The 115,343-nt window shown below is 39.5% G+C and carries 119 protein-coding genes, 1 tRNA gene, 1 other RNA gene and 2 pseudogenes (2 of these 123 only partly in view); 82 read left to right on the top strand and 41 right to left on the bottom strand.

The features are described from left to right. The 14 genes from dsbD to rnpB all read left to right on the top strand — a co-directional run. A protein-coding gene (gene dsbD / locus OFN73_RS04325) for a protein-disulfide reductase DsbD (protein ID WP_270862388.1) crosses the window boundary here: on the top strand, positions 1-26 show its end. It extends 1,753 nt beyond the left edge of the window; the window shows 26 of its 1,779 coding nt (coding positions 1,754-1,779); its start codon lies beyond the left edge, outside the window; it ends in the stop codon at positions 24-26. A gap of 204 nt (positions 27-230) precedes the next feature. Then, complete coding sequence (locus OFN73_RS04330) at positions 231-1,031, top strand: hypothetical protein (RefSeq protein WP_270862389.1); 801 nt, start codon at positions 231-233, stop codon at positions 1,029-1,031. Between the two features lie 13 nt (positions 1,032-1,044). Continuing rightward, a complete protein-coding gene (locus tag OFN73_RS04335; RefSeq protein ID WP_270862390.1) occupies positions 1,045-1,167 on the top strand; it encodes a hypothetical protein in 123 nt (40 codons plus the stop codon). After that, a complete protein-coding gene (locus tag OFN73_RS04340) occupies positions 1,164-2,081 on the top strand; it encodes a hypothetical protein (protein ID WP_270862391.1) in 918 nt (305 codons plus the stop codon). Before OFN73_RS04335 ends, OFN73_RS04340 begins: the two co-directional genes overlap by 4 nt. 1 nt (position 2,082) lies before the next feature. After that, on the top strand, positions 2,083-2,208 hold the full coding sequence (locus tag OFN73_RS04345) for a hypothetical protein (RefSeq protein ID WP_270862392.1): 126 nt from the start codon (positions 2,083-2,085) through the stop codon (positions 2,206-2,208). Between the two features lie 19 nt (positions 2,209-2,227). Continuing rightward, positions 2,228-2,452: a hypothetical protein gene (locus OFN73_RS04350; RefSeq protein WP_270862393.1), complete on the top strand. Its 225-nt coding sequence runs from the start codon at positions 2,228-2,230 to the stop codon at positions 2,450-2,452. A gap of 105 nt (positions 2,453-2,557) precedes the next feature. Continuing rightward, positions 2,558-3,046 carry a KdsC family phosphatase gene (locus OFN73_RS04355; RefSeq protein ID WP_270859426.1) on the top strand — a complete coding sequence of 163 codons (489 nt, stop codon included), beginning with the start codon at positions 2,558-2,560 and terminating at the stop codon, positions 3,044-3,046. After that, entirely contained in the window at positions 3,037-3,567 is a 531-nt protein-coding gene (lptC, locus tag OFN73_RS04360) for an LPS export ABC transporter periplasmic protein LptC (protein WP_270862394.1), read from the top strand. Before OFN73_RS04355 ends, lptC begins: the two co-directional genes overlap by 10 nt. Continuing rightward, a complete protein-coding gene (gene lptA / locus OFN73_RS04365; protein ID WP_442867878.1) occupies positions 3,531-4,046 on the top strand; it encodes a lipopolysaccharide transport periplasmic protein LptA in 516 nt (171 codons plus the stop codon). Before lptC ends, lptA begins: the two co-directional genes overlap by 37 nt. Beyond that, on the top strand, positions 4,043-4,681 hold the full coding sequence (locus tag OFN73_RS04370) for a GTP-binding protein (RefSeq protein ID WP_270859428.1): 639 nt from the start codon (positions 4,043-4,045) through the stop codon (positions 4,679-4,681). Before lptA ends, OFN73_RS04370 begins: the two co-directional genes overlap by 4 nt. Further along, positions 4,678-5,277, top strand: coding sequence for a GNAT family N-acetyltransferase (locus OFN73_RS04375; protein ID WP_270862395.1), 600 nt, complete (start codon positions 4,678-4,680; stop codon positions 5,275-5,277). Before OFN73_RS04370 ends, OFN73_RS04375 begins: the two co-directional genes overlap by 4 nt. After that, on the top strand, positions 5,244-5,732 hold the full coding sequence (locus OFN73_RS04380; RefSeq protein ID WP_270862396.1) for a hypothetical protein: 489 nt from the start codon (positions 5,244-5,246) through the stop codon (positions 5,730-5,732). The genes OFN73_RS04375 and OFN73_RS04380 overlap by 34 nt, the downstream gene beginning before the upstream one ends. Continuing rightward, positions 5,729-7,549, top strand: coding sequence for a penicillin-binding protein 2 (mrdA, locus tag OFN73_RS04385; RefSeq protein ID WP_270862397.1), 1,821 nt, complete (start codon positions 5,729-5,731; stop codon positions 7,547-7,549). The genes OFN73_RS04380 and mrdA overlap by 4 nt, the downstream gene beginning before the upstream one ends. Positions 7,550-8,007: 458 nt before the next feature. Beyond that, positions 8,008-8,334, top strand: an RNA gene (gene rnpB / locus OFN73_RS04390) — RNase P RNA component class A. Between the two features lie 387 nt (positions 8,335-8,721). Here the strand turns inward: rnpB and OFN73_RS04395 are convergent. Both OFN73_RS04395 and rsmH read right to left on the bottom strand, forming a co-directional pair. After that, on the bottom strand, positions 8,722-9,099 hold the full coding sequence (locus tag OFN73_RS04395; protein WP_270862398.1) for a hypothetical protein: 378 nt from the start codon (positions 9,097-9,099) through the stop codon (positions 8,722-8,724). 128 nt (positions 9,100-9,227) lie between these two features. Continuing rightward, on the bottom strand, positions 9,228-10,163 hold the full coding sequence (gene rsmH / locus OFN73_RS04400) for a 16S rRNA (cytosine(1402)-N(4))-methyltransferase RsmH (protein WP_270862399.1): 936 nt from the start codon (positions 10,161-10,163) through the stop codon (positions 9,228-9,230). A 63-nt stretch (positions 10,164-10,226) separates the two neighbouring features. On the opposite strand from rsmH, the gene OFN73_RS04405 reads away from it, so the two are divergent. The 4 genes from OFN73_RS04405 to ftsZ all read left to right on the top strand — a co-directional run bounded on the left by OFN73_RS04405 (position 10,227) and on the right by ftsZ (position 14,930). After that, positions 10,227-10,793 (top strand): class II aldolase and adducin N-terminal domain-containing protein, encoded by a 567-nt coding sequence (locus OFN73_RS04405; protein WP_270862400.1) that lies wholly within the window; start codon positions 10,227-10,229, stop codon positions 10,791-10,793. A 126-nt stretch (positions 10,794-10,919) separates the two neighbouring features. Continuing rightward, positions 10,920-12,377, top strand: coding sequence for a peptidylprolyl isomerase (locus OFN73_RS04410; protein WP_270862401.1), 1,458 nt, complete (start codon positions 10,920-10,922; stop codon positions 12,375-12,377). Beyond that, positions 12,370-13,749 (top strand): cell division protein FtsA, encoded by a 1,380-nt coding sequence (gene ftsA / locus OFN73_RS04415; protein WP_270862402.1) that lies wholly within the window; start codon positions 12,370-12,372, stop codon positions 13,747-13,749. Before OFN73_RS04410 ends, ftsA begins: the two co-directional genes overlap by 8 nt. Before the next feature lie 20 nt (positions 13,750-13,769). Then, positions 13,770-14,930: a cell division protein FtsZ gene (ftsZ, locus tag OFN73_RS04420; protein WP_270862403.1), complete on the top strand. Its 1,161-nt coding sequence runs from the start codon at positions 13,770-13,772 to the stop codon at positions 14,928-14,930. A gap of 283 nt (positions 14,931-15,213) precedes the next feature. On the opposite strand, the gene OFN73_RS04425 is transcribed toward ftsZ, so the two are convergent. The 3 genes from OFN73_RS04425 to OFN73_RS04435 form a co-directional block, all read right to left on the bottom strand. Further along, positions 15,214-15,567 (bottom strand): hypothetical protein, encoded by a 354-nt coding sequence (locus OFN73_RS04425; RefSeq protein WP_270862404.1) that lies wholly within the window; start codon positions 15,565-15,567, stop codon positions 15,214-15,216. A gap of 156 nt (positions 15,568-15,723) precedes the next feature. Beyond that, positions 15,724-16,032, bottom strand: a complete 309-nt coding sequence (locus tag OFN73_RS04430; protein ID WP_270866408.1) for a heat shock protein transcriptional repressor HspR — start codon at positions 16,030-16,032, stop codon at positions 15,724-15,726. Positions 16,033-16,041: 9 nt separating this feature from the next. Next, on the bottom strand, positions 16,042-16,929 hold the full coding sequence (locus OFN73_RS04435) for a DnaJ C-terminal domain-containing protein (RefSeq protein ID WP_270862405.1): 888 nt from the start codon (positions 16,927-16,929) through the stop codon (positions 16,042-16,044). Positions 16,930-17,095: 166 nt separating this feature from the next. Here OFN73_RS04435 and OFN73_RS04440 point away from each other — a divergent pair, with 166 nt between their 5' ends. Further along, positions 17,096-18,508 (top strand): DegQ family serine endoprotease, encoded by a 1,413-nt coding sequence (locus OFN73_RS04440; protein ID WP_270862406.1) that lies wholly within the window; start codon positions 17,096-17,098, stop codon positions 18,506-18,508. Between the two features lie 113 nt (positions 18,509-18,621). Here the strand turns inward: OFN73_RS04440 and OFN73_RS04445 are convergent, their stop codons facing one another. Then, positions 18,622-19,587 carry a methionine ABC transporter ATP-binding protein gene (locus OFN73_RS04445; RefSeq protein WP_270862407.1) on the bottom strand — a complete coding sequence of 322 codons (966 nt, stop codon included), beginning with the start codon at positions 19,585-19,587 and terminating at the stop codon, positions 18,622-18,624. Between the two features lie 46 nt (positions 19,588-19,633). Continuing rightward, a complete protein-coding gene (locus OFN73_RS04450; RefSeq protein ID WP_270862408.1) occupies positions 19,634-21,265 on the bottom strand; it encodes a cation:proton antiporter domain-containing protein in 1,632 nt (543 codons plus the stop codon). Positions 21,266-21,433: 168 nt separating this feature from the next. On the opposite strand from OFN73_RS04450, the gene OFN73_RS04455 reads away from it, so the two are divergent. The 6 genes from OFN73_RS04455 (at position 21,434) to OFN73_RS04480 (ending at position 28,380) form a co-directional block, all read left to right on the top strand. Next, on the top strand, positions 21,434-24,055 hold the full coding sequence (locus OFN73_RS04455) for a valine--tRNA ligase (RefSeq protein ID WP_270862409.1): 2,622 nt from the start codon (positions 21,434-21,436) through the stop codon (positions 24,053-24,055). A 57-nt stretch (positions 24,056-24,112) separates the two neighbouring features. Beyond that, complete coding sequence (locus OFN73_RS04460; protein WP_270862523.1) at positions 24,113-24,907, top strand: DNA-methyltransferase; 795 nt, start codon at positions 24,113-24,115, stop codon at positions 24,905-24,907. After that, a complete protein-coding gene (locus OFN73_RS04465) occupies positions 24,894-25,736 on the top strand; it encodes a DNA-methyltransferase (RefSeq protein WP_270862410.1) in 843 nt (280 codons plus the stop codon). The genes OFN73_RS04460 and OFN73_RS04465 overlap by 14 nt, the downstream gene beginning before the upstream one ends. Continuing rightward, complete coding sequence (locus OFN73_RS04470) at positions 25,669-26,910, top strand: restriction endonuclease subunit R (RefSeq protein ID WP_270862411.1); 1,242 nt, start codon at positions 25,669-25,671, stop codon at positions 26,908-26,910. Before OFN73_RS04465 ends, OFN73_RS04470 begins: the two co-directional genes overlap by 68 nt. Positions 26,911-26,913: 3 nt before the next feature. Further along, positions 26,914-27,282, top strand: coding sequence for a DMT family protein (locus OFN73_RS04475; RefSeq protein ID WP_270859445.1), 369 nt, complete (start codon positions 26,914-26,916; stop codon positions 27,280-27,282). Between the two features lie 114 nt (positions 27,283-27,396). Beyond that, positions 27,397-28,380, top strand: coding sequence for a diaminopimelate dehydrogenase (locus OFN73_RS04480; protein WP_270862412.1), 984 nt, complete (start codon positions 27,397-27,399; stop codon positions 28,378-28,380). A 93-nt stretch (positions 28,381-28,473) separates the two neighbouring features. On the opposite strand, the gene OFN73_RS04485 is transcribed toward OFN73_RS04480, so the two are convergent. From OFN73_RS04485 to OFN73_RS04555, 15 genes are all read right to left on the bottom strand, one after another. Then, positions 28,474-28,902 (bottom strand): hypothetical protein, encoded by a 429-nt coding sequence (locus OFN73_RS04485; RefSeq protein ID WP_270862413.1) that lies wholly within the window; start codon positions 28,900-28,902, stop codon positions 28,474-28,476. Further along, complete coding sequence (locus OFN73_RS04490) at positions 28,899-29,543, bottom strand: YggS family pyridoxal phosphate-dependent enzyme (RefSeq protein WP_270862414.1); 645 nt, start codon at positions 29,541-29,543, stop codon at positions 28,899-28,901. The genes OFN73_RS04485 and OFN73_RS04490 overlap by 4 nt, the downstream gene beginning before the upstream one ends. Next, on the bottom strand, positions 29,540-30,658 hold the full coding sequence (rseP, locus tag OFN73_RS04495; protein ID WP_270862415.1) for an RIP metalloprotease RseP: 1,119 nt from the start codon (positions 30,656-30,658) through the stop codon (positions 29,540-29,542). The genes OFN73_RS04490 and rseP overlap by 4 nt, the downstream gene beginning before the upstream one ends. Before the next feature lie 3 nt (positions 30,659-30,661). Continuing rightward, the gene (pgsA, locus tag OFN73_RS04500) at positions 30,662-31,234 is read right to left on the bottom strand and encodes a CDP-diacylglycerol--glycerol-3-phosphate 3-phosphatidyltransferase (protein WP_270862416.1); all 573 of its coding nucleotides are present in this window, start codon (positions 31,232-31,234) and stop codon (positions 30,662-30,664) included. 14 nt (positions 31,235-31,248) lie between these two features. Beyond that, on the bottom strand, positions 31,249-32,037 hold the full coding sequence (locus tag OFN73_RS04505; RefSeq protein WP_270862417.1) for an enoyl-ACP reductase: 789 nt from the start codon (positions 32,035-32,037) through the stop codon (positions 31,249-31,251). Further along, a complete protein-coding gene (gene dapA, locus OFN73_RS04510; protein ID WP_270859452.1) occupies positions 32,037-32,933 on the bottom strand; it encodes a 4-hydroxy-tetrahydrodipicolinate synthase in 897 nt (298 codons plus the stop codon). Before dapA ends, OFN73_RS04505 begins: the two co-directional genes overlap by 1 nt. After that, positions 32,926-34,179 (bottom strand): M16 family metallopeptidase, encoded by a 1,254-nt coding sequence (locus tag OFN73_RS04515; RefSeq protein WP_270862418.1) that lies wholly within the window; start codon positions 34,177-34,179, stop codon positions 32,926-32,928. Before OFN73_RS04515 ends, dapA begins: the two co-directional genes overlap by 8 nt. A gap of 7 nt (positions 34,180-34,186) precedes the next feature. Next, entirely contained in the window at positions 34,187-35,245 is a 1,059-nt protein-coding gene (locus tag OFN73_RS04520) for a quinone-dependent dihydroorotate dehydrogenase (RefSeq protein WP_270862419.1), read from the bottom strand. Between the two features lie 436 nt (positions 35,246-35,681). Further along, positions 35,682-35,825, bottom strand: a complete 144-nt coding sequence (locus tag OFN73_RS04525; RefSeq protein WP_270862420.1) for a hypothetical protein — start codon at positions 35,823-35,825, stop codon at positions 35,682-35,684. A gap of 158 nt (positions 35,826-35,983) precedes the next feature. Continuing rightward, the gene (locus tag OFN73_RS04530; RefSeq protein ID WP_270862421.1) at positions 35,984-36,427 is read right to left on the bottom strand and encodes a hypothetical protein; all 444 of its coding nucleotides are present in this window, start codon (positions 36,425-36,427) and stop codon (positions 35,984-35,986) included. After that, positions 36,424-36,720 carry an AtpZ/AtpI family protein gene (locus OFN73_RS04535; protein WP_270859456.1) on the bottom strand — a complete coding sequence of 99 codons (297 nt, stop codon included), beginning with the start codon at positions 36,718-36,720 and terminating at the stop codon, positions 36,424-36,426. The genes OFN73_RS04530 and OFN73_RS04535 overlap by 4 nt, the downstream gene beginning before the upstream one ends. Positions 36,721-36,743: 23 nt before the next feature. Then, positions 36,744-38,015, bottom strand: coding sequence for a glutamate-1-semialdehyde 2,1-aminomutase (gene hemL / locus OFN73_RS04540; RefSeq protein WP_270862422.1), 1,272 nt, complete (start codon positions 38,013-38,015; stop codon positions 36,744-36,746). After that, a complete protein-coding gene (locus OFN73_RS04545) occupies positions 37,999-38,382 on the bottom strand; it encodes a c-type cytochrome (RefSeq protein ID WP_270862423.1) in 384 nt (127 codons plus the stop codon). Before OFN73_RS04545 ends, hemL begins: the two co-directional genes overlap by 17 nt. 51 nt (positions 38,383-38,433) lie before the next feature. Next, the gene (locus OFN73_RS04550; protein WP_270862424.1) at positions 38,434-39,669 is read right to left on the bottom strand and encodes an ArsS family sensor histidine kinase; all 1,236 of its coding nucleotides are present in this window, start codon (positions 39,667-39,669) and stop codon (positions 38,434-38,436) included. A gap of 16 nt (positions 39,670-39,685) precedes the next feature. Beyond that, positions 39,686-40,366 carry a response regulator transcription factor gene (locus OFN73_RS04555; protein ID WP_270862425.1) on the bottom strand — a complete coding sequence of 227 codons (681 nt, stop codon included), beginning with the start codon at positions 40,364-40,366 and terminating at the stop codon, positions 39,686-39,688. A gap of 254 nt (positions 40,367-40,620) precedes the next feature. Here OFN73_RS04555 and OFN73_RS04560 point away from each other — a divergent pair, with 254 nt between their 5' ends. The 9 genes from OFN73_RS04560 to OFN73_RS04600 all read left to right on the top strand — a co-directional run bounded on the left by OFN73_RS04560 (position 40,621) and on the right by OFN73_RS04600 (position 49,354). Next, positions 40,621-40,917 (top strand): HU family DNA-binding protein, encoded by a 297-nt coding sequence (locus tag OFN73_RS04560; protein WP_270859461.1) that lies wholly within the window; start codon positions 40,621-40,623, stop codon positions 40,915-40,917. An 85-nt stretch (positions 40,918-41,002) separates the two neighbouring features. Then, positions 41,003-41,089: transfer RNA gene (locus OFN73_RS04565), tRNA-Leu, on the top strand. A gap of 104 nt (positions 41,090-41,193) precedes the next feature. Further along, positions 41,194-42,624: an acetyl-CoA carboxylase subunit A gene (locus OFN73_RS04570; protein WP_270862426.1), complete on the top strand. Its 1,431-nt coding sequence runs from the start codon at positions 41,194-41,196 to the stop codon at positions 42,622-42,624. Between the two features lie 9 nt (positions 42,625-42,633). Continuing rightward, entirely contained in the window at positions 42,634-42,858 is a 225-nt protein-coding gene (locus tag OFN73_RS04575; protein ID WP_270859463.1) for a hypothetical protein, read from the top strand. After that, positions 42,858-43,574: an arginyltransferase gene (locus OFN73_RS04580; protein ID WP_270859464.1), complete on the top strand. Its 717-nt coding sequence runs from the start codon at positions 42,858-42,860 to the stop codon at positions 43,572-43,574. Before OFN73_RS04575 ends, OFN73_RS04580 begins: the two co-directional genes overlap by 1 nt. Before the next feature lie 143 nt (positions 43,575-43,717). Then, a complete protein-coding gene (locus OFN73_RS04585) occupies positions 43,718-44,482 on the top strand; it encodes an ABC transporter ATP-binding protein (RefSeq protein ID WP_270862427.1) in 765 nt (254 codons plus the stop codon). Next, positions 44,482-45,402: an ABC transporter substrate-binding protein gene (locus OFN73_RS04590; protein WP_270862524.1), complete on the top strand. Its 921-nt coding sequence runs from the start codon at positions 44,482-44,484 to the stop codon at positions 45,400-45,402. The genes OFN73_RS04585 and OFN73_RS04590 overlap by 1 nt, the downstream gene beginning before the upstream one ends. Further along, a complete protein-coding gene (locus tag OFN73_RS04595) occupies positions 45,395-47,260 on the top strand; it encodes an iron ABC transporter permease (protein ID WP_270862428.1) in 1,866 nt (621 codons plus the stop codon). The genes OFN73_RS04590 and OFN73_RS04595 overlap by 8 nt, the downstream gene beginning before the upstream one ends. Before the next feature lie 24 nt (positions 47,261-47,284). Next, positions 47,285-49,354, top strand: a complete 2,070-nt coding sequence (locus OFN73_RS04600; RefSeq protein ID WP_270862429.1) for a TonB-dependent siderophore receptor — start codon at positions 47,285-47,287, stop codon at positions 49,352-49,354. 99 nt (positions 49,355-49,453) lie between these two features. Here the strand turns inward: OFN73_RS04600 and OFN73_RS04605 are convergent, their stop codons facing one another. From OFN73_RS04605 to OFN73_RS04630, 6 genes are all read right to left on the bottom strand, one after another. After that, positions 49,454-49,828, bottom strand: a complete 375-nt coding sequence (locus tag OFN73_RS04605) for a GtrA family protein (protein ID WP_270862430.1) — start codon at positions 49,826-49,828, stop codon at positions 49,454-49,456. Further along, positions 49,825-51,723: a glucosyltransferase domain-containing protein gene (locus OFN73_RS04610; protein ID WP_270862431.1), complete on the bottom strand. Its 1,899-nt coding sequence runs from the start codon at positions 51,721-51,723 to the stop codon at positions 49,825-49,827. The genes OFN73_RS04605 and OFN73_RS04610 overlap by 4 nt, the downstream gene beginning before the upstream one ends. Before the next feature lie 10 nt (positions 51,724-51,733). Then, positions 51,734-52,657, bottom strand: coding sequence for a glycosyltransferase family 2 protein (locus tag OFN73_RS04615; protein ID WP_270862525.1), 924 nt, complete (start codon positions 52,655-52,657; stop codon positions 51,734-51,736). Between the two features lie 129 nt (positions 52,658-52,786). Next, complete coding sequence (lptB, locus tag OFN73_RS04620) at positions 52,787-53,521, bottom strand: LPS export ABC transporter ATP-binding protein (protein WP_270858753.1); 735 nt, start codon at positions 53,519-53,521, stop codon at positions 52,787-52,789. Beyond that, on the bottom strand, positions 53,514-53,924 hold the full coding sequence (gene tsaE / locus OFN73_RS04625) for a tRNA (adenosine(37)-N6)-threonylcarbamoyltransferase complex ATPase subunit type 1 TsaE (RefSeq protein ID WP_270858754.1): 411 nt from the start codon (positions 53,922-53,924) through the stop codon (positions 53,514-53,516). The genes lptB and tsaE overlap by 8 nt, the downstream gene beginning before the upstream one ends. Further along, positions 53,908-54,153 carry an RNA-binding S4 domain-containing protein gene (locus OFN73_RS04630; RefSeq protein WP_270862526.1) on the bottom strand — a complete coding sequence of 82 codons (246 nt, stop codon included), beginning with the start codon at positions 54,151-54,153 and terminating at the stop codon, positions 53,908-53,910. Before OFN73_RS04630 ends, tsaE begins: the two co-directional genes overlap by 17 nt. 339 nt (positions 54,154-54,492) lie before the next feature. Here OFN73_RS04630 and OFN73_RS04635 point away from each other — a divergent pair, with 339 nt between their 5' ends. After that, positions 54,493-56,628 (top strand): TonB-dependent receptor domain-containing protein, encoded by a 2,136-nt coding sequence (locus OFN73_RS04635; protein WP_270862432.1) that lies wholly within the window; start codon positions 54,493-54,495, stop codon positions 56,626-56,628. A gap of 61 nt (positions 56,629-56,689) precedes the next feature. On the opposite strand, the gene OFN73_RS04640 is transcribed toward OFN73_RS04635, so the two are convergent. After that, a complete protein-coding gene (locus OFN73_RS04640) occupies positions 56,690-57,667 on the bottom strand; it encodes a putative transporter (protein ID WP_270862433.1) in 978 nt (325 codons plus the stop codon). Between the two features lie 172 nt (positions 57,668-57,839). On the opposite strand from OFN73_RS04640, the gene OFN73_RS04645 reads away from it, so the two are divergent. The 20 genes from OFN73_RS04645 (at position 57,840) to OFN73_RS04740 (ending at position 79,473) form a co-directional block, all read left to right on the top strand. Next, a complete protein-coding gene (locus tag OFN73_RS04645; protein WP_270862434.1) occupies positions 57,840-59,057 on the top strand; it encodes an argininosuccinate synthase in 1,218 nt (405 codons plus the stop codon). A gap of 18 nt (positions 59,058-59,075) precedes the next feature. Beyond that, positions 59,076-59,519 (top strand): 50S ribosomal protein L9, encoded by a 444-nt coding sequence (gene rplI, locus OFN73_RS04650; RefSeq protein ID WP_270862435.1) that lies wholly within the window; start codon positions 59,076-59,078, stop codon positions 59,517-59,519. Then, the gene (gene hslV / locus OFN73_RS04655) at positions 59,519-60,064 is read left to right on the top strand and encodes an ATP-dependent protease subunit HslV (RefSeq protein ID WP_270858759.1); all 546 of its coding nucleotides are present in this window, start codon (positions 59,519-59,521) and stop codon (positions 60,062-60,064) included. The genes rplI and hslV overlap by 1 nt, the downstream gene beginning before the upstream one ends. After that, positions 60,065-61,381, top strand: coding sequence for an HslU--HslV peptidase ATPase subunit (gene hslU, locus OFN73_RS04660; protein ID WP_270862436.1), 1,317 nt, complete (start codon positions 60,065-60,067; stop codon positions 61,379-61,381). It abuts the gene before it with no gap. A gap of 18 nt (positions 61,382-61,399) precedes the next feature. Next, on the top strand, positions 61,400-62,269 hold the full coding sequence (gene era / locus OFN73_RS04665) for a GTPase Era (RefSeq protein WP_270862437.1): 870 nt from the start codon (positions 61,400-61,402) through the stop codon (positions 62,267-62,269). A gap of 63 nt (positions 62,270-62,332) precedes the next feature. Beyond that, positions 62,333-63,853: a hypothetical protein gene (locus tag OFN73_RS04670; RefSeq protein WP_270862438.1), complete on the top strand. Its 1,521-nt coding sequence runs from the start codon at positions 62,333-62,335 to the stop codon at positions 63,851-63,853. Continuing rightward, positions 63,853-64,509, top strand: a complete 657-nt coding sequence (gene pilO / locus OFN73_RS04675) for a type 4a pilus biogenesis protein PilO (protein WP_270862439.1) — start codon at positions 63,853-63,855, stop codon at positions 64,507-64,509. The genes OFN73_RS04670 and pilO overlap by 1 nt, the downstream gene beginning before the upstream one ends. Next, positions 64,506-64,943 carry a hypothetical protein gene (locus OFN73_RS04680; RefSeq protein WP_270862440.1) on the top strand — a complete coding sequence of 146 codons (438 nt, stop codon included), beginning with the start codon at positions 64,506-64,508 and terminating at the stop codon, positions 64,941-64,943. The genes pilO and OFN73_RS04680 overlap by 4 nt, the downstream gene beginning before the upstream one ends. After that, complete coding sequence (gene mshL, locus OFN73_RS04685; RefSeq protein WP_270862441.1) at positions 64,921-66,441, top strand: pilus (MSHA type) biogenesis protein MshL; 1,521 nt, start codon at positions 64,921-64,923, stop codon at positions 66,439-66,441. Before OFN73_RS04680 ends, mshL begins: the two co-directional genes overlap by 23 nt. Continuing rightward, entirely contained in the window at positions 66,441-67,271 is an 831-nt protein-coding gene (locus tag OFN73_RS04690; RefSeq protein ID WP_270862442.1) for an ATP-binding protein, read from the top strand. The genes mshL and OFN73_RS04690 overlap by 1 nt, the downstream gene beginning before the upstream one ends. Positions 67,272-67,340: 69 nt before the next feature. Beyond that, positions 67,341-68,285, top strand: coding sequence for a tetratricopeptide repeat protein (locus OFN73_RS04695; RefSeq protein ID WP_270862443.1), 945 nt, complete (start codon positions 67,341-67,343; stop codon positions 68,283-68,285). Continuing rightward, the gene (locus OFN73_RS04700; protein ID WP_270862444.1) at positions 68,282-68,821 is read left to right on the top strand and encodes a hypothetical protein; all 540 of its coding nucleotides are present in this window, start codon (positions 68,282-68,284) and stop codon (positions 68,819-68,821) included. Before OFN73_RS04695 ends, OFN73_RS04700 begins: the two co-directional genes overlap by 4 nt. A 5-nt stretch (positions 68,822-68,826) precedes the next feature. Continuing rightward, positions 68,827-70,575 carry a GspE/PulE family protein gene (locus tag OFN73_RS04705; protein WP_270858769.1) on the top strand — a complete coding sequence of 583 codons (1,749 nt, stop codon included), beginning with the start codon at positions 68,827-68,829 and terminating at the stop codon, positions 70,573-70,575. After that, positions 70,572-71,813, top strand: a complete 1,242-nt coding sequence (locus OFN73_RS04710; protein ID WP_270862445.1) for a type II secretion system F family protein — start codon at positions 70,572-70,574, stop codon at positions 71,811-71,813. Before OFN73_RS04705 ends, OFN73_RS04710 begins: the two co-directional genes overlap by 4 nt. Positions 71,814-71,973: 160 nt before the next feature. Next, positions 71,974-74,145 carry an FtsK/SpoIIIE family DNA translocase gene (locus tag OFN73_RS04715; protein ID WP_270862527.1) on the top strand — a complete coding sequence of 724 codons (2,172 nt, stop codon included), beginning with the start codon at positions 71,974-71,976 and terminating at the stop codon, positions 74,143-74,145. Positions 74,146-74,181: 36 nt separating this feature from the next. Next, positions 74,182-75,348: an FtsW/RodA/SpoVE family cell cycle protein gene (locus OFN73_RS04720; protein ID WP_270862446.1), complete on the top strand. Its 1,167-nt coding sequence runs from the start codon at positions 74,182-74,184 to the stop codon at positions 75,346-75,348. A gap of 2 nt (positions 75,349-75,350) precedes the next feature. Next, complete coding sequence (gene murG / locus OFN73_RS04725) at positions 75,351-76,433, top strand: undecaprenyldiphospho-muramoylpentapeptide beta-N-acetylglucosaminyltransferase (protein WP_270862447.1); 1,083 nt, start codon at positions 75,351-75,353, stop codon at positions 76,431-76,433. 90 nt (positions 76,434-76,523) lie between these two features. After that, on the top strand, positions 76,524-78,365 hold the full coding sequence (gene htpG, locus OFN73_RS04730; protein WP_270862448.1) for a molecular chaperone HtpG: 1,842 nt from the start codon (positions 76,524-76,526) through the stop codon (positions 78,363-78,365). A 345-nt stretch (positions 78,366-78,710) separates the two neighbouring features. Beyond that, positions 78,711-78,899, top strand: a complete 189-nt coding sequence (locus OFN73_RS04735) for a hypothetical protein (RefSeq protein WP_270862449.1) — start codon at positions 78,711-78,713, stop codon at positions 78,897-78,899. Between the two features lie 316 nt (positions 78,900-79,215). Continuing rightward, positions 79,216-79,473 carry a hypothetical protein gene (locus OFN73_RS04740; protein WP_270862450.1) on the top strand — a complete coding sequence of 86 codons (258 nt, stop codon included), beginning with the start codon at positions 79,216-79,218 and terminating at the stop codon, positions 79,471-79,473. 46 nt (positions 79,474-79,519) lie between these two features. On the opposite strand, the gene OFN73_RS04745 is transcribed toward OFN73_RS04740, so the two are convergent. Further along, complete coding sequence (locus OFN73_RS04745) at positions 79,520-80,539, bottom strand: SLAC1 anion channel family protein (protein WP_270862451.1); 1,020 nt, start codon at positions 80,537-80,539, stop codon at positions 79,520-79,522. 116 nt (positions 80,540-80,655) lie between these two features. On the opposite strand from OFN73_RS04745, the gene OFN73_RS04750 reads away from it, so the two are divergent. The 14 genes from OFN73_RS04750 to hypA all read left to right on the top strand — a co-directional run bounded on the left by OFN73_RS04750 (position 80,656) and on the right by hypA (position 92,165). Continuing rightward, positions 80,656-82,065: an alanine/glycine:cation symporter family protein gene (locus OFN73_RS04750; protein ID WP_270862452.1), complete on the top strand. Its 1,410-nt coding sequence runs from the start codon at positions 80,656-80,658 to the stop codon at positions 82,063-82,065. A 63-nt stretch (positions 82,066-82,128) separates the two neighbouring features. Further along, positions 82,129-82,554, top strand: a complete 426-nt coding sequence (locus OFN73_RS04755) for a hypothetical protein (RefSeq protein ID WP_270858782.1) — start codon at positions 82,129-82,131, stop codon at positions 82,552-82,554. Positions 82,555-82,564: 10 nt separating this feature from the next. Next, positions 82,565-83,386, top strand: a complete 822-nt coding sequence (gene hypB, locus OFN73_RS04760) for a hydrogenase nickel incorporation protein HypB (protein ID WP_270862453.1) — start codon at positions 82,565-82,567, stop codon at positions 83,384-83,386. Then, positions 83,386-83,667, top strand: coding sequence for a HypC/HybG/HupF family hydrogenase formation chaperone (locus OFN73_RS04765; protein WP_270862454.1), 282 nt, complete (start codon positions 83,386-83,388; stop codon positions 83,665-83,667). Before hypB ends, OFN73_RS04765 begins: the two co-directional genes overlap by 1 nt. Before the next feature lie 3 nt (positions 83,668-83,670). After that, positions 83,671-84,186, top strand: coding sequence for a pyridoxamine 5'-phosphate oxidase family protein (locus OFN73_RS04770; RefSeq protein WP_270862455.1), 516 nt, complete (start codon positions 83,671-83,673; stop codon positions 84,184-84,186). Positions 84,187-84,194: 8 nt separating this feature from the next. After that, entirely contained in the window at positions 84,195-84,566 is a 372-nt protein-coding gene (locus OFN73_RS04775; protein WP_270862456.1) for an MmcQ/YjbR family DNA-binding protein, read from the top strand. A gap of 2 nt (positions 84,567-84,568) precedes the next feature. After that, complete coding sequence (gene hypD, locus OFN73_RS04780) at positions 84,569-85,666, top strand: hydrogenase formation protein HypD (RefSeq protein WP_270862457.1); 1,098 nt, start codon at positions 84,569-84,571, stop codon at positions 85,664-85,666. A 69-nt stretch (positions 85,667-85,735) separates the two neighbouring features. After that, the gene (locus OFN73_RS04785) at positions 85,736-86,644 is read left to right on the top strand and encodes a Dam family site-specific DNA-(adenine-N6)-methyltransferase (protein WP_270862528.1); all 909 of its coding nucleotides are present in this window, start codon (positions 85,736-85,738) and stop codon (positions 86,642-86,644) included. Then, positions 86,625-88,175, top strand: a complete 1,551-nt coding sequence (locus OFN73_RS04790; RefSeq protein ID WP_270862458.1) for an AlwI family type II restriction endonuclease — start codon at positions 86,625-86,627, stop codon at positions 88,173-88,175. Before OFN73_RS04785 ends, OFN73_RS04790 begins: the two co-directional genes overlap by 20 nt. Further along, a complete protein-coding gene (locus tag OFN73_RS04795; protein WP_270862459.1) occupies positions 88,168-89,217 on the top strand; it encodes a DNA adenine methylase in 1,050 nt (349 codons plus the stop codon). Before OFN73_RS04790 ends, OFN73_RS04795 begins: the two co-directional genes overlap by 8 nt. Continuing rightward, entirely contained in the window at positions 89,214-90,218 is a 1,005-nt protein-coding gene (gene hypE / locus OFN73_RS04800) for a hydrogenase expression/formation protein HypE (RefSeq protein WP_270862460.1), read from the top strand. The genes OFN73_RS04795 and hypE overlap by 4 nt, the downstream gene beginning before the upstream one ends. A gap of 57 nt (positions 90,219-90,275) precedes the next feature. Continuing rightward, positions 90,276-91,031 (top strand): hypothetical protein, encoded by a 756-nt coding sequence (locus OFN73_RS04805; protein WP_270862461.1) that lies wholly within the window; start codon positions 90,276-90,278, stop codon positions 91,029-91,031. Positions 91,032-91,103: 72 nt separating this feature from the next. After that, positions 91,104-91,808: a hypothetical protein gene (locus OFN73_RS04810; protein WP_270862462.1), complete on the top strand. Its 705-nt coding sequence runs from the start codon at positions 91,104-91,106 to the stop codon at positions 91,806-91,808. Positions 91,809-91,823: 15 nt separating this feature from the next. After that, the gene (gene hypA, locus OFN73_RS04815; protein ID WP_270862463.1) at positions 91,824-92,165 is read left to right on the top strand and encodes a hydrogenase maturation nickel metallochaperone HypA; all 342 of its coding nucleotides are present in this window, start codon (positions 91,824-91,826) and stop codon (positions 92,163-92,165) included. A gap of 231 nt (positions 92,166-92,396) precedes the next feature. Here hypA and OFN73_RS04820 read toward each other — a convergent pair whose 3' ends face one another. The 3 genes from OFN73_RS04820 to pta form a co-directional block, all read right to left on the bottom strand. Beyond that, positions 92,397-92,972, bottom strand: coding sequence for a metallophosphoesterase (locus tag OFN73_RS04820; protein ID WP_270862464.1), 576 nt, complete (start codon positions 92,970-92,972; stop codon positions 92,397-92,399). Positions 92,973-93,105: 133 nt separating this feature from the next. After that, the gene (locus OFN73_RS04825; protein ID WP_270862465.1) at positions 93,106-94,302 is read right to left on the bottom strand and encodes an acetate kinase; all 1,197 of its coding nucleotides are present in this window, start codon (positions 94,300-94,302) and stop codon (positions 93,106-93,108) included. Continuing rightward, positions 94,302-95,702: a phosphate acetyltransferase gene (pta, locus tag OFN73_RS04830; protein WP_270862466.1), complete on the bottom strand. Its 1,401-nt coding sequence runs from the start codon at positions 95,700-95,702 to the stop codon at positions 94,302-94,304. Before pta ends, OFN73_RS04825 begins: the two co-directional genes overlap by 1 nt. 232 nt (positions 95,703-95,934) lie before the next feature. On the opposite strand from pta, the gene ispG reads away from it, so the two are divergent. The 3 genes and pseudogenes from ispG to OFN73_RS04845 all read left to right on the top strand — a co-directional run bounded on the left by ispG (position 95,935) and on the right by OFN73_RS04845 (position 100,102). Beyond that, on the top strand, positions 95,935-96,996 hold the full coding sequence (ispG, locus tag OFN73_RS04835; protein ID WP_270862467.1) for a flavodoxin-dependent (E)-4-hydroxy-3-methylbut-2-enyl-diphosphate synthase: 1,062 nt from the start codon (positions 95,935-95,937) through the stop codon (positions 96,994-96,996). 49 nt (positions 96,997-97,045) lie between these two features. Further along, positions 97,046-98,404 (top strand): annotated as a pseudogene (locus OFN73_RS04840) (replicative DNA helicase); the annotation flags it as partial. 462 nt (positions 98,405-98,866) lie between these two features. Beyond that, a complete protein-coding gene (locus tag OFN73_RS04845; protein WP_270862469.1) occupies positions 98,867-100,102 on the top strand; it encodes a multidrug effflux MFS transporter in 1,236 nt (411 codons plus the stop codon). 176 nt (positions 100,103-100,278) lie between these two features. Here OFN73_RS04845 and OFN73_RS04850 read toward each other — a convergent pair whose 3' ends face one another. After that, positions 100,279-100,602 carry a hypothetical protein gene (locus tag OFN73_RS04850; RefSeq protein ID WP_270862470.1) on the bottom strand — a complete coding sequence of 108 codons (324 nt, stop codon included), beginning with the start codon at positions 100,600-100,602 and terminating at the stop codon, positions 100,279-100,281. Between the two features lie 84 nt (positions 100,603-100,686). Here OFN73_RS04850 and OFN73_RS04855 point away from each other — a divergent pair, with 84 nt between their 5' ends. After that, positions 100,687-100,821, top strand: a complete 135-nt coding sequence (locus OFN73_RS04855; RefSeq protein WP_270862471.1) for a hypothetical protein — start codon at positions 100,687-100,689, stop codon at positions 100,819-100,821. Positions 100,822-100,830: 9 nt separating this feature from the next. On the opposite strand, the pseudogene OFN73_RS08155 reads toward OFN73_RS04855, so the two are convergent. Beyond that, positions 100,831-100,920: pseudogene (locus OFN73_RS08155) on the bottom strand (transposase-like zinc-binding domain-containing protein); the annotation flags it as partial. Between the two features lie 333 nt (positions 100,921-101,253). Here OFN73_RS08155 and OFN73_RS04860 point away from each other — a divergent pair. Then, positions 101,254-101,757 (top strand): hypothetical protein, encoded by a 504-nt coding sequence (locus OFN73_RS04860; protein WP_270862472.1) that lies wholly within the window; start codon positions 101,254-101,256, stop codon positions 101,755-101,757. Between the two features lie 362 nt (positions 101,758-102,119). Here the strand turns inward: OFN73_RS04860 and OFN73_RS04865 are convergent, their stop codons facing one another. The 5 genes from OFN73_RS04865 to OFN73_RS04885 form a co-directional block, all read right to left on the bottom strand. Beyond that, complete coding sequence (locus OFN73_RS04865) at positions 102,120-102,884, bottom strand: septal ring lytic transglycosylase RlpA family protein (protein ID WP_270862473.1); 765 nt, start codon at positions 102,882-102,884, stop codon at positions 102,120-102,122. Between the two features lie 14 nt (positions 102,885-102,898). Continuing rightward, positions 102,899-103,951, bottom strand: a complete 1,053-nt coding sequence (locus OFN73_RS04870; RefSeq protein WP_270862474.1) for a lytic transglycosylase domain-containing protein — start codon at positions 103,949-103,951, stop codon at positions 102,899-102,901. Then, a complete protein-coding gene (locus tag OFN73_RS04875; protein ID WP_270862475.1) occupies positions 103,951-104,742 on the bottom strand; it encodes a TatD family hydrolase in 792 nt (263 codons plus the stop codon). Before OFN73_RS04875 ends, OFN73_RS04870 begins: the two co-directional genes overlap by 1 nt. A gap of 110 nt (positions 104,743-104,852) precedes the next feature. Then, positions 104,853-106,373, bottom strand: a complete 1,521-nt coding sequence (locus tag OFN73_RS04880) for an AAA family ATPase (protein WP_270862476.1) — start codon at positions 106,371-106,373, stop codon at positions 104,853-104,855. After that, the gene (locus tag OFN73_RS04885) at positions 106,367-107,248 is read right to left on the bottom strand and encodes an NAD(+) kinase (protein ID WP_270862477.1); all 882 of its coding nucleotides are present in this window, start codon (positions 107,246-107,248) and stop codon (positions 106,367-106,369) included. Before OFN73_RS04885 ends, OFN73_RS04880 begins: the two co-directional genes overlap by 7 nt. A gap of 86 nt (positions 107,249-107,334) precedes the next feature. On the opposite strand from OFN73_RS04885, the gene aspS reads away from it, so the two are divergent. The 8 genes from aspS to OFN73_RS04925 all read left to right on the top strand — a co-directional run bounded on the left by aspS (position 107,335) and on the right by OFN73_RS04925 (position 115,234). Then, positions 107,335-109,089 carry an aspartate--tRNA ligase gene (aspS, locus tag OFN73_RS04890; RefSeq protein ID WP_270862478.1) on the top strand — a complete coding sequence of 585 codons (1,755 nt, stop codon included), beginning with the start codon at positions 107,335-107,337 and terminating at the stop codon, positions 109,087-109,089. Next, the gene (locus tag OFN73_RS04895) at positions 109,086-109,661 is read left to right on the top strand and encodes an adenylate kinase (protein ID WP_270858806.1); all 576 of its coding nucleotides are present in this window, start codon (positions 109,086-109,088) and stop codon (positions 109,659-109,661) included. Before aspS ends, OFN73_RS04895 begins: the two co-directional genes overlap by 4 nt. 22 nt (positions 109,662-109,683) lie before the next feature. Further along, positions 109,684-109,848, top strand: coding sequence for a hypothetical protein (locus tag OFN73_RS04900; RefSeq protein ID WP_270862479.1), 165 nt, complete (start codon positions 109,684-109,686; stop codon positions 109,846-109,848). Positions 109,849-109,877: 29 nt separating this feature from the next. Next, positions 109,878-110,396, top strand: a complete 519-nt coding sequence (gene ppa / locus OFN73_RS04905) for an inorganic diphosphatase (protein ID WP_270862480.1) — start codon at positions 109,878-109,880, stop codon at positions 110,394-110,396. A gap of 39 nt (positions 110,397-110,435) precedes the next feature. After that, positions 110,436-110,858 carry a Sua5 YciO YrdC YwlC family protein gene (locus OFN73_RS04910; RefSeq protein ID WP_270862481.1) on the top strand — a complete coding sequence of 141 codons (423 nt, stop codon included), beginning with the start codon at positions 110,436-110,438 and terminating at the stop codon, positions 110,856-110,858. Positions 110,859-110,918: 60 nt separating this feature from the next. Then, positions 110,919-111,302, top strand: a complete 384-nt coding sequence (locus OFN73_RS04915) for a YgiW/YdeI family stress tolerance OB fold protein (protein WP_270862482.1) — start codon at positions 110,919-110,921, stop codon at positions 111,300-111,302. 246 nt (positions 111,303-111,548) lie between these two features. Then, positions 111,549-112,166 carry a hypothetical protein gene (locus tag OFN73_RS04920; protein ID WP_270862483.1) on the top strand — a complete coding sequence of 206 codons (618 nt, stop codon included), beginning with the start codon at positions 111,549-111,551 and terminating at the stop codon, positions 112,164-112,166. Then, entirely contained in the window at positions 112,163-115,234 is a 3,072-nt protein-coding gene (locus tag OFN73_RS04925; protein ID WP_270862484.1) for an autotransporter outer membrane beta-barrel domain-containing protein, read from the top strand. The genes OFN73_RS04920 and OFN73_RS04925 overlap by 4 nt, the downstream gene beginning before the upstream one ends. A gap of 74 nt (positions 115,235-115,308) precedes the next feature. Here OFN73_RS04925 and OFN73_RS04930 read toward each other — a convergent pair whose 3' ends face one another. After that, positions 115,309-115,343, bottom strand: the end of a protein-coding gene (locus tag OFN73_RS04930; protein ID WP_270862485.1) for a hypothetical protein. It continues 97 nt past the right edge of the window; only the last 35 of its 132 coding nucleotides appear in the window; its start codon lies beyond the right edge, outside the window; the stop codon is at positions 115,309-115,311.

Genomic DNA, 115,343 nt, shown 5'->3' on the forward strand with positions numbered 1-115,343 from the left:
TAGCGCAAATTTTATCGCAAATTTGAAAATTTACTAATTTATTCGCCTTAATGCCAACGATTTGTCATCGCAAGAGGGCTGTTATTTAGATAATCTATGAAGAGCAAACCACAGACGCTGAATTTACAAAAAAATTAGTATTTGATTTTTTAATTTGGTGTAAAATAACGCTAAGAAAAGTAAAAGTCACAGCAAAAAAGTGGCGTAAATTTGAAATTTAAAGGAAAACTATGAAACATAAAATTTTAATTTTATTATTTTTGATTTTCGGTTTAAATTCGGCGTTGTTTGGGGAAAATTCAGATGAAATTTCAAATAAAAATTCAAAATATTTTTATGAATTGCACGAAGCTATACAAAATAAAAATTATCAAAAAATGCAAGAAATTTTAAAAATAAAACCAAATTTAATAAATTTAAAAGATAAAAGTGGCGCAAATTTACTACTAAAAAATGTGCTTGAAACAGACGCTTGTGATAACGAAATGGCAAATTTTCTGCTAAAAAATGGTTTAGAGATTACTGTGCCGATACAGCTTGTAGAATTAGAATTTTGTGTTTTAACGCAAACGGCTTCAACCGAGTTAAAATATGAAAACACAAATAATATTTTTAGGCTAGGGCTTACATCAGACATAATGAAAAACTATTTGAAATTACATGGTGTAAATAGTGATTATTTAGCTAATTATCTCCACGATGACGAAGAATTGTTTTTACTATTTTTAGAAAATAATTACTTTGAATTCGGTGAAAATTTCGACGAAATAAAGAATTTGGCATTTGATATTATTAGATTTGTTGAGCAATCAAGTGGCGGCAAGTATCACAAAGACAAACCAATTCCAAACGAAATTTTAGAATTTGTCAAATCTGAAAAATACGCCAAATTTCGCGACAACAAATTAAAAATAATGAATAAAATTTTAGACAAAAAGCCATTAAATGAGCTGAATAAAGGAAATAAATTTTGGCTTGAATTGCTTTATAAAATCACAAACGATGAAAAAATAAAAGAAATTTTAAATTAAGAAAGGATACAAAATGGCAGACAAAAACGATTATGACGAGGGAAGAGAGGCTGGGCGCTGGCTTGGTTGTATGTTTGGTTATAAAAAAGCGGGCAAAAAAAGTGGCGTAAATTTGAAATTTAAAGGAAAATTATGAAACACAAAATTTTAATTTTATTATTTTTGATTTTTGGTTTAAATACTATTCTGTTTGGGGAAAATTTGGATAATAATTTTAGTAAAAAAATCGAAAATTTAATTTTGAATTCTAGTTATTATGAAATCGTAGATTATTTTTCTAAAAACAAAGGAAATTTAAATTTAAATCATGAATTTTACGATGAAGATAGTATTCAATCTGAAATTTTATCTTATTTAAACTTTCGCTTTTTAAACGATAGTAATACGACTGAAAATAAAAAAATTTATGATTTTTTTATTGGTGCTGGACTAAATATTAACTCAAATTTTAGAGTAATAAAAAACGAAAAAGAACATTTTGTCTCAAATCTTATGAGTATATTATCTGGCTTTAAAAATGAAAAAAGACAAGTTGAACTCATTGATTATCTAATGTCAAAAGGGCTTGATATCAAAGCTCCGTGTTATTTCGACAATGAACGAGTAAATTTATATGCACCAGTCGTAGTGATAAGTGAAAATTTAACTCCAAAACTTCTAGAAATATTTGCAAAAAATAAAGTAAAACCACATAAAGCACTAGAATTACTTGCAAATTTATTGGTTGAAAAGAAAATGAATACTTTTATGCAAAACAAAGATATGTCTGGCTTTAAACACTTTTTAAAAAGCAAAAATTACCAACTTACAAGAGAAAAATACAAGGAATATATTCAAATAATTTTTCAAAATTATTCTATTGAGGATTTTGATGAGCAAGAATTGGCATTTATAATGAGTGTGTTTGTGGGTGCGGATGATACTGAATTTATAAAATTCGTAGCGGATGCTGGGCTTATAAAAAATGAAAAACTTCGCACAAAATATTTAAATAGTGCAAAAAATAATGGCGTAAGTCAAGAAACAATAAAAATTTTAGAAGGAGAATAAAATGGGAAAAATGTATGATGTAGAGGAAAATGAAAATTTTATGATTTCTACCGATGAATTATCTTTTTTTGCGATGAGAATTGTAAAAATTATTTGCACAATCAATGGAATTTGCGCTAAAATTTAGCGAAATTTAAAGGATTAAAATGCAAACAACTCTTGCTTTGGCATTTCTTGGATTTTTACCACTTTTATGGCTAATTTCGCTTTGTTTTGTGGTTTTTTATACCATAAAATTTGCGCGCACGCCGAATTTTAGCGACCAAAGAGCGTATTACAAAAGGCGAATAAAAAGTGCGCTTTGCATTTTTGCGATAATCTTGCCGATATTATTCTGTTTAACATATATTTTTTGCGTTTTTATGAAATAAATTCTATTAACCAAAGCTTTAAAATTTTACTTTAAAATGGCTGTTTTATAAGCAAAATTTGGCTAAAATCATTAGCTTTTAAATTTACAAATTATGGGAAAATTTATGATAAAAATTATTTTTTTAGATGTCGATGGTTCGCTCACTGACGGCGCGCTGTATCACGCAGAGAGTGGCGAGACGATGAAGAGATTCGATGTCAAAGACGGCTTTGGGATCCAAGAGTGGCAAAGGTGCGGTCTTTACGCTGCCATAATCACAGGCAAAAGCTCGCAAATCGTGGCAAATAGGGCAAAGGAGCTTAAAATTCCTTTTGTTTTTCAGGGCGAAAAGGACAAATTTGGCAGAGCTAGTGAAATTTTAGCCGAACTCGGGCTCGATTTTAGCGAGGCTGCGGCGATTGGCGATGATTTAAACGACGCGAAACTGCTAAACGCTGTTGGCATGAGTTTTAAACCGAGCGACGCGCTAAATTCGCTAAGGGCTGATTACACGCTAAATGCGCGTGGCGGGCACGGGGCGGTGCGCGAGATGATTGAAATCTTAGTCGATAAAAACAATATGCGAGAGATTTGGAACTCTAAATGGTTATAAAAATTTTCTATGTCGTAATCGCGATTTTTAGCGTCGCTATGGTGTTTCTAAGCGTGCAAACTCCGTATTTCGAGGAGATGTTTAAGGAAAATTTAAATGTCTCAAATCTCGAAATGCAAGGTGTGAGAGATTATCAAGTGGGCGAGAAAATCACTGGCGAATTCAGGGCGAAAAACGGGATTCGCTACAAAGATCGCGATGAATTTTACGAATTTGACGCTGTGATTTTAGATGATATAAATCACACGATTAGCTCAAATTTAGCCGTTAAAAAGGGCGATAATATCAAATTTAGCGGTTCGGCGCATTACCGCAACAGCGACGAAATAGATTACAAATCCGAGCAAATCACCTACAATCTCAAAAACAAAATCGTTCGCTCAGATGTGCCATACACCCTCACTCGGGGCGAAAACAAAGTAACTGGCGAAAAAATCAGTTACGATACAAAAAATAAAAAAACAAACTCAAAAGGAATTCACGCATGGTATTACACGCAGGACAAAAATTCATCAAATTAGCGATTTTTTCATCACTTTTGGCTTGTATGAGCGCATTTGGCGCACCTGAGCTAGTCGAGGTTACGGCGGATAATTTTTTCGCTGACGAGGTCAAACAAATCAGCACCCTAACGGGCAATGTAAAGATAAAAAAAGGCTCTTATGATACGCTAACTTCGGATAAGGTTACGATTTATTTCGACGCCAAAAAGCAACCCACAAAATATGTCGCCACAGGAAATGCGAAATTTAAGGTGCTAGTAAATGACAAACACTACGACGGGCAGGGCGCAGTGCTGACATACACACCGGGCGCTGAGACATACACGCTCGAAGGAAACGCGCATTTGCACGAAACTGAGACCAAAAAAGAGGTCTTTGGCGAGCAGATTGTGGTCAATCGCACCAAAGGCACCTACGAGGTCAAATCTGCGCCAAATGGCGGTGCTGGCAAAAAGCCTGTGAGATTAATCTTTCAAGTAGAAGATCAGCAAAAATGATAAACATAAACGACGCGAAATTTATAACTTCCGCCGCAGGGATTGCCGATAGCCCAGAGTTTGCGATGAGCGAGGTGGCGTTTTTGGGGCGCTCAAATGTGGGCAAATCCAGCCTGATAAACGCTCTAACTCAGCGCAAGGGGCTAGCCAAATCAAGCTCGACGCCGGGCAAGACGCAACTTGTGAATTATTTCGAGGTAAAATTTGGGCAAAAATTTAGCGAAAATGAAAAATTTGATGAAGCTTTGGCAAATTTAGGCGAGAATTTTTCGCTTATGTTTGTGGATTTGCCGGGTTTTGGATACGCAAAAGTGTCGAAAAAAATGCACTATATCTGGCAGAAAAATTTGGACGAATTTATCAAAAACCGCCCAAATATCAAGCTTTTTGTCCATTTGATAGATTCACGCCAATTCGATTTGGATATTGATAGAAATTTGCGCGAGTATGTGGAGAGCTTTTTGCGGGGCGATCAGCAAATTTTGCGCCTTTACACGAAAGCTGACAAACTAAATCAAGCTGGGCGCGCAAAATTGCTTAAAAGCGATCCTGGCGCACTTTTTGTCTCGACGCTAAAAGGTTCTGGCATAGCCAAAGCGCGCGAATTAATCATAAAAAAGGCGTTTGGACTATGATAGTGCTAGAAAAACCGCGTCTGTGCGACATAGGCGCAATGCAAGAAATGATAAAAGCCGAAGTCGAAAGCGGTGTGATTTTGCCTAGAAGCGACGATGAGATTGCCACATATATCCGCTCATACACGCTAGCGTATGTCTGTGATGAGGCGTGCGCCAAGCCAGAAAATACTGAGCCGAAATTTGATAGCGAAAATTTAGGGGCAAATTCTAGTGAAATTTCAAATCAAAATTCCCAAATTTGCGCCTCTTACACGCAGTATTTCGCCCAAAAACCACAAAACGCCGAGCTTGCAGGATATGCGTCTTTGAAAATTTTCAATGCAGATCTTGCAGAAATTCGCTCATTTGTCGTCTCGCCGAAATTTCGCAGGCGAGGAATCGGCTCAAAAATCGTCAAAGCTTTATTAGATGAGGCGAAATTTTATGGCTTAAAAAATGTCTTTGCTCTGACATATCAAAAGCATTTTTTCGAGCAAAACGGTTTTAAAGAAATCAGCAAAGATGAGCTTCCAGCCCAAAAAATTTGGGCAGATTGTATATCTTGCAAAAAGTTTCCAGTATGCAACGAAGTCGCGGTAATTTATACCTTATAGTCGATTTTGCCCTAAGCTTTGGCGTCGCTTTTTATCTGCTTTTAAGCGTGATGTATCGGGGACTGCCGCCACTTTTGGGATTTTTTTTCGTGACTTTGGTGGTGCTGAAATTCGAGCATGAAAACAAATTTAAAAAATACAATTTCACTTACTATTTTGCGATTTTTTATCTATTTTGCGCCGAGCAAATTTACGGATTTAACCTATTTAGCATTGCGCTAGCTTACATTGTTTTTTATACTTTTATCTATGAATTTAGCCTGCGAAATATCAAATTCCGCAACTTTTTGCTGGCTTTGTATGTGCTAATCGCCTATGCGCTGATTTTGGGGGTAAATGGCGCGATTTCGTATATCAAAAAAGCTGACGCTATGAGTGTGGGAAGCGAGTATTTAAGCTATATCGTGGTCGATATTTTGCTTAGTTTGCTCTTTTTTAAGGGGCGATTTGTATGAGATTAAAATTCGTCTTTTTCTTTGTTTTGGCGTTTTTTACCATGCTTTTGGTTAGGGTGTATTATCTAGCTATCAAATCAAACGAATTTTACGAGCAAATCGCCAAAAACAATGTCGTCTCGACCGAGTATATCCCGCCTGTGAGGGGGCAGATACTAGACGTCAAAAATCGCCCGCTAGCGATTAATAATATCGGATTTTCGCTTTTGATTGCGCCACATTTAAAAGATAGTGCGCTGGACGCTGAGCTAGCAAATATCAGCAAATATTTCGCGGATTTAAACACCACGCAAATGCGCAAAATTTACAAGGACGAAAACTCGGTTTATAACCAAAATTTTATCGAAGTGGTTAAATTTTTGGATTACAACGAAACAATCACGCATTTTGCGAATTTAAATCTGCACGAAAATATCCGTGTCGAACCCGCCTCGCAACGCTACTATCCACACAATCATCTCGCCTCGCATATCATCGGCTATGTCGGACGCGCGAATAAAAAAGATATCAAATCCAACCCTCTCTCAGCCCTTACTGGATATAACGGCAGAAGCGGTGTGGAGGGGTATTATAATGAAATTTTACAGGGCAAAAGAGGCGAGCGCAAGACCAAGGTAACTGCGCTAAATGAGGTTGTCGAGGAGATTTCATACGAGGAGCCAAGCAGCAGTGAGATCTCGCTTACAATCGATTTGGAATTTCAAAAATATTTAGAAGAAATTTTCAAAGACAAAGACGGCGTGGCGATCGTGATTGATCTCAAAGACGGCGCGATACTGGGCGCTGGAAGCTTCCCTGAGTATAATCTAAACACCTTTGTGGGCGGAATTTCGCAGGCTCAGTGGGACGAGCTAATCAAAGATCCGCGCCACCCATTTACAAACAAGCTCGTAAATGGCCTCTATCCGCCAGGCTCGGTAATCAAAATGGCTGTTGGAATGAGCTTTTTAAACAGTGGCAAGATAAATGAGAATTGGAGCGCGTTTTGCGGTGGTGCGATTGAGCTTGGAGGGCGCAGATTTAGGTGTTGGAGTAGTGGAGGGCACGGCAGAGTGAGCCTAGTGCAGGCTATCAAAAGTAGCTGTGATATATATTTTTACGAAGGCTCGTTGATTGTGGGGATTGATTATATGTCAGCTTACCTTAACCGCATGGGATACGGCGTGAAAACGGGCGTGGATTTGCCGAACGAATTCGTAGGCACCATGCCAAATAAGGCGTGGAAAATGCAGAAATTCAAACGCCCATGGTATCAAGGCGAGACTGTAAATGCCTCAATCGGTCAAGGCGATGTGCTAGTAACGCCTATGCAAGTAGCCAAAAACACAGCCCAAATCGCCACAGGCAAGGCGATAATCCCGCATTTTTTAAAGAGCATTGACGGCGAAGAGATTAGCTTCGAGCCGGGCGAGCTTTTCACGCCGGCCGAAAAAAATCAACTCCCGCTTGTAAGGCGCGGTATGTATGAGGTAGGAAACAACCCAAACGGCGGAACTGCGTATAAAATCATGAAAGACGCCATCGTCCCGCTCGCGGTCAAAACAGGCACCGCGCAGGTCGTAGGACTATCGCAAAAGACAAACAAACGCCTAAAAGAGTCGCAAATGGATTATTTCCATCGCTCGCATGCGTGGATGACGAGCTTTGGCCCGTATGAAAACCCAAAATACGCCGTTACGGTGCTAGTCGAGCACGGAGGCGGTGGCGGAAGCGCGGCAGGTCCTGTGGTGAAAAAAATCTTCGAAAAACTCGTGGATATGGGCTATATCGACGCAAATGCCACGGCAAATTCTACGCAAAATTCAAAGAAAAAGTAAAATAAAATTTAAAATTTCTTGCTGACGCAATCCAAGAACACTGCGTCGAAATTTTAAAATTTGGGCTCATGGCTTAAAATTTGCAAAATTTGCCCCTAAGTGTCATTGCGAGAATTTTGCGTAGCAAAATTCGTGGCAATCTACAAAGTTTAAATTAAAAGTCGGGCAAATGGCAAAATTTCGCAGAATTTTTGAATTTTAAAATTCTGCAAATTTTGCTTTTGGTTGTTTAAATTCGTAGATTGCTTCGTCACTTCGCTCCTCGCAATGACAAATCAAACAAAATTTGCCCTAAGTGTCATTGCGAGGCATGCTTGCACGCCGTGGCAATCTACAAAGTTTAAATTAAAAGCAGAGCAAATGGCAGAGTTTTGCAGAATTTTGAATTTTAAAATTTTATGCGCATAGCCCAAATTTGGCGTTTGTGAAATTTAAGCATAAAAGGCTATAATTGCGCTTCGGCGTGGCGAGCGGTCGCTTGTGATAAACAAGAGGAAAGTCCGAGCTGCAATAAGACAGAGTTGCGTCTAACGGACGCCGTGGGAAACCATAGGGAAAGTGCAACAGAAAGCAAACCGCCATAGCGTTCGCGCTGTGGTAAGGGTGAAAGGGTGGGGCAAGAGCCCACCGCGCGCATGGAGACATGGGCGGCAGTGCAAACCCAACTCGCAGCAAGAATAGAAGGTAAGGTCTTATGAGATACTATTCGCTAGAACTGGTTTGCAAAAACCAGTGTAGATAAATGACCGCACAGACAGAACTCGGCTTATAGCCACGCCTTTTATTTATTTTTGCAAAATTTCCACAATAATAGTAGTAAATGTAGTTGAATTTGTCATTGTGAGCGAAGCGAAACAATCTACGAGTGTAAAATTTAGGGTTAGTTTGTTTGCTAAAATTTTGAAATTTACGGAATTTTATAAAATTTGCGAATTTATCGTTCGGTGATTTTAGCTCGTGGATTGCCATGAATTTTGCTAACGCAAAATTCTCGCAATGACAAATCATAGGCTACGGAATTTTTCTGGATTGCTTCGCTGTGCTCGCAATGACAGTTTAAATGACAAATCAAAATTTCGGGGCAGTGTTTTAAACTTGCGGTAGCGAAATAAATTTAAAATTAATCACATAAATTTTTTGTTAGTTAGTGCGTTAGTTAGCCAAAATGGGCGTTAGTTTGGTTTGTCATCGAGATTGACGGCGTCGATGATCTCTTTTTTGAAGCGCAAAAACTCGATATTGTTTTTAAGCGCGCGGTTTTCTTCGAGTAGGACCTCATGTTTGGTGCGAAGCTCTGCGATGTCGCGCGAAATGTAGTAAATCTCGTTTCGGATAAAAATCGCTGGCACGGTTAGTAAAAACACGAACATCATTATCAAATAGGTCATCAAAAGTTTGTTTAAGGATAAATTTACCTCTTTGAAATTTGTGGTTTGGTAGTTTTGCAAAATTTGGTTTTGTTCGTCGCTGATATATTCGCTCGTCTTGGGCGCGGATTTGGTCCTGTCTGGGACGGAATTATTTATGATAAAATCATATTCGTTATTCAAAATTTTCTCCATTTAAATTTTAAAATTTTCAAAATTCGAAAAATTATAAGTAAAATTTAGCATAATATTTTACACAAAATTTTACTTATAATTTTTAATAAAATTTTACTAAAATAGCCTAAATTTGGCTATTTTATCTGAAAAATTCTCAGCTTAGCACTGCTTGCGCGAGAATTTTGTGCTAGCTCTTCGCTGCTAGCGGTGATTGGCTTTTTGCTTATGATTTTGCCTAGATTGTGGTTAGCTCCACACTCACATTTTAGTGCAAATTCTGGGCAAATACACGCTTTTTCCCACTCTTTAAAACGCGTTTTTACGATACGATCTTCGAGCGAGTGAAAGGAGATTATAGCAATTTTTGCATTAGTTAAGACTTTATTTTTTGCTTTTTGTTCGATTAAATTTAAAAGCTCGCCAAGCTCGCCAAGTTCGTTATTTACCTCTATTCTGATTGCCTGAAATGCGAGGATTGCAGGGCTTACGCTTCTGTTTTTGGCAGGTTTAGTGCCGATTATTTGCGCCAAATCTTTCGCGCTGGTAATAGGTGAGAGTTTGCGTGCTTGGATAATTTTTTCAGCGATTTGATATGCGTTTGGTAGCTCGCCGTATTCGCGCAAAATCCGTGCAAGTTCATCTTTTGTATAATTATTTACTATAAATTTCGCGTCTTTTGAGCAGGAACTGTCCATACGCATATCTAGCTCGTCGCTTCCTAGGCCAAAACCGCGCTCATTTTTGTCGATTTGAAGCGATGAAACGCCGATATCGGCTAAAATTCCCCTTATGTTTTTTATTTTTTCATCTGGCAAAATTTTTAAAATTTCACTAAATTTTGCCTTATGGATTTGCACGCGATCTTTGAATTTTTCTAGCCTTTTACTCGAAAAATTTATCGCCTCGCTATCTCTATCACATGCGATTAAATGGACATTTGGTAGGCTTTGCAAGATACCTTGGCTATGTCCTGCGTATCCTAGGGTGCAATCAAGTATGTAGCCGCCCTGGGTGTCCGAAAATGCACTAAGTGTTTCGTTAAATAAAACTGGAATATGAGGAATTTGCAAACTTAATCCTTTTAAAATTTCTAGTTTAGTATAATAGCGCATTTTTTAGGTAAAAGGTAAAAAATGGACGAGTATTATTACGAAATTTTGCGTAGAATTTCGCTTTCGATGTTTAGAAAGGAGCTTTTTGGCATTTTTCACGGCTCGATTTCAGCCAAAGTTAAGGATAATCAATTCATTATCAACAAAAAAAATGCCATTTTTGACAGCCTAGGCTTGGACGATTTCGTGGCGTTGTTTGCCAAAAAGGACTATCGCTGGGAAGAGGCGAGTATAGATAGTGATATACATTTAAATATATATAAAAATATTAAAGAAGCCAAATTCGTTGCTTACGCTATGCCGCCGTATTTGCTTGCATATACCTTAGAACATGACTTTATCATACCGCGCGATTATTATGGTGCGACTATCATCAAACGGCTTGAAATTTACGATCCGAAAAATTACGATGATTGGCACGATAGGGCACCGCACGAAATTTACAATTATATGATGAGCGAAAATAGTGATATCATCGTGGTTAGAGGATATGGCGTGTTTGCGTATGCTAGAAGCGCACAGAGCCTTGCGAAAAAAATTGCGGTTTTGGAAAATAGTTGCAAAATGCTTTTGCTAAACCAAAATTAACTTTTTTGTAAAAAATGTTACTAACGCGTTATAAAATGACAAAAATGCCTATTTTTCAGTGTTACATAAGGTTTTTATCTGTATAATACTAACACATTTTGTTAGTTGATTAAAGGGAAATAATTTATGATCAATTGGATGCAAAAGCATAAAAAGTCGCTCATACCTACTATCTGGATTAGCACGATAGCTTTCGTCGGTGCTGGTTTTGTGGGCTGGGGCGCGTATGATATGAACGCAAACAGAGCTGGTTCTATCGCCAAAGTAGGACAAATTTCTGTTACTAATCAAGAATTAAATACGAAATATTCCGAGCTTTACAATCGTCTTTATAGCATGAGTGACGGCAGATTTACCAGGGAGCAAGCCGATCAAATGCACCTAGACGAAATCGCTGCAAACGAGCTTATTAAAGAGGCGTATTTTTTAAATTTTGCTAACGATTTGGGGCTAAGGGCTACGGAAAAAGATGTGGCCCAGTTTGTAGTAAATGCGCCAGCCTTCCAAGAAAATGGCGTTTTTAATCAGACTTTATACGATAACAGCGTCAAAAATTCAGGTCTTACCAAAAAAGAATTTGAGCGAAATTTGCAAAAAGCAATCACGCTAGAAAAGCTTAGCGACGCGATAAAAGTCGTGCCAAATATGGATATCGTCGAGGCTATCACAGCCTCTGGTTTGGTGCAAGATAGCGTGCAAGCGCAGATGATTTACGCCGATGATAATGTCAGTTTTAGCGACGATGAGTTAAAGAAATTTTGGGAGGGCAAAAAAGATCACTATATGAGTGAGAAAAAATACACCCTAAATACATACTTTATGCCGACTAAAACAGCAGAGGCTAGCGACGCCGAGCTGGAAAAATTTTATAACGAAAATCGCTCGGCATATCGTGGAAGCGATGATAAGGTGTTAGATTTCGCCGCAGCAAAAGATAGTGTGATTAAGGATTTTAGCCTTGATCAAGCCAAAAAAACAGCGCTAAAAAAATATTTGGAAATCAAAAAAGGCGAAGCTGATACCAATGAAACCATTATTGCCACGCCTAGCACATTTCCTGTGGGTGAGCTTGGAGAGGCTAAGGTCGGCGAGATTTTAAAACCTTTTGCTTACAATGACGGAAATTTAATCGTAAAAATCGCTAGCATAGACGAGCCAAAACCTCTTAGTTTCGAAGAGGCAAAAGAGTTAGCGGCGGCTGATTACCGCGTGGTTAGGGCTAGCGAGGTTTTAAACGAAAATGCGCAAAACGCACTTAAAGATTTCAAAGGAACCCAATTTGGCAAATTTACGCTAAATTCACAAAATACAACCTCGCTTAGAGATGATGAATTTTATAAATTTATCAGCGAAATGTTTTCTAAACCAGCCAAAGAGGGCGTTGTGCTTTTTGACGATAAGGCTTTGGTCTATAAAATCACAGAACAAAGCTTAGGCGATGATACTAGCATAAACGAAAACAAATCCATGGTAGCGCAAAAAATCGACGGTATGATAAATTCAAATCTCCAAGGCGATTTGTTAAAACTTCTTGAAAAGCGTTATAAACTCGAAAGATATTATAAAGGTAGAGATAGTGAGTGAGTATATTTTAGGCTTAGACATCGGGTCTAACAAAATTCGTGCTTTAATAGCCAAAAATGACGGCGAGTTGAGCATTAGCGGAGTAGGTGTAGCTGATACCTTGGGTATAAAAAAGGGTGTGATTACTAACATCGAGCAGGCTGCTAGCTCAATCAAACAAGCTGTAAAAGGCGCTATCAAAAGTGCTGGTCGCAACTACGATAGAGCGGTGGTTTCGATATCTGGTTCGTATGCCAAAAGTGTCAAATCGCGTGGCGTAATCACTATGGAGCGCGAGATCGGTATCCACGAGATAGATCGCGCTATGAAGGTAGCCCAAGCGCAAGCCAATGTCCCGAACGACTATACTATTTTGCATGTGCTTCCTTATGATTTCAAAATTGACGAGCAAGAGCATATAGAAGATCCTCTTGGCATGAGTGGATCGAGACTAGAAGTATCGGTTCATATCATAATCGCTCCAAAAAGCTCAATCCAAAATTTGAAAAAATCAGTAGAAATGGCAGGGGTAAAGGTTAGCAATATAGTCTTATCTGGCTATGCCTCATCAATTTCTACGCTAACAAAAGATGAAAAAGAGTTAGGTGTAGTGCTTATAGATATGGGTGGAGCGACTTGCGATGTGGTTATTCACTTAGGCAATTCATTGCGTTATAACGATGTTGTTATGTTAGGTTCGAATAACATCACTAACGACCTTTCTCGCGCGCTTCACACACCGCTACCTTATGCAGAAAATATAAAAATCACATATAATGATTTGATAAACGAGGGCGACAGCGAGGTAAATTTGCCTATCATGGGTGAAAGGGAAGATGAGAGTAAGTTGATTTCCCTTGAAATTATTTCGCAAGTAATATTAGCAAGAGTTAAGGAAATTTTCGATCTTTTAGCCGATAAAATAGATAAAAGCGGCTACAAAGACAGGCTTGGTGCTGGCGTAGTCATCACTGGCGGTATGGCTAAGCTAGATGATGTCAGAGATCTAGGCACTATGGTTTTTGATAACATATCTGTTAGAGTAGCTAGACCAAAGAGCGTTAGTGGGCTTTCTGAGATTTCTTATGATAGTGCTAATGCTTGTGCGGTTGGACTTTGTATGTATGGATTTGGCGATTTTACGCCGTATGAGATTGATTCTAACGGCGAGCTTCGTTACAAAGACGAAACTATAAAAATCTCTACAAGCAGAGAGAGTTCGACATACTATGAAAAAGAAGTAACGCAAGCGATAGAAACAGAAGAAGTAAAAAGCAGTGTTACTAACACTAACACTATGGCAAATAACGGCGGGCTTGGCATTGGGCTTCCAGAGAAAAAGAAGCCAAATATGTTTGAAAAATTTATGACAATGATAAAAAATAGCTTTTAAATTTAATAGAGGAGATTGCAATGAAAGGATTTATTGTGGAAGAAAACAAAGGTGTTTATGGCGCCAAAATGAAAGTAATCGGCGTCGGCGGCGGCGGTTGTAATATGATTAATCACATGATTAGAGAGGGTTTTACTAAGGCTGATGTCGAGCTTATGGTAGCTAACACAGATGTTCAAGCACTAGAAAAATCAATTGCAAAAACTAGAATTCAGCTTGGACCAAATTTAACCAGAGGGCTTGGTTGCGGTATGGATCCTACTATGGGTCGTGGCGCTGCTGAGGAGAGCTATGAGGATCTAAAAGATCGCCTAGATTACGCTGATATGGTCTTTGTAGGCTCTGGTTTTGGCGGTGGCACAGGCACTGGCGCGGCTCCAATCGTAGCAAAAGCCGCTAAGGAGAAAAAGGCCCTAACAATCGGTATCGTTACAACTCCGTTTGATTTCGAGGGTAAAAAACGCATGCGCCTAGCGCAAGAGGGCTTAGAAGAGCTTAAAAAAGAGTGCGATTCTGTAATCGTAATCCCAAATCAAAATTTATTGAAAATCATTGATAAAAAAACAGGTATCAAAGAGGCTTACAAAAAGGTCGATAATGTCCTAGCACAAGCTGTAAATGGTATGATTTCTGTGATTTTAGAATCAGGCGATAGCGATATGAATGTGGATTACGCTGATGTTCGCAAGGTAATGCAACACCGCGGTATGGCGCTAATGGGCACAGGTGTATGCGACGGCGAGGACGCAGCAGAGGAAGCGATAAAAGCAGCTATCCAATCACCGCTACTTGATAATGTTTCAATCAACGGCGCACAAGGCGTTTTGGTTCATTTCAAAATTTCACCTGATTGCTCGCTTATCGAAATCGAGTGCGCTATGAATATCATCAGAGAGGCTGTCAGCGAGGATGCGGACATAATCTTTGGAACGACAACAGATGATAGTATCGAAAACAACCGCGTAGAGGTAACTCTGATAGCTACTGGTTTCGAAAAGAGCGCCGCTGAAAAAAAGCAAGTAACTAAACAAAGCGTCGCTGATAGCAGACAAGCTATCCTAGAAAGCTACGCTAGAAGCTCATTTTTCGCTAAACAAAAAGTAGCTAGTGGCGATTTCAACGGCGATGAAACTTATGATGAGTTAGAAGAGCCGACATTTTTACGCAAACAAATGGATTAATAATCCTTTAAAAGCAATTCTTCTATTATCGGTGCGCACCCCGCGCACCGGTTTGATTTAGATAAATTTTAAAATTTAGAAAATTTTATAAGTCTTTTGTGATATCTTTAAATACAGTCGTGATGCGATTTTTTATCTTTTTGAGATTTGAATTCCTAAAAGCACCATTAAACCTAAATTCTAGCCTTTATTAAACTAGTATTTGCTAGGTTTTCATAGGTTAAATTTGCTTGCAAATTTGATACAACCAATAAAAATATTATAAACAAATTTATAAATTTAGTCATTTCTTATGACCCCAAGTTTTATATTGTTCTATATCATCTTTTTTTACAAAATACTCCGTATCGCCACAAGGATAGTAAATTTTACACCACTCGCCGTTGCAATTTTCTATCGGAACAACACTAAAATAATATTTTTCATAACTATCCACAATTTTATATTGATTGTGTTTTAAAACAAAAATTTGTAAAAATTCATCTTTTGGGACATATAATTTTTCATTACTTATTTTTTCATGAAAATAAATTCCACACTGACTTCTAAAACCTTTATCTAAAATTAAAAACTTATTTCTAGCATTGCAACCTAAAAAGAAAATAACCATAATACAAAATATTATATATTTTTTCATTAATTTTCCTTTTTAAACGCATCTCCAACTCTACCATAAGCCTTAACATGCTGATAATAAAATGGATTGCCATATTCCCAAGTTTTTGGGTTCAATATCGTGTGTGGAGCATGAACTGGGTCATTTTGATTATTTACTGAATAAAATTTATAAATTTCAAATCTCCCCGCCGAGTTCTAAAATTTTCCCGCGCAAAATTTCGATCTCTTTTTCGTATTCGCTGATTTGATCTTGCAGTCTAAAAATCACATCCACGCCCGCTAAATTCACGCCGAGCTCCTTTGTGAGATTTACTATCATACGGATTTTATCCATATCGCGCGCCGAATACAGCCTCATTTTGCCGTCTGTCCTGCCCGGCTTGACTAGCCCCTCGCGCTCGTATTGGCGCAGGGTTTGGGGGTGGATATCTAGCACCTTGGCTACGATTGAGATTAGATAAACCGGCTCGTCATAATCGTGCATATTCTCTCCTTATAAGCTTTCTAATGCCTCGCGAACCTCGTCGCTTAGGCTATCGGCGTCTGGCAAGACGATATTTACTACGGCGTAGAGGTCGCCTAAAATTTTGGTTTTGCGGTTTTGCACGCCATAGCCTTTGAGGCGGTATTTTTGGCCGTTTTTGGTGTTTTTGCTGATTTTAATCGTGGCTGTTTTTTTCGGCGTGGCGACCTCGATTTTGCCGCCAAAAAGCGCAGTTTTTAGCGGGACATCGATTTTTTTGCTCAAATCATCGCCGTTGCGCTCATACTCAGCGCTTGGCGAAATTTTAATCTCCAAAATCAAATCCCCGCTTTGCTCGCCGTTTGAGTTGCCTTTGCCCCTAATGCGCAGTTTCTCGCCTGTATTAATCCCCGCTGGGACCTTGAATTTCACATTTTCGCCACCTAAGTTTATACTCATTTCACCACCATTTATCGCGGTGTCAAAGGGGATTTCGATCGCGCTGTGCTTGTCTAAATCCGTGCTAAATCCACCACTAAACCCAGTGCCGAATCCAAACGGATTAAACCCGCCACCAAAATCAAAGCCCCCGCGTGAGCTTTTTGCGCCAGAAAATCCGCCAAAAATGCTGTTTAAAATGTCGTTTAAATCGCCCATGCCAGCCGAACCCTTGGCGAAATCGTGGAAATTTTGGCCACCAAACATAGAATCGCCGTATTGGTCATACTGAGCGCGTTTTTTCTCATCGCTTAAAATTTCATACGCTGCGTTGATTTCTTTGAATTTTTCCTCTGCGCCGGGGTCTTTGTTGATATCTGGGTGATACTTTCTAGCGAGCCTGCGATAGGCTTTTTTAATCTCGTCAGCGCTGGCAGATTTGCTAATGCCAAGAGTCTCATAAAGGCTAGAATTTGCCATTTTACCTTCCTTTTTTGTCTAAATTTTATATTGATTATATCATAAAAGTTTAGTCTATGTCAATCAAGTTTAATATATTTTGTTTATAAATCTTGTAATTACATTAAACAAATATTAGCCCTAGAAATTTATAATTGCACGAAAATTTTATTCAAAAGGAATTTAAATGAAAAAAACCATTTTGCTATCTTTGGCACTTAGCGCTTCGCTTTTTGGCGCGAATATCGATATCAGCGAGGCTGGGGCGAAATTTGATCGTGTAAATCCTGAGTTTAGCAAGGATGTCGTTCTCTCATACCACAGCTCGATTGCCGAGGCGAAAAAATCTGTCGTAAATATCTCGACCAAATCAAAACACAAAGTCGCAAACAACCCAATGGCGGAGATGTTTAACGATCCGTTTTTTAAGCAATTTTTCGATTTTAACCTGCCTAGACAAGAGCGCGAGGTCAGCTCTTTGGGATCTGGCGTGATTATCTCAGATGACGGATATATCGTCACAAACAACCATGTCGTCGAAAATGCCGATGAAATCGTAGTTACACTGCTCGATAATGACAAAGAGTATAAAGCCAAGGTCGTAGGAACGGATTCGAAAACCGATTTGGCGATTATCAAAATCGAGGAAAAAAGACTATCTGCGATTAAATTTGCTGATTCGTCAAAGGCTGTGGAGGGCGATATAGTTTTCGCTATCGGAAATCCATTTGGCGTGGGCGGCACGATTACGCAAGGAATCGTCTCTGCGCTAAATAAAAACAATATCGGGCTTAATCAATACGAAAATTTTATCCAAACAGACGCTTCGATAAACCCTGGCAACTCAGGCGGTGCGCTAGTCGATAGCCGTGGTGCGCTCATTGGTATAAATTCGGCAATTTTAAGCAGAAGTGGCGGAAACAACGGCATAGGATTTGCAATCCCGTCAAATATGGTCAAAGATATCGCCAAAAAGCTCATTAGCGACGGCAAAATCGAGCGCGGATATATCGGCGTAACGATTAGCGATATGTCAAAAGAGCAAAAAGAGATTTACAATAGCAAAGAAGGCGCGCTGATTTCGAGCGTAGAAGAGGGCTTGCCAGCGGATAAAGCGGGCATTAAAAGGGGTGATTTGATTATAAAAGTCGATGACAAACCTGTCAAAAACGCAAACGAGCTTAAAAATTTGGTCGGCTCGATGAATCCGGGTAGCAAGGTCGAAATCGAGTTCGAGCGCGACGGCAAAAATCAAAAAGTAACCCTCAAACTAGATAGCATGGATAAATCATCTAACGCTGGTAGCTCAAATGTCGATGAGGGTGCATTAGAGGGGCTAAGCCTTAAAAACCTAGATGATGAAATTCGCTCAAAATATGCGCTAAATAAAGATCTAAAAGGCGCAATCGTAACAAATGTAAAAGCCGATTCAAAAGCTAGCGAGTATGGGTTTAGAAAGGGCGATATAATTATCCAAATCGGTCAAAACGATGTCGAAAATATCGATGATTTTAACAAATATATCAAAGCTTACAAAGGCAAAAAAGTCCTAGTTTGGGTTATTAGAAACGGTATCCCACAAGGGTTAGTAATCCGCTAAATTTGGCAAATTTGGCAGGGCTTAGGCTTTGCCAAATTTCACTTGGCGAAGTCAAATTTCAAATGACTTCGCCGATTTTATTTTTAATTTTAATTATAATTTTTTGGGAAAAATTATTTTCTCTCCACGACTTCGTAAATCACGCCCTTTTTGCTGATATATTTCTCCACAGCTTCAAGTTGGCTTGGTAGGACATTTATCACGAGCGAGCCCACGACGCTTTTATCCAGGCGCTCTAACTTACCCCAGACGATATTAAAATTTATCCCAAGCTCGTGCGCCATGTGCGTGATAATGCTATCAAACGCGACATCTGGCGGGAAAAACAGCCTTACATTTATATTATTTGGCGGTAGCACTTCCTCTTCGCCTAGGAATTCCTTCATATGCTCATCAGGGTGCAAAAACAGCTCCACGATATCGCCAGAGCCCACGACAACGCCGTGTTTTAGGAGCATGGCGCGGTTGGCTATGCTTTTGACGACCTCCATTTCATGCGTTACCAAAACTATCGTAATGCCAAGCGAACGGTTGATTTCTTTAAGCAAATTTAAAATTTGCGTCGTTGTGTTTGGATCGAGCGCCGAGGTTGCCTCGTCGCTAAGTAAAATTTGCGGTTTTAGCGCCAATGCCCTAGCAATGGCTACTCTTTGCTTTTGACCACCGCTAAGCTCGCTAGGATAGGCGTTTGCTTTGTCTTTGAGGCCTACAAGCTCCAAGAGTTCGGCGACTCGCTCTTTGATATAGCCTTCCTCAAATTTCCAAAACCTAAGCGGTGTGGCGACATTTTCGGCGACCGTTTTTCGGCTCATCAGCGCGAAATGTTGAAAAATCATACCGATATTTTTGCGAAATTCGCGCACTTCATCGCCTTTTAAATCTGCCACCTCTTTGCCAGCGACTTTTAGGCTACCGCTTTGGTAATTTTCTAGCCCGTTTATACAGCGAAGTAGGGTGCTTTTGCCCGCGCCACTTTGTCCTACGATAGCGAAAATTTCGCCTTTTTTGATCTCGGCGCTGACACCTTTTATGATTTCGGATTTTCCGAAACTTTTATGCAAATTTTCGATTTTTATCACTAAATTTCCTTTATTTTTTCTATATTCTACTTAAATTTTTCAAATTTTAGCTTTGTAATTTTTGTCTTAACGCCTCTTGCAAAAGCGAGCCAGCCAGCATGCGCTCTTCCTTCATAAATATAAAATTCTCTCCGTATTCGCCCTCTAATTCGACCTTGCGATACGGCCCTGAATACATCACAATGATTTTTGCGCTTAAATTTTCCTTATTTAGCATATTTGTAACGATATCGAGTTTTTCTTGGTTTGTGAGCGTTAGGATTATCACAGAGGCTTGGCGTAGGCTAAATTCGTCGATGACGCTTTTTTGCATCATATTGGCAAAATGCACATTTTCCCCACGCGATTTGCCAAGATCCACAAGCTCCAAATCGCTTTCGGCTACGATATATGGCAGACCATTATCGCGTAGTCTAAGCAGTATTTCTTGTCCGACTCTGCCGTATCCGACGATGACGAAGTGGTTTTTCATAGGCGAAATTTTGACCTTATGCACCTCGTCTTCGAGTTTTTCGACCTTGGATTCGAAGCGGTTTGCGATGCGATTTAGGTTTTTTAGGATAAATGGTGTCAAAATCATCGTCGCCACAACGATTGCGATTAAAATTTGCGCGTTTTCTTTGTTTATTAAATTTTTGGAGATCAAAAGTGCGAAAATCGCTAGGGCAAATTCGCCGATTTGCGCCAGAGATAGGGCTGATTTGAGCGCGATTCTTTTGTGAGTTGAAAGGATTAAAATCGCATAGACAATGCCGGCTTTTAGCGCCATTATAATGATAATTCCTAGTAAAATTACGCCGTAATGATTGGCGATAATGTCAAATTTAATCTGAATTCCAATGGTAATAAAAAATAGACCAAGCAAAATATCTCTGAGCGAACTCATGCCGGCTGCAATTTCGCGCTTGTATTCGGTCTCGGCAATCAGCATGCCAGCGATAAATGCCCCCAGTGTGTAGCTAAATCCAAACACATGAGCCAAAAAGCTAGCCCCGATTACCACGAATAAAATCGTGGCGATGAAAATTTCTTTGGAATTTAGCTTTGTGACATAGCCTAGCAGGGTGTTTAGTAGGAATTTGCCGATTAAAAGAAGCGATATAATCACAATCGCCGCGCTTATGGCTGTGCGCAAAACCAGCTCATTTACCGGCGTGCTATCTGTGGAGGCAAAAATATCAATCATCAGCAAAATCGGAATTACAGCCAAATCTTGGAAAAGCAAAATTCCAAGCACCTTTCTGCCGTAGTTGCGGTTGATTTCGCCGGAGTCATTTAGGCTTTTTAGCACGATAGCAGTCGAGCTTAGGGCTAGGGCTAGGCCTATGATAATGGCGGTTTTGATATTTTCGTTAAGGACTTGATCAGTGATTAGAGTGAGGATTAGTCCGGTGCCAGCAACCTGCAAAAATCCGTTGAAAAAAACATCCTTTTTCATACTCATTAGGTGCTTGAAGCTAAACTCTAATCCTATGCTAAACATTAGAAAAACCACGCCAAATTCGGCGATTTGCGACATATACATACTCTCGTCGCGTGTGAGACTGTAAATCTGCGTAAAGCACACGCCAGCTACGATATATCCGATAATGCTAGGGATTTCAAAGACTTTGAAAACTATGTTTAGGACGATTGCAAGTGCAGTAATCGTCAAAAATAGTTCAATAGCAAACTCCATTTGCAACCTTTCTGGGGAAAATTTTAAATCTTTGATTTTACTAAAATTTTGCTTAAAATATCGCAAATTTAGGGCAAATTTGGCGATAAAATTTCGAATTTTAACTGGTTTTTAGTGAAATTTAACTATAATCATTAGTTTTTAAAATCAAATAAAAAGGCAGTTAAAATGGCAGATTTTTACAATCCAAAAGAAGTTGAAGAAAAATTTTATAAAATTTGGGAAGAACGCGGTTATTTCGAGATCGACGGCAACAAAAATATCCAAGAAAAAGGCAAAACATTTTGCATTATGATGCCACCTCCTAATGTAACTGGCGTTTTGCACATAGGACACTCGCTTACTTGCACACTCCAAGACATTATGACGCGTTATAAACGCATGGACGGATACAAAGCACTTTATCAACCAGGGCTTGATCACGCTGGAATCGCCACTCAAAATGTCGTCGAACGCGAACTTCTAGCCAAAGGCATAAAAAAAGAAGAAATCGGCAGAGATGAGTTTTTAAAACATGTTTGGAAATGGAAGGAACAAAGTGGCGGTACGATAGTTCGCCAAATCCGCCGTCTTGGCGTGGGTCCAGCGTGGAGTAGAGAGAGATTTACTATGGATGACGGGCTTAAAAACGCCGTGCGAAAAGCCTTTGTAAATTTATACGAAAAGGGCTTAATCGTGCGTGGCAATTATATGGTGAATTGGTGTACTCACGACGGTGCCCTAAGCGATGTCGAAGTCGAACACAAGGCAAATAAAGGCAAACTTTATTATGTGCGATATTATTTGGACGGCGAAAAAGATAAATTTATAGTTGTGGCTACAACGCGCCCTGAAACTTACTTTGGCGATACGGCGGTAATGGTAAATCCAAATGATGAACGCTATAAAAATTTAATCGGAAAATTTGTAGAACTCCCTATTATAGGGCGAAAAATCAAAATCATCGCCGACGAGCATGTCGATATGGCTTTTGGAACAGGCTGCGTAAAAGTAACACCAGCTCACGATCAAAACGACTACGAAGTCGGCAATCGCCACGATTTGGAATTCATCACAATCTTTGACGAAAAGGGAATTTTAAACGAATATTGTGGCGAATTTGCTGGACTTGAACGCCTTGAAGCCAGAGATAAAATCGTCGCAAAACTTGATGAGCTGGGCTTTATCGAAAAAATCGAAGATTACGAAAATCAAGTCGGGTATTGTTACCGCTGTAAAAATGTCGTCGAGCCGTATATCTCAAAGCAATGGTTTGTCAAATCAGACATCGCTAAAAATGCCATAAAAATGGTAAATGACGGCGGAGCTGAGTTTTTCCCAGCGCACTGGATAAACAGCTTTAATGCGTGGATGAGAGAGTTAAAAGACTGGTGCATTAGCCGTCAGCTTTGGTGGGGACACAGAATTCCTGTGTTTTACTGCGAGTGCGGACATGAGTGGGCGGACGAAAATGAAAGCCCAAGCAAATGCCCAAAATGCGGAAGTGCGAAATTTACGCAAGACCCAGATGTCCTTGATACTTGGTTTTCAAGTGGCTTGTGGCCGATTTCTACACTTGGCTGGGGCAACGGCGATGCGCTAAAAGATGAAAAATGGCATGAGAGTGATTTGGAGGAATTTTACCCAAATACTATGCTGATTACGGGCTTTGACATACTTTTCTTTTGGGTTGCAAGAATGTTTTTCCAATGCGAAAATGCTACTGCCAAACTGCCATTTCACGATGTCTATCTTCACGCCCTAGTTAAGGACAAAGACGGCAAAAAAATGAGCAAATCAAGCAAAAATATCGTCGATCCGCTCGATAAAATCGATGAATATTCAGCCGATATTTTGCGATTTACACTGACCGTTTTGTGCGTGCAGGGACGGGATCTGCGCCTAAGCGACGATAAGCTTTTGATTTATCGAAATTTCGTAAATAAACTTTACAACGCAAGTAAATTTTTGCTTTTAAATTCGGCTAAATTCGGTGATTTGGACGAAAATTTGGTTAAAACGAAGCTTGGAGAGTATATGCTAAGCCGTTTTAAGGCGTGTGCAAATTCGGTCAGGGCAAATCTCGACGCATACCGCTTCAACGACGCTGCGACTGATTTATACAAATTTTTCTGGGACGAATTTTGCGACTGGGGTATTGAGCTTAGCAAAGCAAACAAGGCTGCAATCCCTGAGCTTGGTATGATTTTTAAAGAAGCTTTGAAGCTACTTAGCCCATTTATGCCGTTTATCAGCGAGTATCTCTACCATGAGCTAAGCGGGACTTCTTTGGAGAGCGGAGAATCCGTAACCATGATGAGATACCCAAAAACTTCGGCGCAAAATGAGCAAATCGAAAAGCTTTTTGAGCGCGTGATTGAAGCAATTGTGAGCATTCGCAGGGCAAAAGCGACGATTGATTTAGGAAATGCCAAAATCGCAAAGGCTTTTGTGCTAAGCCCATTTGATTTAAGCGGGGCGAAAGATTATATCAAAACCCTTGCCAAATGCGATGAAATCGAGTTTGTAAGCGCCCCTGTGGCAAATGCCGTGCGTGATGTGAGCGCGAATTTAGAAAGCTTTGTCGCACTTGAAGGCGTGGATCTAAACCCTATCATCAATCGCTTGAATTCGCAAAAAACCAAGCTTGAAAAGGAAATCACAAAGCTAGAAAATATGCTAGGAAATGAGAAATTTATGGCATCAGCCCCTGCTAGCGTCATCGAAACCAATCGCAACGGCTTAGCAAACGCAAAAGAGCAATTTAATAAAGTTTGCGGGGAACTTGCAAATTTGGGAGTGAATTCATAAATGAATTTAAAACCAGCAAATTTTCTAAATCAAGTTTTTTATAAATCATCGGAAAAAATGTCTGAAATTCCAGATTGTTGCGTGGATTTGATTATTACAAGTCCGCCGTATTTTAATATAAAAGATTATTCAAAAAACGGCTACCAAAACGAAATTCACTCTAAAAGCAACATTGCTGATTTGGGAAATTTAAAAAGCTATGATGATTATATAAAAGGGCTTTTAAAGGTTTGGAAAGAGTGTTTTAGGGTGCTTAAACCAAACGGAAAACTTTGCATAAATGTCCCTTTAATGCCTATGCTTAAAAAAGATTTAACTACACATTATAATCGCCATATTTTCGATTTACAAAGCGATATTCAGCACAGCATTTTACACAATACTAAATTCTTTCTTTTAGATTTATACATTTGGAATAGAACAAATACAAGTAAGAATTTAATGTTTGGAAGTTATCCGTATCCTAGAAATTTTTACGCTCAAAATACAAGCGAATTTATTACTATTTTTGTAAAAGATGGAAAATCTACTTTTGTAAGACCTGAAATTAAAGAACAAAGCAAACTAGCACAACAAGAGTGGGTTGAATTTACAAAACAAATTTGGAATATTCCTATTCCAAATAAAAACGATATTGCTTTTGGCAAACACCCAGCGATTATGCCAGAACAAATTCCTTATCGTTTAATAAAACTTTATTCTTTTGTTGGCGATATAATCTTAGACCCATTCACTGGAAGCGGAACTACGCTAAAAGTTGCAAAAGAACTTGATAGAAATTTTGTCGGTTATGAATTATATGAGTATTACAAAGATATAATAAGCGAGAAATTAAACAATGCAAACAAATAAAATTTATATTTGCGATATTTTTAAATTTTTAGATAAATTGCCAGATAATTGTTGTGATTTAGCGATAATTGACCCTCCATATAATTTAAAAGTTGCAGATTGGGATAAATTTAAAAGCGAACAAGTATTTTTAGAATTTAGTTTTGCTTGGATTGATAAAATGATTACAAAACTAAAACCAAATGCAAGTTTTTATATATTTAATACGCCATATAACTCAGCTTTGTTTTTAAATCATCTAAGAGATAAAAAGGTATTTTTTCAAAATTTTATTACTTGGTATAAAAAAGACGGAATGAGTGCAAGTAAAAGAAAATTTAATAATAACCAAGAAAGCATTTTATTTTATACAATGAGCCAAAAAGATTATTATTTTGACTGCGAGAGCATTAGAATTCCGTATTTATCAACAGATAGAATTGCAGCGGCAGCTAAAAAAGGAATTTTGAAAAATGGCAAAAGGTGGTATCCTAATCCAAACGGCAGACTTTGCCCTGATGTTTGGGAGATAGTTTCAACACGCCATAAAAATAAAATAAACGGAAAAGTTACTAAACAAAATCACGCCACGCCAAAGCCAAGAGAGATGATAGAACGGATGATAAAAGCAAGTAGCAAAGAAAATGATTTAGTTTTAGATTTATTCAGCGGAACTGGCATTACAAGTGTGGTTGCAAGGGATTTGGGGCGAAATTATATCGGCTGCGAACAAAATATTGAATTTGTGGATAAAAGCTTAAATTTAGAAAAAGGAGTAGGAAATGACAAAAATCTTACAAGACATATTGAATTTAGACCCGAGCAAAGAATGCTTGAAATTTTTGGTTAAAAGATTACAAGTCGATGATTATCGTGGAATTGTTATTTCACAACATAATCGTTATACCATAAAAGAAATTTTAGTTATACTAGAAGAACTTTATTCGGTAGCCAATACAGATTTACTTCAAATTCGTACTACTGATTTAAGCAAACGACCAAATAATATAATTGGCGAAGAAAAATATGCAAATTTAACAAACAATATATCAAATAAGTTATGTCGTTGCACACAAGATTCATTACGCAAAAATATTTTTGTAGATATGCATAGAATGGGACTAATAAATCGTTTTAATGCAAAAAAAGAAATTTTAGAACCTTTTGCTAGTGGAACTAAAAAATATGTGCAAATTTCGGAATTTGGATTAGAATTATTAAGAGCGAAAGATATTTTTACGCAAAATTTACTTTTCACAAGAGCATTAGAATCTTTATTTAATGGTCTTGGCGAAGATATTTTAGATATATGCTTAGAACTTCAAAAAAATTATATTAGCGAATTTGAAATGCTGTTTTTTGCTAATTTTATATATCAAAAATTGGATAATGTATTTTATTCGAAAGAAAATATAATCGAATTTATAAGAGAATTTAGAGCTATGAGCAAATTTACAAAAGAAAAACTCATAGAATTAGTTAAAGAATATTGTATCCCAAATAGCTTTGCTGGAACAAAAAAAGATAAGCGAGATTTTCATAATTGGATAAATGAAACGCAACAAATTTTTAGTCTTTTAAACCAAATGGTTTATTTTGAATGGGATAGAGAAGAAAATCGTTTATATATTAGAGTTGGTAGCGATGCAATTTACGATGATAGTTCAAAACTAAAAAGAAGCTTGCAAGAAAAACAAAACTATTTCAAAGAACATAAAGTATCAAAAACAAATGGCTTTGAACTTCACCATATTGTACCATTATGTTTTGCCAGAAATAAACAAGAATACAAAGTAATTGATAATTGGAAAAATTTAGTTTATATAGATGCATATTCGCATGCCAAAATAACACATAATAAAAATAGAAATATTAAACTAAATTTTGAAGGCACAACTGCTGTATTTAGCGATTTTAAAGATATTCCAGTAAAGTGTGAAAAAGATAAAGAAATTTTATATAGTATTGAAAAGCAAACAACAATGCTTGATTATAATGAGAAATTATTAAATGCAGTGGAGTAGCTAATGAAACCATACTACACCATAATTTTACTGATTTTTTCAAATGTTTTGATGACGATTGCGTGGTATGCGCACCTGAAATTTACCAAAATCCCGTTTTTTAGCAACCTTGGGCTTTTTGGGATTATTCTCTTTGGCTGGTGCGTGGCGTTTTTCGAGTATTGCCTGCTAATCCCGGCGAATAAATACGGCTACATCGGCAACGGCGGTTCGTTTGACATTTGGCAACTAAAAGTCATGCAAGAAGTCATCACACTTAGCGTTTTTAGCGTGTTTGCACTGCTGATTTTCAAAAGCGAAGCCTTTCGCATAAACCACATTATAAGCTTTGTTTTCCTAGTTTTGGCTGTGTATTTTATGTTTAAAAAATAGGAAATTTTATGATATTTTTTGGTTTTTCAAAACGATTTTGGCGATTTGAGATGGTGCCGTGAAAGCCAAAAATAGGCAAAATTCAGAAATAAAATTTAATAAAAAGGATAAAAAATGAGTAAAATCAAAGTAGGAATTTTAGGTTATGGAAATTTAGGTCGTGGCGTCGAACTAGCCGTGCGAAACACAAGCGATATGGAAGTTTTCGGCGTATTTTCTAGGCGTGAGCCAGCTAGTGTGAAAACCTGCGGCGCGAGTGTTTATAGCATAGATGAGATTTTAAATTTCAAAGGCAAATTCGATGTTTTGGTGCTTTGCGGTGGCTCGGCGACTGATTTGCCGACACAAACGCCAGAGTTTGCGAAAAACTTCTGCGTTGTCGATAGCTTCGATACACACGCTAAAATCCCTGAACACTTCGCAAATGTCGATAACGCAGCCAAAAGTGGCGGAAATGTTGGCATTATCGCTATTGGCTGGGATCCGGGTCTGTTTTCGCTAAATCGCCTTGTGGGCGAAAGCGTGCTAGAAAGTGGCGAGAGCTACACATTTTGGGGCAAAGGTGTGAGCCAAGGGCATTCTGACGCTATCCGCCGAATCAAAGGTGTAGTCGATGCTAGACAATACACTGTGCCGATAGAAAGCGCGTTGGCGAGTGTCAGAGCCGGAGAAAATCCAAATTTAAGCACGAGAGAAAAGCATTTGCGTGAGTGCTTCGTGGTCGCCGAAGACGGCGCAGACAAGGCGAAAATCGAAAACGAAATCAAAACAATGCCAAATTATTTCGCTGATTATGATACGACCGTGCATTTTATCGACTTAGAGACATTAAAACGCGAACACGGCGGAATCCCGCATGGTGGCTTCGTGCTAAGAAGCGGTAGCACAGGAGAGCACGGCGAGACAAAACATTTAATCGAATTTAGCCTAAAACTTGATTCAAACCCTGAATTTACAGCTAGCGTGCTTGTGGCTTATGCAAGAGCGGCGTATAGACTTCATAAGGACGGCAAAAGCGGTGCGTTTAGCATTTTTGACATCGCACCTGCTCTAATCTCGCCAAAAACCCCTAGCGAGCTAAGAAAAGAGATTTTGTAAATTTACTTGCCGTGTGAAATGCCGAATTTTAGCTAATTCGCACGGCGAAATTCGTTTTTTCACAAACACTAGCCAAATTTGCAGAATTTTGTTTTAAATATTCGAATTTTGGATAGATTTTTTGCTAGAAAGTATTTTTAGGCTAATTCTGCCAAGCAGATCCAAAAAGAATATATAGATGACAATCGGCACCGCTAAGAGCCAAAATCCAGCATAAACTAGCCAAAAGTTAAAAACCGAAATTGCCTTGAAAATCTCGATTCGGACGATAGTGCCTTCGTATCCGTTAGAAGGCCACGGCATCCCCCAGATATTCGCCAATGTTGCAAGATTTGCCAAAATCAAAAAAAATAACGCGAAGTAGCGTTTTTGCAAGATTTGAAATTTATACGCAATCGCTATAAATAGGGCGCAAGCTAGAATATTAAAAAGCAAAATTTCAAAGCAGATGAACAAATTATCATGGGCTGGAAACGCTATACAGCAAATGCCTAGCAAAAATATTACGATATCGTTTTTCATCGATACAAAATTCGCCCTAAACGCACCATATTTGACCCGCATTTTATGGCGAGTTCGAAGTCATCGCTCATGCCCATTGAGCAGATTTTTGCGCCGTGTGGTCGCAAATTTTCAAAAATTTTGTAAGTGGTTTCAAAGCTTTTTTGTATTTCGCCCAAGTCGTCCGAGTGCGCTCCGATACTCATCACACCGCATAAATTTAGGTTTTTGCACTCTTCTTTTATTTTTAGATACTCATCGACGGCGCGTGAAATTTCTATCCCGCTTTTGCTACTTTCGCCAGCTGAGTTTATCTCCAAAAGCGTATCTAGCGTGAAATTTAGCCGTTTATTTACAGCAGTAGCTAGCTCATAAGAGTTGCAACTTTGCCACAGAGTAGGGCGCAGGGAAAGCAAATGATTTATTTTATTACTTTGCAGTGAGCCAATGAAGTGCCATTTTAGGGGAAGGTCGCTTAAAATTTCGCATTTTCGCTTCATTTCTTGGACGCGGTTTTCGCCAAATTCGATTTGCCCCTGCGAGTAGAGATTTTCCACCGCGTCAGTATCTACATTTTTGCTCACAGCGATTAGACGCACGCTCTGCGCGCCTGATGAAATTTTTGCGCTGTCTATGCGCTCTAAAATTTGCGCTAGATTCATTGATAAAATCCTAGCATGCGCGCGAAGTCATTTACTATCGTAAATATCATCAGCATTGCCAAAATCGCGATTCCAGCGTAGCTAGCGCCGATGAAAACCTTCTCTGGCACTGGGCGGCGAAACACAAGCTCGATTAGGTTAAACAAAATATGTCCGCCATCAAGAGCTGGGATTGGGAAGAGATTTATTATGCCTAAATTCACAGAAATCAGTGCGACAAGGAGCAAAACTACCGAAGCTCCGTAGCTTACGGCCTTGGTTGTGATATCGGTGATAGCGACGATTCCGCCCATTTCTTTGGGAGATACGACGCCTGAGACGAGCTTTTCGAGCCCAACTAAGATGATTTTGCTCGATTGGATTGTCTCATTTAGCGCGAAGCCAAGCGAGCTAGCGCCCGTGTGATAAAGCGTGATATATTTGGGCTCTTTTCCGGGAGAAATTCCTATTAGCGGGGTTTGGATACGCTCTCGCCAAATGTTTAGTTTCTCGCCCATTTTTGGGGTTAAATTTAGATTTTTGATTTCGCCTGCGCGCTTGATTTGCAGGTTTAAATCCCCGCCTACGACATTTTTGGAGATATCGTCCCACTCCCTGATTTGCGCGCCATTTATTGATAAAATTTCATCGCCGACCATGATTCCAGCGTTTTGTGCGGCTGAGTTTTCGCTCACTGCGCCTACGATTGGCGCGATACGCTCTACGCCGATATAGCCTAGGCTAATGTAGATTAAAAACGCTAAAATTATATTAAACGCAGGTCCTGCCACAAGTATGGCAATGCGCGCTAGCGGGCCTTTGGTGTTGTAGCTATCGGGGTCGAAATTTTTCGCACTTGGATCTAAATCCTCTTGACCTTTTAGGCTGACATATCCGCCAAGCGGGATTGCGCTTATGCAATACTGTGTCGCGCCGATTTGTTTGGTGTAAATTTTCTCGCCAAAGCCCACGCTAAATACATTTACGCCCACGCCAAGCAGGCGTGCAACGCTAAAATGGCCAAGCTCGTGGAAAAATATCAAAAAGCTAATGGCTAAAATCGTTACAAAAAAATGCAACCCATAAAAATACAATCCGCAAAGCAAAATTCCTATGGTTAAAAGTATGCTTTTCAAAAATCACTCCGTTGCTTTTGCATTTTTTTTGTGATTTTTTGCGTAGGCTAAAATGTATTCTAGTCCCGAATACAGCGTGAGTGCTACTGCGACCCATAGCAAGAAATTTCCGCCACTCCACTGCATTGTCAAAAATCCTATGGCAAACATTTGCGATACCGTTTTTACCTTGCCCGCCATTGAGGCTGAGACGCTGATATTTTCGCTCACCATAACCGTGCGAAACCCTGTGATAAAAAACTCGCGGATTAGGATTAGATACACAGCCCATGGGCTCGCTCTATCAATATACATAAGCCCTAAAAATCCAGCCAAGGTTAGCATTTTATCAGCAAGAGGATCGATGATACCGCCAAATTTGGTGATTTGATTCCAGCTTCTAGCGATAAATCCGTCGAAAAAGTCCGTCACGGAGGCGATTACGAAGGTTAGGGCGGCGAAGTAGTTTATCCAGCTGACATGCACCGCGCCAACCATACCGCTACTATCGGCATTGCCAGCAAGCAAAATGAGATAAAAAAACAAAGGCGCTAGTAAAACCCTAAAAATTGCTAATATATTTGGTAAATTCCACATATTTTTTCCAAATTTTATTTAAAAGTCGTTCCGCCATCGACGATAAATGTATGACCTGTAACCCAACTAGCCTTGCTCGAACACAAAAATAGGCACGCACCTGCTAAATCTGTCGGCTGTCCCATGCGATTAAGTGGGCTTAGTTCGGCTGTTTTGTCGCGTACTTCCTCATAATTCGTAAAAGCTCTTAGCGCGTCTGTTTCGATTGGTCCGCCACTTACGACATTTACGCGGATATTTTTCTCGCCAAGCTCGGTTGCAGCGTATCTTGCCATAGCCTCAACTGCCGCTTTTGCAGTGCCGTGTCCTGAGTAATGCTCGATATAGACTAAATTTCCAGTCGAACTTAGGCTGATTATACTGCCACCGCCTACCTTTTCCATGCGTTTGGCTGCTTCTTGCGAGCCTACGACAAAGGCATTTACGGTCGCGGTAAAGATATTGTTAATCCCGCGTGGTTTTAGCTTCATAAATTTAGTGTATCCACCAGCCACCGCGCGACCTGAAATAATGGCATTTGAGATGAAAAAATCCACTCTATCAAAATCCACATCGATCTTTTCAAACAGCTCTTTGTAGGTCTCTGGCTCTAAGATATTTAAGCCGTACGCCCTTGCTTTAATGCCAAATTCCTTCTCTAACTCGGCTGCTTGGGTTTTGGCTAACTCTTCGTTTGAGTTGTAGGTAAAGGCGACATTTGCGCCAACTTTGGCGAATTCCAAAACAATCGCGCGACCGATTCCGCGCGTTCCACCGCTGATTACTAGGGTTTTTCCTTTAAATTCGTTGATAGTTTCTATCATTAAAATCCTTTGATATTGTATTGTTTCATAACAGCTTCAATTTTAGCTAAATTTTCCTTGCTAGGCTCGCAAAGCGGCAGGCGATACTCCAAAGCTGGCATTAGCCCAGCGATATACATTGCCGCTTTTATCGGGATTGGGTTGCTTTCGCAAAAGAGAATTTTGTTTATAGCATACAAATCATCATTAATCTCTTTTGCCTTGATATAATCGCTATTTAGTCCGAAATTTACGAGCTTTGAAATATAATCAGGCAATAAATTTGCAGTTACTGAGATGACGCCCTTTCCGCCGTTTGATAGGATAGGGTAGTTTATCGCGTCCTCGCCACTAATCACGCTTAGTTTCGGCTCATGCGCTAGCAAATCCACGCATTTATCGATACTGCCACTTGCCTCTTTTACGCCGTAAATGTTGTCGCAATCGTTAAAAAGCTTGATTATGGTTTCTGTGTCGATATTGCACCCTGTTCTACCCGGGACATTGTATAAAAGCACTGGAATTTCGATAGAGTTTGCAATCTCTTTGTAATGCAGATACAAGCCTTTTTGGGTCGGTTTGTTGTAGTATGGCGCGACAGAGAGTATTCCATCAGCCCCATGCGCTTGCGCAAATTTAGCTAAATCCACAGCCTCGTGCGTGGCGTTTGAGCCGGCACCCGCTAGGACTTTGACGCCTGTGTTTTTGCAGGTATCGACTGCGATTTCTATGCAGACTTTGTGCTCATCGTGGGTCAATGTGGCGCTCTCGCCTGTGGTGCCGACAGGGACTAGGACATTTATGCCGTTATCGATTTGGCGTTTTATGAGTTTGGCGTAGGTTTGCTCGTCAAGTTTGCCATCTTTAAACGGAGTGATTAATGCGGTCATTGAACCGATAATTACATTTTTATTCATCGTTTTCCTTTCGTAAAATCAATGTGGTTGAATTTTTAAATTTGAGATATTTTTTCATAGTTTCGTTTAAATTTTGCGCTGAGATGTTTTCGATATCACTTTGGAGTCTAAACAGCGCGTCCAAATCGCCTCTGATGATATATGAGCCATAAATGCTAGCCACCTTGCTAGCGCTATCCATGGAGTAAATTAGGCTTGATTTGGCTGAATTTTTGAGTTTTGTGATTTCATCATTGCTGATTTGAGAATTTTTGGCATTTTCTAGGATAGCAAAAATTTCATCTCTTAGCTTCTCGCCGCTAATCCCAGCATTGCAAACGCCGAAAATTATCATTAAATTTTCATGTTTGCTGGCTAGATTATAGACATCGATTTGGTTGGCTAGCTTTTTCTCATCGACTAAAATTCGTTGCAAAAGCGAGCTTTTCATACCGCCAAGATAGTCGCAAAGAGCGTTTATGCTGGCTGCGTCAGCGTGGTTAAATGGCGGGATTTTAAAGGCGGTTGCCACGATTTGGACATGAGAGTCTTTGTGTATGAGATTAAATCTAGCGCCGTCTTGCTCTGGTTCTGGCGCGCAAACATGCGATTTTTCGCAGCGATTTTTGATATGCGAAAAGCTCTTTTTGGCTAGTTCAAACGCGCTTTTTTCATCGATATCGCCACTGATTAGCAGTGCTGCGTTGTTTGGATTATAAAATTTAGCGTGAAATTCCCTGATATCCTCGATTTTCCAGCCCTCTATATCGCTTCTAAATCCAATCGGCGTCCAGTGATATGGGTGATAAACAAAGGCGCTGTTATACAGCCTAAAAAACAGATACCCGAACGGATCGTTATCCGTGCGCCAAAGCCTCTCTTCTAAAACCACATTTCGCTCTGGCAAAAACTCGCTCTCTTCGAGCTTTAAATTTTCCATGATATCTGCGTATAAATCGAGGCAAGTGGCTAGATTCGAGCGCTCGCATTTGATGAAATAGTGCGTGAAATCAAAGCCTGTGCTTGCGTTATTTACGCCACCAAAACCTTTTACAATGGCGTCAAATTCGCCAGCTTTGCGGTTTTTGGTGGATTTGAAATTTAGGTGTTCGAGCATGTGGGCTATGCCACTTTTGCCCATGACTTCGTCCTTTGAGCCCACATCGTAAAATAGATCGACGCTGATGACATCGCTACCTAAATTTACCGGTATGTGATAGACGGCTAAGCCGTTTTCTAGCGTGATTTTATTGAATTTTGCAAACATAAAAACCTCATTTTTTTAAATTTAAACCGATTGCTTCTGTGATATTTGAAAGGCCGTCTTGGCGCAAGAGTGAAGCTAACTCGGAGTTGATATTATAGGCTATTTTAGGGCCTTTGAAAATAAAACTTGTGAAAATTTGCACTAGGCTTGCGCCGTCTTTTATGCGCGTATAGGCTTCTTTGCCGTCGCTGATACCACCACAACTAATAAGCACTGTTTTTCCAAATAGCTCTTTTGCGACAGCACGAAATAGTTCGCGCGATTTTTGCGTGATTAACTTGCCGCTAATTCCGCCAAAATCCCTTGCTTTGGGCGTTAGCGAGTAATCAATGCTAGTGTTATTTATTAGTAGGGCATCTGCCCCAGCATCTATGGCGCACGAGCATAGCGACACGGCCTTTTGCGCGCTCATATCGGGGGCGATTTTTAAAATTATTGGTTTTTTGGTAATGCCTCTCATCATAGATAAAATTTCTTTTATAAAACTCTCATCTTGCAAAGCGCGCAAATTTGGCGTATTTGGCGAGCTAATGTTGATTTCGAAAATATCGCAAAGGCTCTCAAATTTGCGAGTTAAAATTTCATAATCGCTTAGAGCATTTTCGTTTGGCGTGATTTTGTTTTTGCCAATGTTTGCGACAAGCGGAAATTTGGCTGGGTAAATTTTGCGCACGCGCTCTGCGATAGCCTCGGCGCCCTCGTTGTTAAAGCCCATTGCGTTTTGGATACTTTCCTCTTCGACTAGGCGAAAAAGGCGCGGTTTGGCGTTGCCGGGTTGGGGTTTTGGCGTAAATGTGCCAAACTCAGTATATCCGTAGCCGAGCGCATAAATTGGGGCAATCATGGTTGCATTTTTGTCAAATCCACCGGCGATTCCAAGCGGATTTTCGAAATTTAATCCCCAGATTTTTTGATTTAGAATTTCATCTTTGTAGGTTGTGTTTTTGGCTAAAATTTCCAGTCCAAACGGAACTGCACTTAGTGTGCGAAGCCCCAATTCTGCGATATGGTGTGCAGTTTCTGGCTGAAATTTAAAAAATATTTTTTTTAGCGTGTTGTAATCCATAAAATTCCTTTTCAAAACTCATCATTTTAGCGAAATTTGAATTAATAATTCTTTATATTTTTAGCCAAATTTTGTGTAGTTTTGATTGTTTTTGTTTTTTAAAATTTCGGGTTAGTAATTTTGCAAATTTAGCGGTGGGAATTTTAAATTCGTAGATTGCTTCGATTTACTTCGTAAATCTCGCAATGACAGATTATGTAAATTTTGCTCGCTATTGTCATTGCGAGCTTTCGCAGAAAGCGAAGCAAAATGAGCGTAGCGACCCGAGCGAAGCGAAGAGGCATTTGGACGAGCCGTAGGCGAAGTCAATCTACGAGCGAAAATTACCAAAATGCAAATTCTGTGTCATTGCGAGCGAGTGTAACGAGCGAAGCAATCCAGTAAAATTTAAATTCGGAATTCAACCCAAATTTAGCATTGAACGATTTTTTAAATTTTAAGCAAAATTTGAAATTCTCTGTAAGGGGGAGGGCGCGCTTGTTTGCTCTGCTTCGCGCGTTGCGCTTGCAAGAAACCTGCTTCGGCTTCCGCCTTGCACCGCTACGCTGGTTTTGGAGACGCTACCCCCTCCCCCTTGCATTTAATTCGCACGCAAAAGCGCTGTTCACGCCTTTTGCTCTGTGCGAATTTCCCCTGTAAAACCTTAGAAGTGGCTAAATTTAAAGCTTCGCTTTAAATTTAGCTGGTTTTATTTTTACGGAAATGCTTCGCATTTCTTTGCAATTGTAGAGTAAAATTTTAGTTTTTATTACAAAACGCAAAAATGAGCGTCCCTAGCGGGATTACGCTTACGCCAAGTATTAGTGCAAGCGGGTTTAAAAGTCCAAATTTAGCCAAAAGCCAAATTCCAAAAATTAGCGCAGCGTAAGATAAAATTTTAAATGGCGAAAAAAATGCTGTGGTAAAATTTGATTTGACCGCGCTTTTTTTGGGCTTGGCTAAATTTTCATCATCAAATTCATCATTAGCGATTTTGTCGTATTTGCCAGAGCGAATTTCATCTTCGAGGCGCAGTGCGTAGGCTCTGTGCGAAAAAAACACAACCGCAAGCGAGCAGAAAAATCCAAGTTGCGAACTAGCGAAAAATGGGGCAAATTTCGCACCAAAAACGCAAAGCAAACCCCCAAGCGCAAGGACTAGAAAATCAAAAATCAAGTAGATTTTTAAAATTTCTTTTTTCACTCTTTTTCGTCCCAATCATCATCGTCGAAATTCTCTTTTGCAGCCTTGTATTTGGGATCGTCTTCGAGCTCTTTGAGGCTTTCGTTTAGCCCCTTAAACGCCTTATAGACATTTAAAAACGCCGCAGCTATACCAAAGCACACGCAAACCCAAAATACGATTAACGAGCCGGTTAGGGATTTGAGCCACAGCCCAAGTCCCACGCCAATGGCGATTGCGACGACTATCGAAATCCCAAGGCTCACATCGTATGCGACCGGGACGACCTTGTGCAGGTTTTTTGTGTATTTCATAACCTCGCCTTAAATTTCAAAATTTACAAATTTGCCATCGCTTCATCTGCCATTTTTATGGCAAAATCTATATCTTTTTTACTCATTGCCTCGCAAATAAAGCCAGTTTCGAACTGACTTGGCGCCAAAAATACGCCCCGTTTTATCATTTCGCGGTGAAATTTCGCAAAACGCTTAGTGTCGGATTTTAGCGCGTCGTCGTAGTTATTGACCTCGTTTTCGGCGAAAAAATACCCAAACATACTTCCCACGCAGGCTGTTTGAAGCGCGATACCGTGCTTTTTGGCGGCTTTGCTAAGGCCGTTTATGAAGCGTTTGGCGAGTGAATTTAAATCTTTGTATAAATTTTTCTTAGCATAAATTTTACTCAAACTCGCAATTCCAGCCGCCATTGCCACCGGGTTTCCGCTTAGCGTGCCTGCTTGATAAACACCGCCAAGAGGGCTAATTAGATCCATAATCTCGGCCCTTCCAGCAAAGGCTGCCACGCTCATACCGCCACCGATTACCTTACCAAAGGTTACGATATCGCCCTCTATGCCATACACATCGTAGCTTCCGCGCGCACTAGCGCGAAATCCGCTCATTACCTCGTCCATGATTAGCACGATTTTTTTCTCGTCGCAAATTTTGCGAAGTTCGCTTAAAAATTCGGCTTTTGCAGGCACCAAGCCCATATTTCCAGCGATTGGTTCGATGATTATGGTGCCGATATCATTGGCTTCTATAATCGCTTTGACGCTTTGTATGTCGTTATAAACAGCGACAAATGTGTTTTTGGCGATATCTTCTGGCACGCCAGCACTGCTTGAATACCCAAATGTAGTTGCCCCTGAACCCGCCTTGACCAAAAGCGAGTCGCTGTGTCCGTGGTAGCAACCAGCGAATTTTATTATGCCGTCTTTTCCGCTGTAAGCGCGCGCTAGGCGGATTGCGCTCATTGTGGCCTCTGTGCCACTGCTAGTGAAGCGAATTTTATCCAAAAATGGAAATTTATCTAAAACAAGCTTAGCAAGTTTCGTTTCTAGCGGGCTTGGTGCGCCAAAACTTAGTCCAAATTTCGCTGCGTTGCAAACTGCTTTTTGGATATCCTTATCGGCGTGTCCGAAAATCAGCGGACCCCAGCTTTGCACGAAATCAAGGTATTTTCTGCCCTCGACATCGTAGATATATGCGCCTTTGCCCTTTTTTACCATAAATGGCTCACCACCTACGCTTCCAAATGCGCGAACAGGCGAATCAACGCCACCTGGGATAAATTTCATAGCCTTTGCAAATTCAGTTTTGTTTGTCATTTTCGTCCTTTTTATTGGTTTGATTTTTGGCTTTTAAATATTTGTAAATAATGATAATTTCGTCTTTTGTAAGAAAATAGCTTGGCATAATGTCCTTGCTAGCGCCGATTCCGTCGGCTAATTCTTGCAGTGAAAGGGTGTTGATTTTGGGTGCGAAAAGGGATTTTTCGTAGTAGGTTTCGTTTGAGCGGTTAAATTCCTCGTATTTTGCGATGAGCTGTCCCTCGCCACGCTCGCCGTGGCACTTATCACAGCCGATTCCACGGGGGTTTTGATAGAGCATAGCTCCGTATTCTTCATCTGTGATGAAGCTCTCTGCACACAAACAAACACCGAAAAATGCTAGTAAAAATATTAAATTTCGCATAAACTCACTTTTTAAAAAATTTTGCAATCATATATCAAATCGCCTTAAAATTTAGAGTAAAATTTCACTCATATTATCAAAATAAAAGATATTTGTCTCATTTTCTCTGCGATATTTAAAGACTAAACCATGCGATTTGGCGATATTATCGACGATATATAGCCCAAGACCGAAGCTTTGTTTGGCGTTTGAGCCCTTGGAAAATGCCTCTTTGTAATGCTCGAAATCCTGCTCTAACTCGGGCGAATTGCTGATGAAATCAAAGGTTGCTCCGACATTTATGATGACATGGCGGTCGGTGGAGTATTTGATTGCGTTGTCGATTAGATTTTTCACAGCGATTGAAAACAGCTTCAAATCTACATTAAATTTTAAATCCTCTGGCGCATTTATGGTTACTAAATTTTCGCCTATCATTGCGATTTTTAGGGCTTCGTTTATGATTTCTTTGGCTGAGTAAATTCCGCGCTCTCCAAGCGGAATCCCAGAAGTTGCCCTCTCGACTGCGGCAAATTCATTAATCAAATCTTCTAGCCTTTCAAACACCGACAACAAGCGCTCTTGGTATTTGTTTTTTTCGATCATTTCGACGGTTATGCGGCCTTTGGTAATGGGCGTTTTTAGCTCATGCATGATGTTTCGCAAAAATAGGTGGCGCGATTCGTTTAGTTTGTTGATCTGCGTAACTGCGCCGTAAAACGCGCGCGAAACCTCGGAGATTTCGTCTGTGCCTGTGGCGACATTTGTGATATTTAGATCGCCTGTGGCAAATTTATCGATTTGGCGTTTTAGCTTGCGAAGTGGTTTGATTTTGCGTATAATAAAAATGTATGCGAGCAAAATAATCGCCAAAATTCCGCCATAAATCGCCCTAAAAATATCGTAGCGATATGGTTGGTATTCTTTGTCGTTTAAAATTCTAACCTCGTTGGCGTGGGTGATTTTGAGGTAGTGTTTGCGGTTATACATTATAATATCAGCCGAGCCGATATCAGCCGAAATACTATCTAAAATTTCGCCATTTTCGGTTAATTGCTTTATAAAATTTTCGTCGTTAATGTTAGCAAATTCGAAATTTGCGATTTGTCTTTGGAATTCGTTTTGCGAGATGAGCCTGCTCATTTGGTATAGGTGTGAGCGCGCGACTATGGAGTATTTTGTGTTTAGCTCTCTGGTGTAGTTTTGTTTATCATATCCGATAAGCCAAATGAGTGCGAGCGATACGCCAATCGTCGCAAGCGCGAAAATAAATGTAATGGTATAAAAAATCGAAGATCTAAATTTCATATTTAAATTTCAAAATTTATTGCACGAGTTTGTATCCCACGCCCCTGATTGCGTGGATATATTGCGGTGTCTTGGAGGTTTCGCCAAGCTTGACCCTGATACGACCGACGATGACATCTATGCTTTTTGGCGAGGATTCTTCGCTGATTGAGGAGCTGTTGTAAATGAGCTCTTCGCGCGTGATTGCTCCGCCTTCTTTTTTGACTAGATATGAGAGGACATCGTATTCAGCGACCGTCAGCGATAGAGGCTGACCTTTAAAGGTGATAATGTGCGAAAAATCATCTACCACGATGTCTTTGTTGGTTTTTTCACCGGCTTGTTTGATCGAGCCTGTGTTGTAGCGCTCGACATGGCGTTTTATGCGGGCTAGGAGCTCTTGGGGGTTGTATGGTTTTGGTAGATAATCATCTGCGCCGAAATCAAAAGCATTGATTTTATCGGTCAAATCGTGGCGCGCACTAGAAATGATAATCGGTAAATTCGAGGTTTTGCGGATTTCTTTGCAGACTTCAAGCCCGTCCATACCAGGAAGCGTTAGGTCTAAAATTACGAGGTTGAAATTTTCTAATTTAAGCTTCGAAAGTCCGATAAATGGGTCATCTGCGACGGTAATGTCGATTTCGTATTGTTCTAAGTATTCGCTTAAAATTTCAGCCAACTCCAAATCGTCTTCTATCATCAAAATTTTTGTCATATTTTTACCTTAAATTTAAAATTTTGGGCGCATTATATCAAATTTAAGATTATAAAAAATTTTAGCGCCTAAATTTGTGTAAATTTGGGAAAAAATGAAAAATTTATTTTTCAAATAGTGTGAAAATGGGCAAAATTTTGCCAAATTCCGTGAAATTTTGCCAAATTTGGCGAAAAATTCGCAAAATTCTATTGAAATTTTTATCAAAGTATTGTAAAATGGTCGCCGTTACACTTTATCACAAAGGATACTCTATGAAAAAAGCTGATTTTATCAGTATTGTTGCTGAAAAAGCAGGACAAAGCAAAAAAGATACTACAGCAGTAGTAGATAAAGCTCTTGAAACAATTAAAGAGCTATTAGTTAAAGGCGATGAGATTAGTTTCATTGGCTTTGGTTCTTTTAGCATTGCTGAGCGTGCTGCTCGTGAAGGCAAAGTTCCTGGCACAAACAAAACTTACAAATCACCTGCTACAAAAGTAGTTAAATTTAAAGTTGGCAAACAACTTAAAGAGGCTGTTGCTGCTTCAAAAGCTAAAAAGAAAAAATAATTTTTCTTAACTCTTTAAGCCCCAAAATTTTGGGGCTTAATTTTATTTTAATCAAATTTTTGTATAATCTCGATTTTTAATTCAAGCCCAGGTGGTGAAATTGGTAGACGCACCAGACTCAAAATCTGGCGGAGGCAACTCCGTGCCGGTTCGATTCCGGCTCTGGGCACCACTAAAATCCTTTAAAATTTTGACTTTTTCCCCTAAATTTCAACTTGATATAACATTTTTTATACTATCATACGCAATATTATTTTTACAAAAAGGTGTTTTAGTATGATACATAAAATTCTCATAGCAAATCGCGGTGAAATCGCGGTTAGGGTTATTAGAGCATGTAGAGATTTGCACATAAAAAGTATAGCGATTTACACCGAGCCTGACAAAGACTGCTTGCATGTTAAAATTGCTGATGAGGCTTATGAGGTCGGCACAGAGCCACTTACTGGGTATTTGGACGCCAAAAAAATCGTAGAAATAGCCAAAGCAAGCGGTGCGGACGCTATCCACCCTGGATATGGATTTTTGAGTGAGAATTATGATTTCGCAAAAGAGGTCGAGGACGCTGGGATTATCTTTATCGGTCCAAAACCAGAAGTTATCCGCAAAATGGGTAATAAAAACATCGCTCGCTATTTAATGCGCAAAAATGGTATTCCTATCGTGCCAGGCACCGAAAAATTAAACAACGAATCAATGGAAACTATCAAAGAATACGCCCGCAAAATCGGCTATCCGGTGATTTTGAAATCAAGCGGTGGCGGCGGAGGGCGTGGAATCCGTGAAGTTTGGAGCGAAGAGGATATGGAAGCGGCCTTTGAATCTTGCACCAGAGAGGCGAAGGCATATTTTAACAACGATGAAGTTTTTATGGAAAAACTCGTCGTCAATCCGCGCCATATCGAGTTTCAAATCATCGGTGATAATTACGGCAACATTATCCACCTTTGCGAGCGCGATTGCTCAATCCAACGCCGTCACCAAAAAATCATCGAAATCGCCCCGTGCCCGTCGATTAGTGAGCATTTGCGCAAAACCATGGGTATCACCGCAGTAGCCGCGGCTAAGGCTGTGAATTACTCAAATGTCGGCACTGTGGAGTTTTTGCTCGATGATTACAACAACTTCTATTTTATGGAGATGAATACTAGAATCCAAGTCGAGCACGGAATCACTGAGGAAATCACTGGCGTGGATATCGTCGTGCGCCAGATCCGTATCGCAAACGGCGAAATTTTAGAGCTCGAACAAAGCGATATCAAACCGCGCGGTTACGCGATTGAGGCGAGAATTACAGCCGAAAATGTATGGAAAAATTTCACCCCAGCACCTGGTAAAGTCGAGGATTATTACCCAGCTTTGGGACCTAGCGTGCGCGTGGATAGCCATATTTACAAAGGCTATAAAATTCCGCCATTTTACGACTCGCTTTTAGCTAAACTCATCATCAAAACCACAGATTATGACTTGGCGGTAAATAAGCTAGAAAGGGCATTGAAGGAGTTTCGCATAGAGGGTGTGCGCACGATAATCCCATTTTTGCTCTCGATCAGCAAATCGCGTGAGTTTAGACTGGGATTTTTCGATACGAGCTATGTCGAGAAAAATTTGGACAAAATTTTGGCAAACACCAAGGACGATTTCGATACGAAAAAAACCGAAGTCGTCGCTGCAATCGCTTCTGCTATGCGAGAAGCCGAAATTTAGGGAGTGCAAATGGATTTTTTAGAATCGCTAAATAGCATAAAAAAAGATATGATTAAAGAGGAAAAGGCGAAAAATCCACCCAAACCTAAGCCAAAACCAAACCCAAATCGCGATGAATTTAAAGATATTTTCAAAGATGAGGATTTAGGCGATGAGAGCGTGAGTGCGCGCGAAAATCGGCTAAAAGACGAGTTTTTGAAATATATCGAAAACGCAAATATTAGAAAAATTTAATGCTTGAAATTCCATTTTGCACGCTCGATTTTCCCTGCCCGTATTTGCAGGGAAAATCAGCTAGAAATGAATACATTTTTGTCAAAAACGCCTCGTATTCTTATAATTCAAATTTAGTCACTCACGGATACAGACGCTTTGGGAATTACTTCCAAAAGCCCATTTGTGCGGGTTGCGATGAGTGTAAAAGCCTGAGAGTAGATGCGAGAAATTTCAAATTTTCCAAATCGCACCGCAGAGTTTATAAAAAAAACGAAAAAACCACTCTTGGCTTTTCAGCGCCGATTTTAGACGGCGAGCATTTGGAGCTTTTCGAAATTTATCACAACTATATGAGCGAAAAAAAGGGTTGGCCGCGTCAAAATATCACGCCTGAGAAATACTATGAAATTTATGTGGAGGGATATGGAAATTTCGGCAAGGAAATTTCGTATTACGATGAGTTTGATAGGCTGATTTGCGTCGATTTGATCGACATTGTCGAAGACGGGATAAGCTCGATTTATTGCTATTACGACCCATACAGAAGCGATCTTAGCCTTGGGAAATTTTCACTTTTAAAGCAGATTGAAATCGCGAAAAAATTTAATCTTCGCTGGATATATTTGGGTTATGCAGTGCGTGAGTGTCCGAGCCTAAAATACAAATTTGACTACCAGCCATATCAAATTTTATCCAGCTATACAGACCCGCAGGAGCCAAGTTTATGGGAGTAGAGCAGGGTAGGTTTTGCTATACTTTATCATTTTTGAAATTTTAAATTGATATGGCTTTTGATAATAATTGTTAAATATTTAGTTTAAATTTATTAAATTTTTGATAATATCTATCTTTTATTTTAATAATGGATATTATCATCGTGTTAAAAATTAGTAACTTAAATTACCAAATACAAAATAAAAAAATTTTAAATAACATAAATTTAGAGTTTGCAAAGGGCGAATTTTACGCTCTCGTGGGGCACAATGGCTCCGGCAAATCCACGCTTATCAAACTTTTAGCCGCACAAATCAAAAATCAAAGTGGCGAAATTTCGCTAAATGGCAAGAAAATCGAAGATTACGCAAAAAAAGAATTTGCCAAAAGTGTTGCTTATTTGCCCCAAATTTTACCAGACGCTTCTCATTTGACGGGCTTGGAGCTAGTTATGGCGGGCAGATATGCGCACGGGGGCAGGTATTTTACGGACAAAGAAAACGACGCCAAAATCGCTACCGAGTGCCTACAAATCACAGATACGCTCAAATTCAAAGACCAAATCGTCTCCACACTAAGCGGTGGCGAGAAATCGCGCATTTTCCTAGCGATGTTACTCGCGCAAGAAAGCGATTTTTTGCTACTTGACGAGCCATTAGCGCCCCTAGATATCGCGCACCAGCTAAGCGTCATGGCACTAATCAAAAAAATGGCAAAAGAGCTTGGCAAATGCGTCATCATCGTGATTCACGACATAAATTTAGCCTGTTCGCACTGCGATAAAATCATCGCGCTAAAAGGTGGCGAGCTGATACTAAACTGCCCATCTAGCGAGGCTATGAGCGCAGAAAAAATCAAAGAAATTTACGGCGTAAATGCCCATATAATCGCGCACCCAAAGACAAATTTATTAACGGCGATGTTTTGATGAGAGCGGTTATTTTTTTGCTGATTTTTTGCGGCGCAGTATTTGGGGGCGAAAAACCGCGTATAATCACGCTAGATTGGGGCATAGCGGAGATTTTGGAGTTTTTAGAAGTTGAGCCGATTGCGATGGCTGAAAAGCAGAGTTTTATGCTCTGGGGTGGTGGGTTAAAAAATAGTGCAAATACCCTAGATTTGGGGCTTAGAAACCAGCCGAGTTTGGAGATGATAATAGTTTTGAAGCCTGATTTTGTGCTTTTGCCATCGTTTTTTGCGGGGCACGAAAAAACCATTTCAAAATACGCCAAAACCCGCATTATCGATGTTTATAAAGACGGAAATTTGGAAAACAACCTAAATTTGGCTGTTTTGGAAGTGGCGAAAATTTTGGATTGCGAAGAGAGGGCGAAAATTTTACTTGCCAAAAACAACGAATTTTTTGAAAAAAAGAAAAAAGAGCTAGAAAATTTCGCCACACCTGTTTTAGTCGTGCAGTTTATCGACGCGGCTCACATTAGGATTTATGGCGCAAACAGCCTGTATGGCGTGGTTTTGGCTAAACTTGGGATTACAAATTTGGCTCCAAGTAATTTATCATATAATCTTTGGGGTATCGCGAGTGCCCATGTAAGCGCACTTTATGAGGTGGAGCAGGGCGCAAAGCTCGTCATAATCGAGCCAAACAGGGTTGATATAAACTCGCAAATCGCCTCAAATGGGATTTATAAAAATTTGCAAATTTTGCAAAACCGCGCGCAAATAGAGGCTGTGTGGAGCGCTGGTGCGTGGCTAAGTATGCAAAAATTTGCAAATTTGCTGAGTGAAATTTTGAAAAATGAGGCAAATTTAGCGAATTTCAAAATTTCGCCAAATTTGGCAAATTTAGCGAATTTCAAAATTTCGCAAAAGAGCGCAAATGAATAAAACTTTGCCCGTTTTAACGCTCATTTTTGCGATACTCTGCGCCATTTCGCTTCTTGGCGCACACGCGAATTTAGGCGAAATTCGCACCCTTGTGGTGCTGAATTCCACCCTGCCACGCATTTTGACGGCTCTTCTTTGCGGTGCGTTGCTTTCGCTTTCATCGCTTTTGCTCTGCGCTATTACGCACAATCCATTAGCGAGTGATAGCACCAGTGGCGTAAGCGCGTCAAGTGCCTTTGGGGTGCTGTTTTTGGGGCTGTTCGCGCCCGCGCTTGGCACCACGCTAAGTGCGTTTGTGGGCGCGCTCATCGGACTTGTGCTTTTGTTTGCGCTCACAAATACGCGCGAGTTTAGCGCATTTAGTGCGACGCTGTGCGGTCTAATCATAGGGCTAGTCTTTGGCGCACTAAGCGCGCTACTTTTGATTTTTTTCAAAGATGAAAGCTATTTTATCACGGTTTGGCTAAGTGGCGATTTAGCCCAAAACGGCTACGCAAACCTGCACACAATGGCGATTTTATCGCTTCCAGCCCTAGTTGTAACACTAGCTTTTGCGCGTTCGTTTTGGCTCTTTGGGCTTGGCGATAGCACGGCAAAATCGCTTGGGCTAAATGTCGTTTTGGTGCGAATTATAGGCTTTGTGTTGGGTGCGTATTTTACCGCTGTGGCGGTGGCGCATTGCGGGGTTATCGCATTTGTGGGACTTGGAGCGAGTTATCTCGCAAATCAGCTGAAATTTAGCTCGTTTGTCAAAAAAGCGATTTTTTGCGCTTTTTTGGGGGCTTTGATACTTGGAATTTGCGACAGCGGACTTATAATCTTGCAAAATTTAACCCAAATTTCGCTTCCTGCGGGTGCAATTTGTGCATTTTTGGGTGCGCCGATGTTTTTGTGGCTCATACACTGCGCCACAAAGGACGCAAACGCAGGAAATGTCGCCAAAAACGAAATTCGCGAAAGGGCGAAGTATTTAAATGTGCCACTTCTTGGCGGAATTTTGGCTGTTTTCGTGGCGTTTTGCCTATTTTATGGCGAATTCTCGCGCGAAATTTTCGCTTTGCGCATAAACCGCGTTTTCACAGCCTTGCTTTGTGGCGGAATTTTGGCTGTTTGTGGCTATATTTTACAGAGTCTAACCCGCAACGACATGGCCTCGCCTGAGCTTCTTGGTATTAGTTCTGGCGTGAGCCTTGGCGTGCTTGCTTCGATGTTTTTCGCACCTGCGCTTGGCTTTGTTTTTGGCGTATTTGGGGCGTTGGTGGTTTTGGGCTTTATTTTGGCGATAAATGCGAGAAGTGGCATGAGTCCAATGCGCGTGATTTTAAGCGCGATTGCGGTGAGTGCCTTTGTGAGCGCGGTGGAGAAAATTTTGCTTTTTAGCGGGGATAGCAGGATTTATGATTTTATCTCATACAGCGCTGGAAGCACCTATTCTACGAGTTTTTCGCAGGTTTTGCTTTTGGCGATGCTTTGCGCGATTAGCTTTGGCGTGGTGATGAGATTTCAAAGAGAAATTACGATTTTAAGCCTAGGCGATGTGTGCGCTAGTAGCGTGGGCGTGGATATTTTCAAATTTAAAACCATTTTGTTTGTATTTTGCGCCGTATTGTCGGCTTTTAGCGCACTTTGCGTGGGGCCAGTGAGTTTTGTGGGGCTTATCGCGCCGCATTTGGCGAAATTTTTGGGTTTTCGCAAAACGGGCGCTGGGCTCATGGCAAGTGCGCTAATCGGGGCTTTGATAATGAGCGTGGCGGATTTTTTGGGTAGGAATTTGATTTTTCCTTACGAAATACCTTGTGGCGTGGTCGCTACGATAATCGGAAGCCTTTATTTTTTATGGATTGCAAGAAAAATTTAATAAATTTTAATCAAAGGAGCATTTATGCGAAAAATTTTTGGTAGCGCGTTTGCGCTTAGTCTGTGCGCGGCAGCTGTTTTGGCGCAGGAAGTCTCTGAGACGGCAAACGAGGCGCAGGTTTTAGACGAAATCGCCGTGGTAGGCTCGGTAGGCAAGGGTAGTGGCAAGGTCGATTTCATGAGTGCTGGAAGCTCATCTGTAATCGAGAGCAAAAAAGCAATCGAAGAGCGTGGCGCGACACAGCTAGACGAGGCCGTCAAATACGAAGCTGGTTTCGTCGGACAGCCTTATGGCGCGGATTTGGACACTAGCGACTGGCTTAGACTTCGTGGATTTGAAGCGAGTGTGAGCTTGGACGGCGCTAGTGCGTATAAGGGCGGATATTTTGGTATCAGCCCTGAATTATACGGATATGAGAGTATCGAGGTGGTAAAGGGCGCAAACTCGCTACTTTATGGCTCATCATACGCTGGTGGCGTGATAAATCTCATCTCTAAGCGTCCAACTCTCACTCCACAAGGCGAAATCGGCGCGAAATTTGGCTCAAATCACCTGCGCGGGGTCTTTTTCGATGTCAGCGACGGCGTGAGTGATAGCGTGAAATTTCGCATTGTAAACGATTATGAGAAAAAGCGTGGCGACATAAACTACACATGGAACGAGCATTTTTTCATCGCGCCATCGATTTTATTTTTACTCGGCGATGATACGCAGCTCACACTTCTATCTAGCTTCACGCATGACGCAGGCACCGGAAGCAACGGGTTTTTCCCTTATGTAGGCACGATGATACCTGGCGCGCAGGGTAAAATTTCGCCAAGTGCGAATTTGGGCGCATTAAACGATAGTCTATCGCGCGATCAAATTTCGGTTGGATACGAGTTAGCGCATAGTTTTAACGACAAGCTAAAATTCGAATCAAGCTATAAATTTAACCGCGAAAACAAAGACCAAATCGGCGCAAGTGTCGAGTATAATATGATAAACGATACCGATATCGCGCAGGATTTGCTCTTTGTCGATGCGAGTGTGAATTCGCATATATTCGATAACCGCATAAGCTACGAAGACGAGTGGGGAAGTGTGAAAAACCGCCTAACTTTGGGCGTGGATTACAGAGATATCCGCGCTAGGGGGCAGTATTTTTACAACTACTTCGTAGGCACTATAAATGTCTATAATCCAGTGCGCACCCGCCTAACGGCAAATCCGGCGCTGTCGTTTTCAAACCCGAATTATGACTTGGATCAAAGTCAGCTTGGATTTTATTTAAATGATAAAATTGAGCTTTATGAGAAGCTAAATTTGACCCTTGGGGTGCGCCATGACAAGGCAAAAGCCACGCTAAATGGTGATAAAAGCTATGACACGGACGAAACGACCTATCAGGCTGGGATTTTATACGCGTTTGATAGCGGATTTATGCCGTATTTCAACTACTCTGAGTCTTTTATGCCACAATCCGGCCGCACGAGTTCGGGCGAGTTTTACAAGCCAACCACGGCTAGACAATACGAAGCTGGTGTGAAATATCTGCCAAGCTTCATAGACGGCGAATTTAGCCTAGCGTATTTTGACATAGAGCAGAGAAATGTCCCATACACCGATGGTTCGAGCTTTTCAAGTCAGGCTGGAAAGCAGGTAGCCAAAGGCGTGGAGCTTGGCGCAAATGTGAATTTAAGCGAAAATTTAAACCTAATCGCCGCTTACACGCACTACAATGAAGCCAAAATCAATGTTGATGGCTTTGACTACATGACGCCAACACCACTAATCCCAAAAGATATGCTCTCTGGATTTTTGGTATATTCTATGGATTTAGGTGGCGGACATGGGCTCAAAATGGGCGCTGGCGTGCGCTATGTGGGCAAAAGCAAGAGCGAGAGTAGCGCATGGACATCGCCTCGCCACGACGCTGTGAGTGTGCCATCACACACGCTAATTGACGCTATGGCGGAGTATTCGTATAAGGACTTTTCGCTTCGTCTAAATGCGACAAATATCGCTGATAAGGAGTATGTCGCAGGGTGCAACTACTGGTGCTATTATGGCGAGGGCGCGAAGGTAACACTAACCGCGAAGTATAGTTGGTAAAATTTTGCGGAAATTTGCTGGAATTTTAGTGGAATTTTGTGTGGCGTGGTTTCGCGGGATACTGCGCCGCGTAAAATTTGGGCTAAATTTGATTTAAATTTAGCCCTTTTTGAAAACCCAAATTTTGCTTAGCAAATATCCTGTGATAGTGTAAATCGCACCTGAGATGATTTGCGAAATATAGGGATTTACGCCCAAATTTAGGCAAATTTTAAGCGTGATAAAATTTAGGCTCCACGCGATCAGCATGGAGCTAACGAATTTTAAAAATTCGGCTAAATTTGCTTTTTTGGAAGCTTGTTTGCTTTGGAAGGTAAAAATTTTATTCATCACAAACGAAAAACAGATTCCAACGGCGTAGCCGATGATATTTGAAATCTCTGGGCTTAGTCCTCGCCACATTAGCAAAAAGATTAGCCCAAAGCCGACAATTGTATTTAAAACTCCCACGAGCAGGTATTTTATAAGTGTCATTTTGGCTCTTTTAAATTTATGCTAAATTTGGCTGAGTCTTTCTTGATATTATGATTCCAAAAGCTAATCTCAATTCGCTCGATACTATTTATATCTACATTTGCCATGCACACGCTGTAATAATACTTTCCGCCGATTTTTTTGAATTTTTGTATCGGTTGGTCGGCGTGTATAAAACCACTTTTGTCTTTTTGGTGCAGATGAATCGCCAAAGTCGTATCGCCTCTACTAGCGATTTTTGGGATTTCTTTGTCGAATTCGAAGATTAAGGTATTTATACCTATCCCTTTTTTCCTTTCATCGCTGTATAGTGAAAATTTTAAATCATCTCGCAAAGCATAATCGCTTAACAATGTTTTTGAATTTTTTATTATATATTTAGAAACGAATTTAAAATCTATTTCCTCATATTTTCCACCGCTTTTATAATCGATTTTTATGCAGCCATTATCGTATTGTGATATTTTATGAAAATTTGTATCAAAAAGAGTTTTTGAATTTCCTTTTGTTTCGCATCTTCTTATGAAACCAAATTTTCTAGTAAGAGAACTGTATCCGTGCGGATTTGCTTGTTTTTTGTATTTAATAACCTTATCAAATACAAAAAATTTATTCAAAGGCGTGATTACAGACGGAGCGATAATAGAGCCTGAAAATGCTAATTTATCGTAGCTGATATTGTCTATTTTAGCTAAATCTTGCATTACTAAATTTGCCCTAAAATCCAAATATTTTTCTTGTTCTTCAAGTATGGAACCAAGAGTATTTGACATAAATAAGAGCGAATAAGCGACATAAATCACACATAAATTTGTTACTATTTTTAAAATTTTAATTTTCAAATTCGAGCTAATATAAATTAAGATAATCGCACAAAATACACCTATCGTGCTAATGTATCTAGCATGTAGCTCCATTTTTTTAAGTAGCAGAAAAATCCCTTGTGAAAATGAAAAACCAATAATTAAAAATATTGTAAGCAAAATTAGAGATTTGAAATTTTTAAATTTAAATATTGTAGTTAAGTATGAGAGAAAAATACAAAAAATCATAAGTTTAAAAAGCAAAGTATCGCAAAAATTAAAATATATATCTTTGCTAAATTTTATTATATTGCCAAGTATTCCGGTAAATAACTCAGCCATAGCAAATGTATCTGTTGAAATATGTCCGTTGAAAGGCTTGTAAATAAATAGCTTAAAAATAATCAAAGCAATCAAATATGCCATTATGCAATTAAATATAAATTTTAAAATATAGCTAGTTTTTTTATTTCCACTAAACCATAAAAACGCCATAAACATAGCTATTAATGGATAAACAAAGCTTACGCTTTGGTATGTTGTAAGCATTATTAGTAGAGATAGTGTCGATATAACAAAAAATAAAATCGGTCTTTTGAAAAATAAAAATGGCAAAATCGTCATAAACATAGAAATACACATATAAACACTATCAAATTTGTATAATAAATTTTCTAGCCAATATGGATTTAAGCCGATAAATAATGAACCAAGTAGTGCGATATATGTTATTTTGTAATTAATTGTTTTGACTAAAACGATAGATGACAAACTTAAAAAGAAAATACAAAGAAAATTTGAAAATGGCGAAAATTCGACCAAAGGAAGTCCGAGATTGAAAAATTCAGACATTTTAACCATAGAATGTCTTCCTAGGCTACCCCAAGCACCAATTGTTCCATTTACAGACCTAATATTATCATCGACAAAGTAATTATTTGCCCTAATAATCGCAAACATACCGATAAAATAGAGCGTGAATATAAACCCAAAATATTTCAAAAAATTTTTATCTTTAAAAAACGAGCGAGTTATGGCTAAAAAAGTCAAATAATCAAATTTTAGTATTCTTTTTAAATTTACTAAATTCATAAATTTGCCTTTAAATAATTTCTTCGATTATAAAATGCGGTCTGTTTTTGACCTGTTCGTAGATTCGTGCGATGTATTCGCCGATGACGCCAAGCACGATAAGCTGGATACCGCCCAAAAACGAAATAATGACAATCGTGCTAGCCCAACCACTTAGATTTACGCCAAAAATCAGCGTTCGCAAAATGACATAAGCTCCATATATAAAGGCAAAAGCACTAACCAAAAAGCCGATGATAAAGGCAAATCTCAGTGGTGCGGTCGAAAAGCTCACAAAACCTTCAACGGCGTAGTTAAAAAGCTTTTTAAAACTCCAACTAGTTTCTCCTGCAACGCGTGGTTCGTGGTCGAATTCCAAGCATTTTTTCTTAAATCCCACCCATGCAAACATTGATTTTGAGAAGCGGTGATATTCGTTCATTTTAAGTAGTTCAGCCACTACGCTTTTATCCATTAGGCGATAATCCCTTACGCCACTTTCGATTTTTACGCCTGAAATTCGGTTAAAAATTTCATAAAATGCTTCGCTAAATTTTGATTTAACATAACTCTCGCCGACGCGGTCTTTGCGTTTAGAATAGACGATTTTATAGCCATCAAGGTAGCTTTTTACCATTTGGCTTATCAGGCTTGGCGGGTCTTGCAAGTCAGCATCCATTAGCACTACCATATCGCCATTAGCATGTTTAAATCCTGCTAAAATGGCAGCTTCTTTGCCAAAATTGCGTGAAAATTTTACTAAATGAACGGCGCTGTCTTTTTCGTGAAGTTCTTTGACTTTGTCTGCCGTATTATCACGGCTTCCGTCATCGACAAAAATAAATTCATACTCTAAATTTGATAAAATTTCATTTTGAATTTGTTTCAAAACACCAAGCGTAACTTTGTAAAATTCGTCCAAAACAAGCTCTTCATTGTAGCACGGAACGACTATGGATAGAAGTTTTGTAGAATTTTGCGGATTATTTTGCGTAAAATTTTGCTCTAAATTTTGCGAAAATTCGTTTAAATTTTCACTTTCTCTCTCTCTCTCTCTGAAAATTCTTTCATTTTTTCATCTTTCTTAAATTTCACTATCAAATTTAAAATTATCGCCTAGATAGTATTTTCGCACATTTTCGTCGTTTGCGACCTGCTTAGCTGTGCCACTAGTGAGTAACTCGCCGTCTTTTATGACATAAGCTCTATCGCAAATCGCCAAAGTTTCGCGGACATTGTGGTCGGTTATGAGAATGCCGATGTCAAGCTCTTTTAGGCTTCGCACGATGTTTTGTATGTCGCTAACAGCGATAGGATCGACACCTGCAAATGGCTCATCAAGCAAGAGAAATTTCGGCGTTATCATTAGACTTCGCGCGATTTCGCAACGCCTTCTTTCGCCACCGCTTAGGCTCACCCCTTTTCGCTCACGGATTGGCTCGATATTTAGCAGATTTAGCATTTCATCGACTTTTTCGGCTGCGATTTTTTTATCTTTATAGGTGATTTCAGCGGCAAGCATTAAATTTTCTTCCACGCTTAAATCCTTAAAAACGCTACTTTCTTGGGGCAGGTATCCGATGCCAAGCTTGGCGCGTTTGTGAAGCGGGACATTGCTAATATCCTTAAAATCTAGCAAAATCTCGCCACTCGTGCTAGAAATCAGCCCGCAAATCATATAAAATGTCGTGGTTTTGCCTGCGCCATTTGGACCTAGCAAGCCCACGACTTCGCCGTTTTCGACCTCTAATGAAACGCCCTTGATTATCGGGGTGCCTTTGATAGTCTTTTTCAAATCTTTTACTTCTAATCTATGCATAAACTACCTCGTATTCGCGTTTGTCGCCCATGACCTTGATATTTACCACGCAACAATCCAGCTCATATTTTTCAATAAATTTTATCAAATTCTCGTCCGCCCACTCGATGATATGAAGTCCGTCTTCGAATAAATTTTCGATTAAGCCATTGTTCATCATCGCCTCGCTACCGCCATTATACAGGTCATAGTGGTAAATTTGGCCGTAATTTTGCATGAGTGAAAATGTCGGCGAACTCACAGCGGCTGGATCTATGCCGTGCGATAGCGCGATAGCCTTTGTTAGCGTGGTTTTGCCGCTTGCTAGCGTGCCATTTAGCAAAATCACTCCACTGCGTGGCAAAATTTCAGCGATTTGTGAAATTTCACTCTCACCAAGCGTGAGTTTAAAGCTCTTTGACATATTTTTCTTGCTCACTTTTTGGCGTGTTTTTGGTGGCGGGAAAGCCCAGAACTTGATAGCTTTTATCTTTTTCTAAAAATTTAATGGTGATTATATCGCCGATTTTTAGGATTTTGCTAGCTTTTGCCACTGCGCCGTTGATATAGACTACGCCACTTTTGCACATATCTTCGCTTATAGCGCGCCTTTTTGTGATATTTACTGAATTTAAAAATTTATCGACTCTCATGGGCGGGATTGTAGCCAAATTCGCCTTAAAATTTGGAAATTTAGGCGAATTTAAAATTTTATAATTAATCAAAAATTTTACTACTATAAATTTGTTTTATCAATTTTGTTATAAAGCATAAAATTCATAAATTTTAAAATTTTAAACGAAAATAAAACAATAAATTCTCACAAAATTTTTTAATAAATTTTCCTTAAAATTTTATAAAAACTTCGATAAAAACGAAGTATAATCGCTATTACATTTTATTGATAAAAATTTTCAATATATTTTAAGTTGATAATGAATATAATTTTACCACGATTTTTAAATGCAAATTTAACGAAAGGAAAATTCCACATGAAAAAGAGCTTTTATCTTTCTATCGTTGTGGCTGGTGTGCTTTTTGGTGTCGAAAACAACGCAACAACTCCTAAGCATAATGCGGTTGAATTCGACGAGATTATCGTTAGTGCGACCTTGACGGAGGTCGAAAATTTAAAATATCCCGGTTCTGTCGGTGTTTTGACGCCAAATGATTTTAAATCCAAACCAAATATTGTTGATGCTTTGCGCGAAATTCCGGGTGTCGACGGCGGATTGGATACAGGCAGACAGGCGGCGAAAACCATTTATATCCGCGGTTTTAGTGATGATGAGAGAATTATCATCAAACAAGATGGTGTATCTCGCTCAAAAGGGCTTTTTAGCGGTATGATTTCTACACTTCGCACAGATACCGATTTGCTTAAAAAAGCAGAGGTTGTAAAGGGGGCTAGCTCGATTTTGCATGGTTCTGGCGCGATTGGCGGCGTTATTAGCATGGAGACAAAAAGCGCGAAAGATTTTTTGCGTGAAGGTAAAGAAATCGGCGCTATGATAGGCGGCAGGATTGAAAGTAACAATATGAAAGGCGCAAGAGGCGCTATTTATGCCAATCCTACTGATATTCCGATTGATATTTTACTCTATGGTAAATTTGAAACTTTTGGCGACAATAAATTTGCCGATGGCGGTCGTTGGAGCGATAGTTACAAAGAAGTCGTAAAAAAAGATAAAAACGACGAGGATATCACAACGCTTTTTGCGAAAATTGGCTCTGATTTTGGCGACAGCCACAGGGTGCAATTTAGTGCTTATGATTACAAAGAAGATACGAGAATCCCGTGGCAGGCTAGATCAAATGTTTATCAAAATTTAAATGGTATTGTAAATCCCGTCACAGGCGAAATTCTCCAAAGAGATTTTATTTTTGATTACACATATAATCCAGCGCATTTGGATTATGTAAATTTAGCATTTAAAGCTTATGATTCGAAAAGCCACTATGATAGGTATTATTTAGAGGGTGCTGGGCAGGATTTAAGCTATAAAAACGAAGATGATAGATACGGATTTTCTTTGAAAAACGAGGCATTTTTCAAAACTGGGTTTATCGATCATGATTTGGTAGTGGGTGCAGAGTATCAACATAGAAAAGAAAATGCGATTTATATCTATGATGGCGTAAAAAGCGAATTCGGCGGTATGCCAAATACCCAAAAGACTCATGCTGCGTTTTTGCAAGACATCATGAAAATGGGAAATTTCGAATTAACGCTTGGCGGAAGATATGATAAATTTAAATCCCACGCTCCATACGCAGACACTGACGATAGCAGATTTTCGCCAAGAGTTGCGCTTGGGGTTGAGCTTTTTGAAGGGTTTAATTTGCTCGCTGGATATGCTGAGGCTTTCAGGGCTCCTACGCCAAATGAAGCTTCTCAAATGGGCGCAATGAATAGAATGTATTATTATGTGCCGAATTTCAACCTCGAACCAGAAACAGCCAAAGAGTGGGAAGTAGGATTTAGCTATGAAAAAAGTGAAATTATCGGCAATGATTATTTGAATTTCAAGGCTATTTATTTTGACGGAAAAATTGATAATATGATTGCGATTAAAGCTCGCCCAGATTTAGGCACTCCGCCACCAAATCGTCTAAACGATTGGGGCGCTAGTGATTTTCAACAATACGCTCAATACCAAAATGTCGATAAAGCCAAAAGATATGGTGTGGAGATTAGCGCAAATTACGCAATCGGGGATTTCAAATTTGGCGCAAGCTACGAAAACAGCAAAATTTACGACACGCAAACAAGAGAAGATTTAAAGCAATTAACTAGCAAGCTTACCGGTTCTATTGGGTATTCGCCTATTACTGATTTGGATTTGAAACTCAAAGTTAGCCACTATTTCGATCCAAAGTCAAATCCATCTAGCTTTATTTCTGGCAGGACGGAGTATTTTTATGTAGATAAACCTTTCACTATCGTTGATTTTAGTGGAAGTTATGAGATAAAAAATGGCGTTGTAGATCTGCTTGACGGGGCGAAAGTTGGCTTTGGTGTGAATAATCTTTTTGATAAACCTTATATGAACGCTGCTACGAATAGAGATAGCTATTTAGTGGGAAAAGGTAGAAATTTCTGGGTAGATTTAGAAGTTAAATTTTAAAATTTTCATTGAACTCCTTTTTGCGAATTTGGGTAAATTTCACCCAAATTCGCTATTTTTTTTACTCTAAATTTGGCTTATACCCGATATTTTCCTCAAATTCTTTAAGTCTCATGTGGATTGAGCGAAGTTCCGTAATCGTCGTCCAGTTATTCGTAAATACGCTAAAACTCACGCGCACTTTATTAAACGCGTTTGCTGTTTGGATTAGCACGCCAAGTGTGATTGCCTTGGTAAAAAGTCCCGGACCCATGATGAGGTAGGGCACCATGACTAGGATTTGTGAGTATGTATTTAGCCACGCATCGAAATACAAATAGTGCAAAAACAGCTTGTGGTAGTTAAATTTAAGCTTGTCAAAAAGCGAAATAATCTTTGTCTCGCTGCCGTAGTTTTGCTTGTCTTCTTCGGCAAAAACGAGCTCTTTTCGAAAGGCTGCTTCGACCTTTTGGTTGTTGTATTCTAGGCGTGGTAGATACCTGCCCACAAACCACGAAACCCCAAGCCCTCCGATACTAACGATTAGCGCAATCCAAACAAGCCCGCCTGGGATATTTTCGAGTATTGGTACTTTGACCCCTGAGCTTAAATTCCACAAAATCGGTATGAAGGCAAAGAGCGTCATAAAGGCATACACGATACGCATGCCGACATCTTCGAGCGTTTTGGTGAAACGATAAATATCCTCTTGGATACGCTGCGAGCTACCCTCGATATCGCGCTCTACCTTGCGCCAAAAGCCGATATACGCAAATGTCATCGCCTCGCGCCATTTTAGCACCCATACACGCGTGATATATCGCTCAGCAACCACCGATAGCACGAACCAAACAGCAATCCAGATAAAAAGCAAAATTTGCTGGTAAAATTCATCGATTGTGTGCTTGTCTATCTCGCCACCCATATCATAAAATGTCCGATACCACTCGTTAAATTTTACATTTAAAATGGTTTGTAATAAATTTATACAAAGTATAAAAACCAGTCCGCCCCACGCCAAAATTCGCCATTTTTTGCTTTTGAAAAATGATGAAAACATTATCTACCTTTATTGAAAGTTTATTTCAAAATCAATTTTAGCAAATTTGATATTAATTTTTATTTTAACGCCTTAAAATTTCGCAAATTTCGTAAATTTCGCAAATTTCAGAACTTTTAAACAAAAATTTAGCTAAAATCCTTGCCGTTATTTTCAAATCAAAGGAGTGGTTATGCAAAAAAGCGTAAAAAAGGTAGTTCTAGCGTATTCTGGCGGACTTGATACGAGTATTATTTTAAAATGGCTTGGCGATAATTATGGCTGCGAAGTGGTAACTTTCACCGCTGACATCGGTCAAAACGAAGACCTAGCCCCAATCAAAGACAAGGCCCTAAAACTAGGCATTAAACCAGAAAATATTTTTATCGAAGATTTGAGAGAAGAGTTTGTAAAAGAGTATGTTTTCCCTATGTTTCGCGCAAATGCAGTCTATGAGGGCGAGTATTTGCTAGGCACAAGTATCGCTAGACCGTTAATTGCGAAAAAAATGGTCGAAATCGCGCAAAAAACAGGCGCAGACGCTGTAAGCCACGGCGCTACTGGCAAAGGAAACGATCAAGTTCGCTTCGAGCTTGGTGCGTATGCATTGCAACCTGATATCAAAGTCATTGCTCCATGGCGCGAGTGGGATTTAAACAGCCGCGAAAAGCTTTTAGCTTACGCTAGCAAACACGGTATTGATATCACCAAAAAACCGGGCAAATCACCATATTCAATGGACGCAAATTTACTTCACATCTCTTATGAGGGCTTGGTGCTAGAAGATCCAAATCACGCCCCAGAAGATGATATGTGGAGATGGACAACAGATCCAAAAAATGCACCAGATGAGAGCGAAATCATCGAAATCGAGTATAAAAACGGCGATCCAATCGCGCTAAATGGCAAAAAACTAAAAGCGCATGAAATTTTACACGAATTAAATAATCTCGGCGCCAAACACGGTATCGGCAGACTTGATTTAGTCGAAAATCGCTATGTCGGTATGAAAAGTAGAGGTTGCTACGAAACCCCAGGCGGCACAATCCTTCTCAAAGCTCACCGCGCGATAGAGAGCCTCACGCTAGACCGCGGCGCAGCACACCTAAAAGACGAGCTTATGCCAAAATACGCTGAGCTAATCTACAATGGCTTTTGGTTTAGCCCAGAGCGAATCATGCTTCAAAGCCTAATCGATAAATCACAAGAGTGCGTAAATGGCACAGTTCGCATAGAGTTATATAAAGGAAATGTGATTGTAAGAGGCAGAGAGAGCAAAGATAGCTTGTTTAATGTCGAATTTAGCACATTTGAAGAAGACGCTGTATTTAACCAAAAAGACGCAGATGGCTTTATCAAGCTAAATGCGCTTAGATTTATTATCGCAGGAAAAAGCGGTCGAAAATTTTAAAATTTAAAAGGAAATTTAATGAAAATTTTACTTATAAAAGATGTCAAAGGGCTAGGAAAAGCCGGTGAAATCAAAGAAGTAAAAGACGGATATGGAAATAATTTTTTGATAGGAAAGGGCTTTGCGCTAGCTGCGACTAACGAGGTTTTGCGTAAATACGAGGCTGGCAAACGAAAAGAAGCCGAGCTAGAAAAAGAAGAAATCGACAAAACTACCGAGCTTAAAGAGGCGTTAAAAAATGTCCGATTAAAAATCGCAAAACAAGCAGGTGCAAATGGCGCACTTTTTGGCTCAGTTACAAAAGAAGAGATCGCAACTGCGCTAAAAGAGCAGAAGAATTTCGATATAGATAAAAAAGTCTTGGAAGTCGAAAATATAAAAAGTGTTGGAATTTACGATGTTTCGGCGAAATTTAAACACGGCATTGTGGCGAAATTTGAAATAGAAGTGGTAGCAGAGTAATGTTTGAAGCAACTACGATTTTAGCTTACAAAGGCAAAAGTGGCTCAGTTATCGGCGGAGACGGACAGGTAACCTTCGGAAATACCGTGCTTAAAGGCAATGCGACTAAAATTCGCAAAATAGGCAAAGACGGAAGCGTGCTAGCTGGATTTGCAGGAAGCACAGCCGATGCGTTTAATCTCTTTGATATGTTTGAAAAATGCCTTGATAACGCAAAGGGCGAACTTTTGAAAGCTGTGGTGGAATTTAGCAAAGAATGGCGCAAGGATAAATATCTGCGCAAACTCGAAGCCATGATGCTTGTAGTGGATAGAAAAAATATATTTTTGCTAAGTGGCACGGGTGATGTCGTCGAGCCAGACGACGGTCGCCTAGCGGCCATTGGAAGTGGCGGAAACTACGCACTAAGCGCAGCTAGGGCATTGGATAGGTTTGGAATTTTAAGCGAAGAGGATTTGGTAAAAGAGAGCCTGAAAATAGCTGGTGAAATTTGCATTTACACAAACGAAAACATTAAAACTTACGCAATCTGGGACGATAAATAGATGATGACACCAAAGGAAATTGTTAAAAATTTAGATGATTATGTAATCGGACAAAAGGACGCTAAACGCACGATAGCAGTCGCACTTCGCAATCGCTATCGCCGTATGAGGCTAAGCGATGATATGAGGGGCGAGGTTACCCCGAAAAATATCCTTATGATAGGCTCTACCGGCGTGGGAAAAACAGAAATCGCGCGAAGATTATCAAAAATGTTTGGTTTGCCATTTATCAAAGTGGAGGCTAGTAAATACACAGAAGTGGGCTTTGTAGGGCGAGATGTGGAGTCTATGGTGCGAGATTTAGCAGCTGCGGCTGTAAATTTAGTGCGAAACGAGGAATTTGAAAAAAACAAAGACAAAATCGACGAGTATATCGAGCAAAAAATTTTAGAAAAGCTTATGCCGCCATTGCCTCGCGGGGCTAGCGAAGAGAAAAACGCAGAGTATGCCAAAAGCTACGAAAAAATGCGTGAAAAACTGCTTAGCGGGAGTTTGGACGAGAAATTAATTGAAATCGAAATCAGTGAAAATACCCTAGAATCAAACTCAAATTTACCGCCAGAAATGGCAAATATGCAAGAGAATTTCATTAAAGTCATCGGCATAGCGACGAAAAAAACAAAAAAAGAGCTCAAAATCAAAGACGCCAAAGTCGCTCTTAAAAACGAAGCTAGCGAGAAAATTTTAGATATGGAAAGTGTAAAGGCGGAGGCGATGAGACGGGCTAGGGAAGAGGGCATTATCTTTATCGATGAGATTGATAAGGTAGCCGTTAGCTCTAACGGCTCGCGCCAAGATCCGAGCAAAGAGGGCGTTCAGCGCGATTTGCTTCCGATTGTGGAGGGTTCGAGTGTGAGCACAAAATTTGGCAATTTAGATACTGATCACATTTTATTTATCGCGGCTGGGGCGTTTCACATAAGCAAACCAAGCGATTTGATCCCAGAGCTTCAAGGCAGATTTCCGCTTCGCGTGGAGCTTGAAAGCTTAGATGAAAACGCGCTTTACGAAATTTTAACCAAGCCAAAAAATTCGCTTCTTAAACAATACTGCGCACTTTTAGCAACCGAGGGCGTGGAGTTAGAATTCAGCGAAAGTGGCATAAAAGCACTCGCCAAATACGCCGCTCAGGCAAACGCTCAGGTCGAAGACATCGGCGCTAGACGGCTTCATACCATAATGGAAAAGGTGCTAGAAGATATCAGCTTCGAAGCCGATGAGCATAGTGGCGAAAAGGTCGTGATTGATGAAAATTTAGTCAGCGAAAAGCTAGGCGTAATCGTAAGTAACGACGATTTAGCAAAATATATTCTTTAAATTTTGCGGGAAATTTCGATGAAAAGCGGATTTGTTACACTTATCGGACGCACGAACGCTGGGAAAAGCTCGTTTTTAAACTATCTTTTGGGTGAGCAAATTTCGCTTGTCTCGCACAAAATCAACGCTACACGCCGTAAAATCAACGGCATAGTTATGCATGGAGATGATCAAATCATCTTTGTCGATACCCCAGGACTTCACGAGAGCGAGAAACTGATGAATAAGCTTATGGTCGAAGTGGCGCTCAAAGCCATTGGGGACGGCGATTTGACGCTATTTTTAGCCCCTGTGCATGATAGCGTGGAAAACTACGCGAAATTTGTCGAGCTAAATCCCACTGCCAAACATATCGTGATTTTGACTAAAATCGATGAAGTAAATGACGAAAAAATCGTTAAAAAACTGCTCGAATATCAAAAATTTCAAGATAAATTTGAAGCCATAATTCCAGTTAGTATCAAAAAAAATATCTACAAACGCCAAATTTTAGATGAAATTTGCAAAATTTTGCCCGAGCATGAGTATTTTTACGATCCTGAAATTTTAAGCACTACAAACGAAAAAGACATTTACCGCGAATTTATCCTGCAATCTATTTTCGAAAATACTAATAGCGAGGTGCCGTATTCGAGCGATGTTTTAATCGAAAAGGTGATAGAAAAGCCAAATTTAATCTCAATTTATGCCCAGATTATTACCGACACAAACTCTCATAAAGAAATTTTAATTGGCAAAAATGGCGAAACAATTAAGAGAATAGGAATTAGAGGGAAAAAAATAATTTCCGCTTTTAAAAACATTAAAATTTACTTAAAGTTAATAGTTTTGGTAAAAAAAGGGTGGAAAAATGATGAAAATGGCGTAAAAAGGCACTTTATCTATTGACATTTCATTTTATTTTTATTATTATTCGTAGATATTTAATTTCATTTAAAGAAGTGGAGTGTTATGGCAAGAAATAGTAAAAATGCTACTTCGGTTGTTGCAATCAACAAAGTCACGCAAACCATATTCGGTCTAAGTGAAAATGAAGTTTTTGAACACGATTTTTCTAAATCAAATCGTGCGAAAGAGACTTACATTTCTTATGTACCTTATAAGGATGTAATGACAACAACAGTCGAAATAAGCAAGACTGTCGCGGATGACGATTTGTTAGACACTATCGTCGTTAAGGTTTATGAGGAGCTAGGTCTTGACACTGCTCTGGATTATAAAATTACATATAGCGAAGTTATCGGTGCTAACAGCGATGATAGAGTATTTAATGTATTCGTCGTCGATAACACAAAATTAACTGCTGAATTTGATGCTATCGCAGCTCGCACAAATTACATCGATTATGTCGCTATGGCACCGTTTCTTTACGAAAATCTCTATGCTCGTGGAATTTTGACAAGAGACGGAATTGATTGTTTTGTTTATCTGCAAAGAGATGACGCGTTTTTGGTCGTCTATCAAAACGGTGAATATTTTCAATCAAGACAGCTTAGATACAATCTCAAATTCTTGCACGACAAATTTTCTGAATTGGTCGGAAATAGAATGGAAGAGGCTGAATTCTTTAAATTACTTGCAACACAAGGTATAAATTTAGAAAATCCAGCTGAGAGAGATTATATGATTCAAATTTTCGATGATATGTTCTACTATATCAACGATGTTTTGAATGGTATATCTAAGGTCTATAATATAAATATTCAAAGTATTTATATTGGCACAGATATCGGCAAAATCCCTGCTATCGAGGTTTTTGTAGAAAACAATCTAAAAATCGACTACAAAGATTTCAATTTTAGCGTAGCGATTAATGCGAAAGATTATCCGCTTACTCAACTAGATACTTTGATGTTTTTAGCTGGACAGCAATACTTGGCTGAGCCAGATGATGATCACAACTACTCACCATTTATGCGCCCACCACCATTAAATCAAAGATATAGCGGTAAATTGATTGGCTATATTTTAGGTGGTTTGTTACTTGGTGCTGCTTACCCTGCATATCAATTCGGCTATGGTTATTACAACAATATGATAGCTGATGAGAAAACAGTAGAGTATGAGGGGCTAGAATCAGAGCTTGTCCCTGCAAGAGCGCAAGTCAAAGAAGCAAAAGAAAAAACTGCCAAAGTCAAAGAGGAATTTGGCGTAAGAAATAAAGATTTAGGCGATCGCAGTAGTTTGATTAACGAAATTTTTAGTAAGAAAAATGAGTATGCTATGAAAGGTATGTCTGTATTTGACCTTACTAATATGATTGTTAAAAACAGAGGAAAATTGGTAAGAATAGGCAACGATGATAGAAATATCACCGTAGAAGTTCATACTAAAAATGACAAGCAAATGACAGAGTTGCTAGAAGATATAAGCCAAAAAGCAAAATATGGCGTATATACTGAAACAATCGTCTTGCAAGGCGTAGATGACAGTGTCGTCTATGATAGTAATATAAGTGTGGAGGTGCGCTAATGAGAAAAAAAGGTTCATTAGATCAAATTGATGAATGGTTTGCAGCCAAAGGCAATGGTGCCAACAACTACTTATATTTAGGTTTGATTTTGGCGATAGTTGTTGCTTATTTTGGATTGAGTACATATTCTACGCCTTATTTGGAAGAGAGCGAGAGCAATCTAGCTAGCGCTACCGAAAAACTAGAAAATTCTCAAAGAGAGTATGATACTGAGTTTAACGGCAATCCTACTGGCAAAGTTGCACAAGAAAGAGCTGTTTTAAAACGCGAAGAGACAAATTTGGAAAATGCTGTTAATAAAATCAACTATTTAGATGTAAAATTGACAGAGATTTCAAAGCTAACATACAATGAGAAGAACTGGGCTACCTTTATGGATAGTTTAACAACACTGGCCGAGAATAATAATATCAAAATTCATAGCATTACTAGCTCTAAAAAAGAGCCTAGTGCTAAAAATGTATTCAAGCCAGAAGCATTGTTGAATATCGATGTTAAATTCGAAGGTGCTTTTCAAAATGTTGTTAGATATGTAAATTTAATCGAACAATCAGAAATGATTGTAGATGTTAATAAGATGGATATCAATGGCACCGAGGAAGGTAAAATTGGTGGCACGGTTGGTATGTCTATCTGGGGAGTGAATTACAAATGAAAAAGATAATTTTATGTTCGTTTGTTTTGTCTAGTGTGCTTTTTGGAGCAGATGAGCCTAAGGGTCTATCTGATGAAGTAAGAGCATTTCAAGATAGATATAATGGTATGTTTTCTAACCTAAACAAGCCAAGGGTCGGTCTTAGTGATTCTCAAATCGCATCTTTGCCAGATCCGTTTTATCCGAGAGAGGCTAATACTGGTCCTGCTGAGCCTGTGGTGAAAAAAACAGAAGGTTTAGGTTATCAGTTACTTGGTATCATGGGCAATAAAGTTAAATTAAATGACAAATGGTATGGACTAGGTGATTATATCGGTTCATATAAGATTGTCCAAATAACTGGCAATAGTGTTATTGTTGCTAATAACGAAGATAATAAAATCGAATTAAAACTAAAACAAGGAAATCAAAATGTCACTATTACATACAAGTAAGAAACTTAGCTTAGCTGCTATGCTTGCATTATCGCTTGGTGTCACAGGTTTATCTGCTGCTTCAAACTGCGATAGAAAGGCTTTGAATATTAAGGTTAATGATGTTGTAACACTAAATGAAATGCTAACACAATTATCTGATATGTGTAGATTTTCTGTCGTTGCAAAAGATGCTATTGCGCAAGAGGAACTTGCAAAAGAGCTTCAAGGTGTTAGCATTAAAGATATGTCATTAAGAGAGGTTTTTGATTTATTGATCAAAGAAAACAACCTTAGCTATGATTACTCAAATGATGTTCTTAAAGTATCTGCATTAGAGACAAAAACATTTAAAGTAGATTATATCACTTCTGTAAGAGAGGGCATTGCTACTACGAAAGCCTCTGTTGATTCATCTCCTATTGAAACAGATGATTCTGGTGATGAAAAAGTAGATATCAATGATAATAAAATTACAACTATTGAAAAATTTGATTTCTGGGAAAAAATGAGTGAAGAAATCACTTCTATTTTAAATAACGGTACAGAGAAATATGTAGCCGTAGCTCCTATCATCAATCAAAATGCTGGTTTGGTAACAGTAACTGGTATGAAATCGCAAATCGCTCGTGTAGATAGATATATTCAAAGTATGCAAAAACGCCTTGGCAGACAGGTTTTGCTTGATGTAAATATTGTGTCTGTTGAGCTAAATAATGAATATACAACAGGTATTGATTGGAGTAAATTTCAACTAGGTTTTAATACTTATGTAAATGGTAACAGTTTGACTCCTACTACATATTCTATTACTAATGGTTATTCTGGCAAAGCTAGTGGCACTAATGGTGCTTGGACAATTGGCGCTAATTTAAATTTTAGCATTGATGGTATGATTAATTTCTTGGAAACCAAAGGCAAAACAAAGGTCGTATCTAGCCCTAAGGTTACAACTATGAACAATCAACCTGCTATCATTTCTGTCGGCGACACAATTAATTATGTGTTGATTAAATCGCGTGAGTCGGTAACTAGCTCAGAGGGCGATTCTGTCGATGTAGAACAAACACAATATTCTATTTTTGTTGGTATTTTATTGAATATTTTGCCTGAAATTTCAGATGATAATAGAGTTATGTTAAGAATTAATCCTTCTTTAAGTTCTTTAAAATATGCTGAGGATGAAAATAGACAAACAGATTCTGATGGTAATATTGTAGCAAGAACAATTGCTCCTGATACACTTCAAAAGAAACTTTCAAGTGTAGTTTGGGTTGATGATGGCGATACTGTAATTCTTGGCGGATTAATTGGCGGAACTAAATCTAAAAGAAATACAAGAGTTCCAGTTCTTGCAGAAATTCCTTTAATTGGAAATTTATTCAAGAGTACAGCTGATGTTGTTAGCACAACTGAGCTTATTTTCGTCGTAACTCCGCATATTATCGACAATACGGGCGCTCCTTTGGCTACATCGCTAAAAGAGCTTGGTTACTCAAAATCAATTTATGAAAAATAATGAGTAACACTTATACCTCTATTAAAGAGATATTTATCGAAGATAACGAAGTCTCAGACTTCGTTAATCTCGATAAATCAACTCTTGCATACCATAAAATTTTAAATGCCCTACAAAAACCGCTTAAACTGATTTTGTTTTATGGCAAACCGGGTTGCGGAAAGACCTTTTTGCTAAATAAAATCAAGGTCGATTTGGAAAAAAAGGTTAAAGTAGTTTTTATGCCACAGCCTTTTTTTGATGAAAAAGAGTTTTTTTTAGAACTTTATTCTCAAATTTTCCACTCTAACCCAGTTGCGCCAATCGATAACTATGAAAATTTTATGAGAGTTTATCGCGAAAGACTTGGGATTACAGGCGGAGGCGCAGCTGTGGAGCAGGTGGTAATCTTGCTCGATGAAGCTCAGCTTTATCCTGGAAATTTGATTGAAAAAATTAGATTAATGGCGGATTCTAGGTTATTTAAATTTTTATTTACAGTGCATAAAACAGACGAAGAAGATCGTCTTGCCAAAGATTATTTTAAAACCAGAATTTGGGAGAGTATAGAGCTACCAAACTCAAATTTAGGCGAGGTGAAGCTGTATATAGAAAAAAAATTGATTTTTCATGGTTTTCAGCAATATTATTTTATGTTTAGCGATGACAATTTCGATTTAATCCTAAATTTAACTGATGGAAATATGAGAAACATAAACAAATTAATGTATAAAATGTATGAGCTGTTTGAGTATTACGAGGCAAATAAGCCAACAGAGATTAGTTTTGCTCAAATCAATAATAAAATCATAGAAATGGCGGCCATTGGCACGGGGATAATCGATGCTTGAATTTTACGAAGTTAATGAATTAGAAAAAAATGGGAAGAATACAACAAAAACAAAAAGCAATTTTCCTTTTTGAAATCTAAGCCAAATTTTGTATTTAAATTTGACAAGACGATTTTAGGGCTTTTGGCTTTGATTTCTATCGCGATCGGCGCGATTTTTTGGTTGCTTAAAGATGACGACAAAGTTAGCATGGCTAGCATAAACGAAAATATCCAAAATGAACCTGTTATAAGCGATGTCGTGCCAAACCCTGCGCCGCAGGTCCAGCCTACCATAAATACTGCCCCGCAAACTGAGGTTGCCACGCAAAATAGTGAAATTTCGCGCGCAGATTATAATATCAGCGCCCCAGCAAACGATAGCAACCGAGCGCAAAATGTAGAACGCCCAAGCCTAAATATCAACGATGTGGGCGTGCTATCTAGCGAGGATTCTGGCGGTTTTAAGATCACAAACACATACGAAAATTCTGCCAATAACCAAAATTTTGCTAACCAAAATTTTGCAAACGGGGGATTTAATCAGGGTTTTAATCAGGCTAACAATGTGCCAAATTTTAACCCAAATGCTCAGAATTTCAATCAGCCGATGAAAAACGAGATTATTGATTTTGGTAAGGCTCCATTGCCGCCAAAACAAAATGTCGCTTCTAACGCGCCAGCCCCTGTAAATAGGGCTCCGATTAGCTCTCGTCTTGAAATTCGCACTTCAAATTTAAGCTCTGAGCGACAGAGTTTGGAGAGTAAATTTTATGCGACAAATAAAATCGAGTATTCACTTTCCTTGGCTGAGGAAGCTTATAATAAAAAAGATTATGACAATGCGATAAAATGGGCTTTAACATCAAATGAGATTGATAAAAACAATATTAATAGCTGGATAATTTTCGCCAAAGCTAATTATAAAAAAGGTCGCAAAGATGACGCTATTTACGCGCTAGAAACATTTAATTCTAAGGCTAAAAATGGCGAAATTGCGAATTTAATAAATCAAATTAAAAGCGGTGCGCTATGAGAGTATTTTTATTTTTAACGCTATTTTTGGGCTCTGTTTTTGCTGTCAATGTCGATGATGTGCGAAACTGGGATCAAATCGGTCAATATAATAGAATTTGCCAAGAAAGCGTTAGAAATCTCTTTATCGAGGAGCAAAACGAGGCGCTAGCGAACACTTACGCGAAAGCTTGCCTAAAAATGGATAGGGTAAATGAGCTAGTCGTGCCAATGGTAATGCTGTATAAAACGAAGGAAACTAGGGAAAATGCCTCTTTGTATTCGACCATAGTTTTCCAAAAGAAAATGCTTTATTTAGCGCTTTGCGACGGCGTGGATATTTCGTATATCAGAACGCCGAAGATTAATTATATTTTGTCTGAAATTTTTGATAAATTTGTAGAGAAAACATACACCAAAAAAGGCGATGCGTATGTTTTTACCCTAGATGACGGCGAAAAAGCCGAGCTTTTTATCAAAGAAGAAGAGGGAGTAAAAAAAATGGTGGTGGCAATCTATGCCGGTGAAAAACTTAGCTCGATTAAAATTTATTGGTGATTGATATGACAAAGATAGAAGAGCAGATTGTTTCAATTCTAATAAAAAATAATGTCCTAACCCAAGCTATCGTCCCTGAAATTCAGGAGAAAATGGATATTGGTTTGACCCTTGGCGAAGTTTTGGTCGGCGATAACTATTTAAGTCAAGAAAATTTTTGCTTGATTTTAGCTGAGCTTTACAAACGCAGACAGATTGATTACGAAGATGTTCGTGAGAAATTTTCAATCGATCAAAAAGAATTTTTGCAAGTTTTGGCTAAAAAGCAAAATTTAACCTATATGAATTTAGACGATGTTGATATCGATTTTAAACTATCTGAGCGCGCTCCGATGGCGCAACTTAAAAAATTTGGCGTAATTCCTGTAAGGGCGGACGATTTAAATATCTATGTTGCGTTTTCTGATCCGTTTAATATGGAAGCTCAGGATAGAATTCAAGCGATTTTTAACAAACACCTTCTAAAAATCGTTGTAGCCGATCCAAATCAAGTAAATAAATATATGTCTAAACTCGAACTTTCCGAGAGTATCAAAGATTTGGTCGCTACTATTAGAAAAGAGCTTGCTAGCACGGGCGGTAGTGGCACAGGCGATGATACATCTGCGATTTTGCAGCTTATCGAGATGATTGTAAAACAATCAATCATTATGCGCGGTAGCGATATTCACATCGAGCCTACTGAGAATAACTGCGTCGTGCGCACCAGAATTGACGGTATGTTGCAAGAAATTTTTATCTTTGATAAAGATATTTATCCGCCACTTGTGAGCCGTTTGAAACTACTTTCAAATATGGATATCGCAGAGCGTAGAAAGCCACAAGACGGTCGTTTTTCTATGACGATTTCTGGGCGCGAATACGATTTTCGTATCTCGACACTGCCTATTATCAATGGTGAATCAACCGTTATGCGTATTTTGGATAAATCTAAGGTTATCATTAGCCTTGAAAAGCTTGGTATGCACCCAGAAAGCTTTAAAAAATTTAGCAATGCAATGCACGCACCGTATGGCATTATCCTAGTTACTGGACCAACTGGTAGTGGTAAATCAACCACACTATATGCGGCACTAAACGATGTCAAAAGTGTCGATACAAAAATCATTACCGTTGAAGACCCTGTTGAGTATCAGGTAAATTTAATACAACAAGTCCATGTTAATGAAAAAGCAGGCCTTACATTTGCGTCGGCTTTGCGCTCGATTTTGCGTCAAGACCCTGATATTATAATGATCGGTGAGATTCGTGACCAAGAAACGCTTAGAATCGCGATTCAAGCGGCTCTTACTGGACACTTGGTCTTTTCTACACTACACACAAATGACGCTGTTAGTGCGATACCAAGAATTGTAGATATGGGAATTGAGAGTTACTTAATCAGTGGTGCGCTTATTGCGGTCGAGGCTCAACGCCTTGTGCGCAAGCTATGCCCGCACTGCAAACAACCGACAAATGTGCCAAAATCTATGCTCGATCAGTTAAAAGAATTTTTACCTGAGCAGTATAAATTTTTCAAAGCAGTTGGTTGTGATCAATGTGGTCAGACAGGCTATATGGGTCGTGAGATGATAAGTGAAATTTTGCCTATTACAGATCGTATGCAAAGCCTGATTGCAAATGGTGGCTCGAAAGACGATATGAGAGCTTTGGCGAAAGAGGAGGGCTTTATCGATATGTTTGAAGACGGCATTATTCGTGCAGCTCGTGGAGTAACAAGTATAGAAGAAATTTATAGGGTGGCTAAACAATGAAAGATTTAAATGTAAATATGAATGCTGGTGGAAAACGCCAGCAAATGCGACTAAAAGTCAATAACAAGGTCAATGCGAACAACCTAATGAAACAACGCTCAGGCGGTTCGATTTCTAGACGCGCTCAAACGCAAAATTTGGGTAATATCACAGGCGATTTTAAAACCCAAGTAAGTCGTTTAATGGGCGGTAGTGGCAAGGTAAAAACTCTGCCATTAGTTGCTGCTATTAGACAGCTTTCTGTTATGACAAATGCTGGTATTTCTATCCACGACTCTATTAAAGAGGTCGCAAGAGCGACAGAGGATAAGACGCTAAAAGGCATTTTTAGCGCGATGAACGACGACCTTAATGCAGGTCTTAGCCTGACTGAATCAGCGGAGAAATTCCGCCCACAACTAGGCGATGTCGTTGTAGCAATGGTAAGCCTTGGTGAGGCCACAGGTAATATGGCTGAATCACTTGCCAAGCTAGCTTCTATGCTTACTGAACTTTACGAAAACCAAAGAAAATTTAAAAAGGCTATGCGCTATCCTATGACTTTGATGATTGTTATGGCGATAGCATTTACGATTTTGATGATGTATGTTGTGCCTAAATTCCGCGAAATTTTCGAAGAGCTCGGCGCAGATTTGCCACTTCCTACAAGAATTTTGCTAGGAATTGAAAGTGCGCTTAGCAATTATGGTGGCTATATTTTGCTTGGTATCATCGTTACAATCGTGGGTCTTAAATGGCTCTATAAAAACAACGATCAGTTTAAAATCGGCTGGGATAGGGGAATTTTAAAGGTTTATTTGTTTGGTAAGATTATTTTCTACTCTACAATGTCACGCTTTATGCTTATTTTTACCGAGCTAGTTCGCGCTGGTATTCCTATCGCAGACGCCCTTGATACGGCTGTTTTGATGGTTGATAACCACACGCTAAAAGAAAAACTTTCAAGCGTTAAAATCGCTGTTCAACAAGGTGTTAGCCTAACAGAGGCTTTTGAGAATACTGGACTTTACGAGAGTATGCTTATTCAGATGATTAGCGCTGGTGAGCAGGCTGGTAACCTTGATAAAATGCTTGGAAATGTCGCTGATTATTACAAAGAGAAATTTGACGATATTATTGATAATATTTCTAGCTATGTTGAGCCGATTATGCTATTTTTCATGGCTGGTATGGTATTGCTACTCGCTCTTGGTATCTTTATGCCAATGTGGGATTTGGGAAAAGCTGTCAAAAGCTAAAACAAAATCCGCGTCCAAATCGGGCGCGGATTTATCTCAACTTCGTAAAATTCTAGTTTTCAAATAAAATTTTAACCTTAAATTTGCTAAAATTGCGCTTTTTATTTTCAAAGGATTTATCATAATAAAAGAAGTATATTTTATAATCGTCTCGGCTATAATTTTGTTTTTTGGATTTGCTACGATTGCGCCTGATTCGGCTCTTGTCGGCAGTGCTGGCAATGCGATTCGCTCGGTAAATTTAGGGCTTTTTGGTTATTTTTCATATATTTATCCGCTATTTTTACTCGGGCTTGTTTATATCGCGTATCGCTATTTTAGGGGATTTGATTTTAGATTTTTTGAATTTTGCATAGGCGTGATTTTGCTATTTTTCACCGTGCTTTTTGTGCAATCAAGCATTATCGGCGATAGTGGCGGAATCATCGGTAGCGTGGTCATAAATCAGCTAAGGCAGTTTGTGGGAAGTGTGGGGATTTGGATTTTTAATCTAACGCTTTTTGTCCTTTCGCTGGTGCTGATTTTCGAGGATAAGCTTACAAATATTATCAAAAATTCTTTTATCAAAGAGCAAACTAGCGAGGCAAAAAGTGAAATTTTGCGCGAACAAACTCGCCAAAGAGCTACTCGCGCGCAAACCGAGCTAAAACCAAAACCGCTTAAAAAAGATAGAGCTGAATTTAGCGAAAAGCAAGAGAGCAAAATCGAAAAATTTTTAACCGAGCAAAGCGATGATTTGGAGGGGGAAAATTTAGACTTAAATTCAGAAAAAGAGCCAAATTTACAAAATGAAATTTTAGAGCCAAATTTTAAAAAGTCAAATTCCAAAAAACCAGCTTCGCTAAAAAAAGTCGAGCATTTAAGCGAGGTTGCCGAAAACAAAAAACTTCTTGATGAGCTAGAAAAGGGCAAAATCGATAAACCGCAAAATTTCGCCCTCCCTCCACTTGATTTTTTGGAAAATCCGCCCAAAAAACAAAATATAATCGATGAGAGCGAAATAGATCAAAAAATCTTTGATTTGCTCGATAAACTTCGCAAATTTAAAATCGACGGCGATGTCGTTCGCACATACTCAGGTCCCGTGGTTACGACATTTGAGTTTCGCCCAGCAGCGCACATTAAGGTTAGTAAAATCCTAACCCTCCAAGATGATTTGGCTATGGCACTGCGCGCGCAGACGATCCGTATCCAAGCCCCGATTCCTGGCAAAGATGTCGTAGGTATCGAAATCCCAAATCAAGAGGCACAGACAATCTATTTGCGTGAAATTTTTGAAAGTGAGGTTTTTAAAACAGCTTCTAGTCCGCTTACTATGGCGCTTGGTAAGGATATCGTGGGTCAGCCTTTTGTCACAGATCTGAAAAAACTCCCACACCTACTCATCGCAGGAGGAACAGGAAGTGGTAAAAGTGTCGGCGTAAATGCCCTTATTTTAAGCCTTTTGTATAGAAATTCGCCAAAAACTCTGCGCCTAATAATGGTCGATCCAAAAATGGTTGAATTTAGACTTTATGAGGATATCCCGCACCTGCTAACACCGATTATTACTGAGCCCAAAAAAGCCATAACCGCCCTTGGAAATGTCGTGGCTGAAATGGAGCACAGATATCGCATAATGGCTGATAATAGGGTCAAAAATATCGAAAGTTATAATGCCAAAATTTCAAAAGAAAATGGCGAAATTTTGCCTTATATTGTGGTTGTGATAGATGAATTTGCCGACCTTATTATGACAGGTGGAAAAGAGGTCGAAACCAACATAGTGCTTTTAGCTCAAAAGGCAAGAGCATGCGGAATCCACCTCATCATAGCAACTCAACGCCCAAGCAAAGAGATTGTAACAGGCCTAATCAAAGCCAATATGCCAAGTCGCATTAGCTTTAAGGTTCGCTCATATACAGATAGTCGCATAATCCTCGATCAAATGGGATCTGAAAGCCTGATAGGGAAAGGTGATATGCTCTTTATGCCACCAAGTGGAAGCACTACGATTCGCTTGCATGCGCCATTTAGCACAGAAGATGAGATAAATGCCATAGCTGAGTATTTGCGTTCGCAAGAAAGCGTGGTTTATGATGAGAGATTTTTGGCTGAAAACGATAGCCAAAAAGAGGGCGCAGGTATGATAGATCCGCAAAATATGGAGCTTGACGAGCTGTTTGAAGAGGCGAAAAATATCATTTTAACCGAAGAAAAAACTTCGATTAGCTATCTGCAACGCCGTCTTAAAATCGGCTACAACCGCGCCGCTACAATCATCGAGCAGTTAGAGCAAATGGGAATTTTAAGCGAAGTTAATGCCAAAGGGCAAAGAGATATCATCAAATAAATTTGGCTAAATTTTGAAATTTAAATGGAGTAAAATTTGAGAACAGATCAGTGGCTGTTTTATTTCACGGTTGCATTAATCACCATAGGCATTGTATTTTCGCTATCATTGACCTCATATACCACGCTTGCAAGCGATACTGAGCCACTATATTTTTTCAAAAAACAATGGATATTTGGTATGTTTAGCATTTTCCTTATGTGGGGGCTTTCACAGTTTAACCCAGATAAGGTTTTAACGCCGTTTTGTATGGTTTTGTGGGTGGTATCTGGGCTAGTGATGATCTCAATGGGCTTCATGCCTAAATCAATCGTATCAGAGGTAAATGGAGCGGCTAGGTGGATAAAAATCGCAGGCATTAGTATCGCTCCGGTGGAATTTTTCAAAGTTGGCTTTATATATTTTTTGGCGTGGAGTTTCTCGCGCAAGATGAACCATACCAAAAAAACGGTTTGGCAAGAGATTAAAATTTGGGTTCCGTATGTCTTTCTTTTCGCGATTTTTGGCATAGTTATCGCCATAGGACAAAAAGATCTTGGTCAAGTCGCTGTTTTGGCTGCGACGATGATATGTATGTCGTTTTTCGCGGGAACTAGCATGAGACTAGTTGGCATAGTGGTGGGAATAATCGGCATTTTGGGTTATACCTTTATCGTCACTAGTCCGCACAGAATCGTGAGAATTCGCTCATGGTGGGCTGGCGTGCAAGACACTATCACTCCGTTTCTCTCCCCAGAAACAGCCGCTAAGGTTCGCGTAGATGATGCGAATATGCCTTACCAAGTCGGCCACTCGCTAAATGCCATAAACAACGGCGAGCTTTTGGGGGCTGGGCTAGGGCAGGGAAGCTTCAAGCTAGGCTATCTTAGCGAGGTGCATACTGACTTCGTGCTAGCTGGCATTGCCGAGGAAATCGGATTTTTTGGAATTCTTGGTGTTGTTTTGCTCTTTTCTGCGATGCTTGCTAGGGTCTTTCGCATAGCCTCAAAATCCGTAAATAGCGTATATTTTCTCTTTGGGCTTGGCATTGCTTTTATGCTATTTTTCTCATTTTGTCTAAATTCTTACGGAATTACTGGGTTAATACCTATGAAGGGTATCGCTGTGCCGTTTCTAAGCTATGGCGGAAGTCATGTCATAGCTGCTTCAATGGCGGTTGGGTTTATACTTATGATTAGCAAACGCGCAAATTTAAGGAGCTGAAAATGATAGCAATCAGTGGTGGCGGTACAGGCGGGCATTTAAGTATCGCAAAAAGTTTAGGCGCTGAGCTTAAAAATCGCGGAATAGGGGTGATTTTTATCGGTTCGACCAACGGCCAAGACAGAGCGTGGTTCGAAAATAGCGAAATTTTCGAGCGGGCGTATTTTTTGGAAAGCTCTGGCGTGGTAAATAAAAAAGGATTTAGTAAAATTTCATCGCTGATGAATATTTTAAAACTATCTTTGAAATGTCGTAAAATTTTCAAAAAAAACGGCGTAAAAGCCGTAATTAGCGTGGGCGGATACAGCTCGGCTCCGGCTTCGTTTGCGTCTTTGTTTTTTTTCAAGCCACTTTTTATCCACGAGCAAAACGCCATTTTAGGGAGGTTAAACGACCTTTTAGAGCCGTTTTGCAAGAAAATTTACAGCCCATATTCTAGGGAAAAATTCGAGCTTCCCACAGCCTGTGGTTGCGTGACGAAATTTACGCAGGATAATACCCAGTGCATAAGCGATAAATTCGACTATCCAGTAAGCGACATTTTTTTCGAAAAATCTAGAATTCGAAGCGAGGTAAAAACGATAATTTTCTTAGGCGGTTCGCAAGGGGCGAGTTTTATAAATACTCTTGCTTCAAATTTAGCGCCAAGGCTTACCAAAATGGGCTATGAGATTATTCATCAATGTGGCGAAAAAGAGTTTGAAAAATACAGCGAATTTTACAAAAACGCAAATTTAAATGTCGAGCTTGTGGGATTTAGCAAAAATTTGGTTGATTTGATCTCAAAGGCCGATTTGTGCGTAGGCAGAAGTGGTGCTAGCACTCTGTGGGAGCTCGTGGCAAACGGACTTCCTGCGATTTTCGTGCCGTTTCCGCACGCAGCAGGTGATCATCAATTCTACAATGCAAAATTTTTGCAAGATCTAAATTTATGCAAAATCGTGCGCCAAAATGAGGCTAGCGAGGATAAAATTTTGGATTTAATTCAAAATTTCGACGCTCCAAGTGCAAGTAGGGGGCTAGTAAATTTCAGCTCCAAAAACGGCGCAAAATCCATAATCGACGATATTCTAAGCCAAATTTAAAAACAAAATTTGGCTTAATATTGACAAAACTTAGCACTCGGTGCTATAATGTGCTAATTTTTAAACAAAATTCAATCCAAAGGACATTTTATGGCAAAGAAAAAATTCAAAACAGAGGTCAATGATTTATTAAATTTAATGATCCACTCGCTGTATTCAAACAAGGAAATTTTCCTTCGTGAGCTCGTATCTAACGCCTCAGACGCGCTTGATAAGCTAAATTATCTATGCCTTACCGATGAGGCTTACAAGGCTTTAAGCTACACGCCACGCATTGAAATTTCGCTCGATAGTGAGAATAAAATTTTAAAAATTTCAGATAATGGTATCGGTATGAACGAGGGTGAGTTAGAGACCAATCTAGGCACGATTGCGAGATCTGGCACAAAGGGATTTATGGCGAATTTGAGCGGAGATGCTGCCAAAGATAGCAACCTAATCGGGCAGTTTGGCGTGGGGTTTTATTCGGCGTTTATGGTCGCAGATAGTATCGATGTCATCTCGCGCAAAGCCCTTGAAGACGAGGCTTTCAAATGGTCATCGAACGCCGAAAACTACACAATCGAGCCTTGCGAAAAAGATAGCTTTGGCACTGATATAATCTTGCATTTAAAAGATGATGAATTTGCGAATTTAGCGCGATTAGAGGGCATTATCAAAAAATACTCAAACCATATCCCATACCCGATTTTTGGGCAAAAAGAGGAGTATATCCCTGGCGAGGACGGCGCGCAGGGTCATAGCGAGACCAAGGTTGTGCAGCTAAATTCAGCCAGTGCGCTTTGGCAACTGCCAAAATCATCGCTAAAACAGAGCGATTATGACGATTTTTATAAACAAATCAGCCACGATAGCGCGGATCCGCTATTTCATATACATACCAAAGCAGAGGGTGTGCATGAATACACTACGCTGTTTTATGTGCCATCAAACGAGCCGTTTGATTTATACCGCGTGGATTATCAAAGTGGCGTCAAACTCTATGTCAAGCGCGTATTTATCACAGATGACGCCAAAGAGCTTTTGCCTGTGTATTTGCGCTTTGTGCGTGGCGTGATAGATGTGGAGGATCTGCCACTAAATGTAAGCCGTGAAATTCTGCAAGAAAACCGCATTTTGGCCCATGTCAAGGAACAAAGTGTAAAGAAAATTTTAGGCGAATTAGCCAAAATGCTAAAAAACGACCGCGAAAAATATGAGAAATTTTACGCGCTTTTTGGCAAAGTGCTAAAAGAGGGCTTGTATGGATTCGGCCCTGATAAGGCTGAGATTAGCCACCTAGCGCTATTTAAGTCAAATTTGCGCGAGGGGCTAATCAGCCTAGATGAATACAAGGCTAAAATGAGCGAAAACGCGGAGCAAAAAGAGATTTATTTCATCACCGGCAAAGACGCGAAAATGCTGAAAAACTCGCCACTTTTGGAGGATTTTAACGCTAGGGGCGTGGAGGTTTTGCTCTGCGATGATGAGATCGACGCTGTGGTTATGCCGGGACTTTTCGAGTTTGACGGCACAGCAATCAAGAGCGTAACTAGCGTAAAAAGCACCGAGCAAAACGAAGAGCAAAGTGCGTGGGCGCTGGAAGTGGCAGCGAAATTTAAAGAGTGCTTGCAGGGCCTTGTAAAAGATGTGAAAATCTCCACTCGTCTGACAAACTCGCTTTCTTGCCTTGTCTTTGACGAGAGCGATCCAGACTACGCCACACAGCAAATTTTGCGCCAAATGGGGCAGACGAATTTGCCTGAGTTTAAGCCGATTTTGGAAATCAACGCAAAGCATGAAATCATCAAAAAGCTAGAAAATAATAAAACTATGATTGCTAGCGTGGCGCGTTTGGCTTTTGATTTGGCTAAACTCGGCGAGACCCAAAGCGTCGATGATCCGGGCGCTTTTATCGCTAATATCAACGAACTGGTCGCAAAAGCTCTGTAAAATTTGATTTTTGATTGAGCGTGGCGCACGGCTTGGGATTTAACCACGCTTTTTCGCTTGGAATTTTGATTGTGTTTTAATTCGTCGCGTTTTAGCTGGGAATTTAGCCGCGCTTTAAGCGTGGCTTTTGGCTGGGGGAATACTGCGCGCGAGGCGGTAAAAATCTCGCGCGCAGGCTGATTTGTGTAAAATTTGCTTTTTGATATTGTAAGGAGTTGTGAAACAGCGACGAAATTCTAGCGTAACAAAAATTCATTTTCTTTTTTGTTAATTTTTGATAAAATCCGCAATTTTATGTTATTGTCAAGTAATTGGCAATATTTATGAAAATGGAGAACTTTCAAAATGAAAGAAAAAAATTACAAAAAAATAAACAAAACAAAACATAAAGAAGGATTAGAAGAAAATGAACATCTTGAAAATGAAGAACATTTTAATTTAACTGGTATGAATGAAAATGACTTCATAAAGACTATTGGACATTTTCTTTATTCATCTGATGATTTTACAAAAAATAAAAATAGAAAGGATTAAAAATGTTAATCACACCTTTTGTTGAGGAATTTTTAATGGTAGGCTACGCAAATGGCGAAATAGAAGTAATACACAATTACTCAGGGAAAGCTATAAGTAGCCACCTAACATCTGCTCTTGTATGTTACTACCCTGTTGACAAATTTCACTTAATGGAAGCACTAAGAGAGTATCTGGATACTTGTGTCATACATAGTAGATTAACCCCATCTGAGATACGACAGCTGGAAATCTTCTATAGCCAACTTCTAAATTGCCACGAAGATAGGATAGGTATTGACAAAATTTATTACTAAGGCAAATAAAAGGGATAAATATGCAAAATAATTTACAAATATGGAAAGAACATTTAGATAGTAATCAAGCATTCACTACACCATTACCTGAAATTATTGCAGATATGGTAAAAACTATTCCGAATGATGAAATTCCACAAAAGATGAAATTATTAATGGCTGTAAATGAAATAGTTTTATTTACAGCCCAATTTCATAGAAATATTCAACATCCTAATGGTTCTTTGATACCCATCAATAGCATCTCTTTCATATTTGCTCCAAGTGGAGTATCGTAGGGTGGGCATCCTTGCCCACCATAATGATAAAACAAATGCGTTAAATTCAGTCCTGCACGCAGATTTCTTTTTTGATTAGCCCTTGTATCGTGTGATATCCGACAATAGCTATCAAAACGCACAAAAGGCAAAACATACCAAGCCCAAGGCGCGCAAACCACACTTCCGCGCTTAAAAAATACGCCTTCATAAAGGCAATGCACCCAGCCGCTGTCGGGAAAGTGAAAGCCCACCACGATAGGAAAAATTTAAGCCCAAAAAAGCTTTTTGCCATGAAAAATATCAAAAGTGTGAAAAATAGCACCAAATTTATCAAAATTTTAGCGAGCATATCAAACTCGCCGCCGATGTTGATATAGCCCAGAAACGCCACAGACGGGGGCGCAATCATTATAAAAAGCGTTGGGACGAATTTTTGTGCGAGCTGGTCGTGAAAAATAATGCGGTAAAAAACAATGCTAAAAAGCACAATCCAAAAGAAAATCCCAATGCTAAAAAAATACCACAGATATTCGCCCTTTTCGCTCGCGGCGATGACTACGATGAGATTGCCCACAATCGGGATAAACCACGCTGGATTTGAGTGGGTGATGAGCATGTTTTTTTGTATCCAAAACGAAATGATATAAAGCGTCAAAAACGCATGAAATATCATCGCCACGCCGTAAAATGCGCTATGAAGCGCGCTAATATCGTTAAATGCAATGGCTAGTAAAAGCAGGCTAATCGAAAATGTGGCAAAAAAACTTAGCTTGATTGGGTGGGTAAATTCTGCCTGCACAGCGCGCGGAAATTTGATGATTTTTGCCGTGTAAAACGCCGAAATTAGCGCAAACACGCCAAGGGCGAAAAATCGCAAAATTTCAAATATAAAATGTGGCGCACCATAGGCCTCGCTAATGGCGCGATAAGCGATACTAAGCCCGCCAAGCCCCATTGTCACGGCAAAAAATATAATCGGGAAATTTGAGAGTTTGGAGATATTTTCGTTTTTTAGATTCATTTTAGCCTCGATGAATTTCAAATTTTTTAAAACGGCGCGAATTTTAGCAAAATTTGGTGCCATAAATTCTTACAATTATAAATTAAAACTGAAATTTATAAAATTTTAAGTTTTATTAAGCGCGAAAAAAGTAAAATAATCGATTTTTAACAAATTCGAGGCAGATTAAGGCGGACAAAATGGAAAATTTTATCAAAATCGTAACCGACATAAACTCATTTATCTGGGGACCATACTTTCTCATAGCCCTTCTTTGCGGGACCGGCGTGTATTTTACAATCAGATTAAAATTCGTTCAAATTTTAAAATTTAAGCTTGCCGGAAATAGACTTTTGGGCGATTTTTCGCTCCATGGCAAAAAGGCGGGCAAACACGGTATGAGCTCGTTTCAGGCGATTTCGACCGCGATTGCGGCGCAGGTTGGCACGGGCAATCTAGTTGGAGCTTCGACTGCGCTGATTATGGGCGGACCTGGGGCGATTTTTTGGATGTGGTTGGCTGCGTTTTTTGGTATGGCGACAAATTTTGCCGAAATTTGCCTAGCTCAAATTTATCGCTCAAAGGATAAAAGTGGTCATATTATAGGTGGTCCTGCGTTTTATATTTCGCGCGGTATTGGCGGGAAATTTGGCAAAATTTTGGCCGTGGTTTTTGCCATAGCGATAATCTTAGCGCTTGGTTGCATGGGAAATATGGTGCAAGCAAACGCCATTTCAGACGGATTTAGCAAGGCTTTTAATATCGACAAGGTCTATATCGGCGAAATTTTGGCTGTGGTTTGCGCGATAATCTTTATCGGCGGTGTCAGGGCAATCGCGCGCGTAGCCGAAAAGGTCGTGCCACTTATGGCGATTTTATACATTTTGGTGGGATTTAGCATAATCTGCGCTAATATCTCCGAGCTTCCTGGCGCTATTTCGCTGATTTTCAAGGCTGCCTTTGATCCAAGTGCTGCGTGGGGCGGTGCGACGGGAGCGAGTATCGCTATGGCTATGAGATATGGCGTGGCTAGGGGATTATTTAGCAACGAAGCTGGTATGGGCTCTACCCCTCACGCTCACGCAGCTGCCAATGTCGCTCACCCAGTCGATCAAGCCATGCTAGGCATTATGAGCGTTTTTATAGATACATTTATCGTGCTAAATATCACGGTTTTTGTGATACTGACCTCGGGCGTGGTGGAGTTTGGGGCTGATGGCAAGGCTGTATTTAGCGGGATTGCACTCGTGCAAGAGGCTTTTTCGTCGAATTTTTTGGGCAGGGAGCTTGGATATAGCTTCGTGGCGATTTGTCTTTTGTTTTTCGCATTTACCACGATTATGGGCTGGTATTATTTCGCTGAGATAAATATCCGCTATCTGCTTGGACCAAAAGGGGTGAAATTTCTGCAACTTTTGGTTATCGGCTTTGTTTTTATGGGCTCACTGCTTAAAATCGACCTTGTTTGGGAGCTAGCCGATCTTTTCAACGGCCTTATGGTGATTCCAAACCTGATTGCGATTTTGCTTTTAAGTGGGATTGTAGTGCGCTTACTGCGGGATTTTGACGCGGGTAAGGCATACAACGCCAGCGATTATATTAAAGGCTAAATTTCAGCGTTAAATAATTAAATTTAGGTAAAATCGTAAGTTATTTTACGATTAGGAATTTTTATGTTTTTACATACTTTTCACCAAAAAAGTATTAAAGAAAAATTAGATTATTTAGCGGATTTGGGGCAAATCGACAAGGCTACATACGATAAAATTTTAAAATTTTACGCCCTCGATAGCGAGGGGCAAATTTCAGCCCTAATCAAAATGCAAAGCGCAACCAATAAAGTTTTATGGAGCGTTAAAAAAATAGATTCTTACAGGATCGAACCAGACGGGGCAATGCGCTATAATGGCGAATTCGTCGATGTCAGGCGCGCGGTTTTAAGTAGCGCGGATATGAAGGCAAAAGATTTTTACGAAAACTCACAAAACAAAGTCGCAACCCATGAGCAAAGTAGCAATAAATTTTGGAAAAAATTTGTTATTTGGTCGGTGGTGTGGGCTTTGGTTTTAATTTTTCTTGTATATTTAATCTCAAATTAAAGGATAAAAAATGTGTAAAGATTGCGGATGTTCTATCGCAGGACACACTCACAGCCACACGCACTCTGACGGGGTTACGCACACTCACGAGCATAATCACGCTCATGCTCACTCTCATGGGCATGCGCACGAGCACGAGCATGGCGAAATTCACGGCGACCACGCACACCCTGTGCTAAATGATAAAAAAACCGTTGAAGTAATCACGAAAATTCTATCAGCCAATGACGCCGAAGCAGCGCATATCAGAGAGCATTTCGACGAGGACGGAATTTTATGCGTAAATTTGATGAGTAGCCCGGGAAGTGGCAAAACAACGCTACTAGAAGCCACTATCAAAAGCGGTAAATTTAAAATCGGCGTAATCGAGGGCGATTTAGAAACTAACCGCGACGCCGATCGCGTATTGCAAGCAGGCGCACGCGCTCATCAAATCACCACAGGCCAAGCATGTCATTTAGACGCATTTATGGTGCATGAGGGGCTTCATCACCTCGATACCACTGGGCTTGATTTGGTTTTCATCGAAAATGTCGGAAATCTCGTCTGCCCTGCAAGCTACGATGTCGGCGCACACGCAAATGTCGTGCTTCTAAGCGTAACTGAGGGAAGCGACAAGGTCGCAAAATACCCTGTTATGTTTAGGGCTGCGGATTTAGTCGTGGTAACCAAACACTCGTTAATCGAGCATTTTGATTTTAGCGTCGAAGAGGTAGTCAAAGAGGTGCGAAAACTAAATCCAAAAGCCACTGTAATCGCCCTAGATAGCAAAACTGGCGAGGGCGTGGATAAGTGGCTAAAATTTTTGGAATTTAAAAAGGAATTTAGATAATGTGCCTTTCAATCCCGTCAAAAGTGATTTCAATAGATGAAAATAATTTCGCGACCGTCGAAACGCTAGGTGTAAAGCGTGGCGTGAGCTTGGATCTGATTTCTGAGCCAGTTAGCGTTGGGGATTTCGTGCTTATTCATGTGGGCTTTGCGATGGAAAAAATCGACACAGCCGTTGCCTTAGAGAGCCTGAAAATTTACGAACAAATCGCCGAAGAGATGAATAGTGGCGAAATTTCGGCAGATGAGGGCGATATGGGGCTAGCGAATTTCAAAGGCTAAATTTTGCGTAGAATTGATAGAGCTTTAAGCGTTAGTGAGGCTTACGAAATAATCGATAATGCCGAATATGCCGTGTTTTCATGCGTGAGGGATAATGGAGAAATTTTTTCAATCCCGCTTTCAATCGTGCGTGAAAATGACAGCATTTTTATTCACGGCGCGACAAAAGGAAGCAAAGCTGAACTTTTCACTGGCGGACGCGATGTGAGCGTGGTTTGTGTCAGTTTCAACGCTGTGCCAAATTTAAACGACGCCGAATTTGAAGCGATAAAAGATAATTCAAAAGAGCTCGGAAATAGGGTTTTTACGACCGAATACAAAAGCGTTGTCGCAAAAACAAAAGCCTATGAAATCACAGACAAAAACGCCAAATTAGAGGCTTTGCGAATTCTTAGCGCTAAATACTGCGCGAAATTTATGGACGCTTTCGAGACAGCGGCTTTGGGTGCGTTAAGTCATACTAAAATTTATGAATTTAAAATTTACGAGATGACAGCGAAAGCGAAAATTTTAAAATAAGGCGCGCGGTGGAAGCAGAAGCACTAATCCAAGAAATCTGGCGCAGGTATCGCGCAAAGCCTGAGTATTTGTGGAAAAGTGCGCCGGGCTTTTGCGTTTTTCGCCACGAAAAAAACAAAAAATGGTTTGCTGTGCTGATGAAGGGTGTGAGTGTAAAAACTCTGGGCGTCGAACCCGGCGCGTTTGTGGGCGAAAAAACGCTTGATATTTTAAATTTGAAAACCGAGCCGAATTTGGGCGAAATTTTGCGCGACGGCAAGAGTATCATAGAAGCGTATCACATGAACAAAAAGCATTGGATTAGCGTAATTTTGGGCGTTTGCGACGAGGCGACGACATACGATTTAATCGAAGAAAGTTATAAACTTACAAAGAAGTAAAAATGGATTTGATAAAAGATTATAGAGATAAAAAGCTGATTTTAGGGCTTTCAGAAGCGATAAAGCAAAAAAGCAAAAAGCCCATAAATATCATGGAAATTTGTGGTGGTCATACGCATAGCATTATGAAATTTGGTCTGCCAAATTTGGTTGGCGAGAATATAAATTTCGTGCATGGTCCGGGCTGTCCTGTGTGTGTAATGCCACGAGCTCGCATTGATGAAGCCATTGCGTTAGCAAGTCAGGACGGCGTGATTTTTTGCACTTTGGCTGATATGCTCCGCGTCCCCGGAAGCACCACGAGCCTGCAAAAACTGCGTGCAGGTGGAGCCGATATACGCGCACTTTATAGTCCGCTCGATGCCCTAAAAATCGCCGTTGATAATCCAAATAAAAATGTCATTTTCTTTGCGATTGGCTTTGAGACAACCACGCCGATGAGCGCGGTTTTGGTGGATAAAGCGATAAATTTGGGGCTAAAAAATCTATTTTTCCACATAAATCATGTAACCGTCCCAGCCCCTGTGGAAGCCATTTTGCAAGATAAAGAAGCCAAAATCGACGCATTTTTAGGACCTAGCCATGTCAGCGTCATCACAGGAAGCAAAATTTACGAAAATATCGCCACAAAATACAAAAAACCAATCGCCGTAAGCGGATTTGAGCCACTTGACATTATGGCGGGCGTGCTAAATTTGGTAACTCAGTTTGAAAATGGCACGCATGAAGTCTATAACGAATACGACCGCGTGGTTAAGACTGACGGCAACAAAACTGCCTTAAATTTGATAGATAAATATTTTGAAATTTGCGATTTTTCGTGGCGAGGTCTAGGGGAAATCCAAAAAAGTGGTATGAAACTAAAAGCCGAATTCGTCGAATTTGACGCGAGAGTGAAATTCGCTGAAATTTTGCAAAATTTAGAAAGTAAGGGTGAAAATAGGGCGTGTATTTGTGGCGAGATACTGCGCGGCAAGGCAAAACCTTATGATTGCAAGGTTTTTGGCAAGGTCTGCACCCCACAAAACCCGATAGGCTCGTGCATGGTAAGTAGTGAAGGTGCATGTGCTGCGTATTTCAAATACGCACGAAATTTATAAAATTTTGCGTAAAATTATATGTAATTTTAAGGAAATAAATAAATGACAAGCTGTTGTTTTGATAAAAAAATTTCATCTGTTATACGCTCTCCATTTTTTTATGTGGGCGATAAATACAAACTTATGCCACAGTTGTCAAAACTTTTTCCTAAAAATATAAATAATTATTTTGAGCCGTTTTGCGGTGGTGGCAGTTCATTTTTGAATACAAATGCAAAAAATTATTTTTTAAATGATGTCGATAAAAATATTATAAATTTGCATAAATTTTTGCTTACCAATTCTACGAATATAAAATTTTTTGATGAAATTTTTGCTCTTATTGAAAAATATCTACTTTCTTGTTCTTTTCAGGGTAAAATTCCGCCAAAATCATTGCGAGATGAATATAAAAAAACATATTTTGCCAAATTTAATAAAGAAGCATATAATAAATTAAAAAATGATTTCAATACAAATCAAAATGATTTTTTTAGGCTTTATTTGTTGCTAATTTATGGGTTTAATCACATGCTTAGATTTAATAAATTTGGAAATTTTAATCTTCCTGTTGGGAATGTCGATTTTAATGCAAATGTTTTTAAAGCACTAAATGATTATTTTGATTTTTGTAAAGATAAAAATTTAAATTTCTGTAACCAAAATTTTGATGATTTTTTATTTAAATTTAAATTTAGCAATGATGATTTTATATATTGTGATCCGCCGTATTTGATAAGCGGTAGCGAATATAACAAAATTTGGAACGAATTTAGCGAAATTTCTTTATACAATTTGTTAGATGAATTGGATAAAAATGGCGTAAAATGGGGATTGTCAAATTTATTGACACATAAAAATAAAACAAATACGATTTTGCTAAATTTTGCCAAAAAATATGAAATTTATGACATAAAAAGCAATTATATAAGTTTTAACGATAATACGATAAAAAATTCAAGGGAGGTATATGTGACAAATGCCAAAGCAAGAGTATAAAATTTTATCTTTTAGCACAACTATGAGAAATCCTAGTAGGATTGCAAAATTCATAGAAATTTTAGCCCATTATGAAAATCACATACTCACACATGAAATCATTATGCAAATCGTAGCAAAGATTATTAAAAATAGACTTTATGAGACCATGTTTGAAAAAAAATTTTATAAAGATAAATTAGAGAACGAAACCGAATTTAGCGATGATGAAATAAAAAATATTATTGAAAATTCACCGCAAAAACACAAGGAAGCTGGGTTTGATTATGGTTGGGATAGCAGATTTGATACTTGGTATAAATTGCCTATGGAATTTGGGTTTTGTTTTTATGCGATGAATAAGCCTATTTTGATTTCCAATGTCGGACACATGCTAATAAATGCAGCAAATGAAAATCCTATAAACGAAAATAAAATTTCAGATATTTTTTTAAATTCTATGATGAAATATCAAAGAAATAATCCATTTAGGCGAGTTTTAAATCAAAATGTTCCGTTAATTTTGCTTTTGCAAACTATGAAAAATTTAAAAATCAAAATTGGCGATAGTAAAATTCATAGACAAGAAATTCCGTTTTTCACATGTTGGGAAGATGGCGATAGCGAAAAATTAACTAATTTTATATTGGATTTTAGGGCAAAATTTCCTAGTTTTAGATACAGCGATGATATTATTTATGAAAAAGCATTGGAAATTTTAAAAAGTAGCAATCAAAAACGATTTAAAAAAGTTCAAATTTGTGGTGAAAGCATAGATGAATACATACGCAAAATGCGTATTACTAGACTTATTTCGCTTCGAGGAAATGGTCGTTTTATAGATTTAAACAGCTTTGAGAGTGAAAAAATAGATTATGTATTGGCAAATTATTCTACTTTTAGTGCATTTAATGATAAATTTGAATTTTATCAATTTATGGGCGAGATTGATAACGGGATTTTAGGTATCGCTTCTAGCGTTGATTTAGGGCTACAAAACGACATTAAACTAGAAACTTTGCAAAAATTTGCCACCAATTATACAAAAGAACAGATTTATAATGAACTTTCTATTTTGGCACATAAAAAATCGAGTAAAGATGAAGTTTTTAAATTTATACCAGAACCGACTAGGTTTGAATTTTTGGCAAGTATTGCATTAAAACAAAATTTTGCAAATTTAGAAGTTTTGCCAAATTATCATATTGACGATGAAGGTTTGCCGACAAGCCATGCGAGTGGAAATATGCCAGATATTATTTGTGATGATGAAAAATCGCACTCATTAACAGAAGTTAGCTTGATATGTGGTAGAGCGCAGGTAAATAATGAGCTTTTGCCAATTTCTAGGCATTTAAAAGATGAAATTTCAAAAAATATAGATAAACAAAATTTTGCAATTTTCGTTGCGCCGAAAATTTTTGATGATAGCAAACGATATGTGAAATTTATAAAATATGATGAGAATTTAGACATAATAAATTTAGATATAGAAAATTTTATTATTAAACTACAAAAAAGTAGCGAAATTTTGGATTTGTTAAATGTTTGATATAAAAAATCGTCGTTACACAGGAGCCAAAACAAAGCTTTTGCCAGAGATTGAAAAATGTGTAAATTTAGCATTGCAAGATTTAAATTTGAGCAAAAATTTAAGTTTTTTTGATGTTTTTGGCGGCACTGGCGTAGTAAGCGAATATTTTATGAAAAATGAAAATTTTACACATTTTGCGATAAATGATTTTTTATATTCAAATTTCGCTATTTATCAAGGATTTTTTGGCAATGGTTGCTACGATATGCAAAAATTAGAGAATTTATGCGATGAATTCAATAAAATTTCTTTGAAAAACAACTATTATAGCAGTGAGTTTGGTGATAAATTTTTTAGTAAAAATGACGCTATGATGATAGGGCGAATAAGGGAAAAGATAGACAAAGAATTTGCTCAAAAAACTATAAATCAGAAAGAATTTTATATTTTATTGTCATCTCTTTTGTATAGTTGTGATAAAATTGCAAACACGGTAGGGCATTATGAAGCGTATCGCAAAAACGCGATTTTAAGCGATAAATTTAAATTTGAACTTATTTTGCCAGTGCATACAAATGCAAAAATTGAAATTTATAGACAAGATAGCAATGAATTGGTGAAAAAATTAAATACGAAATTTAGTGTAGCCTTTGTCGATCCGCCGTATAATTCTAGGCAATATTCGCGCTTTTACCATTTTTTAGAGACGCTTTGTAAAAATGACAAACCTGCGCTAGGCGGTGTAGCTAGAAAGCCAAAATGCGAAAATATGAGTGAATATTGCACAAGTAGAGCAAATTTGGCATTTTATGATTTAATTAAAAATTTGGCTCGAATTTCAAAAATTATCGTCGTTACTTACAATAACACATACACTTCGAATTCAAGTTCTAGCCAAAACAAAATAAGTCTTGGCGAAGTAGAAAATATTTTGTCAAAATATGGAGAAGTGATAAATAATGAAATTTTATTTAAGCCATTTAGCAGTGGCAAAACTGACCTAAATAGGGCTTTTAAAGACCATAAAGAAAATATATTTATATGCAAGGTGGGAAAATGAAAAAAACGATTTTGCTTAGCCACGGTGGTGGTGGCGAAGAGATGAATAAACTCATCAATGATACGATTTTTAGGGCATTTGATAATGAAATTTTGCGTGAGTGCAACGACAGCGCGATTTTGCCAAATCCCAGTGGCGAGCTAGCTTTTACGACTGATTCGTATGTCGTTACGCCGATATTTTTTAGCGGTGGCGACATCGGTAAAATCGCAGTTTGTGGCACGATAAACGACCTTTGTATGGTTGGGGCAAAACCGCTTTTTATCAGTGTTGGTTTCATCATCGAAGAAGGGCTGGAATTTGCCGAATTTGAGCGAATTTTAGCTTCCATTGCCGACACGGCAAAGCAGTGTGGCGTAAAAATCGTCTGTGGCGATACCAAGGTCGTCCCGCACGGCAAATGCGACAAGATTTTCATAAACACTAGCGGAATAGGGCAAATTCTTTCGCCAAACATAAAGGCGAAAAATATCAAAATCGGCGATAAAATCCTGCTTAGTGGCGATATCGGCAGACACGGAGCTGTGATTTTGGCCGCCAGAGATGAGCTTTCGCTTGAAAGTGAGCTTAAAAGCGACTGCAAACCGCTAAATGGCGTAGTAGGGGAGTTACTAGCAAGTGGCGTGAAAATAAGAGCTATGCGAGACGCTACGCGTGGGGGTTTGAGTGCAGTTTTGAACGAATTTGCCGAGATTTCTGGCAATGAAATTTTGGTTTTCGAAGAAAAAATCGCGCTGAGCGATGAAGTCGTGGGCGTGTGCGAGTTGCTAGGTTTTGAACCTTACGAACTGGCAAACGAAGGCACTTTTGTCGCAGTCGTTGCTAACGGCGACGAAGAAAAAGCTTTGGAAGTGTTGCGTAAATTTGATAAAAATGCTGGGATCATTGGCGAAGTAACAGGCGCAGCAAAATCGCAAAATAGGGTGATAATCCAAAATGCGTATGGCTCAGGGCGATTTTTGGAGCTTCCAAAGGGTGAGTTACTACCTAGAATTTGCTGAAATTTAAAATTCAGTATCAAGCGATACTGACCGAACAGCAAAAACAAAAGGATAAATTTGGAAAACGAAAATTTAGAAAATAAACCAAATGCTAAAAAAGAGAATTTGCGAGATTATGACGAAAATCCGTTGATAATAGTCGATAACACCGAAAAAGTTATTAAAATTTCAGTTATTTTAATAATTTGCCTAATTTGTTTAGCTGTAATAAAAGATTTTTTCTTTGACGGAAAAATCAATTCAATGCAAATTGCAATGTGTTTTACTTTTGTAATTTTATTTCGTAGAGCAGAAGCTAAACTTTATAAAAATGCGATAGTTTATTTTTATAACGATAAAATTATCAAGGTGGTTGATGGTAAAATTTTTGCCGAATTTGAACCAAAATCAATTAAAAAAATTACAAAAACAATTTCTTATTCACTGCCTATTTTTTATCCTACGCCAAATGATTTTACGACAAAATCAGCTGTTGTTTTTATAATAATTTTGCCGATTTTAGGGCTTTTTATGTTTCCTATGGCGACAATAATGATTGCTGTGCTAACATTTTTAGTATTGATATTACCACAAGCTATTTTTCATTTTGGTAAAAATACTGAAATTTTGCACGATATGATTTTTATTCAAAGTAAAAATGGTCTATTTTTTAATTTTTTACTTAGCAGTCAAGATGATTACAACGAGTTAAAAACATATTTTAAGCTCAAAGCTAATAAAAATTTAGACAATGCAGAAAAGAAAATTTCTGTTTGGTTTGATATTTCAGAACAAGACTTAAAAATACAAAAACAATTTATTGATAGGAAATAATATGCACGAAATGTCGATAGTGCAAAGCTTAGTAGAGCTTTGCGAGAAAAATTTAAACGAAAAAGGATAAATTTGGAAAACGAAAATTTAGAAAATAAACCAAATGTCAAAAAATCAAATTTGCGAAATTATGACGAAAATCCGATTGTTATAAGAGATTTTATAAAAGAAATTTCATTTTATATGTTTTTCCCTGCCATTTTTGATTTAATTTTAACAAAGATACTTTTTGATAAGGGAATTATTACTTTTATGACTACAAGGACAATTTATAGCGAATTTAACAACAATAAAATCTTTATTTCGTCAATTATTGCGACAATAATACTGGCTATTTGGTTTAAAAAACGCATAGGCACGAACGATACGAAATTTAAATTTTTTAACTCTAAAATCTCCCTAAGTGCTATTATATCCATAGAGACAAATTCGCTAAAAGAGACAAATTTTATTATCGATAAAAGGACGATGCTACTGCCTATTTTTTTGGTGGTGGTGATTTTTTCTTTATTTGTGGGTGCGATAAATATGGCATACGCTTTTAGCAGCTTAATCATAGTGATTTACTGCCCGTTTATGATACTTTCTATCATCAGAAATGGGTCGCTTGGCAGTCTATTTTCGTTTAGTTTTTTAGCTATAAAAACCAAGCATGGCGAAAAAATTATACCTATAATTACAAAACAAGATAAAGATGATTTGAGAAAATATTTTTTAGAAGTTGCAGGTATTGATATTGAGAAAAAAATCAATTATTTGATGATAAAAACATTTTAATAAAATGGAGATAATATGCACGAAATGTCGATAGTGCAAAGCTTAGTGGAGCTTTGCGAGAAAAATTTAAACGAAAACGGCGGCGGAGAAATCAAAGAAATCGTAGTCAAAGTAGGCAGGCTTAGTGGCGTGGAAGCGCATTATTTGCAAAGTTGCTACGATGTGTTTAGGCAGGGCACGGTCTGCGAAAATGCCGAGCTAAAAATCCATATCCAAGATGTCGTTATAGAGTGCGAAAAGTGCGGATACAACGGCGTTTTGGAGCAAAACAACTTCATCTGCCCAAAATGCGGGAGCAGAAATTTAAAAGTAACCGACGGCGAAGATTTGTATCTAATGCAACTTGTGATTGAGTAGGTGCGCTATGAATTTAAACGAATTTGAAAATTGTAAAATTTATATTGACGGCGAATACGGTGATTTTTGGATTATCGAAAAGATGATGTGTTTTATTTTAAGAAGCTTTGAATTTTGAGCGAAGTTAATTTCTGCGCCGAATTTAGAAAATTCACGCAAATTTAAAATTTGTCAAATTTCGGCACAGTATTCCAAACCATGCCAAAGCCCAAACCCACGCTAAAAATCCCATTACTCTTCGTTATCATCATCGCTAGAATTATGTATAAACCCGCTAAAATCCAGCTTCTCAGCCATTTTTAAAATTTCTTTAAATTCCAAAAATCTGCCGTTATAATCATAACAAACATTAATCGCGCGCCCTTTTAGTGGCGGGGTTTTGTCATGCACATGACCGTATAAATGCACCGAGCCATAATGCGCGCCGTTCCACTCCAAAATCGGGTAGTGAAATAGCACGAGACCCTTTTTCACGCCTGGGGCTTTGAAATATTTATAATCGCAAATTTCGTCGAAATATCCCTGCAAATCGGCGTTTGCTATGATTTGTTTGTCGTGATTGCCCAAAATCAGCCTATGAGAGCCGTTTAGCTGCTCTAAAATCCGCGCTGTTTTGGCGCTGTCTTTGTGAAATGAGAAATCGCCTAGATTATAGACGATGTCATCATCGCTCACAGTGTCGTTCCACAGGGCGATTAGATACTCGTCCATTTCGGCCACGCTCTTAAAATTTCGGTATTTTGGGCTGTATTTCATAATGTTTTCGTGTCCGAAATGCAAATCGCTGATAAAATAAATTTTACTCATTTTAAACCCTTAAATTCGGTGAAATTTTAAATTTTGTGTGGAAGTGAAATTTTAAAATTTAAGCGCGTATTGTAGCGTAAATTTTGAAAAATAGGCAAATTTTAGGCGATTTCTCGCCTAAAATTTACGGAATTTATGCCAAATTTTTGGCTTTTAACACCTCGACTACTTGCTCGGCGATCGCTAACTCTTCGTTTGTAGGGATAATTAGAGTTTTGATTTTTGCCTCGCTCGTGCTTAGATCGCGGTTGATTTTCCTGCGGATATTGTTTTCAGCTTTGTCGATTGCGATACCAAAATGCGCTAGCTTCTCGCAAACTCTCTCGCGCAAGATATTTGCGTTTTCTCCGATACCGCCTGTGAAAACGATAGCGTCGATTTTGCCAAGCACTGCGTAGTATGCGCCTACGAGTTTGACGATTTGATAGACTAGCATATCATAGGCGAGTTTTGCTTTTTCGTCGCCTGCTTCCATCATTTCCTCGACTTTGCGCAAATCGCTAGTGCCACAAACGCCCAAAAGTCCGCTTTTTTTGTTCATTATCGCGTCCATTTCTTGTGCGCCATGACCTGCCACGCGCTCCATATACGCGATAATCGCAGGATCTATCGAACCACACCTAGTGCCCATCATAAGGCCCTCTAATGGCGTCATACCCATTGAAGTATCGACGCATTTGCCATTTTTGATAGCGGTGATACTAGAACCATTTCCAAGGTGAAGCGTAATGCAGTTAAATTTATCATAATCCACGCCTAAAAATTCAGCTGCTGTGCGTGATACATACCAGTGAGAAGTGCCGTGTGCGCCGTATCTGCGGACTTTGTTTTTCTCGTAGAATTCATACGGAAGCGCATACATATATGCTTCTTTTGGCATGCTTTGGTGAAATGTAGTGTCAAAAACAGCCACATTTGGGGTTTTTGACGCGCTCATACATGATTTGATTCCAGCGACTGCTGCTGGGTTGTGAAGAGGGGCAAGCGGGCAAAGTTCTTCGATTTTGGCTAGCACATCGCTATCTACGAAGGCTGCTTTGTCGAAATAATCAGCGCCTTGGACGATTCTGTGTCCGATACCCTCGATATCGTTGATGTCTTTTAGCGTGCCACTTTCTTTTAGCAAGCGATACATTATCTCGATACCCTCTTCGTGCGATTTAATCGGCTCTTTGACCTCTTTTTCAAATTCGCCTGCCTCAATTTTGGCTTTTGAATGCTCTGAGCCGATTTCCTCGATAACACCGCTTGCAAGGCAAGTTTTGGTATCCATATCTTGGAATTTAAATTTGATTGAACTGCTACCTGAGTTTATGACTAAAATTTCCATTAATTTACTCCTGCTTGAATTGCGCTAATAAGCACTGTATTTACGATATCCTCGACCTTGCAACCTCTACTTAAATCATTAACTGGCTTTTTAAGACCTTGCAAGATTGGGCCGATTGCTACTGCGCCAGATGTGCGTTGGACTGCCTTGTAGCCGATATTTCCTGCATTTAAATCAGGGAAAACAAAGACATTTGCCTTGCCAGCTACTGCTGAGCCTGGGGCCTTTTTGCTTGCGGTTGTAGGGTCGAACGCTGCGTCGAATTGCAATGGTCCATCGACTGCTAAATCAGGGGCTAGCTCGCCAACTAGTTTGGTGGCTTCTTCTACGATTTCTACGCTTGGGCCTGAGCCACTTCCTTTGGTAGAGTAGCTTAGCATGGCTACGCGTGGTTCTAGTCCAAATGCGCGCGCAGTATTTGCCGAGCTAATCGCGATACTTGCAAGAGCGTTTGCATCAGGGTTTGGCACGACGGCGCAGTCTGCGAAAATCACAATTTGGCTATCTAGGCACATGATAAATGAGCCACTTACAGTGCTTACGCCCGGCATTGTTTTGATTGTTTGTAGTGCTGGGCGAATAGTCTCGGCTGTGGTCGTGCTAGCGCCACTGACCATAGCGTCGGCCTTGCCACTATACACTAACATTGTGCCAAAAAATGTGCGATCTTTGACTAGTTTTTGCGCTTTTTCTAGCTCCATGCCTTTGGCTTTGCGAAGCTCGTAAAGGGTGTTTGCAAACTCATCAGAGAATTCGTTGTTTGCTGGGTTTATGATTTTGACGCCGTCTAAATTCAGCCCTAAATTTCCAGCTTTTGCCTTAATTTCTGCCTCGTCGCCAAGCAAGACTAAATTTACCGCGCCACTTTTTAGTAAAATTTCACTAGCACGCAAAATTCTCTCATCATCGGCCTCTGGTAGGACGACTGATTTTTTGTTTGACGCTGCTTTGGCGTAAAGTGTGCTCTCAAATCTCACTGGGGTTAGAATTTCGCATTTCGCGCCATTTAGCGCCTCGCCTAGGCAATCAGCGCAGACATCTTTTGTGGTGAAGCGCAAAATTTGTGCGCCACATTTTTTGGCGAAATTCTCGGCGATTTTCGCCTTGCTCTCGCTCGTATATAGTCCCACCACAGGCAGAGCCAAATCCTTGCTAAGGCCGAAATTTAGCACCTCATCGAAGCCTTTTGCGCCATAGACGATTACGCATTTTGCGTTTTTTGAGACTGCGTCAAATTTGGCTATTGCCATTTTTGAGATTTGTGCAATCTCGCCTTTTTCTAAAAGCGATATGATTTCGCTCTCGCTCGCCACATCTGGGACGATATTTAGCGCCACAGCACCGTCAAATTTGGCTGTGACATCGCGCACATCGTCGCCTAAAACAAAAAATGCGTTCATAAGCAATCCTTATAAAAAAATTAAAAAGACACTTGCATTTTATCATATTAAAGCCCAGATTTATTTTAAATTTGGCAAATTTGGGTGAAATAAAATTTCGTTTTGTTTTTTGCAAATTTTGGGTGCGGTAATACTTGCTCTGCAATGACAGATTTTATAAATTTGCAAAATTTAAACCACATTTTGCTACAATCTCGCACACTAAATTTTAAAATTCAAGGCAAATTTACAAATGAGATACAAAACAAAACAGATAAAAGTAGGAAATGTCGCAGTGGGTGGGGACGCGCCGATTTCGGTGCAGTCGATGACATTTTCAAAGACAAAAGACATAAAAGGCACTTTGGAGCAAATAAATCGCCTTTATTTTGCGGGGGCTGATTTGGTGCGATGTGCCGTGCTAGATCATGACGACGCAAAGGCTTTGGCAGAGATAAAGAAAAACTCGCCCTTGCCGATAGTTGCGGATATTCATTTTAACTATCGCTTGGCGCTTGAAGTCGCCCCTTTTGTCGATGCGATTCGCATAAATCCGGGCAATATCGGCGGAAGTGAGCGCATAAAAGAAGTGGTAAAAGCGTGTAAAGAGCGAAATTTGCCAATTCGCATAGGGGTAAATTCAGGCTCACTCGAAGAGCAGTTTGAAGCCAAATTTGGCAGAACCCCACAAGGCATGATCCAGAGTGCGCTTTATAATTTCAAATTGCTCGAAGACTTCGATTTTACCGACATTGCGATTTCTCTAAAAAGCTCCGATGTGCCCCGCACCGTAGAAGCCTACCGCACACTTCGTCCGCTTTGCGAGTATCCGTTTCATTTAGGCGTAACCGAAGCAGGCACCACATTTCACGCTACTATAAAAAGTGCAATCGCACTTGGAACGCTTTTATTAGAAGGTATCGGCGACACGATGAGAGTAAGCATAACAGGCGAACTCGAAGAAGAAATCAAAGTCGCCAAAGCGATACTCCAAGACGCCGGAGTGCAAAAAAGTGGCATAAATATCATCTCATGTCCTACTTGCGGGAGGCTGCAAAGCGATTTAGTTAGCGCGATTAAAATCGTAGAAGAGCGCACGAAACACATAAAAGCACCTTTAAATATCTCTGTGATGGGCTGCGTGGTAAATGCGCTAGGCGAAGCAAAGGGTGCAGATGTCGCAATCGCCTTTGGCAAGGGAAACGGACTAGTGATTAGGCGTGGCGAAATAGTGGCAAAGCTAAAAGAGAGCGAACTTGTGGAGAGATTTTTAAGCGAAGTTGAGGACGAAGTGAAGCGCTATGAAGAGCGCTAAATTTTGGCAAATTTAATGAAATTTAATCAAATTTAATCAAGGTAAATTTATGGAAGTAGCTGCAAATTTATATGATTTGGATATGGAAAGAGCGATTTTAAGCGCGCTCATACAAGACGACGAGGCATACAGCGAAATCGGCGATATGATTGGTGTGGGGGACTTTTATTTCAAGCCACATGCCGATGTTTATGAGGCTATCACGAAGTGCGTGGCGCATGATGAGCCTATCGCGCCTAGTTTTATCAAAAAATGGCTAGAAGGCAGGTATAACGAGCAAATTTTTGCTGAAATTTTAGCCACGAGCGGACTAATCGACGCGCGAAAATACGCAAACGAGCTAAAAGAAAAATCTATCAAGCGCGGGCTAAATTCTATCGCGCACAGGACGCCTACTATCGTAAATGAAACCCAAAAAGCCAAAGAAGCCGCCGATAAAATCAGCGCAGAAATCTACAAACTAATCGACGAGGAAAAGCACGGCGGGGTCAAAACCAGCCCCGAAATCATCACCGAAGTCGTTAGCGAGCTACGCAAACAAAAAGAACAAGCAGGCTCCGAGCTAGTAGGGCTTGACACGGGATTTACATACCTTAATAAATTTACCAAAGGCTACAAACCGGGCGAGCTTATCATCATCGCTGCGCGCCCAGGTATGGGAAAGACAGCCTTCGTGCTAAACTCCATGCTAAAAACGCTCGAAAAGGGCAAGGGCGTGGTGTTTTTTTCACTCGAAATGCCAGCCGTGCAGATTATGTATAGAATGCTAAGTATCGGAAGCTCTGTGCCGCTAAATTCGATTTTAAGTGCGACGCTAAGCGATGATGATTGGAGCAGGTTTAATGCCGAGTGCGAACGCATGATGGATTTGCCACTTTTCGTCTATGATAGCGGTCATGTCAATATCCAGCAGGTACGCACCCAAATGCGCAAACTCAAAGCGGCGCACGAAAATATCGAGCTTTGCGTGGTGGATTATATCGGACTTATGACAAGCACGAGTAATTTTAGCGAGAGGCATTTGCAAATCGCCGAAATTTCGCGCGGATTAAAGCTACTTGCGCGCGAGCTAAATATACCGATTATCGCGCTTTCGCAGCTCAATCGTGGCGTGGAGCTTAGATCAGATAAACGCCCGCAAATGGCGGATTTGCGCGAGAGTGGGGCGATCGAGCAGGACGCAGACATTATACTTTTTGTTTATCGTGATGAGGTTTATAAAGAAAGGGCGTATCGCGAGAAAAGAGCTGCGCTGGAAATGGCGGGCAAGGATCCGAGCGAGATAGAAGAATTTAAGCGAAATGAGCTAGAAGAAAAGGCTGAAATCATCATCGGCAAAAACCGCTCAGGCGAAGCAGGGCGCACGATAGAGGTCGCATTTCAGGGGCCTTATACGCGTTTTGTGGATTTGGTGAGCTTCGGTGGTGCGCCAATGGAGAGTAGCGAGTTTGAAATGACGCCTGATATGACGCCGGATTTTGCCGAAGCAATGCCAATGGTAGGCGAAATTTCGCTAGAAAATGGGGCAGGTGCGCCAAATACTGCGTCGGAATTTGCGCCAAATTTTGTAAATCAGGGCGTGGGAGATACTGCGCAAAATTTTGCGCAAGAAAGCGAGAGCGGGGAATTTATCGAAACTGGCGCAGATGAGATTATGCAAAGCGTAGATGTGCCAAGCCAAAGCGTAGATATCGAAAGCTTCGCAATCCCTGATACAAATATGGCAAATGTTCTAAAACAGGGCGCATATACGCAAAATCAAAGTCAAGGCGAAGAGCTTTTTGGCGATGAAAATGCGAGCGAAAACGACGAAAACCCTGTGGATATTTAGAGGTAAAATTTAGCTAAATTTTGAAATTTAAGGAATTTAATGTTTGAAAAAATCGGCGAATTTTTAAATTCGCCCAAAATCGCAAAACCATATTTAATCATAGTTTTGGCCTATATGTCGGCTGTGGCGCCACTTTCTACGGATATGTATCTGCCAGCGCTAAAAAATGTCCAAACTAGCTTTGAGACTAGCGAATTTTACACTCAGCTTTCAATCAGCGCGTTTTTTGTCGCATTTGCGCTAGGTCAGCTAATCTATGGCCCACTAAGCGACATTTATGGTCGCAGAAAGCCCCTGCTAGCGGGCGTTAGCCTTTTTATCGTGGCGAGTATTTTATGCGCTAATACCCAAAATATATATGCTTTTATATTTTTTAGATTTGTTCAAGCCCTTGGCGGGTGCGCTGGCGTGGTGATTGCGCGCGCTGTGATAAACGATAAATTTGACACCGCCCAGGGCGCGTCGGTTTTGGCGCTGATGATGATAGTAGGCTCCATAGCGCCTATGCTAGCGCCCACATTTGGGGCGTTTATACTCGATTTTGGCGGGTGGAAGCTGATATTTGGCACGCTTTTTGTGCTTGGAATAATTTTGTTTTGGATGATATTTTTAGGGCTTAGGGAGAGCGCGATTATCGACAAGAGCCTAAAACTGGGCTTCAAACCCGTTTTTATAAATTACGCTAGAATTTTGCAAAATCGCAAATTTTTTATTTTTACGCTTTCGTCTGCGCTTACAATGGCCGCGATGTTTGCCTATATCACGGGCTCTGCGTTTGTTTTTAAGGAGCATTTTGGGCTAAGTAGCAAGGAATTTGGGTTGATTTTTGGCGTAAATGCGCTGTCGATGACGATTTTTTCGGCGATAAATGCCAAAATCGTGCAAAAAATCTCGCCTTTTGTGATTTTGCAATTTGCCTTTTTAGCGATGATTGTGGGGGCTTTGTGTTTGCTTGGGTGCGGGCTTTTGGGGCTTGGATTTTGGGCGTTTGAAGTTTGCCTTTTTTTCACGCTGGGTATGAAGGGGCTCATAATCCCAAATGCCGTGGTGCTTGCCATGGCGCGCTTTAAGGGCAAATCAGGCTCTGCCTCAGCTGTGCTAGGCGCGGTGCAAATGGCGGTAGCTGGGCTAATCGCCGCAATCGTGGGAGCTGCCGGCGCAAATCACCCATTTTCGCTAGCTGTGGTAATGGCGATTTGCATTTTCCTAGGATACGGCGTCTATCTGTGCGCGAATAAAAAATTCACTAAAAATTTAAAACGCAAATTTAGCTAAATTCGCAGAATTTTAAAATTTATGAAATTTCGGCTTAATAGACAAAATAAGGGATAAATTTTATCATTTCTGATTGTTTTTGATAAAGAAATACCACGAAATCAATCTCTCTTTATTCGCCAAATTTAATCCATTATACACCCTTAATCTATTTTTTAAATCCTTAAAACTCCCTTTTAGCTTATTATTCGTTTTGGCACAGTGTTAAATTTCTCATAAGTAAAAAACAAAGAAAGATTTCTTTTTAGGCTCAAATAGGCACTTCTAAGGCGTTTGTGAGTGTAAAAAATTTTGCCTTTTTCATTTATGCTTTTTTCCTGTAAAAACTCCCCAAATTCACTATAAAAATCACTCAAAAGCTCGTTAAATTCGGCACTATTACAATAACTCAACTTTTTTGAAATTCTAAGCAAATTTATCCCGGCTTCGGTTTTAGGATTGTTTGTAAGTTTGATTTTTGTGTAATTTTGTGTGTGAAACCCACACGGCCAAAATGGCACACCACACGGCCTTGCTTAGCCCTCTTTAAATGCAATTTTTCGGGCTTTTTTGCTTCAAGCTTAGCAAAGGCTCTTGAAAGGCTTTTGCTTGATAATTTAAAATGCTTGGAAGGTGTCGATATTTTGGTATTTTACAGAAACCTGCCACTGCGTGGCACCACTACGCTTGTTTTCCAAAATATATTCGGTGTAAATTTTATCTATATTTTGGTTTTTTAAAACAAATTTTTTACCACAATCTTTGCATTTGAAATTTTGTTTTTTATTTTTATTAAAACCATTTTTTACGATACTAAGCGAGCCACAATTTGGGCAGATTTTTTATGCATTTTAGCTACCTTTTTTAGCAGCATTTTATAAAAGCTTTATAAATAACGATGCCATCGCTATTTGCTAATGGTTGTATCCCTTATTTTGTCCATTAAGTCGAAATTTTTAATAAATTTGTCAGGGTTTGTTTTCATTTTGTCGCGCCCCACGCGGGGCGTGTGAGTTGAAATAAACAGGCAATAAACAAACACAAAAATAGCATAAATTTTGAAAGATAATTTTTAGTATTTCATAGGTATTTGAAAACCAAAGCCAAAAATGCTAAAATCTCGCTTTTTATCAATTCTCTTTGAAAAAAACAATATTTATAATGGTGAAAATATGAAATTTTATGTTTTTGACGATGGATTATTTTTTGCAATCGCAATCGATGAAAAATGCGAAAAAATTTTTGATTGGTGCGGTGGCGAAATAGGTGATATTTACGCCGATTATGTCTGCGAGTATATGGATGACGGGGTCAGAAAAAGCTTTGTTTTCGAAGATGGCGAGGTTTTTAAAGGCGATTTTAGCGATTGCGTTTTGCGAGCAGATGAAAAGCGCAAACAATACAAAATAAAAAATCAAAAAAATTTTAGAAAATTTAAAATTTCATCTTGTCCGAACAAAAAGTGGCAAATTAAGCTAAAAGGCTATGGTGGCGATGAAATGCTAGGGCGTAATGGTGAGTTTTGCTACTTTTGCGATACGGGCGATATAGATGAGTGGCATTACGAGAGATTAAAATATTTTAAGGATGAAATGTGCATTTTCACATATAAAAATACTACTTTTAAGGGCACATTATACGATGCGTTAGATTTCATTAAAGAGATAAAATTTTGAAGTGTGGTCAATGGGTTTTTAATAATCTCTTGAAGCGATGATAGGTGGTAAATCCTAAAATTTCAATAGTCAAAATAATGTTGATTTTATCATTTTTGATTATTTTTGATAAAGAAACACCACGAAATCAATCTTTCTTTATTGATTAAATTTAACTACCATACGCCCGTAATTTGTCTTTTAGATTCTTGAAATTCCAAGCTTTGCAAATAATCTTTGGTAATAAATTTCCACTTTTTATGAGACTAAACGAATCAGGGCAGTGTTTAAAACTTGCGTTAGCGTGTGAAAAAATAAAATCAAAAATTTGGATAAATTTAACCAAATTTAGGCGAAATTTCGCCTAAATTTAGCCATAAATTTTACTCACGCACAAAAAATGCGTTTTGAAGTGAGCCGCTGGCGATGAAATCGCGCGCCTCGCTCTCGCTTTTAAATCCACTTAAAAATACCCTATAAATCGGCGCGCCGTCTAGGTCGAACTCGCGCATTACGCTAGGATATCCGTGTAGGGCGTCGTTTTCTCGCGTGAAGCGTGCTGCGCCAGATTGGTTTCTAAACGCTCCGATTTGCACCATAAAATTTCCGCCCACAATCGTCGCATTTGGGGCACCTTTTTTGATAGTTTGACCATAAAATCCCACGACTTCGAGCTTCACAGGAGCCGTGCCTTTGGCGAAGACGCCGACTTTATTGGCTGCGCTTTTGCTAAGGTCGATTACGCGCCCGCTTACAAACGGCCCGCGGTCGTTTATGCGCACGGTAGCGCTTGCGCCAGTGTCGCGGTTGGTGACCTTGACCATGGTGTTCATCGGATAGGTTTTGTGCGCGGCGGTCATGGCGTTCATATCGTAAATCTCGCCATTGCTTGTCTTTTTGCCGTTAAAGCCAGGCCCATACCAGCTAGCAATGCCGCTTTGTGTATCGCCGATACTGACCTGCTCGGGATAGTAGGTTTTGCCATTTATCTTGTAAGGGCGCATGGTTGCAGGCGAGTTTTTGCCGATTTTAGGGGCTTTTGAGCCTGAACTTGGACTAGATGACGGATAATTTCTGTGTGATGAAAAACACCCAGCAAATATTAGCGCGACAAGCGCGCTAAAAATTATTGATTTTTTAAAATGCAAAATTTACTCCGAATTTAAAATTTGAGATCAAACGCCATTGCGACTGTGCGGATTTTTTCGTCAGTTTTAGAGGCAAATGTCGGAGTGGTTTTTTCGATCTGTTCGACCTTGATCATATGCTCGTGCTGAGGCTTAAATTTCGCAAAACTTAGCTTTGGACGATTTTTGATAAGGTTTGGTTCATACGCCTGAAAATCGCCTCTGCTTAGGACAAATTCTGTATATTTGCTCTCTGGGATATAGAAAAAATACTTGCCATTGCTCGGTGAGACGCCGTTTGTAATGTGTGCATTGTAGCTATTCATTTGGGTTTGCGAAATGCCGATTTGTTTGGCGATCGCGCTTAGCTTCGTGCCTGGGGCTACGGCAATGCGTTTTAGCGCCCACGGCTCGTTTTCGAATCTTAGCACCTTTTGCATACTATCGCTTTGGGCGATGTAGGCGAATTTGATAATTCGTTTGATGAAATTTTTGGTCTCTTTTGGCACTGCATTGCTAGAAAGTAGGGTGCCTAAATCATCGTTTCCAGCCGCTTTTATGGCTCTGTTCATACAGCCTTCGCCACAATTATACGCCATGAGAGCGGTGTACCATTTGCCAAAATTTTGTCTTAAATGCAAAATATACGAAAACGCAGCGTCCGTCGAGGCCGCGGGGTCTCTACGCTCATCTACATGCGTATCTATACGCAGGCCGAAATTTTTGGCAGTTGTAGGCATGAGTTGCCACATACCGCCTGCTTTGGCGTGCGAAGTAACGGTGTTTTTGAGGTGAGATTCTACCATAGCAAGGTAGAGCAAAAACTCAGGCGCTTCAATGCTTTCGATTTCGGTTTTTACCAAAAAGGCATTGTGAGCTTGTGAAGTGATGATGTCTTTGAATAATTTTTTATCCGAAGAATCGATAGAGCGGTAAATGTCAGCGACGACTTTTTGGCTTGAAAGGTTGTTTTCTATGCCAAATTCGTTCATAATGTAGTCGTGATTTACCCGTGAAATTTTTGACTGGCTAGCGTGCGCAAAACCTGCGAAAATTAGCATCAAAAAAATGATTTTAATGACTCTCATTAATCTCCTTTAATTTGATTTGCAAAAAGTCTGTAAGCATTTTGCGTAGTGATACTTTTAATCAATTCTACATCTTTATCCAAAATTTCGGCTATCTTATCCACGACAAGGCTCGTGAAGGCTGGCTCGTTGCGCTCGCCTCTGTGAGGGTGCGGGGTAAGATATGGCGCGTCTGTTTCGACGACGATTTTATCAAGTGGAAGTTTTGGTAAAATTTCGACTAAATTTTTTGCGTTTTTAAATGTCAAAACACCGCCGATTCCAAAATAAAATCCAAATTCGCTTAAATTTGCGAGTAGTGGGCTTGCATTGTAGCAGTGCAAAACACCGCCGTTTAGCCCATTTGCGTGAGTTTTTAAAATTTGATAAGCATCTTCGTTTGCATCTCTAATATGCACGATTAGTGGTAAATTTAGCTCTTTGGCAAGCTCAATTTGTGCCAAAAAAATCTCTTTTTGGCGTGCTTTTTCGCTAGATTTTTCCTCGTCGCTAAGACCATTTAAGCGATAATAATCCAAACCGCACTCGCCCACACCTACGCATTTTGAGTCGTTTGCGAACTCTTTTAGCGTATTAATGTCAAATTCATCTATTTCATAAGGATGCACGCCCACAGCGAAGAATACATTTGCATAAGTGTGAGAAATCTCCCTAGCGCGCGCTAAATCCGACATACTAGCACCAGGGATGACGATAGTGCCGACATCGTGCTCGCTTGCTCTTTGAACTACGGCGTCAAGGTCGCTAAAATAGCTACTATCATCTAAATGGCAATGTGTATCAATAATCATAAAACTCACTTAAAAATTTATAAACAAAACATTTTACGCCAAAATAGCCAAATTAAAATTAAACAAAGATTAAATATACCAAATGAGTTTCATTTTTGGCTTAAATTTAGCTAATTTTTTAGCTTTTTGGCGAATTCTAATGCTTCCTTGCTTATCGTCTCTCCGCTAATCATTCTGGCTAGTTCTGTGATTTTTTCACTCTCATTTAGCAGTTTTACGCTCGAAATTTCGCCATTTTTGGTGATTAAAAAGTGCGAGTGAGCTTTGGAGCTGAGTTGTGGCTGGTGCGAGATAGCGAAAATTTGGTAGTATTTCGAGATTTTTTCTAGCACGGTTGCGATACTCATCGCCTCTTTTCCGCTTAAATTCGAATCAATCTCATCAAGGATTAAAATCCCGCTTCCTTGGTTTGTGATCTCCAAATTTGCCCCGATGAAGGCGAGGCGCAGGCGGTTTGTCTCGCCCGAGCTTAAATTTTTAAATTCGGTATTATTTAGCATTACGCGCACTTCGTCGCTACCGTTTGCTTCCAAGCTCTGTTCTAAAAATTCCAGCCTCACGCTAGGCATATACAAATCGTCCAAATAGCGATTTATCAGGCTTTCTAGTGCATTTTTACTTGCTTTTCGTTTTGCGCTGATAAGAGTAGCTAAATTTGAAATTTCCAAATTTAGCGCGTCAAATTTCGCGTTTAAATCCCTTTTTTCGAAGCTGATTTGCTCGTAGTGTGCAAGCTCTATTTTGCGCCTTTCAAGCGTGTCAAGCGCGCCAGCAATGTCGCCGTAGCGTTTGTTTAAGCCTGAAAGCGCTTCTAGTCTGTTTAATACTGCCTCGATATCGATTTCATCGAGTTCATCTAGGTTTAAGCTTTCCATTTTTACGCGCAGTTCGTTCATGCTATCTTCGAAAAACGCGCTATCCATTTCGCTTAGATTTAGCGCCTCTATCACGCTTCGCTCAAATTCGAAAATCCCTTCGGCTCTCGCCCAAAGTTCTTCGATTTTATCCTTTTTGCTAAGCTTTTTTTTGACTGCCAAAAGCTCTTCGTATTCGCCGATTTTAGGCGAAATTTGCTCGATTTTTTCGATTTCAAATTTGGCAAATTCTTTAAGTTCTTCGATTTTGTTTTCTTCTTCTTCGATTTTTTTAAGCTCTTTTTGCACTCTTAAAAATTCACTAAATTTAGCCCTAAAATTCGCCAAATTTGAGCCATGAGCGCTATCGTTTTTGCAAATCATAAAATCAAGCAACTCCAAAAGCGAGGTAGAGTTGATCTCATCGGCATTTTTTGCGCCCAAAAACTTCACATATTCGCCCGCGATTTTGGTTAAATTTTTCTTTGAAATTAGTTGCGAGTTTATGAAATACCGCACGGATTTATCCCGCAAAATGCGGAAATTATTCGGCGTTTCGTTTTCTATGCCAAACTCATCAAGTCCAAATTCGTGGCTAATGTCGGCTTCTATAATCTTTGCTTCTGCTTCCCTTAGCCCAAACACAGCCAAAATAGCGTTCATTAGCACAGATTTTCCAGCACCGCTCACACCAGTAAATACGCTAAGCCCTGGGGCGAAATTTAGCTCGATTTCGTTGAAGCTAAGGTGATTTTTGATATACACTCTCTCTAACATCCAGCATGTCCCCAGCGCAATTTTTCCTTCAAAACCGCGAAATAATCGTATGAGTTAGCGCGGATTATTTGGGATTTGTGTTTTGAAATTTTTACTTCCACACTTTTGAATTCGTCCATATTGTAAAAATTTTGTCCGTCGATGACCACGCAAAGCTCGGAATTTCCGCTGTTTTTGAAGCCTAGTTTGTATCTTTTTGGCAAAATTAGCGGGCGTTGGGTTAGGCTGTGTGAGCAAATCGGCGTTATAGCGAAAACTTCGCAAAGCGGGTAGATTATCGCGCCGTTTGCGCTCATATTATACGCTGTCGAGCCCGCTGGCGAGCTGATTATGACGCCGTCTCCATAGTATGTGTTGAAGTGCGTATCGTCCAAAAACGCGTCGATTTTCGCCATTGACGAGATATGAGAGCGCGTGATAACCATATCGTTAAATGCGCTGATTTCGAGCTTCTCGCCATTTTTGCGCTCCAAACTCACGCTCAAAACAGGCAGTTTATCTAGCCTAAATTTCCCAGCCATAAATTCGCGCCAAAATGCGTTAAATTCGCTATTTTTAATATCTGTTAAAAACCCAAGCGTGCCAGCATTTACACCTATTATATATGCGCCTTTTTTTAGCACGCTTCTAGCTACGCCAATTAGCGTGCCATCGCCTCCAAGGCTGATTAAAACTTTGGTGCGAGATAAAATCTCATCTATGCTAAATCCAGTTTTGCCAAAATACTGCGCGCAGGTTTTTTCGCATAAAATTTCAATGCCCCCCAAGCGCAAAATTTTAGAAATTTCCTCCATAATAGGCAAAATTCCCGCCTCTGTTTTGGCGATGATTCCGACAAATTTTAAATTTTTTTGTAATGCGATTAAATTTTCCATGGCGCGATTTTATAAAAAATTAGCTTTGTAAAAGCAAAATTTAATTATAATCATAAGTTTTAATTATTTTTTTTAAGGAGAACACATTGCGAAGTCATTATTGCACCGATCTAAGCAAAGCAAATATCGGCGAAAATGTTAGCGTTTGTGGTTGGGTGAATTCTTACCGCGACCATGGTGGCGTTATTTTCATCGATTTGCGCGATAGAAGCGGACTTTTACAGCTAGTATGCGATCCAAAAGATAGCAAAAGTGCTTACGAAATAGCAAACGATGTCAGAAACGAATATGTTTTGCGCGCAAATGGAAAAGTGCGCGCCAGAGGCGAGGGTTTGGAAAATCCAAATTTAAAAACCGGAGAGATTGAAATCGTAGTCGATGAGCTAATCATCGAAAATCCGAGCCGTGCATTGCCATTTGTCATCGGAGATGAGAGCGTAAATGAGGAAATCCGCCTAAAATACAGATTTTTGGATTTAAGGACGAGCGATAAATTTGAGCGCTTTGCAATGCGTTCAAAGGCAGCCATTGCGGCACGAAATGCGCTTGATAGACTTGGTTTTGTCGAGGTTGAAACCCCTGTGCTAACTCGCGCTACGCCAGAGGGTGCTAGGGATTATTTGGTGCCAAGTCGTGTTTATCCGGGTAGCTTTTATGCGCTTCCGCAAAGCCCACAGCTTTTCAAACAGCTTTTAATGTGCTCTGGATTTGATAGATATTTCCAAGTGGCAAAATGCTTTCGCGATGAGGATTTGCGCGCAGATCGTCAGCCAGAATTTACCCAAATAGATGTCGAGATGAGCTTTTGCGATCAAAACGATGTGATGAAGGTCGCTGAGACATTTTTAAAAGATATTTTTGCTTCTTGCGGACACGATATTCCTACGCCATTTCGCGTAATGCAATACAAAGACGCTATGGAGAATTACGGTAGCGATAAACCAGATCTTCGCTTTGGTATGCCATTTATCGATGTGGCTGATATTTTCGCTAGATCAAATAATGAAATTTTCGCTAATATCGCAAAAGATGTTAAGAAAAACCGCGTAAAAGCCCTTGTAGTCGAGGGTGGAGATTTAAAATTTAGCAAACGCCAAATGCAAAGATTTGAAGAATATGTGCGTAAATTTGGCGCACAAGGTCTAGCATTTATCCAAGTCAAAGAAGACGGATTAAAAGGACCTTTGGTTAAATTTTTCGATGAAGCAGATGTAAATGAGCTAGTCAAACGCTGCAACCTAAAAGTCGGCGATGTCGTATTTTTCGGTGCTGGAAAGAAAAAAATCGTGCTTGATTATATGGGTAGATTTAGAATTTTCCTTGCAAACGAGCTTGGCATTATCGACGAGAACAAACTTGAATTTTTGTGGGTTGTAAATTTCCCAATGTTCGAGCAAAATGACGACGGAAGCTACTCGGCTATGCACCACCCATTTACTATGCCAAACAATGTCGATGAGCCAGATATGGAAGAAATCACCTCTATCGCTTACGATGTCGTGCTAAATGGCGTGGAACTTGGTGGTGGAAGTATCAGAATCCACAAAGCTGATATCCAAGAAAAGGTTTTCAAACTGCTTAAAATAGAGCCAGACGAGCAAAGAGAAAAATTTGGCTTCTTGCTTGACGCGCTTAGCTTTGGTGCGCCACCACACGGCGGTATCGCGATTGGTTTTGACAGACTTATGATGCTAGTAACCAAATCAAGTAGCATTAGAGATGTCATCGCCTTCCCTAAAACTCAAAGAGCGCAATGCCCTATGACAAAGGCTCCAAGCGAGGTTAGTAGCGAACAGCTCCAAGAATTGGGACTTAGAATAAATTTAAAGGATAAAAAATGAAAAATCTATTTTTAATCATCGGCGCACCAGGCAGCGGCAAAACCACAGACGCTAGCTTGATCGCGCAAAACAACGAGAGTATCGCTCACTACTCTACTGGCGATTTGCTTCGCGCAGAGGTAGCAAGCGGTAGCGAACTAGGCAAAACAATCGACAGCTTTATCTCAGCTGGAAATTTAGTCCCGCTTGAAGTGGTTGTAGGCACGATAACTTCTGCGATTAAAAGCTCGCCAAAAGATTTTATCATCATTGACGGCTACCCAAGAAGCGTGGAGCAAATGACAAAACTCGACGAAGTTTTAAAAAGCGACGATGAGATCGAGCTTAGCGCAGTAATCGAAGTAGCTGTCAGCGAAAACACAGCCAAAGAGCGCGTTTTGGGTCGTGCAAGGGGAGCTGATGATAACGAGCAAGTTTTTTATAACCGCATGAAAGTCTTCAACGAACCAATCGGCGCAATCCGCGAATTTTACGGCAAAAAAGAGATTTTTTACTCAGTTGATGGCGAACGCACAATCGAAGAAATCGTCGAAGATATCAACGATATAATCGCGAAAAAAATCATTGGCTAAGAGTGATATTTAGGGAATTCCTGTGAAATTTAGCCCCAAATTTGGCATGAAATTTTGCCTTAGAATTTGCGCTGTTTTCGCTGTTTTGGTTTTTTGCGCTGGTTGTGAAGCCAAAAAATCCGTAAGCGCAGCAGGAAACAGCGGCGGTGGTGGAGTTTTCACGGGATTTTCTATAAATGCGTGGTAAATTTACAAATTTAATAAAAAGGACAAAAAATGGATATTTCTAAAATCAAAGCAGGTTCAAACCCTGATAAAATCAACGCTGTAATCGAAATTCCTTACGGCTCAAACATAAAATATGAAATCGACAAAGAAAGCGGTGCGGTTTGCGTTGATCGCGTTATGTATTCGGCGATGTTTTACCCTGCAAACTACGGCTTTGTGCCAAATACGCTAGCAGATGACGGCGATCCTGCCGACATTTTGGTACTAAATGAATACCCGCTTCAAGCAGGCTCAGTAATCCCATGCCGCTTAATCGGCGTTTTGGTTATGGAAGATGAGAGCGGAATGGACGAAAAACTTCTAGCCGTGCCGGTTAGCAAAATCGACCCACGATATGAAAATATCAAATCTCTAAGCGATTTGCCAAAAATCACGCTTGATAGAATCAAAAATTTCTTTGAAACCTACAAAGCGTTGGAGCCGGGCAAATGGGTGAAGGTCAAGGATTTCGAGGACGCTAGCAAGGCCGAGGCAATCCTATCTCGCGCAATCACAAACTACAAATAATAATTTCGCCCAAATTTCGGGCGAAATTTCACTTCCGCTATGATTTACCTAGCTCAGACAGACACCACAGCCGGATTTTTAAGCAAGGACTTTACGCAGATTAACCGCGCGAAAATGCGCCCCAAAAACACTCCCTGCGTGCTAACCACGGCAAATTTAAACGAGCTAAAAACCTTAGCGCGCGTGCCAGAAAAATTTAAAAATCTCGTGCGAAGGGCGAAAAAATCGACCTTTATCTACCCAAATCAAATTTCACTTCGCTATGTGCAAGGCTGTGAGCATGCGAAATTTCTGCGACAATTTGGCGCGATGTATTCGAGCTCAGCGAATTTGCACGGCGAGAAATTCGACGAAGAGTATGCGCGCGAAATCGCAGATATCATCGTAGATGAGAAATTTAGCGAGCATGCCCCCTCGAAAATGTATAAAATTTCAAATTTTAAAATTAAAAAAATTCGTTAAATTTAGATTTAATTCAAATATTGTAAAATCACACAAAAAATTTCTTAAAAGGAGCGAATTATGGTAAAAAAATTTCTAATCCTTAGCGCGGTTTGCGCATTTGCCTTGGCAAAGGGTGGTTTTGTCGGAGGTGATGGCAGCAGCAAGGGCGAGTTCGTCGAATACGGCGCCAAATCATACCGCGTAGTTAGCGTCAAAGAGGCGAAAGATTTGCGCGATGATACGAAGGTAACCCTAGTGGGAAATATCAAAAAACGCCTAAATAACGACGATAAATATCTATTCGTGGATAAAAGTGGCGCCTCTATCACCGTAGATATCGACGATGATGACTGGAATGGCCTAGTCGTGAGCCCAGATACCAAAATCCGCATAGTCGGCGAGGTGGATAAGGATTTAGTCGGCGTAGAAATCGATGTCGATGATGTCTTGCCTGTGAAATAATTTTGCGTAAAATTTAGCGCAAAATTTTACAAAATTTATATTTCAAATCCCACGCTGCCGCAAGCCCGAAATACTGCCTCGCTTGCGGTGGCGTTTTTAAATTTCGCTAAATTTTCTAAAATTCCCAAATTTAGCCGTATTTTTTAACCAAAATTTAAAAAACCCCTTGACAATTCCCCCCCCCCCCCCGTTGTATAATTAGATGGAATTTAAATAAAAAGAACATTTTCAATAAAAGGAGCAAAAATGAAGTTAGTAAATTTAAGTATTTGCTTGGTTTTAGTTGCTGTGTTTAGTGGTTGTTTTAACGGCACAAATTCGCCAAATTCGGTGGCACAGGAGCAAGAAGCTTTGCAAACACAAGATTTAGAGCTATTGCAAAATTTACAAAGCATAGATTTAAACAAAACTTTTGACAGCAAAGGTGCTTTAAGCAAATATGGCAAAGCCGAATTTAACGAGCTTAAAAAAATCTCAAATGATAAACCTATCATCTTGTTTGTCGATAAAATCGAGCCAAAAGTTATGCAAAATTTGCAAAATGGTTTTAGAGAGTTGAATTCCAAACAAGAATTTTTTGTTTATGGTGTTGCAGACGGGGTTACCGAGCGTATTTCGGCACTTGGTTCAATCGATATTGATGAGTTAAAAAACTCAATCCGAGACCGTCGTAGTTGGCGAGAATTGTGTTTGAAAAATAATTCGATTTTTCATTGTCGCAGAAGTTCTTTTGACCCAAGTAAAATTTTAGTAGTAAAACAACCTGCTCTTTCAGAGAGTAGAGCGACAACAACTCATAGAGTAATAGCAGAACAAGACGCAACAAATTCAAAAGTTTCAATACAAAAAAAGGCTAAACAATGAATTCAAAATTTAAATTTTCATTAGCTGCACTTACTGTGCTTAGTAGTATGGCTGTGGCGGGGGATAGTTATGAGATTTTTTATGACAATGGTTACTTCTATTATAAAAAAGGCGATAATGCACCTGTTAAAGTTCCGAATAATGCAAATTTTAACCCAACTGATGATAATAAAAATATTATAACCATTAATATTACAGGAACAACATTAGAATTGCAAACTGTCGAAGGAGGTGGATATGAAAAAAACAAAATAACCCTTGACGGCGGAAATATAGGACATATCTATGGTGGGCGCCATATTGGTTCAGGTGATCAATCTGTTAGCCAAAATACAGTATATATAAATAGTAACAATAACAATGGCGGCAGAGTATCTTACGGTATCTATGGAGGTTATACTGAGGCACCATCGCAAGCAGTTAAAGAAAATAAAGTATATATTTCAGGTGGTTATCATACTGCCGATATTTATGGTGGATATTCTTCTCGTAATGGTGGAGCAAACGCAATAAACAACTTGGTAGAGATCACAGGCGGACAATTATTAGGTGATGTGTATGGCGGATATGCAAATAGAAATGGAGCCGATGCAGAAGGCAATTCCGTCAAATTCAATGGTGGTATTCATTATGACAAATCTGTTTATGGTGGTTATTCTGAAAACGGTTCAGCTAAAAATAATTCGGTGATTTTAAATAATGGAACAATTACAAACGGAAATATTTATGGTGGATATTCAGCAAACAAAGGAGATGCTACAAATAATACTGTAATAATATCTAGACCTACTAGCTCAAATGTTTATGGTGGATATTCAGATGATGGAGATGCTATAAATAATACTGTTACTATTGAATGCGATAATGTTGGTTATATTTATGGTGGAGACGCGTATTGGTCACAAGATAGTCGCACTGGTAATACTTTAAATTTGGGTTCTAATGATTATCGAGTAAAAGAAGTTATTGTAAAAAATATATTTAACTTTGAAAATTTAAATTTTTACCTACCTACTAAGTTAGATAACGATTATTTTGCTATGAAATTTACCGATAAAGATACAACCGACCTAACAGAAACAAAGATGATAACAATTAATGGCTCGGCTGACGGATATAAAGCCTATCTTGACGGCACTGATAACAAATACTACTTGTTAAAAAGCGATGGTAAAATCATCGTTAATGACACTTGGCTAAAAAGCACTCAAAGCGTTACGGGAAATACCTTTAATGTAACTTCAAAAACAGAGTATAATGTCGCCAAAGGCGGAATTTTTCTAAGTGATGATGAAAAAGGTTTGTTTATTTCTAGTGAAGTTGTCTCAAACGAAAAAATACAAGGCGACACATTTGGCGACACCGAAGACGGCATAGCTGACGGCATAACCGTAAATTTAAACAATGGCGCTGACTATGGTGGTTTAAACCTAAATTTATCTAACTATCAAACTACAATCAATCTAGAAAACGCTAAAAATGTAGGAGAGATAAATGCCGCAAGTAGTGATGTAAGTATAGCTAACTCTACACTAAATGGTAGCACAAGTGTAAAAAGCCTAAATTTATCAGGCGATATTACTGCCGGTAATGACATCTTAACCGTAAATAACATAGTGCTAAATCAAGCAGATCTAACACTAAATGGCGGTTTAAGATCAACTAACGGAAGCATTATTTTTGGCGATTCAAAAGCAACTATAACGGGAGATATAGAAGCAAACAAGGTAAGCTTTTTTAGTGGTTCAAATTTAAATACAATCACAGCAAATGATATAAAAGCAAAAGAAATAGAATTTTATCTATCAAATTCAGTTAAATATGATAGCACAGCTCTAAAACTAACCACAACAGGAAATACTGATTTAAGCTCTACAAAGGTAAGTGCGTTTTTAGCTGATGCTAGTGGTTTAAGCGGAACAGGCGTAATACACCTAATCCAAACAGCAGGAAAGCTTACTGCTCCAAGCACAACCGATGTAAGCGGAGTTGATGTAAATGTAGGAAATTTGATTAATGTCAAAGCAAATATAGAACTTGATGCAAACCAAAAGAATTTAGACCTTAAATTTAACGGCGACCCTGATAATAGCGGTGGTGGCTCAACTGGCGGTTTAGGCACAGGCGGTTCAGGTTCTGGTGGTGCTAAGGCTAATGAAAACTCAAAACAGCTATTAGAGACAAATTTAGCAGGCCTAATCGCAGTGGGCGAGGCCGGTAGCATGCTGGGTTCGAATTTGGATTCTATCGTAAATTTGGCCGCAAATGGTGGCGAGAGCGGTAGCGATGCTGTCGTCTATGCCGTTTCAAGCGGAAATGACAAAAAATACAAAACAGGCTCGCATGTCGAAAGCAAGGGATTTAGCGTCAATGTCGGCGTAGCTGGCACACACAGCCTAAGCGGTGCAGACTTGACCACTGGTGCATTTATCGAGTATGGCAGGGCAAGCTTTGAAACTCACCTAGACAACGGCTTAGTAGGCAAGGGCGATACCGAGCTAATAGGCGGTGGCGTGTTTGCCAAATACCAAAGCGTGGCTGGATACTACACCGAGGGAAGCCTTCGCGTAGGCAAGCTAAAAACCGAAGCCGACAAGGGTCTATACGACGAATACGAAATTTCTAGCTCGTATTATGGCGCGCACTTTGGCGTGGGCAAGGTTTTTGCGCTAGGTGCCTCAAACGACCTTGATATCTATGCCAAATACTTCTACTCTCATACCGAGGGCGATGAAATCACGCTAAAAGGCGTAAATGTGGCGTTTGACGCTATGAGTTCGCATAAAGTGAAATTTGGCGTCAAAGACACTATGAAATTTAGCGAAACTAGCGCGGTTTATGCAGGTCTAGCATATCAGCACGAATTTGACGGCGACGCTACTGGGCGAGTTAGCGCGCTAAATCAAAGCGCAAGTATCGCAAGCCCAAGCCTAAAAGGCGCAAGCGGAATCGCTGAGGTAGGCTACACTTACGACAGCGGTGCGCTTAAATTTGACATTGGCGCGAAAGGTTATGCTGGCAAAGAGCGCGGATATAGTGGAAATGTCGGATTGACATTTAGGTTTTAAATTTGAAATTTAATGGTTAAATTTCATAAAATTTAGTCAGCAAGGGAATTTGGCAAATTTGCTAAATTCCCTTTTTATTTGCCAAAATTTGGCTCGTAGCTCAAAATTT

The sequence above is a fragment of the Campylobacter sp. JMF_14 EL1 genome (genome assembly GCF_027737585.1).
Lineage (GTDB): Bacteria > Campylobacterota > Campylobacteria > Campylobacterales > Campylobacteraceae > Campylobacter_B.

What these genes read in the sequence shown, in the direction of transcription:
- OFN73_RS04330 (WP_270862389.1), top strand. Translation starts at nt 231, where the DNA reads ATGAAACATAAAATTTTAATTTTATTATTTTTGATTTTCGGTTTAAAT.
- OFN73_RS04335 (WP_270862390.1), top strand. Translation starts at nt 1,045, where the DNA reads ATGGCAGACAAAAACGATTATGACGAGGGAAGAGAGGCTGGGCGCTGG.
- OFN73_RS04340 (WP_270862391.1), top strand. Translation starts at nt 1,164, where the DNA reads ATGAAACACAAAATTTTAATTTTATTATTTTTGATTTTTGGTTTAAAT.
- OFN73_RS04345 (WP_270862392.1), top strand. Translation starts at nt 2,083, where the DNA reads ATGGGAAAAATGTATGATGTAGAGGAAAATGAAAATTTTATGATTTCT.
- OFN73_RS04350 (WP_270862393.1), top strand. Translation starts at nt 2,228, where the DNA reads ATGCAAACAACTCTTGCTTTGGCATTTCTTGGATTTTTACCACTTTTA.
- OFN73_RS04355 (WP_270859426.1), top strand. Translation starts at nt 2,558, where the DNA reads ATGATAAAAATTATTTTTTTAGATGTCGATGGTTCGCTCACTGACGGC.
- lptC (WP_270862394.1), top strand. Translation starts at nt 3,037, where the DNA reads ATGGTTATAAAAATTTTCTATGTCGTAATCGCGATTTTTAGCGTCGCT.
- lptA (WP_442867878.1), top strand. Translation starts at nt 3,531, where the DNA reads ATGGTATTACACGCAGGACAAAAATTCATCAAATTAGCGATTTTTTCA.
- OFN73_RS04370 (WP_270859428.1), top strand. Translation starts at nt 4,043, where the DNA reads ATGATAAACATAAACGACGCGAAATTTATAACTTCCGCCGCAGGGATT.
- OFN73_RS04375 (WP_270862395.1), top strand. Translation starts at nt 4,678, where the DNA reads ATGATAGTGCTAGAAAAACCGCGTCTGTGCGACATAGGCGCAATGCAA.
- OFN73_RS04380 (WP_270862396.1), top strand. Translation starts at nt 5,244, where the DNA reads ATGCAACGAAGTCGCGGTAATTTATACCTTATAGTCGATTTTGCCCTA.
- mrdA (WP_270862397.1), top strand. Translation starts at nt 5,729, where the DNA reads ATGAGATTAAAATTCGTCTTTTTCTTTGTTTTGGCGTTTTTTACCATG.
- OFN73_RS04405 (WP_270862400.1), top strand. Translation starts at nt 10,227, where the DNA reads ATGGACGAGTATTATTACGAAATTTTGCGTAGAATTTCGCTTTCGATG.
- OFN73_RS04410 (WP_270862401.1), top strand. Translation starts at nt 10,920, where the DNA reads ATGATCAATTGGATGCAAAAGCATAAAAAGTCGCTCATACCTACTATC.
- ftsZ (WP_270862403.1), top strand. Translation starts at nt 13,770, where the DNA reads ATGAAAGGATTTATTGTGGAAGAAAACAAAGGTGTTTATGGCGCCAAA.
- OFN73_RS04425 (WP_270862404.1), bottom strand. Translation starts at nt 15,567, where the DNA reads ATGAAAAAATATATAATATTTTGTATTATGGTTATTTTCTTTTTAGGT.
- OFN73_RS04430 (WP_270866408.1), bottom strand. Translation starts at nt 16,032, where the DNA reads ATGCACGATTATGACGAGCCGGTTTATCTAATCTCAATCGTAGCCAAG.
- OFN73_RS04435 (WP_270862405.1), bottom strand. Translation starts at nt 16,929, where the DNA reads ATGGCAAATTCTAGCCTTTATGAGACTCTTGGCATTAGCAAATCTGCC.
- OFN73_RS04440 (WP_270862406.1), top strand. Translation starts at nt 17,096, where the DNA reads ATGAAAAAAACCATTTTGCTATCTTTGGCACTTAGCGCTTCGCTTTTT.
- OFN73_RS04450 (WP_270862408.1), bottom strand. Translation starts at nt 21,265, where the DNA reads ATGGAGTTTGCTATTGAACTATTTTTGACGATTACTGCACTTGCAATC.
- OFN73_RS04455 (WP_270862409.1), top strand. Translation starts at nt 21,434, where the DNA reads ATGGCAGATTTTTACAATCCAAAAGAAGTTGAAGAAAAATTTTATAAA.
- OFN73_RS04460 (WP_270862523.1), top strand. Translation starts at nt 24,113, where the DNA reads ATGTCTGAAATTCCAGATTGTTGCGTGGATTTGATTATTACAAGTCCG.
- OFN73_RS04465 (WP_270862410.1), top strand. Translation starts at nt 24,894, where the DNA reads ATGCAAACAAATAAAATTTATATTTGCGATATTTTTAAATTTTTAGAT.
- OFN73_RS04470 (WP_270862411.1), top strand. Translation starts at nt 25,669, where the DNA reads ATGACAAAAATCTTACAAGACATATTGAATTTAGACCCGAGCAAAGAA.
- OFN73_RS04475 (WP_270859445.1), top strand. Translation starts at nt 26,914, where the DNA reads ATGAAACCATACTACACCATAATTTTACTGATTTTTTCAAATGTTTTG.
- OFN73_RS04480 (WP_270862412.1), top strand. Translation starts at nt 27,397, where the DNA reads ATGAGTAAAATCAAAGTAGGAATTTTAGGTTATGGAAATTTAGGTCGT.
- OFN73_RS04485 (WP_270862413.1), bottom strand. Translation starts at nt 28,902, where the DNA reads ATGAAAAACGATATCGTAATATTTTTGCTAGGCATTTGCTGTATAGCG.
- OFN73_RS04490 (WP_270862414.1), bottom strand. Translation starts at nt 29,543, where the DNA reads ATGAATCTAGCGCAAATTTTAGAGCGCATAGACAGCGCAAAAATTTCA.
- pgsA (WP_270862416.1), bottom strand. Translation starts at nt 31,234, where the DNA reads ATGTGGAATTTACCAAATATATTAGCAATTTTTAGGGTTTTACTAGCG.
- OFN73_RS04505 (WP_270862417.1), bottom strand. Translation starts at nt 32,037, where the DNA reads ATGATAGAAACTATCAACGAATTTAAAGGAAAAACCCTAGTAATCAGC.
- dapA (WP_270859452.1), bottom strand. Translation starts at nt 32,933, where the DNA reads ATGAATAAAAATGTAATTATCGGTTCAATGACCGCATTAATCACTCCG.
- OFN73_RS04515 (WP_270862418.1), bottom strand. Translation starts at nt 34,179, where the DNA reads ATGTTTGCAAAATTCAATAAAATCACGCTAGAAAACGGCTTAGCCGTC.
- OFN73_RS04520 (WP_270862419.1), bottom strand. Translation starts at nt 35,245, where the DNA reads ATGGATTACAACACGCTAAAAAAAATATTTTTTAAATTTCAGCCAGAA.
- OFN73_RS04525 (WP_270862420.1), bottom strand. Translation starts at nt 35,825, where the DNA reads ATGCAAGGGGGAGGGGGTAGCGTCTCCAAAACCAGCGTAGCGGTGCAA.
- OFN73_RS04535 (WP_270859456.1), bottom strand. Translation starts at nt 36,720, where the DNA reads ATGAAATACACAAAAAACCTGCACAAGGTCGTCCCGGTCGCATACGAT.
- hemL (WP_270862422.1), bottom strand. Translation starts at nt 38,015, where the DNA reads ATGACAAACAAAACTGAATTTGCAAAGGCTATGAAATTTATCCCAGGT.
- OFN73_RS04545 (WP_270862423.1), bottom strand. Translation starts at nt 38,382, where the DNA reads ATGCGAAATTTAATATTTTTACTAGCATTTTTCGGTGTTTGTTTGTGT.
- OFN73_RS04550 (WP_270862424.1), bottom strand. Translation starts at nt 39,669, where the DNA reads ATGAAATTTAGATCTTCGATTTTTTATACCATTACATTTATTTTCGCG.
- OFN73_RS04555 (WP_270862425.1), bottom strand. Translation starts at nt 40,366, where the DNA reads ATGACAAAAATTTTGATGATAGAAGACGATTTGGAGTTGGCTGAAATT.
- OFN73_RS04560 (WP_270859461.1), top strand. Translation starts at nt 40,621, where the DNA reads ATGAAAAAAGCTGATTTTATCAGTATTGTTGCTGAAAAAGCAGGACAA.
- OFN73_RS04570 (WP_270862426.1), top strand. Translation starts at nt 41,194, where the DNA reads ATGATACATAAAATTCTCATAGCAAATCGCGGTGAAATCGCGGTTAGG.
- OFN73_RS04575 (WP_270859463.1), top strand. Translation starts at nt 42,634, where the DNA reads ATGGATTTTTTAGAATCGCTAAATAGCATAAAAAAAGATATGATTAAA.
- OFN73_RS04580 (WP_270859464.1), top strand. Translation starts at nt 42,858, where the DNA reads ATGCTTGAAATTCCATTTTGCACGCTCGATTTTCCCTGCCCGTATTTG.
- OFN73_RS04590 (WP_270862524.1), top strand. Translation starts at nt 44,482, where the DNA reads ATGAGAGCGGTTATTTTTTTGCTGATTTTTTGCGGCGCAGTATTTGGG.
- OFN73_RS04595 (WP_270862428.1), top strand. Translation starts at nt 45,395, where the DNA reads ATGAATAAAACTTTGCCCGTTTTAACGCTCATTTTTGCGATACTCTGC.
- OFN73_RS04600 (WP_270862429.1), top strand. Translation starts at nt 47,285, where the DNA reads ATGCGAAAAATTTTTGGTAGCGCGTTTGCGCTTAGTCTGTGCGCGGCA.
- OFN73_RS04605 (WP_270862430.1), bottom strand. Translation starts at nt 49,828, where the DNA reads ATGACACTTATAAAATACCTGCTCGTGGGAGTTTTAAATACAATTGTC.
- OFN73_RS04610 (WP_270862431.1), bottom strand. Translation starts at nt 51,723, where the DNA reads ATGAATTTAGTAAATTTAAAAAGAATACTAAAATTTGATTATTTGACT.
- lptB (WP_270858753.1), bottom strand. Translation starts at nt 53,521, where the DNA reads ATGCATAGATTAGAAGTAAAAGATTTGAAAAAGACTATCAAAGGCACC.
- tsaE (WP_270858754.1), bottom strand. Translation starts at nt 53,924, where the DNA reads ATGTCAAAGAGCTTTAAACTCACGCTTGGTGAGAGTGAAATTTCACAA.
- OFN73_RS04630 (WP_270862526.1), bottom strand. Translation starts at nt 54,153, where the DNA reads ATGAGAGTCGATAAATTTTTAAATTCAGTAAATATCACAAAAAGGCGC.
- OFN73_RS04635 (WP_270862432.1), top strand. Translation starts at nt 54,493, where the DNA reads ATGAAAAAGAGCTTTTATCTTTCTATCGTTGTGGCTGGTGTGCTTTTT.
- OFN73_RS04640 (WP_270862433.1), bottom strand. Translation starts at nt 57,667, where the DNA reads ATGTTTTCATCATTTTTCAAAAGCAAAAAATGGCGAATTTTGGCGTGG.
- OFN73_RS04645 (WP_270862434.1), top strand. Translation starts at nt 57,840, where the DNA reads ATGCAAAAAAGCGTAAAAAAGGTAGTTCTAGCGTATTCTGGCGGACTT.
- rplI (WP_270862435.1), top strand. Translation starts at nt 59,076, where the DNA reads ATGAAAATTTTACTTATAAAAGATGTCAAAGGGCTAGGAAAAGCCGGT.
- hslV (WP_270858759.1), top strand. Translation starts at nt 59,519, where the DNA reads ATGTTTGAAGCAACTACGATTTTAGCTTACAAAGGCAAAAGTGGCTCA.
- hslU (WP_270862436.1), top strand. Translation starts at nt 60,065, where the DNA reads ATGATGACACCAAAGGAAATTGTTAAAAATTTAGATGATTATGTAATC.
- era (WP_270862437.1), top strand. Translation starts at nt 61,400, where the DNA reads ATGAAAAGCGGATTTGTTACACTTATCGGACGCACGAACGCTGGGAAA.
- OFN73_RS04670 (WP_270862438.1), top strand. Translation starts at nt 62,333, where the DNA reads ATGGCAAGAAATAGTAAAAATGCTACTTCGGTTGTTGCAATCAACAAA.
- pilO (WP_270862439.1), top strand. Translation starts at nt 63,853, where the DNA reads ATGAGAAAAAAAGGTTCATTAGATCAAATTGATGAATGGTTTGCAGCC.
- OFN73_RS04680 (WP_270862440.1), top strand. Translation starts at nt 64,506, where the DNA reads ATGAAAAAGATAATTTTATGTTCGTTTGTTTTGTCTAGTGTGCTTTTT.
- mshL (WP_270862441.1), top strand. Translation starts at nt 64,921, where the DNA reads ATGTCACTATTACATACAAGTAAGAAACTTAGCTTAGCTGCTATGCTT.
- OFN73_RS04690 (WP_270862442.1), top strand. Translation starts at nt 66,441, where the DNA reads ATGAGTAACACTTATACCTCTATTAAAGAGATATTTATCGAAGATAAC.
- OFN73_RS04700 (WP_270862444.1), top strand. Translation starts at nt 68,282, where the DNA reads ATGAGAGTATTTTTATTTTTAACGCTATTTTTGGGCTCTGTTTTTGCT.
- OFN73_RS04705 (WP_270858769.1), top strand. Translation starts at nt 68,827, where the DNA reads ATGACAAAGATAGAAGAGCAGATTGTTTCAATTCTAATAAAAAATAAT.
- OFN73_RS04710 (WP_270862445.1), top strand. Translation starts at nt 70,572, where the DNA reads ATGAAAGATTTAAATGTAAATATGAATGCTGGTGGAAAACGCCAGCAA.
- murG (WP_270862447.1), top strand. Translation starts at nt 75,351, where the DNA reads ATGATAGCAATCAGTGGTGGCGGTACAGGCGGGCATTTAAGTATCGCA.
- htpG (WP_270862448.1), top strand. Translation starts at nt 76,524, where the DNA reads ATGGCAAAGAAAAAATTCAAAACAGAGGTCAATGATTTATTAAATTTA.
- OFN73_RS04735 (WP_270862449.1), top strand. Translation starts at nt 78,711, where the DNA reads ATGAAAGAAAAAAATTACAAAAAAATAAACAAAACAAAACATAAAGAA.
- OFN73_RS04740 (WP_270862450.1), top strand. Translation starts at nt 79,216, where the DNA reads ATGCAAAATAATTTACAAATATGGAAAGAACATTTAGATAGTAATCAA.
- OFN73_RS04745 (WP_270862451.1), bottom strand. Translation starts at nt 80,539, where the DNA reads ATGGCACCAAATTTTGCTAAAATTCGCGCCGTTTTAAAAAATTTGAAA.
- OFN73_RS04750 (WP_270862452.1), top strand. Translation starts at nt 80,656, where the DNA reads ATGGAAAATTTTATCAAAATCGTAACCGACATAAACTCATTTATCTGG.
- OFN73_RS04755 (WP_270858782.1), top strand. Translation starts at nt 82,129, where the DNA reads ATGTTTTTACATACTTTTCACCAAAAAAGTATTAAAGAAAAATTAGAT.
- hypB (WP_270862453.1), top strand. Translation starts at nt 82,565, where the DNA reads ATGTGTAAAGATTGCGGATGTTCTATCGCAGGACACACTCACAGCCAC.
- OFN73_RS04765 (WP_270862454.1), top strand. Translation starts at nt 83,386, where the DNA reads ATGTGCCTTTCAATCCCGTCAAAAGTGATTTCAATAGATGAAAATAAT.
- hypD (WP_270862457.1), top strand. Translation starts at nt 84,569, where the DNA reads ATGGATTTGATAAAAGATTATAGAGATAAAAAGCTGATTTTAGGGCTT.
- OFN73_RS04790 (WP_270862458.1), top strand. Translation starts at nt 86,625, where the DNA reads ATGCCAAAGCAAGAGTATAAAATTTTATCTTTTAGCACAACTATGAGA.
- OFN73_RS04795 (WP_270862459.1), top strand. Translation starts at nt 88,168, where the DNA reads ATGTTTGATATAAAAAATCGTCGTTACACAGGAGCCAAAACAAAGCTT.
- hypE (WP_270862460.1), top strand. Translation starts at nt 89,214, where the DNA reads ATGAAAAAAACGATTTTGCTTAGCCACGGTGGTGGTGGCGAAGAGATG.
- hypA (WP_270862463.1), top strand. Translation starts at nt 91,824, where the DNA reads ATGCACGAAATGTCGATAGTGCAAAGCTTAGTGGAGCTTTGCGAGAAA.
- OFN73_RS04820 (WP_270862464.1), bottom strand. Translation starts at nt 92,972, where the DNA reads ATGAGTAAAATTTATTTTATCAGCGATTTGCATTTCGGACACGAAAAC.
- OFN73_RS04825 (WP_270862465.1), bottom strand. Translation starts at nt 94,302, where the DNA reads ATGGAAATTTTAGTCATAAACTCAGGTAGCAGTTCAATCAAATTTAAA.
- pta (WP_270862466.1), bottom strand. Translation starts at nt 95,702, where the DNA reads ATGAACGCATTTTTTGTTTTAGGCGACGATGTGCGCGATGTCACAGCC.
- ispG (WP_270862467.1), top strand. Translation starts at nt 95,935, where the DNA reads ATGAGATACAAAACAAAACAGATAAAAGTAGGAAATGTCGCAGTGGGT.
- OFN73_RS04845 (WP_270862469.1), top strand. Translation starts at nt 98,867, where the DNA reads ATGTTTGAAAAAATCGGCGAATTTTTAAATTCGCCCAAAATCGCAAAA.
- OFN73_RS04860 (WP_270862472.1), top strand. Translation starts at nt 101,254, where the DNA reads ATGAAATTTTATGTTTTTGACGATGGATTATTTTTTGCAATCGCAATC.
- OFN73_RS04870 (WP_270862474.1), bottom strand. Translation starts at nt 103,951, where the DNA reads ATGAGAGTCATTAAAATCATTTTTTTGATGCTAATTTTCGCAGGTTTT.
- OFN73_RS04875 (WP_270862475.1), bottom strand. Translation starts at nt 104,742, where the DNA reads ATGATTATTGATACACATTGCCATTTAGATGATAGTAGCTATTTTAGC.
- OFN73_RS04880 (WP_270862476.1), bottom strand. Translation starts at nt 106,373, where the DNA reads ATGTTAGAGAGAGTGTATATCAAAAATCACCTTAGCTTCAACGAAATC.
- OFN73_RS04885 (WP_270862477.1), bottom strand. Translation starts at nt 107,248, where the DNA reads ATGGAAAATTTAATCGCATTACAAAAAAATTTAAAATTTGTCGGAATC.
- OFN73_RS04895 (WP_270858806.1), top strand. Translation starts at nt 109,086, where the DNA reads ATGAAAAATCTATTTTTAATCATCGGCGCACCAGGCAGCGGCAAAACC.
- ppa (WP_270862480.1), top strand. Translation starts at nt 109,878, where the DNA reads ATGGATATTTCTAAAATCAAAGCAGGTTCAAACCCTGATAAAATCAAC.
- OFN73_RS04910 (WP_270862481.1), top strand. Translation starts at nt 110,436, where the DNA reads ATGATTTACCTAGCTCAGACAGACACCACAGCCGGATTTTTAAGCAAG.
- OFN73_RS04915 (WP_270862482.1), top strand. Translation starts at nt 110,919, where the DNA reads ATGGTAAAAAAATTTCTAATCCTTAGCGCGGTTTGCGCATTTGCCTTG.
- OFN73_RS04920 (WP_270862483.1), top strand. Translation starts at nt 111,549, where the DNA reads ATGAAGTTAGTAAATTTAAGTATTTGCTTGGTTTTAGTTGCTGTGTTT.
- OFN73_RS04925 (WP_270862484.1), top strand. Translation starts at nt 112,163, where the DNA reads ATGAATTCAAAATTTAAATTTTCATTAGCTGCACTTACTGTGCTTAGT.